Origin of the sequence: Aminobacter sp. DSM 101952 (assembly GCF_001424795.1) — a bacterium.
Taxonomy (GTDB): Bacteria; Pseudomonadota; Alphaproteobacteria; order Rhizobiales; family Rhizobiaceae; genus Aminobacter; species Aminobacter aganoensis.
The window spans coordinates 336948-448190 of the sequence record NZ_LMCL01000023.1 but is presented as its reverse complement, the minus strand read 5'-3'; the positions used below and the strand labels follow the sequence as shown (position 1 = coordinate 448190).

At 60.2% G+C, this 111243-nt stretch carries 118 protein-coding genes and 1 tRNA gene (2 of these 119 running past the window's edge); 63 read left to right on the top strand and 56 right to left on the bottom strand.

From position 1 onward, the window contains the following. The 15 genes from ASC75_RS16270 to phoB all read left to right on the top strand — a co-directional run. Positions 1-485: the 3' portion of a GNAT family N-acetyltransferase gene (locus ASC75_RS16270; RefSeq protein WP_055977587.1), read on the top strand. It extends 31 nt beyond the left edge of the window; 485 of the gene's 516 nt are visible here — the last part of the coding sequence; its start codon lies off the left edge, out of view; its stop codon occupies positions 483-485. A gap of 131 nt (positions 486-616) precedes the next feature. Beyond that, on the top strand, positions 617-1456 hold the full coding sequence (locus ASC75_RS16265; RefSeq protein ID WP_245439368.1) for a PhnD/SsuA/transferrin family substrate-binding protein: 840 nt from the start codon (positions 617-619) through the stop codon (positions 1454-1456). Further along, positions 1453-2910: a HAMP domain-containing sensor histidine kinase gene (locus tag ASC75_RS16260; protein ID WP_055977581.1), complete on the top strand. Its 1458-nt coding sequence runs from the start codon at positions 1453-1455 to the stop codon at positions 2908-2910. The genes ASC75_RS16265 and ASC75_RS16260 overlap by 4 nt, the downstream gene beginning before the upstream one ends. Next, positions 2900-4231, top strand: a complete 1332-nt coding sequence (locus tag ASC75_RS16255) for a sigma-54 dependent transcriptional regulator (RefSeq protein WP_055977578.1) — start codon at positions 2900-2902, stop codon at positions 4229-4231. The genes ASC75_RS16260 and ASC75_RS16255 overlap by 11 nt, the downstream gene beginning before the upstream one ends. A 383-nt stretch (positions 4232-4614) precedes the next feature. Further along, a complete protein-coding gene (locus tag ASC75_RS16250) occupies positions 4615-5139 on the top strand; it encodes an arsenate reductase (azurin) small subunit (RefSeq protein ID WP_055977576.1) in 525 nt (174 codons plus the stop codon). 13 nt (positions 5140-5152) lie between these two features. Then, complete coding sequence (locus tag ASC75_RS16245; protein WP_055977573.1) at positions 5153-7615, top strand: arsenate reductase (azurin) large subunit; 2463 nt, start codon at positions 5153-5155, stop codon at positions 7613-7615. Between the two features lie 75 nt (positions 7616-7690). Next, the gene (locus tag ASC75_RS16240) at positions 7691-8071 is read left to right on the top strand and encodes a cytochrome c family protein (protein WP_055977570.1); all 381 of its coding nucleotides are present in this window, start codon (positions 7691-7693) and stop codon (positions 8069-8071) included. A gap of 6 nt (positions 8072-8077) precedes the next feature. Then, positions 8078-9355, top strand: coding sequence for a gephyrin-like molybdotransferase Glp (glp, locus tag ASC75_RS16235; RefSeq protein WP_055977567.1), 1278 nt, complete (start codon positions 8078-8080; stop codon positions 9353-9355). Positions 9356-9587: 232 nt separating this feature from the next. Beyond that, positions 9588-9920 carry a helix-turn-helix transcriptional regulator gene (locus ASC75_RS16230; protein ID WP_055977564.1) on the top strand — a complete coding sequence of 111 codons (333 nt, stop codon included), beginning with the start codon at positions 9588-9590 and terminating at the stop codon, positions 9918-9920. Between the two features lie 213 nt (positions 9921-10133). Beyond that, entirely contained in the window at positions 10134-11159 is a 1026-nt protein-coding gene (locus ASC75_RS16225; protein WP_348271294.1) for a substrate-binding domain-containing protein, read from the top strand. 60 nt (positions 11160-11219) lie between these two features. Then, a complete protein-coding gene (pstC, locus tag ASC75_RS16220) occupies positions 11220-12590 on the top strand; it encodes a phosphate ABC transporter permease subunit PstC (RefSeq protein WP_055977559.1) in 1371 nt (456 codons plus the stop codon). Next, positions 12590-13891 carry a phosphate ABC transporter permease PstA gene (gene pstA, locus ASC75_RS16215; protein WP_055977556.1) on the top strand — a complete coding sequence of 434 codons (1302 nt, stop codon included), beginning with the start codon at positions 12590-12592 and terminating at the stop codon, positions 13889-13891. The genes pstC and pstA overlap by 1 nt, the downstream gene beginning before the upstream one ends. Positions 13892-13900: 9 nt before the next feature. Further along, on the top strand, positions 13901-14713 hold the full coding sequence (gene pstB / locus ASC75_RS16210) for a phosphate ABC transporter ATP-binding protein PstB (protein ID WP_055977553.1): 813 nt from the start codon (positions 13901-13903) through the stop codon (positions 14711-14713). Between the two features lie 16 nt (positions 14714-14729). Continuing rightward, entirely contained in the window at positions 14730-15437 is a 708-nt protein-coding gene (gene phoU, locus ASC75_RS16205) for a phosphate signaling complex protein PhoU (RefSeq protein WP_055977760.1), read from the top strand. A 21-nt stretch (positions 15438-15458) separates the two neighbouring features. Then, entirely contained in the window at positions 15459-16145 is a 687-nt protein-coding gene (gene phoB / locus ASC75_RS16200) for a phosphate regulon transcriptional regulator PhoB (protein ID WP_055977549.1), read from the top strand. Positions 16146-16450: 305 nt separating this feature from the next. Here phoB and arsK read toward each other — a convergent pair whose 3' ends face one another. Continuing rightward, positions 16451-17680 (bottom strand): arsenite efflux MFS transporter ArsK, encoded by a 1230-nt coding sequence (arsK, locus tag ASC75_RS16195; protein WP_055977546.1) that lies wholly within the window; start codon positions 17678-17680, stop codon positions 16451-16453. 40 nt (positions 17681-17720) lie between these two features. Further along, positions 17721-18035: a metalloregulator ArsR/SmtB family transcription factor gene (locus ASC75_RS16190; RefSeq protein ID WP_055977543.1), complete on the bottom strand. Its 315-nt coding sequence runs from the start codon at positions 18033-18035 to the stop codon at positions 17721-17723. Positions 18036-18180: 145 nt separating this feature from the next. On the opposite strand from ASC75_RS16190, the gene ASC75_RS16185 reads away from it, so the two are divergent. Then, positions 18181-18981: a sulfite exporter TauE/SafE family protein gene (locus ASC75_RS16185; RefSeq protein WP_055977540.1), complete on the top strand. Its 801-nt coding sequence runs from the start codon at positions 18181-18183 to the stop codon at positions 18979-18981. 26 nt (positions 18982-19007) lie between these two features. Here the strand turns inward: ASC75_RS16185 and arsH are convergent, their stop codons facing one another. Genes arsH through ASC75_RS16155 form a run of 6 tightly spaced genes read right to left on the bottom strand, consistent with a single transcriptional unit; the run spans position 19008 to position 22542 of the window. Next, positions 19008-19733, bottom strand: coding sequence for an arsenical resistance protein ArsH (gene arsH / locus ASC75_RS16180; protein WP_055977537.1), 726 nt, complete (start codon positions 19731-19733; stop codon positions 19008-19010). Further along, entirely contained in the window at positions 19708-20130 is a 423-nt protein-coding gene (gene arsC / locus ASC75_RS16175) for an arsenate reductase (glutaredoxin) (protein ID WP_055977534.1), read from the bottom strand. The genes arsH and arsC overlap by 26 nt, the downstream gene beginning before the upstream one ends. Continuing rightward, positions 20130-21191: an ACR3 family arsenite efflux transporter gene (gene arsB / locus ASC75_RS16170; RefSeq protein WP_055977531.1), complete on the bottom strand. Its 1062-nt coding sequence runs from the start codon at positions 21189-21191 to the stop codon at positions 20130-20132. Before arsB ends, arsC begins: the two co-directional genes overlap by 1 nt. A gap of 4 nt (positions 21192-21195) precedes the next feature. Beyond that, the gene (locus ASC75_RS16165) at positions 21196-21726 is read right to left on the bottom strand and encodes an arsenate reductase ArsC (protein WP_108607885.1); all 531 of its coding nucleotides are present in this window, start codon (positions 21724-21726) and stop codon (positions 21196-21198) included. Further along, positions 21716-22198: an arsenic resistance N-acetyltransferase ArsN2 gene (arsN2, locus tag ASC75_RS16160; protein ID WP_055977525.1), complete on the bottom strand. Its 483-nt coding sequence runs from the start codon at positions 22196-22198 to the stop codon at positions 21716-21718. The genes ASC75_RS16165 and arsN2 overlap by 11 nt, the downstream gene beginning before the upstream one ends. Next, positions 22195-22542, bottom strand: a complete 348-nt coding sequence (locus ASC75_RS16155; RefSeq protein WP_055977522.1) for a metalloregulator ArsR/SmtB family transcription factor — start codon at positions 22540-22542, stop codon at positions 22195-22197. The genes arsN2 and ASC75_RS16155 overlap by 4 nt, the downstream gene beginning before the upstream one ends. Before the next feature lie 42 nt (positions 22543-22584). Here ASC75_RS16155 and ASC75_RS16150 point away from each other — a divergent pair, with 42 nt between their 5' ends. Next, entirely contained in the window at positions 22585-23130 is a 546-nt protein-coding gene (locus ASC75_RS16150; RefSeq protein WP_055977519.1) for a DUF6428 family protein, read from the top strand. 455 nt (positions 23131-23585) lie between these two features. On the opposite strand, the gene ASC75_RS16145 is transcribed toward ASC75_RS16150, so the two are convergent. Both ASC75_RS16145 and ASC75_RS16140 read right to left on the bottom strand, forming a co-directional pair. Beyond that, positions 23586-23972 (bottom strand): ATP-dependent DNA ligase, encoded by a 387-nt coding sequence (locus ASC75_RS16145; protein WP_055977516.1) that lies wholly within the window; start codon positions 23970-23972, stop codon positions 23586-23588. Between the two features lie 44 nt (positions 23973-24016). Continuing rightward, positions 24017-24478 (bottom strand): RNA ligase family protein, encoded by a 462-nt coding sequence (locus ASC75_RS16140; protein WP_055977513.1) that lies wholly within the window; start codon positions 24476-24478, stop codon positions 24017-24019. Between the two features lie 599 nt (positions 24479-25077). On the opposite strand from ASC75_RS16140, the gene ASC75_RS16130 reads away from it, so the two are divergent. The 6 genes from ASC75_RS16130 (at position 25078) to ASC75_RS16105 (ending at position 30460) form a co-directional block, all read left to right on the top strand. Beyond that, on the top strand, positions 25078-25281 hold the full coding sequence (locus ASC75_RS16130; protein ID WP_108679446.1) for a hypothetical protein: 204 nt from the start codon (positions 25078-25080) through the stop codon (positions 25279-25281). A 628-nt stretch (positions 25282-25909) separates the two neighbouring features. Beyond that, complete coding sequence (locus ASC75_RS26115; protein WP_210168386.1) at positions 25910-26275, top strand: hypothetical protein; 366 nt, start codon at positions 25910-25912, stop codon at positions 26273-26275. A gap of 123 nt (positions 26276-26398) precedes the next feature. Then, on the top strand, positions 26399-26857 hold the full coding sequence (locus tag ASC75_RS16120; RefSeq protein ID WP_055977496.1) for a hypothetical protein: 459 nt from the start codon (positions 26399-26401) through the stop codon (positions 26855-26857). Further along, positions 26854-27129: a hypothetical protein gene (locus ASC75_RS16115; protein WP_055977493.1), complete on the top strand. Its 276-nt coding sequence runs from the start codon at positions 26854-26856 to the stop codon at positions 27127-27129. The genes ASC75_RS16120 and ASC75_RS16115 overlap by 4 nt, the downstream gene beginning before the upstream one ends. 32 nt (positions 27130-27161) lie before the next feature. Further along, positions 27162-28112, top strand: a complete 951-nt coding sequence (locus ASC75_RS16110; RefSeq protein WP_055977490.1) for a multicopper oxidase domain-containing protein — start codon at positions 27162-27164, stop codon at positions 28110-28112. Beyond that, the gene (locus tag ASC75_RS16105) at positions 28109-30460 is read left to right on the top strand and encodes a heavy metal translocating P-type ATPase (RefSeq protein WP_055977487.1); all 2352 of its coding nucleotides are present in this window, start codon (positions 28109-28111) and stop codon (positions 30458-30460) included. The genes ASC75_RS16110 and ASC75_RS16105 overlap by 4 nt, the downstream gene beginning before the upstream one ends. Positions 30461-30470: 10 nt before the next feature. Here ASC75_RS16105 and ASC75_RS16100 read toward each other — a convergent pair whose 3' ends face one another. After that, a complete protein-coding gene (locus ASC75_RS16100; RefSeq protein WP_055977484.1) occupies positions 30471-30998 on the bottom strand; it encodes an SRPBCC family protein in 528 nt (175 codons plus the stop codon). Between the two features lie 110 nt (positions 30999-31108). Between ASC75_RS16100 and ASC75_RS16095 the strand changes: the two genes are divergently transcribed. After that, positions 31109-31693, top strand: coding sequence for an ATP-binding protein (locus ASC75_RS16095; protein WP_082496620.1), 585 nt, complete (start codon positions 31109-31111; stop codon positions 31691-31693). Positions 31694-31887: 194 nt separating this feature from the next. On the opposite strand, the gene ASC75_RS16090 is transcribed toward ASC75_RS16095, so the two are convergent. Beyond that, on the bottom strand, positions 31888-32127 hold the full coding sequence (locus ASC75_RS16090) for a transposase (RefSeq protein WP_244487853.1): 240 nt from the start codon (positions 32125-32127) through the stop codon (positions 31888-31890). 244 nt (positions 32128-32371) lie between these two features. Here ASC75_RS16090 and ASC75_RS16085 point away from each other — a divergent pair, with 244 nt between their 5' ends. From ASC75_RS16085 to ASC75_RS16075, 3 genes are read left to right on the top strand one after another with little or no spacing between them, the layout of a single operon-like run. After that, positions 32372-33562: an HlyD family efflux transporter periplasmic adaptor subunit gene (locus tag ASC75_RS16085; RefSeq protein ID WP_055977481.1), complete on the top strand. Its 1191-nt coding sequence runs from the start codon at positions 32372-32374 to the stop codon at positions 33560-33562. Beyond that, positions 33559-34731: an FtsX-like permease family protein gene (locus ASC75_RS16080; RefSeq protein WP_055977477.1), complete on the top strand. Its 1173-nt coding sequence runs from the start codon at positions 33559-33561 to the stop codon at positions 34729-34731. Before ASC75_RS16085 ends, ASC75_RS16080 begins: the two co-directional genes overlap by 4 nt. A gap of 2 nt (positions 34732-34733) precedes the next feature. Beyond that, positions 34734-35435, top strand: a complete 702-nt coding sequence (locus tag ASC75_RS16075) for an ATP-binding cassette domain-containing protein (protein ID WP_055977473.1) — start codon at positions 34734-34736, stop codon at positions 35433-35435. Positions 35436-35741: 306 nt separating this feature from the next. Here ASC75_RS16075 and ASC75_RS26110 read toward each other — a convergent pair whose 3' ends face one another. From ASC75_RS26110 to ASC75_RS16060, 3 genes are all read right to left on the bottom strand, one after another. After that, the gene (locus ASC75_RS26110) at positions 35742-35975 is read right to left on the bottom strand and encodes a hypothetical protein (RefSeq protein WP_108679448.1); all 234 of its coding nucleotides are present in this window, start codon (positions 35973-35975) and stop codon (positions 35742-35744) included. 644 nt (positions 35976-36619) lie between these two features. After that, on the bottom strand, positions 36620-36955 hold the full coding sequence (locus tag ASC75_RS16070) for a hypothetical protein (protein WP_055977471.1): 336 nt from the start codon (positions 36953-36955) through the stop codon (positions 36620-36622). 749 nt (positions 36956-37704) lie between these two features. Beyond that, on the bottom strand, positions 37705-38136 hold the full coding sequence (locus tag ASC75_RS16060; RefSeq protein WP_055977756.1) for a potassium channel family protein: 432 nt from the start codon (positions 38134-38136) through the stop codon (positions 37705-37707). 227 nt (positions 38137-38363) lie between these two features. Here ASC75_RS16060 and ASC75_RS16055 point away from each other — a divergent pair, with 227 nt between their 5' ends. The 8 genes from ASC75_RS16055 (at position 38364) to ASC75_RS16020 (ending at position 44677) form a co-directional block, all read left to right on the top strand. Then, a complete protein-coding gene (locus tag ASC75_RS16055) occupies positions 38364-39188 on the top strand; it encodes a universal stress protein (RefSeq protein ID WP_055977753.1) in 825 nt (274 codons plus the stop codon). Between the two features lie 21 nt (positions 39189-39209). Then, entirely contained in the window at positions 39210-39680 is a 471-nt protein-coding gene (locus ASC75_RS16050; RefSeq protein ID WP_159091648.1) for a GyrI-like domain-containing protein, read from the top strand. Between the two features lie 284 nt (positions 39681-39964). Beyond that, positions 39965-40498: an Hsp20/alpha crystallin family protein gene (locus ASC75_RS16045; RefSeq protein ID WP_055977462.1), complete on the top strand. Its 534-nt coding sequence runs from the start codon at positions 39965-39967 to the stop codon at positions 40496-40498. Between the two features lie 382 nt (positions 40499-40880). Next, on the top strand, positions 40881-41306 hold the full coding sequence (locus ASC75_RS16040; RefSeq protein WP_055977459.1) for a DUF2267 domain-containing protein: 426 nt from the start codon (positions 40881-40883) through the stop codon (positions 41304-41306). 6 nt (positions 41307-41312) lie between these two features. Beyond that, on the top strand, positions 41313-41978 hold the full coding sequence (locus ASC75_RS16035) for a phosphoribosyltransferase family protein (protein ID WP_055977456.1): 666 nt from the start codon (positions 41313-41315) through the stop codon (positions 41976-41978). A gap of 156 nt (positions 41979-42134) precedes the next feature. Continuing rightward, entirely contained in the window at positions 42135-42971 is an 837-nt protein-coding gene (locus tag ASC75_RS16030) for a universal stress protein (RefSeq protein ID WP_055977453.1), read from the top strand. A gap of 284 nt (positions 42972-43255) precedes the next feature. Then, a complete protein-coding gene (locus ASC75_RS16025) occupies positions 43256-44188 on the top strand; it encodes a hypothetical protein (protein ID WP_055977450.1) in 933 nt (310 codons plus the stop codon). A gap of 27 nt (positions 44189-44215) precedes the next feature. Beyond that, the gene (locus tag ASC75_RS16020) at positions 44216-44677 is read left to right on the top strand and encodes a pyridoxamine 5'-phosphate oxidase family protein (protein ID WP_055977446.1); all 462 of its coding nucleotides are present in this window, start codon (positions 44216-44218) and stop codon (positions 44675-44677) included. Positions 44678-44729: 52 nt separating this feature from the next. On the opposite strand, the gene sulP is transcribed toward ASC75_RS16020, so the two are convergent. The 11 genes from sulP to ASC75_RS15970 form a co-directional block, all read right to left on the bottom strand. Then, a complete protein-coding gene (sulP, locus tag ASC75_RS16015) occupies positions 44730-46514 on the bottom strand; it encodes a sulfate permease (RefSeq protein ID WP_055977442.1) in 1785 nt (594 codons plus the stop codon). A 78-nt stretch (positions 46515-46592) separates the two neighbouring features. Beyond that, positions 46593-46925, bottom strand: coding sequence for a TIGR01244 family sulfur transferase (locus tag ASC75_RS16010; RefSeq protein WP_055977439.1), 333 nt, complete (start codon positions 46923-46925; stop codon positions 46593-46595). Between the two features lie 29 nt (positions 46926-46954). Continuing rightward, entirely contained in the window at positions 46955-47839 is an 885-nt protein-coding gene (locus ASC75_RS16005; protein WP_082496618.1) for an MBL fold metallo-hydrolase, read from the bottom strand. 18 nt (positions 47840-47857) lie between these two features. Continuing rightward, positions 47858-48307: a DUF6691 family protein gene (locus ASC75_RS16000; RefSeq protein WP_055977437.1), complete on the bottom strand. Its 450-nt coding sequence runs from the start codon at positions 48305-48307 to the stop codon at positions 47858-47860. 3 nt (positions 48308-48310) lie between these two features. Then, on the bottom strand, positions 48311-48760 hold the full coding sequence (locus ASC75_RS15995; RefSeq protein ID WP_055977434.1) for a YeeE/YedE family protein: 450 nt from the start codon (positions 48758-48760) through the stop codon (positions 48311-48313). A 360-nt stretch (positions 48761-49120) separates the two neighbouring features. Next, positions 49121-49786, bottom strand: a complete 666-nt coding sequence (locus ASC75_RS15990; RefSeq protein ID WP_199914478.1) for a Crp/Fnr family transcriptional regulator — start codon at positions 49784-49786, stop codon at positions 49121-49123. Positions 49787-50063: 277 nt separating this feature from the next. Beyond that, complete coding sequence (locus tag ASC75_RS15985; RefSeq protein ID WP_055977428.1) at positions 50064-50759, bottom strand: VIT family protein; 696 nt, start codon at positions 50757-50759, stop codon at positions 50064-50066. Then, positions 50756-51160 (bottom strand): OsmC family protein, encoded by a 405-nt coding sequence (locus tag ASC75_RS15980; protein WP_055977424.1) that lies wholly within the window; start codon positions 51158-51160, stop codon positions 50756-50758. The genes ASC75_RS15985 and ASC75_RS15980 overlap by 4 nt, the downstream gene beginning before the upstream one ends. A 136-nt stretch (positions 51161-51296) precedes the next feature. Continuing rightward, entirely contained in the window at positions 51297-51935 is a 639-nt protein-coding gene (locus ASC75_RS26760; RefSeq protein ID WP_256371621.1) for an FAD:protein FMN transferase, read from the bottom strand. Between the two features lie 34 nt (positions 51936-51969). Further along, a complete protein-coding gene (locus tag ASC75_RS26895) occupies positions 51970-52245 on the bottom strand; it encodes an FAD:protein FMN transferase (RefSeq protein WP_256371622.1) in 276 nt (91 codons plus the stop codon). Between the two features lie 230 nt (positions 52246-52475). After that, complete coding sequence (locus ASC75_RS15970) at positions 52476-53312, bottom strand: universal stress protein (RefSeq protein WP_055977421.1); 837 nt, start codon at positions 53310-53312, stop codon at positions 52476-52478. Between the two features lie 175 nt (positions 53313-53487). Here ASC75_RS15970 and ASC75_RS15965 point away from each other — a divergent pair, with 175 nt between their 5' ends. Together ASC75_RS15965 and ASC75_RS15960 are read left to right on the top strand one after the other, a co-directional pair. Next, positions 53488-53889, top strand: coding sequence for a c-type cytochrome (locus ASC75_RS15965; RefSeq protein ID WP_055977418.1), 402 nt, complete (start codon positions 53488-53490; stop codon positions 53887-53889). 52 nt (positions 53890-53941) lie between these two features. Next, complete coding sequence (locus ASC75_RS15960) at positions 53942-55474, top strand: bifunctional aminoglycoside phosphotransferase/ATP-binding protein (RefSeq protein WP_055977416.1); 1533 nt, start codon at positions 53942-53944, stop codon at positions 55472-55474. Here the strand turns inward: ASC75_RS15960 and ASC75_RS15955 are convergent. After that, positions 55452-58172, bottom strand: coding sequence for a bifunctional acetate--CoA ligase family protein/GNAT family N-acetyltransferase (locus ASC75_RS15955; RefSeq protein ID WP_055977411.1), 2721 nt, complete (start codon positions 58170-58172; stop codon positions 55452-55454). The two genes, ASC75_RS15960 and ASC75_RS15955, sit on opposite strands and share 23 nt — an antisense overlap. A 153-nt stretch (positions 58173-58325) precedes the next feature. Between ASC75_RS15955 and ASC75_RS15950 the strand changes: the two genes are divergently transcribed. The 9 genes from ASC75_RS15950 (at position 58326) to ASC75_RS15910 (ending at position 68904) form a co-directional block, all read left to right on the top strand. Next, positions 58326-58673, top strand: a complete 348-nt coding sequence (locus tag ASC75_RS15950) for a hypothetical protein (protein ID WP_055977408.1) — start codon at positions 58326-58328, stop codon at positions 58671-58673. A 56-nt stretch (positions 58674-58729) separates the two neighbouring features. Next, entirely contained in the window at positions 58730-60589 is a 1860-nt protein-coding gene (locus ASC75_RS15945; RefSeq protein ID WP_055977747.1) for a heavy metal translocating P-type ATPase, read from the top strand. Positions 60590-60708: 119 nt separating this feature from the next. After that, positions 60709-61962, top strand: coding sequence for an MgtC/SapB family protein (locus ASC75_RS15940; protein ID WP_055977744.1), 1254 nt, complete (start codon positions 60709-60711; stop codon positions 61960-61962). A gap of 82 nt (positions 61963-62044) precedes the next feature. Beyond that, positions 62045-62431, top strand: a complete 387-nt coding sequence (locus tag ASC75_RS15935) for a hypothetical protein (protein ID WP_055977406.1) — start codon at positions 62045-62047, stop codon at positions 62429-62431. A gap of 85 nt (positions 62432-62516) precedes the next feature. Then, positions 62517-65135, top strand: coding sequence for a magnesium-translocating P-type ATPase (gene mgtA / locus ASC75_RS15930; RefSeq protein ID WP_055977403.1), 2619 nt, complete (start codon positions 62517-62519; stop codon positions 65133-65135). Between the two features lie 5 nt (positions 65136-65140). After that, complete coding sequence (locus ASC75_RS15925; protein ID WP_055977740.1) at positions 65141-65731, top strand: NAD(P)H-dependent oxidoreductase; 591 nt, start codon at positions 65141-65143, stop codon at positions 65729-65731. Between the two features lie 289 nt (positions 65732-66020). Further along, the gene (locus ASC75_RS15920; protein WP_055977400.1) at positions 66021-67532 is read left to right on the top strand and encodes a PAS domain S-box protein; all 1512 of its coding nucleotides are present in this window, start codon (positions 66021-66023) and stop codon (positions 67530-67532) included. Further along, positions 67519-68154, top strand: a complete 636-nt coding sequence (gene fixJ, locus ASC75_RS15915) for a response regulator FixJ (RefSeq protein WP_055977738.1) — start codon at positions 67519-67521, stop codon at positions 68152-68154. The genes ASC75_RS15920 and fixJ overlap by 14 nt, the downstream gene beginning before the upstream one ends. 93 nt (positions 68155-68247) lie before the next feature. Beyond that, on the top strand, positions 68248-68904 hold the full coding sequence (locus ASC75_RS15910; protein WP_244487851.1) for a helix-turn-helix domain-containing protein: 657 nt from the start codon (positions 68248-68250) through the stop codon (positions 68902-68904). 49 nt (positions 68905-68953) lie between these two features. Here the strand turns inward: ASC75_RS15910 and ASC75_RS15905 are convergent, their stop codons facing one another. After that, complete coding sequence (locus ASC75_RS15905) at positions 68954-69439, bottom strand: NUDIX domain-containing protein (RefSeq protein WP_055977734.1); 486 nt, start codon at positions 69437-69439, stop codon at positions 68954-68956. A gap of 141 nt (positions 69440-69580) precedes the next feature. On the opposite strand from ASC75_RS15905, the gene ASC75_RS15900 reads away from it, so the two are divergent. Then, positions 69581-71179, top strand: a complete 1599-nt coding sequence (locus ASC75_RS15900; protein WP_055977397.1) for an MBL fold metallo-hydrolase — start codon at positions 69581-69583, stop codon at positions 71177-71179. Here the strand turns inward: ASC75_RS15900 and ASC75_RS15895 are convergent. Both ASC75_RS15895 and ASC75_RS15890 read right to left on the bottom strand, forming a co-directional pair. After that, complete coding sequence (locus ASC75_RS15895) at positions 71176-72372, bottom strand: acetate/propionate family kinase (protein ID WP_055977394.1); 1197 nt, start codon at positions 72370-72372, stop codon at positions 71176-71178. The two genes, ASC75_RS15900 and ASC75_RS15895, sit on opposite strands and share 4 nt — an antisense overlap. A gap of 57 nt (positions 72373-72429) precedes the next feature. Further along, a complete protein-coding gene (locus ASC75_RS15890) occupies positions 72430-74817 on the bottom strand; it encodes a phosphoketolase family protein (protein ID WP_244487850.1) in 2388 nt (795 codons plus the stop codon). 214 nt (positions 74818-75031) lie between these two features. Here ASC75_RS15890 and ASC75_RS15885 point away from each other — a divergent pair, with 214 nt between their 5' ends. The 3 genes from ASC75_RS15885 to ASC75_RS15875 are packed head-to-tail and all read left to right on the top strand — an operon-like array spanning position 75032 to position 77622. Further along, positions 75032-75592, top strand: coding sequence for a Spy/CpxP family protein refolding chaperone (locus ASC75_RS15885; protein ID WP_055977387.1), 561 nt, complete (start codon positions 75032-75034; stop codon positions 75590-75592). A gap of 39 nt (positions 75593-75631) precedes the next feature. Continuing rightward, entirely contained in the window at positions 75632-76333 is a 702-nt protein-coding gene (locus ASC75_RS15880) for a response regulator transcription factor (RefSeq protein WP_055977384.1), read from the top strand. A 17-nt stretch (positions 76334-76350) separates the two neighbouring features. Then, positions 76351-77622, top strand: a complete 1272-nt coding sequence (locus tag ASC75_RS15875) for a HAMP domain-containing sensor histidine kinase (protein ID WP_055977731.1) — start codon at positions 76351-76353, stop codon at positions 77620-77622. Positions 77623-77695: 73 nt separating this feature from the next. Here ASC75_RS15875 and ASC75_RS15870 read toward each other — a convergent pair whose 3' ends face one another. From ASC75_RS15870 to ASC75_RS15845, 6 genes are all read right to left on the bottom strand, one after another. Continuing rightward, complete coding sequence (locus ASC75_RS15870) at positions 77696-80254, bottom strand: cation-translocating P-type ATPase (RefSeq protein ID WP_055977381.1); 2559 nt, start codon at positions 80252-80254, stop codon at positions 77696-77698. Positions 80255-80327: 73 nt separating this feature from the next. Then, positions 80328-81239, bottom strand: a complete 912-nt coding sequence (gene arcC / locus ASC75_RS15865; RefSeq protein WP_055977379.1) for a carbamate kinase — start codon at positions 81237-81239, stop codon at positions 80328-80330. A gap of 1 nt (position 81240) precedes the next feature. Continuing rightward, on the bottom strand, positions 81241-82242 hold the full coding sequence (argF, locus tag ASC75_RS15860) for an ornithine carbamoyltransferase (RefSeq protein WP_055977377.1): 1002 nt from the start codon (positions 82240-82242) through the stop codon (positions 81241-81243). A 19-nt stretch (positions 82243-82261) separates the two neighbouring features. Next, positions 82262-83479, bottom strand: coding sequence for an arginine deiminase (locus ASC75_RS15855; protein ID WP_055977374.1), 1218 nt, complete (start codon positions 83477-83479; stop codon positions 82262-82264). 26 nt (positions 83480-83505) lie between these two features. Continuing rightward, positions 83506-84975, bottom strand: a complete 1470-nt coding sequence (gene arcD / locus ASC75_RS15850) for an arginine-ornithine antiporter (RefSeq protein ID WP_055977373.1) — start codon at positions 84973-84975, stop codon at positions 83506-83508. 323 nt (positions 84976-85298) lie between these two features. Continuing rightward, on the bottom strand, positions 85299-85649 hold the full coding sequence (locus ASC75_RS15845; protein WP_055977370.1) for a diacylglycerol kinase: 351 nt from the start codon (positions 85647-85649) through the stop codon (positions 85299-85301). 397 nt (positions 85650-86046) lie between these two features. On the opposite strand from ASC75_RS15845, the gene ASC75_RS15840 reads away from it, so the two are divergent. Then, on the top strand, positions 86047-86304 hold the full coding sequence (locus tag ASC75_RS15840) for a hypothetical protein (protein ID WP_108607891.1): 258 nt from the start codon (positions 86047-86049) through the stop codon (positions 86302-86304). Between the two features lie 116 nt (positions 86305-86420). Here the strand turns inward: ASC75_RS15840 and ASC75_RS26960 are convergent, their stop codons facing one another. Both ASC75_RS26960 and ASC75_RS15835 read right to left on the bottom strand, forming a co-directional pair. After that, positions 86421-86726, bottom strand: coding sequence for an ATP-binding cassette domain-containing protein (locus tag ASC75_RS26960; protein WP_348271293.1), 306 nt, complete (start codon positions 86724-86726; stop codon positions 86421-86423). A gap of 53 nt (positions 86727-86779) precedes the next feature. Next, positions 86780-87841 (bottom strand): site-specific integrase, encoded by a 1062-nt coding sequence (locus tag ASC75_RS15835; protein WP_055977364.1) that lies wholly within the window; start codon positions 87839-87841, stop codon positions 86780-86782. Between the two features lie 114 nt (positions 87842-87955). Here ASC75_RS15835 and dusA point away from each other — a divergent pair, with 114 nt between their 5' ends. Then, positions 87956-88951 (top strand): tRNA dihydrouridine(20/20a) synthase DusA, encoded by a 996-nt coding sequence (gene dusA, locus ASC75_RS15830; RefSeq protein WP_055977360.1) that lies wholly within the window; start codon positions 87956-87958, stop codon positions 88949-88951. 12 nt (positions 88952-88963) lie between these two features. On the opposite strand, the gene ASC75_RS15825 is transcribed toward dusA, so the two are convergent. Then, positions 88964-89665: a TIGR02281 family clan AA aspartic protease gene (locus ASC75_RS15825; RefSeq protein ID WP_055977358.1), complete on the bottom strand. Its 702-nt coding sequence runs from the start codon at positions 89663-89665 to the stop codon at positions 88964-88966. 16 nt (positions 89666-89681) lie between these two features. Next, complete coding sequence (locus ASC75_RS15820; RefSeq protein ID WP_055977355.1) at positions 89682-89912, bottom strand: DUF1289 domain-containing protein; 231 nt, start codon at positions 89910-89912, stop codon at positions 89682-89684. 230 nt (positions 89913-90142) lie between these two features. On the opposite strand from ASC75_RS15820, the gene ASC75_RS15815 reads away from it, so the two are divergent. After that, entirely contained in the window at positions 90143-91138 is a 996-nt protein-coding gene (locus ASC75_RS15815; protein WP_055977351.1) for a nicotinate-nucleotide--dimethylbenzimidazole phosphoribosyltransferase, read from the top strand. Here the strand turns inward: ASC75_RS15815 and ASC75_RS15810 are convergent, their stop codons facing one another. After that, positions 91139-92656, bottom strand: a complete 1518-nt coding sequence (locus ASC75_RS15810) for a HAMP domain-containing sensor histidine kinase (protein ID WP_055977348.1) — start codon at positions 92654-92656, stop codon at positions 91139-91141. It lies immediately after the preceding gene. Between the two features lie 76 nt (positions 92657-92732). On the opposite strand from ASC75_RS15810, the gene ASC75_RS15805 reads away from it, so the two are divergent. The 4 genes from ASC75_RS15805 (at position 92733) to ASC75_RS15790 (ending at position 95226) form a co-directional block, all read left to right on the top strand. After that, on the top strand, positions 92733-93350 hold the full coding sequence (locus ASC75_RS15805; protein WP_055977343.1) for a thermonuclease family protein: 618 nt from the start codon (positions 92733-92735) through the stop codon (positions 93348-93350). A 44-nt stretch (positions 93351-93394) separates the two neighbouring features. Beyond that, a complete protein-coding gene (locus ASC75_RS15800; protein ID WP_055977340.1) occupies positions 93395-94006 on the top strand; it encodes a glutathione S-transferase in 612 nt (203 codons plus the stop codon). 2 nt (positions 94007-94008) lie between these two features. After that, a complete protein-coding gene (locus ASC75_RS15795; protein ID WP_082496617.1) occupies positions 94009-94635 on the top strand; it encodes a uracil-DNA glycosylase family protein in 627 nt (208 codons plus the stop codon). A 99-nt stretch (positions 94636-94734) separates the two neighbouring features. Then, positions 94735-95226, top strand: coding sequence for an Lrp/AsnC family transcriptional regulator (locus ASC75_RS15790; protein WP_055977336.1), 492 nt, complete (start codon positions 94735-94737; stop codon positions 95224-95226). Here ASC75_RS15790 and ASC75_RS15785 read toward each other — a convergent pair whose 3' ends face one another. The 10 genes from ASC75_RS15785 to moaA all read right to left on the bottom strand — a co-directional run bounded on the left by ASC75_RS15785 (position 95227) and on the right by moaA (position 103188). Then, positions 95227-95928, bottom strand: coding sequence for a DNA alkylation repair protein (locus ASC75_RS15785; protein WP_055977333.1), 702 nt, complete (start codon positions 95926-95928; stop codon positions 95227-95229). Positions 95929-95937: 9 nt separating this feature from the next. Beyond that, the gene (locus ASC75_RS15780) at positions 95938-96807 is read right to left on the bottom strand and encodes an NAD(P)-dependent oxidoreductase (protein ID WP_055977330.1); all 870 of its coding nucleotides are present in this window, start codon (positions 96805-96807) and stop codon (positions 95938-95940) included. A gap of 97 nt (positions 96808-96904) precedes the next feature. Next, positions 96905-97735 (bottom strand): ABC transporter permease, encoded by an 831-nt coding sequence (locus ASC75_RS15775; RefSeq protein ID WP_055977326.1) that lies wholly within the window; start codon positions 97733-97735, stop codon positions 96905-96907. Further along, positions 97732-98445 carry an ABC transporter permease gene (locus ASC75_RS15770; protein ID WP_055977323.1) on the bottom strand — a complete coding sequence of 238 codons (714 nt, stop codon included), beginning with the start codon at positions 98443-98445 and terminating at the stop codon, positions 97732-97734. The genes ASC75_RS15775 and ASC75_RS15770 overlap by 4 nt, the downstream gene beginning before the upstream one ends. Positions 98446-98578: 133 nt before the next feature. Further along, positions 98579-99358 (bottom strand): ABC transporter substrate-binding protein, encoded by a 780-nt coding sequence (locus ASC75_RS15765; protein ID WP_055977320.1) that lies wholly within the window; start codon positions 99356-99358, stop codon positions 98579-98581. 161 nt (positions 99359-99519) lie between these two features. Then, positions 99520-100032 carry a molybdopterin-guanine dinucleotide biosynthesis protein B gene (gene mobB / locus ASC75_RS15760; RefSeq protein WP_055977317.1) on the bottom strand — a complete coding sequence of 171 codons (513 nt, stop codon included), beginning with the start codon at positions 100030-100032 and terminating at the stop codon, positions 99520-99522. Continuing rightward, positions 100032-100649 (bottom strand): molybdenum cofactor guanylyltransferase MobA, encoded by a 618-nt coding sequence (mobA, locus tag ASC75_RS15755; RefSeq protein WP_055977314.1) that lies wholly within the window; start codon positions 100647-100649, stop codon positions 100032-100034. Before mobA ends, mobB begins: the two co-directional genes overlap by 1 nt. A gap of 4 nt (positions 100650-100653) precedes the next feature. Further along, on the bottom strand, positions 100654-101574 hold the full coding sequence (locus tag ASC75_RS15750; protein ID WP_055977311.1) for a DMT family transporter: 921 nt from the start codon (positions 101572-101574) through the stop codon (positions 100654-100656). 91 nt (positions 101575-101665) lie between these two features. Beyond that, positions 101666-102136: a hypothetical protein gene (locus ASC75_RS15745; protein ID WP_055977308.1), complete on the bottom strand. Its 471-nt coding sequence runs from the start codon at positions 102134-102136 to the stop codon at positions 101666-101668. A 56-nt stretch (positions 102137-102192) separates the two neighbouring features. Continuing rightward, positions 102193-103188, bottom strand: coding sequence for a GTP 3',8-cyclase MoaA (moaA, locus tag ASC75_RS15740; RefSeq protein ID WP_055977726.1), 996 nt, complete (start codon positions 103186-103188; stop codon positions 102193-102195). Positions 103189-103380: 192 nt separating this feature from the next. On the opposite strand from moaA, the gene ASC75_RS15735 reads away from it, so the two are divergent. The 3 genes from ASC75_RS15735 to ASC75_RS15725 all read left to right on the top strand — a co-directional run bounded on the left by ASC75_RS15735 (position 103381) and on the right by ASC75_RS15725 (position 105409). Next, positions 103381-103740, top strand: a complete 360-nt coding sequence (locus ASC75_RS15735) for a DUF971 domain-containing protein (RefSeq protein WP_184117337.1) — start codon at positions 103381-103383, stop codon at positions 103738-103740. A 59-nt stretch (positions 103741-103799) separates the two neighbouring features. Beyond that, positions 103800-104411 (top strand): pyridoxamine 5'-phosphate oxidase family protein, encoded by a 612-nt coding sequence (locus ASC75_RS15730; protein WP_055977723.1) that lies wholly within the window; start codon positions 103800-103802, stop codon positions 104409-104411. A 113-nt stretch (positions 104412-104524) separates the two neighbouring features. Continuing rightward, positions 104525-105409: a protein-methionine-sulfoxide reductase heme-binding subunit MsrQ gene (locus ASC75_RS15725; RefSeq protein WP_055977302.1), complete on the top strand. Its 885-nt coding sequence runs from the start codon at positions 104525-104527 to the stop codon at positions 105407-105409. Between the two features lie 5 nt (positions 105410-105414). Here ASC75_RS15725 and ASC75_RS15720 read toward each other — a convergent pair whose 3' ends face one another. Further along, entirely contained in the window at positions 105415-105864 is a 450-nt protein-coding gene (locus tag ASC75_RS15720) for a MarR family transcriptional regulator (RefSeq protein ID WP_055977299.1), read from the bottom strand. A gap of 47 nt (positions 105865-105911) precedes the next feature. Between ASC75_RS15720 and ASC75_RS15715 the strand changes: the two genes are divergently transcribed. Then, on the top strand, positions 105912-106841 hold the full coding sequence (locus tag ASC75_RS15715; RefSeq protein ID WP_055977296.1) for an alpha/beta hydrolase: 930 nt from the start codon (positions 105912-105914) through the stop codon (positions 106839-106841). 29 nt (positions 106842-106870) lie between these two features. On the opposite strand, the gene ASC75_RS15710 is transcribed toward ASC75_RS15715, so the two are convergent. Next, positions 106871-107266 (bottom strand): rhodanese-like domain-containing protein, encoded by a 396-nt coding sequence (locus tag ASC75_RS15710; RefSeq protein ID WP_055977294.1) that lies wholly within the window; start codon positions 107264-107266, stop codon positions 106871-106873. Positions 107267-107522: 256 nt separating this feature from the next. Here ASC75_RS15710 and ASC75_RS15705 point away from each other — a divergent pair, with 256 nt between their 5' ends. Beyond that, positions 107523-109388 (top strand): murein L,D-transpeptidase, encoded by a 1866-nt coding sequence (locus tag ASC75_RS15705; protein WP_055977291.1) that lies wholly within the window; start codon positions 107523-107525, stop codon positions 109386-109388. A 116-nt stretch (positions 109389-109504) separates the two neighbouring features. Here ASC75_RS15705 and ASC75_RS26090 read toward each other — a convergent pair whose 3' ends face one another. The 3 genes from ASC75_RS26090 to ASC75_RS15695 all read right to left on the bottom strand — a co-directional run bounded on the left by ASC75_RS26090 (position 109505) and on the right by ASC75_RS15695 (position 110756). After that, positions 109505-109651: a hypothetical protein gene (locus ASC75_RS26090; protein WP_156381276.1), complete on the bottom strand. Its 147-nt coding sequence runs from the start codon at positions 109649-109651 to the stop codon at positions 109505-109507. A gap of 276 nt (positions 109652-109927) precedes the next feature. Further along, positions 109928-110002, bottom strand: a tRNA-Val gene (locus ASC75_RS15700). Positions 110003-110069: 67 nt separating this feature from the next. Beyond that, positions 110070-110756 (bottom strand): phosphoglycolate phosphatase, encoded by a 687-nt coding sequence (locus tag ASC75_RS15695; protein WP_055977720.1) that lies wholly within the window; start codon positions 110754-110756, stop codon positions 110070-110072. Between the two features lie 144 nt (positions 110757-110900). Between ASC75_RS15695 and rpiA the strand changes: the two genes are divergently transcribed. Continuing rightward, a protein-coding gene (gene rpiA, locus ASC75_RS15690) for a ribose-5-phosphate isomerase RpiA (RefSeq protein ID WP_055977288.1) crosses the window boundary here: on the top strand, positions 110901-111243 show its start. It continues 356 nt past the right edge of the window; 343 of the gene's 699 nt are visible here — the first part of the coding sequence; its start codon is at positions 110901-110903; its stop codon lies off the right edge, out of view.

Sequence of the window (111243 nt, the reverse complement as noted above, 5' to 3'; positions counted from 1 at the left end):
CCGCGCGAAACCTAGGTCGGTTTGCGGAGATTCTTCAGGAAAGCGTGACCCATGGAGCGCTTGTTGGATTCGTTCTACCGTTCGGCAACGATCAGTCAGAGGCGTACTGGCGAGGGGTACTCAGATCCGTTGCTGACGGCGAACGCCTGCTGCTTTGCGCCCTGGTCGAAGGCGAGATAGCAGGCACGGTTCAATTGTATCTGTCGCCTGAACCCAATGCTTCGCACAGAGCCGAAGTCTTCAAGCTGCTAGTACACAGCGATTTTCAACGCCAAGGCATCGGGGCGGCCTTGATGTCCGCCGTCGAAAACGAGGCTAGGGCCCGGGGCCGTTCGCTGCTTATTCTCGATACCGCCCAGGAAAGCGACAGCGAGCGATTGTACCGCCGTATGGGGTGGCAGGAGATTGGGGTTGTGCCTCATCACTTTGTTGATCCGTTTGGGGTGCCCAAGAGTTCCGTCTATCTCATGAAATTCCTCGCCTGAAGTCCCTCGACTGGTCCGATAACGCCTCCGTCGCCATCTATGTCACGTTGAGCTAGGATCACGCTCTGTCAGAACCTTCCTGAAGGGAGGCGGCGTTGGGAGCGACTGGTAATTTGGGCAGACGTGAGTTCGTGGCCGCTGCCTTGGCGGGCGCGGCTACCTTTGCGTTGCGGGATGCAGCCCATGCAGAAGATCGGACCTTCAAGGTCGGATTGACCCCCGTTTTCTTGTCGAATGACCTCGAACTTCTGGGACATCTGAAAGGCTATCTCTCCTCGAAACTTGGGGGTGCCGTCGAACTTGTCTCCCGCAGGACCTATCAGGAGATCACGGCACTTGTGGTCTCGGGGCAAATCCAAGCGGCCTGGATTTGCGGTTACCCCTTCGTTCAATTCAAAGCTGATCTTGATCTGGTTGCGACACCGTCATGGCACGGCAGGCCTCTATATCAATCTTACCTCATCGCAGCTGAAGGCCGCGACGTGACAGACTGGACTGGTCTTCGCGGCGACATCCATGCGTTCTCCGATCCGGATTCGAACTCGGGTTTCCTGGTCACACGGGCATTGCTCGCCGAAAATCGACTGCTTCCCACTCAGTTCTTCTCGCGCACCTTCTTCACGTATGGCCATCGCAATGTCATTCGCGCGATCGCGTCGGGGTTGGCGCAATCGGGAAGCGTCGACGGGTATGTTTGGGAGGTGATGAAGGACCTCGAACCAGACCTCGTCAACCGCACGAAGATCGTCAGGAAATCCGAATGGCTAGGCTTTCCTCCCTTCGCTTCAGCAAAGTCGTTGGCATCCGACCCTAGGATCGCAACGTTGCGCGAGGCCCTGGTCTCAATGGCCAATGACCCGGAAGGACGCAAGGTCCTTGAAATGCTCCGACTTGACGGGTTCGTTGTTGCGTCACCTGAGCTGTACGACACGATCGCAGCCAAGGTCGATGTGGTGAGGCAGTTCGGATGACACCGTTCCGACGCTGGCAGTCGATCCCTGTCTCGTTTCGGGTTCCTGCAATCGTCGCTTTGCTGATGATTGTCATCACTGCCGCCATTTCAGAGCGGGTTCTGGATCGACTGAGCCGCACGCAGCAAAGCTACCTCGACGGTTTGGCATCGACCTATTTGGACGGTCTGTCATCCTCGATCGTGCCTGCCGTATTGCGCGGCGACGTTTGGGAAGTCTTTGATGCGCTTGATCGGTCATCCTCAGGCTACGAGGCGCTCGCTCCTGTAGAAACTGTAGTGACCGGGTCTGATGGGCGCGTCCTGGCTGCCAGCGACCCGAACAAGATCCAAGCCTATTCAGTACTCCCGCCGGAATACGCATCAAGGTACGGGGCGGAACCCGTTACGATCGATGAGAACCGCAAAACTGGCTTCGCCCATCGAGAGCTTGTGTATCAAGGACAATCTATCGGCGCCATTCACGCGACATTCGATGTCTCGCACCTGTTCGCCGAACGGCGCGAGGTGTTGGTCACGCTGCTTGTGACGAACGGGATCGTGGCTGTGCTGTTCGCGTTCGGCGGCTTCTTGTTGGTCCGGCGGATGGTAGGGCCGATCCGGGTCCTGGAGAACCATATGCGGTCTGCAGCGCATGGCGCCGCCGAACCTATTGCCGACAACGAAATTCCAATTGGCGAAGGAGAGGTTGCGAACCTCTTCCATGGGTACAACGCGCTCGTCCGTGCCGAGCGAGAGCGCGCAAACCTGGCGATGCAACTGGCAGAAGAAGAGAAGCTGGCGAGCCTCGGCCGCTTGGCCTCGGGTATGGCGCACGAGATCAACAATCCTCTCGGCGGGCTGTTCAATGCCATCGATACGTTGAAGCAGCACGGAGACACGCCTGGGGTCAGGGATACCTCAATCAGGCTCGTGGAACGTGGTCTGGCAGGCATCCGGGACGTGGTCGAAGCAGCACTGGCGACCTACAGACCGGAACGCTCCCAGCGTCCGTTGACGGCTGATGATCTTGAGGACGTGGGCCTCCTTATCAAGCCTGAGCTGCGTCGAAAGCGCCAGCGGCTTGAATGGGACGTGGTTTGGCGAGCAACCAGCGAACTTCCAGTAAGTGGAGGATTGGTGCGTCAGGCTATGCTCAACCTTCTATTGAACGCCAGTGCGGCCACGCCCGAGGGCGGTCAGGTCAGCTTTGCTGCGACTAGCACAGAACGGTTGTTGACCATCGTCATCGGCGACGAGGGGCCAGGTTTGCCGTCAGACATTGCCGGAGTTCTTATCGACCGGGATCCAGGGCCAGCTGTTCGTGCTGGCCGAGGACTTGGCCTATGGATGGTTCGGCGCGTGATTGACGATCTCGGAGGAACGATAAAGATTGGCGAGAAATCTTCGGGAGGAACGGCAATCACCCTTTTGTTGCCCGTGGAGTGGGAGGATCAGAAATCCAATGCAGCCTGAGCGGGCGCGAATTGGCGTTGTAGAGGACGATCCGGTGATGGGTGGCTCCATCGTTCAGCGTCTTGAACTCGAGGGATGGCGACCGACCTGGTGGCATTCTGGACAAGAAGCCCTTGAGCAGATCGCGGAACTGTCGGACACGCTGGAACTGGTCATCTGCGATATCCGGCTTCCCGACATGAGCGGGGAAGATGTGTTCAACGAACTTGCGAAGCTTCCGAATGTCCCGCCTTTCATGTTCGTCACCGGATTCGGCGAGATAGACCAGGCGGTTCGCCTCATGAGGTCTGGCGCGGTCGACTTCATGACCAAACCATTTTCGATGGAAGAATTCCTTCGCCGAATAGAATTGGGGCGCCGTCCTGTCGACACTGCTTCGCATGGCTACGTCCTGGGCGTGTCTGACTCGATGCACACAGTTGAAGACACGTTGCGGCGCTACGCGCCACACAACCTTCCGGTGTTGATCACGGGAGAGACCGGGTCCGGAAAAGAAGTCGCCGCCCGATACCTCCATCAGGTATCGACGCGTTCGGCTGAACCCTTCGTCGCTGTCAACTGTGCTGCTATCCCGGCCGACCTCCTCGAGAGCGAATTGTTTGGCCATGAAAAGGGATCTTTCACGAGCGCCAGTCAGCGGCATCTCGGGTATGCTGAGCGCGCTGCAGGTGGAACGCTGTTTCTCGACGAGATTGGGGACATGCCTCCTGCTTTGCAGGCGAAACTTCTTCGTTTGATTGAGGACGGCAGCTTCCTCCGAGTGGGCGGAGAAGTCCCAGTGCCGTTCAAAGCACGTGTCATTTCTGCGACGCATCAAAATCTGGTTGGAACTTCCGGGAGGTTCCGTGAAGACCTCTATTTCCGGTTGGCTGTGCTTCCGGTCGAGGTTCCCCCCTTGAGATCCAGGCCTGATGACATTGCCTGGCTCATGGACCGTTTCCTCGCAGATGCGATTGGTCGAACCGAAAACCGCGTCAGGGGTTACAGTGCCTTGGCAGAGGAGGCGGCTCTCTCCCACAATTGGAAAGGCAACATTCGAGAATTGCGCAATCGTGTGGAGCGCGCGGCAGCGGTTACCACCGGAGAGTGGATCATGCCAGGCGACCTGTTTCCGGAGCAGGCGGACAGGCAAAAGGCAGATAGGTTCGTTCCGCTCTCCGACGTGCGCGACGCAGCTGAACGCCGCCAGATCGAGCGCGCTTTGCTGGAAACGGGAGGCCATATTGCGAAAGCCGCAGGCCTGCTTGGCATCTCTCGGACGACGTTGTGGGAAAAGATGAGTAGGTTCGGCCTTGCTGATCGGGAACGCTCGGAGTCCTGAATATTGCGTCGTCGATGCTGGTCTTACGGCGGTGTCAGGCAAGCCTCTAGCTCGTACACCCTGATAATTCGCTCGCAGCGTTGGGCGAGTCCCCACCATCGAGTCGCATAAGCGCGCGTACGCTGTCCTAGATGAATTCGGTTAGTTTCTGGGCTTCCAGATTGGTTGTCAGCCGTCTGTGCCCTCATACGTCGAGTTTCGAGTTATCGTCCATCACGTTCGGAATTCTGAACCTTCGGCGCCGCAACATGTTCAGAGTTCCGAACGAGCCGCCGCCGCGTTTCGGTTGGTTTTGAAAATAATCAAGCAATATCAAAGCTGAGCAATGTGGCACAGACGTTGCTTTCCTTCCAGGTGACTAGCCAGCCACCGGGAGGGAAGCCATGCAACGTTGCGACAAACTCGTCGATTTTGGTCGTCGTCAATTTCTCAGAGGTAGCGTCCTTGCTGCGACAGGAGCAGCAGCGGCCGTTTCGCTTGCTCCGACCCAAGCCAAAGCTGCACCCAGCCTTGCGCTGGTTGAGTATCCGTCGAACAGGCTGGCCAACGTCACGGACCTGAAACCGAACGAGCCACTTGATGTCGGCTACCCAGATGAGAACGCCCCTGGCGTATTGCTCAAGCTCGGCACCCGCGTCGAAGGCGGTGCCGGACCTGACGGCGACATTGTCGGGTTTTCGACCATCTGCCCGCATAAGGGGTTTCCGCTCAACTACAACGCGGACGATCATACCTTCAATTGTCCCGGCCACTACTCCCGTTTCGACGCGGACGCAGGAGGCCAACAGATCTGGGGCCAGTCGACTGAGAACCTTCCTCAGTACGCACTCCGCATCGATGACAAGGGCGACATCTATGCCGAGGGAGTCGATGAACTCCTTTACGGCCGCCTAAGCAACGTTCTCTAGGGAGGTTCGGATCATGGCATACAAGCGACACATCGACCGCCTGCCGATCATCCCGGCCGACGCCAAGAAGCACAATGTCACCTGCCACTACTGCATCGTCGGATGCGGCTACCACGCCTACACGTGGCCGACCAACAAGCAGGGTGGGACGGAAGCATCCACAAACGCGTTCGGGGTCAATCTCGCCGAACAGCAACCAGCAGAGACGGACGCCTGGTACGCACCGTCGATGTACAACATCGTCAAGCAGGACGGCCAGGACGTTCACATCGTCATCAAGCCCGATCACGAGTGCGAGGTGAATTCTGGCCTCGGCTCGGTTCGCGGTGCGCGCATGGGCGAGCTTCGATATTCGACCGCGCGCAATTCGCAGCTTCAGCGCCTGACCGACCCCATGGTCTGGCGCTATGGCCAGATGCAGCCGACTTCATGGGACGACGCTTTGGACCTGGTTGCCCGCGTTACCGCGGCCGTCATCAAGGATCAGGGCGAAGACGGCCTGTTTGTTTCGGTATTCGACCACGGCGGCTCCGCTGGTGGCTACGAGAATACCTGGGGGACCGGGAAGCTCTATTTCGGGTCCATGAAGGTCAAGAACATCCGCATCCACAATCGACCCGCCTACAATTCCGAGGTCCATGCCACCCGTGACATGGGCGTGGGCGAACTGAACAACTGCTACGAAGATGCGGAACTTGCTGACACGCTTGTCTCTGTCGGGAACAATCCTCTCGAGACCCAGACGAACTATTTCCTGAACCACTGGGTCCCGAACCTCCGCGGCGCATCGCTGGAAAAGAAGAAGCAGCAGCTTCCCGATGAGCCCCATGGAAATGCCCGCATCATCTTCGTCGACCCCCGGCGGACGGTTTCGGTGAACGCGGCCGAAGCTGAGGCTGGCAAGGACAACGTGATGCACCTGGCCATCAATTCTGGCACGGACATGGTGCTCTTCAATGCATGGCTCACGGAGATTGCCGACAAGGGATGGGTCGACAAGGAATTCATCGAAGCCTCGACCAAGGACTTTGACAAGGCGCTTACCGCCAACAAGACCACGGTCGAGCAGGCGGCAGAAATCACTGGTCTGACCGTAGATCAGATCCGTCAGTCCGCAGCATGGATCGCAGAGCCTAAGGAGGGGAAACGCCGGCGGACGATGTTCGCCTATGAGAAGGGCCTTATCTGGGGCAATGACAACTATCGTACGAACGCGGCGCTCGTAAACGTCGCTCTGGCAACGGGCAATGTAGGCCGAGAAGGCGGTGGTTGCGTGCGCATGGGCGGCCACCAGGAAGGCTATGTCCGACCGTCCGATGCCCATGTCGGTCGTCCGGCCGCCTATGTCGACAAATTGCTCATTGAGGGCAAGGGTGGGGTCCATCACATCTGGGCCTGCGACCACTACAAGACCACTCTGAACGCCCATCAGTTCAACATGGTCTACAAAAAGCGCACCGACTTGGTGAAGGATGCCATGAACGCCGTGCCTTACGGTGATCGCGAAGCGCTGGTGAAGGCCATCACCGATGCCATCAAAGCTGGTGGTCTGTTTTCGGTGGATGTCGACATAATCCCGTCGAAGATCGGTGCCGCCAGCCATGTCTGGCTTCCCGCCGCCGAGTCTGGCGAAATGAACCTCACTTCCATGAACGGCGAACGCCGGATGCGACTCGTCGAGCGTTACATGGACCCGCCCGGCAACGCGAAGCCAGACTGCATGATTGCGGCTGGCTTGGCCCAGCACATGGAGAAGATCCTGCGCGAGATGGGCGACACTACCTATGCGGACCAGTTCAAGGGTTACGACTGGAAGACCGAAGAAGACGCCTTCATGGATGGCTACAATAAGAACGCAGGTGGTGGTGAGTTTGTTACCTACGAGCGCCTGCGCGCCATGGGCAACAACGGCTTCCAGGAGCCTGCCACCGGGTTCGAGAACGGCAAGATCGTCGGGACCAAACGTCTCTACACCGACGGCAAGTTCGGGACCAAAGACGGCAAAGCGACCTTCCTGGAAGCCCAATGGCGCGGGCTTCAGGCTCCAGGCAAGGAGGAGCAGAAGAAAAACAACAAGTACCTCATCAATAACGGCCGAGCGAACCAAGTCTGGCAGAACGCATTCCTTGATCAGGATAGCGAGTTTGTCATGGATCGCTGGCCATATCCGTTCATCGAGATCAACCCCGAGGATATGGCGGAACTGAGCGTCAAGGACGGCGATCTAGTCGAGGTCTATAACGAGAGCGGTTCGACCCAGGCCATGGTCTATCCGACCCCCACAGCCCGGAAAGGAGAGACATTCATGCTCTTCGGCTTTCCGACGGGCGTGCAGGGGAATGTCATCAACGCGGGCACGAACGAGCTGATCCTGCCAAACTACAAGCAAACTTGGGCCAACATCCGGAAGATCTCGGATGCTCCTGAAGGCGTGAAGCACCTGTCGTTCAAGTCCCAGGAATATCAGGCGAGCTGACGCTCCGATTGCACGGCCCGCCGCGGGATATCTCGCGGCGGGCTGCCTTTGTGTACACAAATAGAGAGAGGTCGCGTGAAGCACATTGCATTTTTGGCACTGACAGCGAGCGTCGTTTTCAGCGCGCTCGAGGCCAAGGCCCAAGACGTCGATGCAGGAATGGCCGTGTTCAAGAAGTGTTCGGCTTGCCACGCAGCCGACAGCACAACCAACAAGGTGGGTCCGCATCTGGGCGGATTGCTGGGACGGACTGCGGGAACCGTCGAAGGTTTCAACTATTCGAAAGCCATGATCGAGGCCGGGAAGTCGGGCCTGGTGTGGGACGAGACCGCGCTGGCCGAGTATCTGGCGGCACCCAAGGCCAGGGTTCCTGGCACGAAAATGGCTTTCGCAGGGTTGAAGAAGCCGGACGAAGTGGCCAACGTTGTCGCCTATTTGAAAAGCGTCTCCGAGTAGGACCTCATGAAAGCAGCGGCCGTCGAAAAAGGCGAGTTCTGCCAAGCTGGCACTTCGACCGGAGCGGTTATTCCTGTCGACATCGCTGCCGCCAAGGCCGTGGCCATCGCAAGGCCAATCGCTGACGTGCAGCGCCTGCCGTTGATGCAATCGGCAGGACGCATTCTTGCTCACGATCTTGTGGCTCGCATGCATCTTCCTCCGTTCGACAACTCAGCCATGGACGGTTACGCCCTCAAGATCACCGAAATGAAAGGCGATGGGCCTTGGGAATTCGATGTGGCGGGGCGTGTGGCAGCCGGCCAAGTGTACGAGTCGCCAACGAGGGAATTCACCGCCTTGCGAGTGTTTACTGGCGCATTTGTCCCGCCAGTTTTCGGCGCGGTCGTGATGCAGGAACGATGCGAGCGAATTGGGGATCGCATTGTCGTTCGAAATCGCCCTCGACCTGACGAAAACATCCGACGGGCAGGGGAGGATGTTCGAGCTGGGGATCCTATGCTCGCTGCGGGCGACTGCCTGACACCGCAGCGGCTTGCGCTCATCTCGGGGCAAGGCTTGGCTGAGGTGGACGTGCTACGCAAAGTGCGGATTGGCCTCATGTCCACCGGGTCCGAACTCCAGAGCCCTGGTGAAACCCTACTCCCGGGCCACATCTACAATTCCAACCGTGTCATGATCCATTCCATGTTGCTGGCATGTCCATGGGCAGAGGTCATTGATTTCGGAATCGTGCCTGACAGCCGCGTCACGCTGGCTAGGGCCTTCGGCGACGCTGTTCGGACATGCGATGTCCTGGTTACCACTGGCGGGGTGTCTGCTGGCGAAGAGGATCACGTCGTGTCAGCTCTTGGTGATCATGGTGGGACGCTCGAGGTGCTCAAGGTCGCGATGAGACCCGGAAAACCTGTCAAAGTTGGCCTGATCGGCAAGATGTTGTTTGTAGGGCTACCAGGCAATCCTAATGCCGCCTTCGTGACATTCCGCCAAATCGCGCTTCCCGCAATCAGGGCGATTGCGGGTATGAGGAACGTGGCATTGGATTGGCAGCCTGCCGTTGCCGGGTTCTGTTATCGCAAGGTCTTGGGACGTACTGAGTTCATCCCAGTACGTAGAATAGGCCGGGACGAACGCGGCCTCCCTGTAATTGAAATGCTCGAGCGGGGGTCATCGGCAAGCCTATCGGCCATGGCTTTAGCCGACGGCATCGCCATGCTGCCGCCAGAAACCACCCTCATTGAAGCGGGTGCGCCCATCACCTTTGAAGCTATTGGATTCGGTTGAGATTGCGACCTCGTTGGTTTTTCAGGTCGGGGACCATTAGCACGCCAGCAGACGCCCGACGCAGGTGATCCTGCAGGGCGGCATCGGCATGCCGCCCGTTTGAGGGCGCCGCGCTCCTAAATTCCCAAGAAGTATGCCGAGATGCCGCAATATCGCGGACTTTGAGCCGTTGTCTTGAAACTGTTACGAAGGACAGGGCATTGATGCTCACGATTCTGGATTTGTGGATATCATGAATAAAAAAGCAGCTCTCTTGGCACTCGCCGCCCTTGGCCAAGAAACCCGACTCGAAGTCTTTCGACTCCTCGTTCGCTCTTCACCGGAAGGGATAGCAGCCGGAGAGCTCGCGACCCGTCTTGGTACCATCCAGAACACGATGTCAGCGCACCTTAAGTCACTGAACCAGGCCTCACTGGTGAGAACTGAACGCGACGGTCGCTCCGTTCTCTATTTCGCCGACATGACCGGGTTTCGTGACTTGCTCGCATTCTTGATGGAAGACTGTTGCCAAGGCTCCCCCGAGCTTTGCCAGCCTGTCATTGAAGCCATCACCTGCAATTGTTGATAGACGCACACGCCTTCGCACGTTGTTGCAACCAGAGCAGGGCAGGCCCTTTCGGGCTTCAAAGCCATGCTTTTTATATCGATAAATCCCGATATCTAGATTGCTAGAAATCTGTCATCTAAGTGTTACATTTGTCCGCTAAGCCGGCTCCTGTCGCCTCAAGGCGTCGAGATCGAATTCCTCACAGGGAGCAGGGCAATGAACAAATTTCTCTTGGCGGCATCGGCGGCATCTATCGCCATTGTCGCGTCAGTCGGCGCAGCCTCGGCGCGCGATCAGATCAAGGTGACCGGATCGTCCACCGTGTTCCCTTACAGCCAAGCGGCGGCTGAAGAATACGCCAACAAGAGCGGCAAGCCTGCTCCGGTCGTGGAGTCGGTCGGCACGGGTGGCGGTTTCAAAGCTTTCTGCGGTGGCGTCGGCCCTGATTTCGCCGACGTGACGGGCGCTTCCCGCGCCATCAAGGAATCCGAAGTAAAGCTTTGCGCCGACAAGGGCGTTGTCGACATCACGGAAGCGTTGATCGGCTACGACGGCTTGTCGATTGCGGTTTCGCGAGCCAACACGACCGATTGGAATCTTACCGAAGAGCAGATCTTCAAGGCGCTGGCCGCTGAGCTTCCGGACGGCAAGGGTGGGTTCGTCGCCAACCCGAACAAGAAATGGTCTGACATCGACGCTTCGCTGCCGGCCACGGACATTGTTGCGTTCGGCCCTCCGCCCACCTCGGGCACGCGTGATGCATTCGTCGAACTGACCATGCATGACGGCTGCAAGGGCCTGGCCGGCATGGCAGACCTCAAGAAGGCAGATGAGAAGAAGTGGACCGAGGTCTGCTCGCGCATGCGTCAGGACGGCCCGTTCGTCGAGGCGGGTGAGAACGACAACCTCATCGTGCAGCGCCTGGAGTCGGATCCGAACTCGATTGGCATCTTCGGCTATTCGTTCCTGTACGAAAACAGTGACAAGCTGAAGGACGTCAAGATCAATGGTGTTCCAGCGAACTTCGACACCATCGCCGACGGCTCCTACCCGATCGCCCGTCCGCTCTACTTCTACGTCAAGAACGCCCATCGCGACGTCATTCCCGGCCTGAAGGAATTCCTCGCGGAATACGTCTCGGACGAAGCTTTGGGACCCGACGGATACCTTGCTGAACGTGGCTTGACCCCGCTCTCCGACGACAAGCGCGCAGCGGTCCAGTCTGCCGTTCTCGAAGGGAAGAAGTTCGGCATGTAGCCGACGAGGAAGCCGATCGCGCTTGCGTGGTCGGCTTCCTGCATCTGATGGGGGAGAAACATGACCGCCTACCTGTTCGCATTCATTGTGGTAGCTGCGATCTTCGCGGCGGTAGTTGGCGTGCAGCGCGCACGTTCAAAAGCCGCAGCAACAAAAGAAAAGCTGCATTCCCGTCCGATCTATCACGGGCTCAATGCGGCGATCTGGACGGGCGTTCCCGCATTCGTGTTTCTGATCCTTTGGCTTCTGGGTCGACGCGGGGTCGTGGATAGCCTTGTGATCGCGAGCTATCCTGGAGCCGACCTCCTCGATGCCTCGCAAAGAGCGGTGTTGACGAGCCAGATTCGGCAGCTGGCCAATGGGAACGCGTTCAGCGAACCCACCGCGAACATGCTTGCCGCCGTAGAACATCTTCGTTCTCTCGAAGCGCTAGCAGGCTGGGCAGTCCTGGCCGTAGTTGCCGCATTGGCCGTGATCGGTGCGTTCTTTGGGTTTCGGGTCATCGAGAAGAGGTTTCGTGCGCGCCATAGCGTAGAACGCGCCGCGACGGCCTTCATGATGTTTTCGTCCCTGGTCGCCATCCTGACGACCCTCGGGATTGTCGCCTCACTGATCTTCGAAGCCGCCCAGTTCTTTTCAATGGTTCGGGTCACGGAATTCCTGTTCGGGCTTCGCTGGGAACCGCAGATTGCGATCCGAGCCGATCAGGTTGCCGGGCAGGGCGCCTTCGGCGTTATTCCGGTCATTTTTGGAACGATCGTCATCTCGATCTTGGCGATGCTAGTCGCTGTGCCTACAGGCATCCTCTCGGCGATCTACCTTACGGAGTACGCCGGAAGGAGATTTCGGGCGGTGGTGAAGCCCCTCCTTGAAATCCTCGCGGGCATTCCAACCGTGGTCTACGGCTTCTTCGCAGTCCTCACCGTTGCTCCTGCCATCCGCAACCTTGGACTAAGCCTCGGCCTCAACGCAGCGCCCAACAGCGCGCTGGCCGCCGGCGCCGTCATGGGCGTGATGATCATCCCATTCGTATCGTCGCTGTCCGACGACGCTATTGCAGCCGTACCCAGGGCGATGCGTGATGGCTCTTATGCCTTGGGCGCTACCAAGGGCGAAACGATCACACGCGTTCTGCTTCCTGCCGCACTGCCTGGCATCGTCGGCGGCATCCTGCTGGCTCTCAGCCGCGCCATCGGCGAGACGATGATCGTTGTGATGGCCGCAGGTCTCATCGCCAACATGACGCTGAATCCATTTGAAGCCGTTACCACCGTCACGGTGCAGATCGTAACGCTGCTGATCGGCGACGCCGAGTTCGACAACCCCAAGACCCTCGCTGCCTTCGCGCTGGGCCTGTTGCTGTTCCTCATCACACTGGGTCTCAACCTGATTGCGCTTCGCACCGTGCGCAAGTACCGGGAAAAATACTGATGACGACCGATATTGCGGCAGCCGACATCACGCCGTCGGCCAGAAACAATTGGCAGTCAGACAGCATGAAAGCCACGCGCAAGCGTCGTTATGCTGCCGATCGGCGCCTCCAGATTTACGGGATGGTTGCGATCGGTTTCGCACTCGGATTCCTCGGAATCCTGATCGCAACGCTGACCTTCACAGGTTATCGGGCTTTCACCCAGTCGATGGTGACCGTCGAAATCGACCTCACCAAGGCAGAAGTGGATCCCGCCAATCCCATGGAAGCTGATTGGCGTGGCATCGTAAGGGGCGCGCTCCGGACCGAGGTGCCCGATTTGCCCCGGAGCGCCGAACGCGACTACTTCAATATCTTTACGTCGTCGGCTCCATTCCTGGTGCGCGATATTGTCATTGCCGACCCAAGTCGCTTGGGGAAGGTGTCCAGTTTCACCATTCCGTTGTCTGACCCTCTTGACCAACTCGCCAAAGGCCAGGTCGTGCGTGGCTCACCGGAAGACCAGCGTCGCGTGAACGACCGTCAGATTGCCCTCTACGACCAGTTGGTCGCGAAAGGCATGATCTCCCAGCCATTCAACTGGGCCCTGCTGTTCAACTCGGACAGCCGCTTCCCCGAGCTTGCGGGCCTCGCGGGGGCGATTTCCGGAACGTTCTGGGCACTGCTCGTGTCGTTCACGATCAGCTTTCCGATCGGCATTGCGGCAGCGATCTATCTTGAAGAGTTCGCCCCAAGGAACCGATTCACAGACTTCATCGAGATCAACATCAACAACCTCGCTGCAGTCCCCTCTGTGGTGTTTGGCTTGCTTGGCTTGGCCGTATTCCTGGGGTGGTTCGGCCTACCCCGGTCGGCACCCTTGGTTGGCGGCTTGGTGCTGGCGCTGATGACGCTGCCGACGCTGATCATCGTCACTCGCGCGGCACTGCAATCGGTTCCGTCGGGCATACGCGAAGCTGCCCTTGGCATAGGTGCGTCTAAACACGAGATGATCTTCCATCATGTCCTGCCATTGGCGATGCCCAGCATCATGACGGGGACTATCCTTGGCATGGCGCACGCGCTCGGAGAGACAGCGCCGCTGCTGCTGATCGGCATGAACGCGTTCATCACCAGCATTCCGTCGTCGGCACTCGAAGCGTCGACAGCTCTCCCGACCCAAATCTACATTTGGGCAGATAGTCCCGAACGGGGGTTCGTGTCGCGCACATCCGCCGCCATCCTGGTGTTGCTCGCGTTTCTTTTCCTGATGAACGCCGTGGCCATTTTCCTTCGCCAGCGATTTGAGCGGCGTTGGTAGGAGGAGAAGATGAACATGTTTACTGACGAGATCCTCGAGCAGCACGTCGCAGCTGCTGTACCTCACGAATCCAAGATAAGGGGCGAAAAGGTCTCGGTCTTTTATGGCGAGAAACAGGCGCTCTATGACGTCAATCTCGACGTTCCGAAAAACCAGGTTACAGCCCTGATCGGCCCGTCCGGGTGCGGAAAGTCTACCTTCCTCCGGTGCCTGAACCGGATGAACGACACCATCGAGTCCGCGAGTGTCACGGGTAGGATTACCTTGGATGGGGGTGACATCTACGATCCCTCAATCGATGTCGTGGAGCTTCGCGCCCGGGTTGGCATGGTGTTCCAGAAGCCGAACCCATTTCCCAAGTCAATCTACGAGAACATTGCCTACGGCACGCGGATACACGGACTTGCCAGTTCGAGGGCGGACATCGACCAAATCGTAGAAGCCAGCTTGCGAAAGGCCGCGCTGTGGACCGAGGTGAAGGACAGGCTCCTCGAACCCGGTACAGGGTTGTCGGGCGGGCAGCAGCAACGTCTTTGCATCGCACGCGCAATCGCCGTCTCTCCCGAAGTGATCCTGATGGACGAGCCGTGTTCGGCGCTTGATCCCATCGCTACTGCCAAAGTCGAGGAACTCATCGACGAACTACGTACCCACTACACGATCGTCATTGTGACCCATTCGATGCAGCAGGCTGCTCGTGTGTCACAGCGGACTGCGATGTTCCACCTTGGCAATCTGGTTGAGGAGGGGCCGACGGACAAGATGTTCACTAGCCCGGACGACGAGCGAACGCAGGCTTACATAACTGGGCGATATGGCTGAGCGAGCTGGGCAAATGGTGGGCGAGCATACAGTAGCATCGTTCGATCAAGAGCTTGCTCTGATCGACCGATTGGTTCGTGAAATGGGTGACCTCGCTGCAGAGATGATTGAGGCAGCTATCGCGGCACTTTTGAAACACGACAACGGGTTGGCGCAGCGCGTTATTTCAGACGATGTGGTCATGGACGTAAAGCAACGCGACCTGGATCATCGGGCGATTACCATTATCGCCATCCGCCAGCCCATGGCTCAAGATTTGCGAGAGGTTGTTGGTGCACTCCGGATGGCATCCGATCTGGAGCGGATTGGCGATCTTGCAAAGAACATCGCAAAACGCGTCAGTGTCGTGGGGGCCAACCAGATTCCTCAAAATCTGGCGCATGGAATTCACTCAATGTCCCAGCTTGCGTTGGTTCAGGTTCGGCGTGTCGTCGAGAAATACATCGCCCGCGACGCATCTGAACTGCAGGCTCTGAGAGCCGACGATAAAGAGATCGACATCAAATACACGGCCGTCTTCCGAGAGCTTTTGACCTACATGATGGAAGACCCGCGCAACATCAGTGCGTGCACGCACCTGTTGTTCTGCGCCAAGAACCTTGAGCGTATTGGCGACCATGTAACCAATATCGCTGAGAACGCCCATTACATCATCACGGGGAAACAACTGTCACCGGATCGGCCCAAAGCCGACCAGACGGTACTGGCTACCAAGGCCGAGTAATTGACAGTCGGAACCGCATCAATGATCGCTCCCAAAGTCATGGTTGTCGAAGACGAAGAAGCGCTGGGTGTGCTGCTTCGTTACAATCTAGAATCCGAAGGGTATGACGTCGAAGTCGTGCAGCGGGGCGATGAAGCCGAGCTGAGGTTGCAGGAAACCGTTCCCGATCTGCTGGTCCTTGATTGGATGGTCCCAGTGATATCGGGGATTGAGCTTTGTCGCCGACTGCGTGCTAGAGAGGCAACCGAGCGTCTTCCCATCATCATGTTGACCGCAAGAGGGGAAGAGACTGATCGGGTGCGAGGGTTAAAGACTGGCGCTGACGACTATCTCGTAAAGCCATTCTCAACACCCGAGTTTGTAGCCAGGGTTCGTGCCCTGTTGCGACGGGCACGACCTGAGGTGCTGTCTGACGTCCTTTCGGTCAAGGACTTGCTGCTCGACCGACAGCAGCACAGGGTTCTTCGCAATGGTCGGGCTCTGCATGTCGGTCCCACCGAATACAAGCTGCTTGAATTCCTGATGATGTCGCCAGGCCGAGTTTTCTCGCGTGGGCAGCTACTCGACAAGGTTTGGGGGAATACGGTCTACATCGATGAGCGGACCATCGACGTTCACATCGGCCGCCTTCGCAAGTCCTTAAGTTCTGTTCGGGGTCCGGATCTGATCAGGACTGTACGTGGAGCTGGGTACTCAATCGGCCCTTGAACAGGGACCTTGAAAACCTGCCTAGTTCCCATTCCCAGCCCAATCGCCATTGTTGACCTTCCATCTGCTGGAACCATTATGGTCTTCTCATGAAGACCCATGAAACCGCACGGTCCGAGATCCTACTCGATAGCCTTCTGCTGGAGGCTTTCAAAGTTGCCGACGGCACGGGACGCCACGACATTGCGGAGCACGTTTTGTGTGCCCTCGAGTGCCTCTGCCAGGATCGGGGCTGCAATGGCGCGCAGGAAGCCTACAGACTCGTTTGCCGTGAGGCGAAAGCAGGCCACCTTGCGCCGAAGCGGTCACGTCTCAGGCACTAGTTCGGGTGACCGCGGCTTCCACCCAATGCTGGCAAACGCGGCAGCGGCTCCAATCCCGAGTACAATGGCCACGGATAGGGCAGACCAAGTTCCCACGTGCGCCATCAGCACCGAAAACACGAACGGAGCCAGCGCTGACACGATCAGTCTGATCGAGGATATCTTACCCAGCATTGCGCCGTAGCCATCTGAGCCAAATAGAGCCAAGGGGAGGGAGCCTTGGACAATGCTGGTCAGCCCCGATCCTAGCCCGAAAAGGACGGCGAAAGCGGCCGCGCCATAAATCCAGGGAGCGGATACCAGCAAGGTCGACAGCCCTGTCACCAAGAGAGCTGCAGAGATTACTGCCAACACCAATTGCGAGAGCCCCCGGCCAGCGAGCATGTTAATAAATCGGCTGAGCACTTGGGAGGGCCCAAACAGGGTTCCTATCAGCACCGCGCTCGCTCCTAGCCCGACCGCTGTCAGAAGCGGGACCATATGGACGAGTAGCGCTGACAGGACGAAGCCTTCGAGTGCAAATCCTAGACCCATCAGCGTGAACGCTCGTCGGCGATCCCAGGAAGCGATGCTTCCTTCAACCGCCGCCACGGTCTTGACCTTGTCCTTATGGTCGCCGTTGCGATCGGCATTCATCGCTCTCGCGATCCAGAAATGGATAGGCAGGCAAACGACCAGATGCAAGACAGCGAAGGCCAGATAGACCTCCCGCCAAGTCAGGTGTTCGTGGAGTTGGGTCGTGATCGGCCAGAACAGGGTCGAGGCAAAACCAGCAATCAGGGTGAGGTGCGTGATGCTCCTCTGAGCTGTTTGGGGTGCTATCTGCACCAAGGCGGCAAATGCCGCGTTGTAGAGGACAAAGGCCGAGGCGATCTCCATGACGATCATGCCGGCCACGAACGGAATGCGGCCGGGCGCGAGTGCACACAGGGCCAAGGCGCAAGCTGCGATTACGGAGCCAAGGGCCATCATCGAACCCGCACCATGACGATCGATGCGGCGGCCGATGGACGGGGCAGCGAACCCGCCTACCAGCAAGGCAGCTGAAAAGACACCGAACACCCATTCCTGCGTCCAGGCGAGGTCCTTGGCCATCTCGGGCGCCAGGATGCTGAAGCTATAGTAAAGTGTGCCGTATCCGATGATCTGGGTCACGCCCAAGCCCCAGATAACTGCGCCCCGGTGATGCTCGATCGAAACAGTCGAAGTCATTTTCCATCTTTCCGGGATAACCGAAATATCAACCAAAAAATTATGCCGCGTCGTCTCTGGCTTGGGAGTTCGCATCCGCGCAGCACTCGTCGGAAAGGAACCCTAGTAGGCCATTCATCGCGGAATAGTTGGCGCGACAAATCAGGGTCGTTGCCTGCCGTTCCTGGCTGACGAGCCCGGTGGCGATCAGGCGATGCAAGTGGTGGGAAAGCGTCGACGCGGCGATACCGATCCTGTCTTGCAGATGCCCAACGGCGAGCCCGTCGACACCCGCACGAACCAGCACTCGGTAGATCCGCAGGCGCGTCGGATTGCCGAGAGCTTCGAGCTGAGTTGCCGCTGTTTCGATCTTCATGGAAGGAACTTAGATCTGCTGTGTTCGAGCCGTCAACTCTAATTTCAATCATTGTCGAAATATGACAAATCGACGACGGGCTTGTTGACGGCAAGGGCGAACAAGTCCCAGGAGTCGGTCCACAGCGACATAGGGATAAGATGGCATGAAGGACGCGGACGCGCCGATGTCACGCTCCAAGGCGGCCGCGTTTGGAGGAGGGGCCGTCATCGGAACCTTGGGTGGTCTCATTGGTCTGGGCGGGGCCGAGTTCCGACTTCCGCTTTTGATCGGCTTGTTCCGATTCAAGCCGTTGGAAGCCATTATTCTGAACAAGGCAATGAGCCTGGTCGTTGTTGCGTCAGCGCTTCCGTTTCGCATGCAGACCGTGCCCGCCTCGGAGATTTTTCAGCACTGGGGAGTAATCGCTAACCTGTTGGCGGGAAGCCTTGTAGGAGCATGGTTCGGAGCCGGATGGGCAACCAAGTTGAGCTCGGAAACGCTGTTTAGGATCATCGCGGTTCTTCTTGTCGCGATCGCTGCCGTGCTTCTTCTGGGACATGGCGAGGGGGGTGGACAGGCTCTCGCAGGCACCTATTTGCTGGTTGCGGGCGTTGCCGCAGGTTTCCTGATTGGCGTCGTCGCCTCGCTCCTTGGAGTGGCTGGCGGCGAACTGTTGATACCGACGCTCATCCTGCTTTTCGGCGCAGACGTAAAACTGGCTGGAAGCCTGTCGTTGGCTGTCAGTCTTCCGACCATGATTGCCGGATTTGCTCGCTACAGCAGAGACCAGAGTTTTTCAGTCCTGAAACGCAATCAGGTGTTTCTCTTGATCATGGCGGCGGGGTCGATTGTCGGCACCTACATTGGCGGCAGACTGCTGGGCATTGTGCCCGACGGTGTGCTGCTGCCGATGCTTTCGCTGATCCTCGTCATCTCCGCCGTGAAGGTTTGGCAGCACCGCTAACCTTCACGGCGAGAGCTTCGAGCCGCTCAAATCGCCTTGAGCTTGACGCGAGCCTCGAGCTTCTCCGCATCCTCTTTCCGCTCGCTGTACCTGTTCGTCAGATAGCCTGAGACATCTCGGGTGAGCAGCGTGAACTTGACCAGTTCTTCCATCACATCGACGACGCGGTCGTAGTAGGACGATGGTTTCATACGGCCTTCCGGATCGAATTCTTGATAGGCTTTGGCGACGGACGACTGGTTGGGAATTGTGATCATACGCATCCAGCGGCCGAGAACGCGCATCTGGTTGACCGCATTGAAGGACTGCGAGCCGCCCGAGACCTGCATGACCGCCAGTGTGCGGCCCTGCGTCGGCCGGATCGAACCGACAGCAAGCGGAATCCAGTCGATCTGAGATTTCATCACGCCACTTATGGCGCCATGGCGTTCGGGACTGCTCCAGACCTGGCCTTCGGACCACAGCGAAAGCTCGCGAAGCTCTTGAACCTTTGGGTGATCGGTGGGCGCATCGTCGGGCAACGGCAGACCCGAAGGATCAAATATTCGGGTTTCCGCGCCGAAATGCTCAAGCAGTCGAGCGGCTTCTTGCGTGAGAAATCGGCTATAGGAACGCTCGCGGAGCGATCCGTACAGCATCAGTATCCGTGGCTTGTGGGTCGAGAAAGGCTTCGACAGCTGGGCCGGATCGGGAAGCTCAAGTGCTTCCTCGACGATGTTTGGCAGATTAAGCAACTCGGTTTCCTTCGGCATCGATCAACGGTTCGCCGTCCTCTTTGTAGAACGGTCCCTTTTGAGGGAGTGGCAGGATCTCCAGCACAACCTCGGATGGGCGGCTCAGGCGCACACCCCACGGCGTGACGACGAACGGTCGATTAATGAGGATTGGATGCTCGATCATGGCATCCAGAAGGTCGTCATCGGTACGCGTCGGATCGTCCAGGCCCAGGTCCGCGTAGGGCGTTCCCTTCTGCCGGATGGCCTCGCGCACGGTCAGGCCTGCCTTGGAAATCAGATCCTGAAGGACCTCTCGTGTGGGCGGCGTTTTCAGGTACTCGATGACGGTGGGCTCGACCCCGGCATTGCGGATGAGCGCAAGCGTGTTGCGGGACGTGCCGCAGTCGGGATTGTGATAGATGGTGATGTCCATCATGCGGTCCTTTCGTTTTGTTTGACGGCGGAGACAGCGGATCCCCGCTCGTACCAGCCCTTGCTGCGGTTCACGATCCAGACGACCGAGAGCATTACGGGAACTTCCACCAGTACGCCGACGACGGTTGCCAGCGCAGCACCCGAGCTGAAGCCGAATAGGCTGATGGCGGCCGCGACAGCCAGTTCGAAGAAATTGGATGCGCCGATCAGCGCCGACGGACCCGCAACACAGTGCTGTTCCCCGGAGATGCGGTTGAGCAGATAGGCCAAGCCGGAGTTCAGATAGACCTGGATCAGGATCGGCACCGCCAGCAGTGCGATGATCATCGGCTGAGCGATGATCTGCTCGCCCTGGAAACCGAACAGCAGGACCAGGGTCGCCAGCAGCGCAACGAGAGAAAGCGGTTGCAGGGTATGGAGCAGGCCGTCGAGCGACTTCTGTCCGCCCGAGGAAAGGAGCCTACGTCTCATGACCTGCGCAATGATGACCGGGATAACGATGTAAAGGACCACCGACAGGACGAGCGTGCCCCACGGAACGGTAATCGCGGACAGGCCGAGGAGCAGGCCTACAATCGGCGCAAAGGCGACAACCATAATGGCATCGTTGAGCGCCACCTGGGAAAGCGTGAAATGAGGTTCGCCCTTGGTCAGGTTCGACCACACGAACACCATCGCCGTGCAAGGAGCCGCTGCGAGGATGATAAGGCCAGCGATGTAGGAGTCGATCTGATCGGCGGGCAGATAGGGGCGGAACAGCCAGCCGATGAAAAGCCAGCCGAGCAGCGCCATCGAGAACGGTTTTACCGCCCAGTTGATGAAGAGCGTGACCCCGATGCCGCGCCAATGCCTGCCGACCTCACCCATGGCGGCGAAGTCGATCTTTAGCAGCATCGGGATGATCATCAGCCAGATCAGGACGGCGACCGGGATATTCACCTTGGCGATCTCGGCGCCGCCGATTGCGTGGAAGACACCTGGCATCAGATGGCCCAGGGCGATGCCCACAACGATGCAGAGGGCGACCCACAGGGTCAGATAGCGTTCAAATGTCGACATGATTTTAGGCTGCGTCCGTGTTCTTTGAAGTGGAGCCTTCCATGCGGCCAATCACCTGGAGGTGGTGATCGACGGCCATGCGGTCGATGGAGGCGAGCGGAAGGCTGAGGAACGCCATGATCCGGTTCTTCATGAACCGTGCAGCCGTACTGAACGCGCGTTCCTTCTCGATGTCGGTTCCTTCGACGTTCGAAGGGTCTTCGATCCCCCAGTGCGCGGTCATTGGCTGGCCGATCCAGACGGGGCAGGCCTCGCCGGCCGCGTCGTCACAAACGGTGAAGACGAAATCCATTTGCGGCGCGCCGGGAACCGAGAACTCTTCCCAGGACTTCGAACGAAAGTCTTCAGCGGGGTACTCGAGCGCTTCTAGAACTTTCAAGGCGATCGGGTTGACCGCGCCTTTGGGCTGGCTCCCCGCCGAGTAGGCATTAAAGCGCCCAGCGCCTTCTTTGCGCAGAATACTCTCTGCGAGGATCGAGCGGGCGGAATTGCCTGTGCAGAGGAACAGGACATTGTAGACGCGGTCAGTCATCAACTGTCTCCGTGGAGATGGTACTCGGTTGGCTTGTGGATGGAGATAGGCGGCAAAACAGCAGGGCCGCACTGGAGGGACAATGCGATGACGCTTGCCGGGTGGCTAGAATCTGTTGCGGAGCTGCCTCGCGCGCAATGCGTTCAAATCCGGCGGCCTCGAAGAAATCCGCGGCCGAGGTGGTCAGCAAATAGACTTCGGCAATTCCCAGACCCTCGGCTTTCTGTAGCAACTGCTCGGTGATGCGCTTCCCCGAGCCTTGGCCACGCGACGGTGGCGGAACGACGATGGAGCGCAGCAGAGCGTAGTCTCCGACCAATTCCATGCCGCCGAAGCCGATAAGCGCTTTGTCCTTCTCGAACCGGAAGAAGAGCCTGCCGTCTTCCGTGAGGTCGTCGACGGGCAACTCCTCCGCAGCAAGCGCTGCCACGAATTCTGGATCGTGTGGGGCGATCTGCTGGACTTGAAGGCTCATTGGACTGTGTCCGATGGCTCGCAGCAGGATGGGGCAAGGGCCGGCTGGCAGATGGCCGGGTTGCCGGCACAGCAGTCTTCCATGAGAAAGCGGATCAACCCGCTCAAAGCCTGGAACTCCGCTGAATAGACGATAGAGCGCGCGTCCCTGCGGGCGGCGACCAATCCGCCGCGCTCGAGTTCCTTGAGATGGAACGAGACGTTCGACGCTGAGACCCCTGCGGCTTCCGCTATGGAGCCTGCGGCCATACCTTCCGGTCCAGCTTTTACCAGCAGCCGAACGATTTTCAGCCGCGTCTCTTGGGACATTGCCCCGAATGCGATCAGTGCTTGACGTTCATCCATATTTCAACAATCCTAGAAATGTCGAAACGAGGAATAACGCAGATGTTGACCCCTGACAACCGTGAATTCGCCAGCGCTACAGATTTCCGGAACGACGACATATCAATCGGTGAACTCTTGTCCTTCCTCGGCGAGCACAAGGAAAAGCCGTTGGTGTTTGCCTATGACGGCCGTTCGGTGAAGCCGGGCTATCACGTCACAGAGGTGAAGGCGGGCTCGTTTGCCGCACTCGATTGTGGTGCCAATCCCGAGTCGTGGACCGAGATTTTCATCCAGCTCTGGGACGTGAACGAGGAAGAGCGCACTCACATGTCCGCAGGAAAGTTCGCTGCCATCATCCGCAAAGTCACGGAGCATCTAGCTCTCGACCCTACGGCAAAGCTCACGTTCGAGGTAAGTGACGGCATTGCTCCAATGCAGCTTCACAAGGCATCGATCCCGGTCATCGCCGATGGCCAAGTCGATGTGGAGCTCACACCGAGGGCCGCAAGTTGCAAACCAAGGGATAGATGGCTTGCCGAGCAGACTAAAGTTGCGAGCTCATGCTGCGGGCCAGCAAAGGGTGATGGCCAGCCTTGTTGTGGCTAGCCCGCGTGCCTGACAGCAATCCGCATCTCCAAACGGCGATATTGGAAGGTGGCGTGAAGATCGGCGCGGCGGGCAGCGCGGTCGGATAGTGGAAGTTCACGGTCTGCGCGTCGTTGGGTCGCCATGGGTCGGTTCCACCGAGTTGCTAAGTTATGGCCGCGCGAAGCACTGGAAGCGCTTCTCGACGATATGCGCGTCGACGTCGCCCACAGGTGTCCGATGAGTTGGGCCGCTTTCTTCCGGCTTGTTCCCTCTTTGAAGGCTCGATCCGCCGCCTTGTCGTTCCCGACGATCACGACGGACTGCACATATAGGTGGACCGGGCCTCCGGTGAAAGCGAGATGTCCTTCCGGTTGTTGAGGGCCCGTCCTTTCCGCGCGCTCCCAGGCTTCCACGGCGATGTTGGGAAGGTGAGGATGATTGCGCTACACTGATGCCTCGCAACTGGGCCTCTTTCATCGAGGCATCAGAACTTCGATCATCGTTGCATGCCGAAGCTTCTCTTCGCCCCTCAGGTGTTTTGCCATGACCTTCAAGAGCGGCTGCACCGGCACCACACCTTTATTGCCGCCGCTTATAGGCGTGGCGAGCCTATCGGCGTGCAGGAATTCCAGCGCCTGCCATAGCTCGTCGCGCTGGTTCTGCGGTATCGCAGGGATGGCGCGGCCGACATAGCGCATAACAGCGTCAGTCTCTTCGGCGAGGAGGAGAGAAGGAGCGGCACCGCGATTTCGCTCGTAGCCTATCACAGCGAACTCACCTGTGATGTACGTCTTGGTCTTGACCCAATCCAGGGACGGGCCGCTGCGGTAGATGCTGGCGCGGCGCTTCGATGCCTTCAAGGTCCATCTTCTCGACAGCCGCGAAGAAATCGGCTCCCGAGCCTTCAAACGCCTGGCTGAACTGTAGAGCGCAAGTGGGACGCCGGATCGCCCATGAGCTCGTGCAAGCGTGACCGTCGATCCTCGCAGCGTTGCTTGGTCAGGTCGTTGCCGTCGAGGGCAAGGAGGTCGAAGGCGTAGAACACCAGGCTGGAGCCATCCCAGCGTATGGCGCTCGCAAGCTGCTTGAAGCTGGAGCGGCCGCTTTCATCCTGCACGACCATTTCGCCGTCGAGGATTACATCGCGCGTGATCAACTCGCGCGACGCCGCCAGCACCGCCGCATACTTCATTGACCAGTCATGGCCATTGCGGGTGAAGGCACGAGCGTGACCGCCGGCCAGATGGATCTGCGTCCGGTAGCCATCATATTTGATTTCGTGGGTCCAGCGGTCGCCCTCTGGCGGCTTGTCTACCAGCGTCGGGATGCAGGGAATTATGAACGCGGACCGACGCCGGGTCTTCATCGGCTAGCCGTAGAACCGTCAGGCATCTCGGAGCCTCCAATTGTATTAGGGAACTCTAAAACTCCTATCGGTGCAATTCGATCCTGCTCCCGCTACGCGGCAAGCTACGGCTTCTTCTTCGACCTAGTCTGGTGCTGTGAAATCTCGGGGAGAGGGGGCTGACGACGGACAGCGCGCCGGAAATTGGGGTCAACGGCGCTTAGCAGCGTGGTTTCGAAAAACCCTATTCCGAACCTCCAATAGCAAAAGAATCCGTGGAGGACGACGCTCCAGCTAATTGCGAGTACGACAGCAAGGCCGCCACCCTGGCCGAACCAATCGAGGCCCGCCAGAGACAAAGCTGCCATGCCCATAACAATCATGCAGACGATGAGGCTGATCTTGACTTCAGTAGGCAGTCTTTGGCGGTTCATGGGCCTCTTCCCTGTGCAAGCGTAGCTGGCGTGGCTTTCACGTCAAGCGGCCTTACGGCGCTGGAATGCACATACGTCAGTGTAATGTAGTTGACTTCCCAAGGCATATGTTCCTATTTTGTTCTGATGCCAACGCTGTCCGAATACCCCTCTGAAAAGGTCATCGTCTCGTGCGAGAAGTGCGGGATGTGGAAACAATACGACAGGGACGCGATGGTGCGGGCGGGCGGAGACCGCACACTGGCTCATCTGCTCGATGACATTGTTGCGCGCGCCGGGTGCACCAGAAATCAGAACTTCAATGTCTACGACCGGTGCGGCGCGAAGTACGAGGAGTTGGCGGCACTGCTTGGTGGTGGAAATGCGTACGCGAAAGCCAAAGGTGGGTAGTCACATAGGCCGCCACAATGTCGGCAGTGAGTTCGATGAGGTGATCAGTCGGCTTCGCATATTTCTCCACGTTCAAGACTAATGGGGCGTATTCGCTTCAACGGCTGAGACTGCGATAGCGCTTATGGCATCGTTATCGCCGAATTATGCGATTGACACACGTTCGCCTGGCGAAATGCCGTGGTGCTCACTGTATTGAGCGGAGCATGGCCAATTGCTGCTCAATTTGGGATCCCGAATAGCATACTGACGATCCTTAACCGTGGGTTCTGCCATTTCCTTGCTGGGCTCTTGCGTCCAGTCCCCTGATCGATCTGATCAATGAGATCGTTTCGGATTTTGATTTGGTCTTCGAGCCACTGGATTGAAGGGTTCACTTTCCTCATTCCCCCTTCAATGTTGCATATTGCGTCCAGCATCATGGACATGAGCTTGTAGCGCGCCTTCCGTTGCAACGCGTCATGCGGCTCCGCCGCCAGCAATTCGTCAATCGACAGTCGAAAGCGCCGATCGAACGCGACGTCGTTGCTCTAGCACAAACGGGCGTACGCGAAGGTGCGGCGCTGATGCGTGACGCGACTTTGATTTCGATCAAGGACAGCTCCTGGGATAGCCTTATGGTAAGAGCATGGTTTGGTTGTGCGATGAACTCCGAGTTCTGGCGACAGCGCTGATCTTCAGTCTGGCGTTGGCGCTCGGCTTCGGCTCTGCGGCGGTTGCCGCATTGCCCGGCACATCCGTCGAACTGCACCATTTGGCCACTGTCCACCCCGCATCGATCCCGCACGACGCCTACAAGCAAGAGTCGTGCGATGACCGGCTCGCCGATTGCTGTTCAAGCGTGGCGCATTGCAGCGGCACTGCCTTCGTAGCGCCGGCTGATGCCCCCGGCTTTACCGGTTCCGCGCACCGAACCTGGACTTTAGCACGCGCGCAATGCCTCCACGGGATCGATCCGCTCGTCAACCGCCATCCGCCCCGCGCCCTCGGCTGACATAAGCGACCTTGGCGGTCGCGGGCGTTTCGCTCTCACCTGCGCACTGCACTGCATTGCACTGTTGTCCGGCGTCTCGTCACCACCACATTCAATTCAATACCACGCAAAGGGAGAAGACCCATGCGCGTTACCAAGCCGCTATTTATAGCGGCACTGTTCCTGGGCCTCGCCAATCCTGCGATCGCTCAGACCGACCCGCATCACCCCGAGGGTGCCGATACCCCCTCGACCGCTACCGAGACACCGGCAGACAAGATTGCTCAGCTTCCTGCTCCGCCCGCAGGCAACGCGATGACCCAATGCCCGGACATGATGGGCATGATGCAGAGGGGCGGGGGAGCGGCCATGCCGATGATGCAAATGCACATGATGACGATGATGCAGATGCATCTGCAACTCATGCAGCAGATGCAGAGTGGCGGGATGATGCAGCCAGGAGCGGGCGGCCCGCCGCAGATGCAGATGATGGAGATGATGCGGTCCATGCAGATGGTGCAAATGGACATGATGCAGATGATGCGGCAGATGCAAAAGGACATGCCCACACCCGAGGCCCCTGCTGAGGGAGACATGCCATGACCGACATCGTCAATAGACGCACGCTGTCGATGCTGGGGCTGGCCATCGCGGCCAGCGTGGCCCTGATCGTGCTGTTCGTCCTGTGCGCTCTCGTGGGAGTGCTGTTTCCCAGCCTGCAGGTGACGCATGCCTGGGTAGGATTGTTCACGCTCGCACCCGTGACGTCGCCCCAGGCTTGGCTCGAAGGCATTTTCTTCAGCCTCGTTTTCGGCATCGTTGCAGGCTCGATCGTGGCTGCGGTCCATAACGCTGTCGCGGCGCGCGGACTCTGAGACGGGCCGGCCACAGGGCCGGCGCGTTCTCGATGACCGGCAGCGGCAGATTGACGGCGCACCGACAGTTCCGTGCCATCCACCCAGCCGCGACGATCCAGTCGCGGTTGGAGCAGCATCAGACTCACATCAGCCAAGACTCGTTGTTTCAAAGGAAACTGACAATGCGGAGCTACGCGTTCTCCGGCAAGGCTGGAACGCCCTGGATGCAGGCCTATACGCTCCAGGAACAGGCGCTACTTGCGGCGCCCCTTATCGTTGCGAACCCTCACGATGACGGGCGCGACGAGCAGGAGGTGGTCGTACTGTTACACGACTTCTCGTTCAAGACGCCGGACCAGCTGCTGGCCGGTCTCACAGCTGGTCCGGCGGCCGATGCCATGGCAGGCCACAGCGGTCACGGAGGCATGGACCTGTCTTGGGGCATCATGGCGATGGACCTCAACGATATCGAGTACGACGCCTATCTCGCCAGTGACCGCACGCTGGCTGACCAGGAAGTGGCCGAGGTGGAGCGTGGCGGCCGGGTGCGTGTGCGCATCATCAAAGGCGCGGCCGCCACCGCCTTTACCATCGACTTCGGTGAACTGGAGGGCGAGTCGATCACGGTGGAAGGCGAGGACATCGTAGCCGTCAAAGGCCGCCGTTTCCCGATGAACATGAGACAGCGGATCGACGTATGGCTGATGTTGCCGGCGGAGAAGCGCTCGTTCCTAATCTTGGCGCTCCGCGAGGGCGCGCCGCAGCGCACTGGGATCATCCTCGAGCCACGCGGCGCAGGGGTGGCGAGGGTCGCAGCGCCAGGCGAGCAGAATAGGCCGGTGCTGGATCTCGAACTGGTGCTGATCCCGCCGATGCGTTCGGTAACCATTGCCCTCGACGCCGACAATGCCGGCCAGTGGGCCTTCGACTGCCACCACCCCTACCACATGGCGATCGGCATGATGTCGACCTTCGGCGACCGGACTGAGGCTCGAGCATGAAAACCGTCACCCTCGAAGTCGCCGACCTCCTAAGCATCCTTGATTTTACCGCCGTGGAGAAGCGCCTCGCGAGTATCGCCGGGGTTCACGGCGTCGCGATCAACGCCGGCTCGAGCTCGGCGAGCATCACCTATGATGAAGAGGTCACCGGGCCGGAGCGGCTGGTCGAACAGATCCGCGCCTGCGGCTTCCATTGCCGCGGCGAGGTGGCGCCGCGACACGTCTGCGTGCCCAACGAAACGCTGGTGATGACGTCTGCCGAACCCGCGGGACATGAGGCTCACGTGCATGGCGAGCACGCACTCGCCACGCCAGCGGGCCGACAGCCGGCCGTTCCGACACCCGACGCGATGGCTCACGAGATGGGCCATGGTGGCGGCATGAGCATGGACGAGATGGTCCGCGACATGCGGAACCGCTTCATCGTGAGTCTCATCTTCACGATCCCGATCTTCGCGCTCGATCCCATGGGGCTGGCGCCGCCACTGTTCGAGCCACCGTTTGGGCTCAGCATGAACATCACGATGTTCATCTTGGCGAGCGGAGCGATCCTCTACCCCGTGTGGCCGTTTGTCGTCGCGGCGGTTCGCGCTCTTCGCAACGGCGTCCTCAACATGGCCGTGCTGGTGCTGCTCAGCGTCGGCACAGGCTATCTGTTCAGCGTGGGCTCGACCTTCCTGTTCGATGGTCAGCAGTTCTATGAGGCTGTGGCGGTTCTGCTGGTCTTCATCCTGCTGGGTCATTGGCTGGAAATGCGTGCCCGGGCAGGGGCCTCGGCAGCGATCCGCACGTTACTTGACCTTGCGCCACCCAAGGCGACAATCCTCCGCGATGGGCAGGAGATCGAAGTCGCCACCTCCGAGGTGGATGTGGGCGACATCGTCGTTCTCCGGCCAGGCAACAAGCTGCCGGTCGACGGAGAGGTGGTCGAAGGAGAGTCGACGATCGATGAGTCCATGCTTACGGGCGAGTCGCTCCCGGTGACCAAGAGGGTCGGCGACCAGGTCATCGGGGCGACGATCAACAAGAGCGGTGCGCTCCATTACCGCTCGACCAAGGTGGGGGCTGATACGGCGCTGGCCCAGATCGTCAAGCTCGTGCAAGTGGCGCAGAACTCCAAGGCGCCAGCGCAGCTGTTGGCGGATCGGGCCTCGCAGTGGCTCGTCCTTGCTGCCATCGTCATCGGACTTGCCACCTTCACCGTCTGGTTCTGGCTGCTGGGCCAGCCACTGCTTTTCGCCCTGACGCTTACCATCACCGTCTTCGTAATCGCCTGTCCTGATGCGCTGGGCCTTGCCACGCCGATGGCTGTGATGGTGGGAACCGGCCTCGGCGCCGCCAACGGCATCCTCTTCAAGAATGCTGCCGCATTGGAGGGCGCGACCAAGCTCGACGTGATCGTCTTCGACAAGACAGGCACCCTCACCATGGGCCAGCCCAAAGTCGTCGACGTCGTTCCCGCCCCCGACATTACCGAAGACGAGCTTCTCGCCCTCGCCGCCGCCATCGAACAGAACTCCGACCACCCCATTGCCCTCGCGATCCGCGAAAGGGCGGCGGGGCTGGAGTTACCAGGGCTCACTCGTTTCCACTACATGGACGGGCGCGGTGCGAGCGCCGAGGTTGAGGACGCAGCAGTGCTGGTGGGCAACCGGCGGCTGATGGACGAAAACGCCGTCGACATGGGCGCCTTGGGTGAGCCGGCTGAAGTGCTCAAGGGCGAAGGCCGCACCGTGACCTATGTCGCACGAGCGGGATGGCTCGTGGGACTTGTTGCGGTGGCCGACGCACCGCGGCCGACGTCGGCTGCAACGATCGCCAAGCTCCATGAGCAGGGGGTGCGCGTTGCCATGCTGACCGGCGACAATGCCGGCACGGCAAAGCGGATCGCCGGACTGCTCGGCATCGATATCATCCTTGCCGATGTGCTGCCCGGGCAGAAGGCGGAAAAGATCAGGGAGTTGCAGAGCCAGGGTCTGAAAGTGGGAATGGTGGGCGATGGGGTGAACGATGCACCCGCCCTGACCCAGGCCGATGTCGGCTTTGCCATTGGAGCTGGTACGGATGTGGCTATCGAGAGTGCCGACATCGTGCTGATGAAGAGCGACCCCTACGACGTGGTCGGAGCCATGACGCTTTCCAAGGCTACTTTACGCAAGATGCACCAGAATTTGTGGTGGGCCACTGGCTACAATCTCATCGCGTTCCCGATTGCGGCGGGGGTATTCTACCCGTTCCTCTTGAGCCCGCAGGTCGCGGCACTGGCGATGTCGGGCAGTTCGGCGCTCGTGGCGGTCAACGCGCTCTTGCTGAAGCGCACCCGCCTAGAGGGCATCCGGACAGGCTGACGCGGCAGGATCAGCTATGAGTTGTCTTGAGCGGCTTCACTGGCTGGTGGTCGAAGTGTTTTTGTGCGTCCACAACCATCTGGCGCGTGCACCAGGCTGCATAGATGCCGCCAAAGACGCGGCCCAGAAGGCGTGTGAAGCCTCCCGCCGGCAAATCGTAGCGGATGTAGACACGCAAAATCGTTCCAGCTTCGGCTGTTGGCGCGAGTTCGAAGCCCATCATGTAGCGGCCGATCACCCAAAGACGCGGTTCCGCGGTCGTCTCCCAGGTTTTGCTGATGGGTGGTTCCCTGCCGGTGACGACTTCCTCCACGGACAGCGGAATGCCGAGAATGCGGCCGGTGAATCCAAACCTCGAGCCGACGTGCCGCGCTTGATCTGGCTCCATATGGATGTCCATGGAAGAGCCCAACATCATGCCCGATGACTGGCGCATATGCGCCGACAGGTTCGACTGGTCGTCGAGGAATTCATAGATCGCCGTCGGGGACGCCTCGATCAGACCATTTGTCTCGGCATATTTCGCATAGCGGCCCATGCCTGCCTCCCAGGATTGGGAAGAAATATGGTCCAGACTAGCACAATGCGTGTGCTGCCAATTGATCCCGATCAAGGGCGCGATCGCCACTGCGTGTCAGTCTGGCGCGTATGACAAACTGGTATGTGATCACCGGCGGACCGAGTTCGGGCAAAACGACGACCATCGAATTGCTCGCCAAGCGTGGCTATCGCACCACGATCGAGCACGCACGGCACTTCATCGACACGCAGCGCGTCACCGGACGGACGGTCGCCGAGATACGGGCCAACCAGCGCGAGTTCCAGAAGGGCGTTCTGCAGATGCAGATCGAGCAGGAACGAAACCTCGACCCAGACGAGGTATGCTTCCTCGACCGGGCTCTCCCCGATGCACTGGCTTACTACCGCTTTCTCTCTCTCGAGCCTGAGCCGGAACTGATCGAGGCGCTGAAAACCGCCTCCTACCGGAAGGTGTTCGTCCTCGATCTGCTGCCGCTCGCCAGGGACTACGCGCGGACCGAAGACACCGGCGCACAACGCCGGATCCATGAGTTGCTAATCGAAGTTTATCGGTCTCTCGGCTTCCCTCTTGAGACCGTGCCGCCGTTGCCTCCCGATGAGAGGGTGGAGTACATCCTGCGCCGCACAGCGAAGCGCGTTGATGGGGGCAAGCAGCAATCTGGAGCCGATGGTGGCAATCGCTTGACAGGTTGAATGCGGCAGGCTCGCGGGCAGGCAGACATGACCACTCGCTCCCTTAGTGCGCGTGCGTCAACAGGCTCATTCGTCGATACTGCTGGCTCCGCACAGAGCCAGCTTTGTGCATCAGCTCCTGTTCGCCCTTTCCAACCTCGTCGGCGCTTACGCGTCTTGTCTCGTGTTATGCGATGACCGGCTCCCTGTAGCGCTCACCGCTTGTCATCAATGCCCAGACCATCCGGGCGGTCTTGTTGGCGAGCGCAACCTGCAACCTTCGTAGTTCGCCGTGCCATCAGTTGCACGAGCCATGGCCGCCTGGTCCCGTTCCGCTCGGCATAGCGGATGACCGCCATCGCGCCGACCGCGAGCATCTGGCGCAGGTAGCGATTTCCGGCTTTGGAGATACTGCCGAGCTTCTCTTTGCCCCCGCTTGAGTTCTGTTTCGGCACAAGCCCGATCCAAGCCGATAGGCAGCCAGCGTCTGCCTTCTCAAATCGTTCGTTTTCGAACCGTCGTATCGTTCGCTTGCTCTGCGTCAAGTCGGATGCGCAGGTCAGATGATACACTGGCATCGGTTGTCAGAGAGAGGTGCATACGCTCCGTCTCGCGCGCAAACTCGATAAAGTGTCGGCCACTCACCGGGCGCAGAAAAAAGGAAGGGATATGGCAGTAACTCCGGGCAGCGATCTACCAATGGATCTAAAGCTTGCGGACGGCATCCCGCGTCGCGGGGGGCGGGGGTTCCGCAAAAGATATTTGCTCGTCCTGCTGATACCCGTCTTCATGTTCTTGGGCGGCGTCCTAGGTATGTACTTCCAGCCCGTACCTATCCAGAAGTTCTATGAGATTACCGGGCTGACGCCGGGTGCGGGATCCGCCTCGCCAATCGCGCTCCCTCCCAATATCGAGTTGCCGGCGCATTTGGCCGAAACGATGCTGCCCTCTGACGTCGTGGGGCTCGCCCGCGTGATACCGCGCGGTGATGTCTCGATCGTTGCAGCGCCCTACGGGGCCGGAGATGCGCGGCTTTCCGAACTGCTCGTCGGTGTCGGCGATTGGGTCGACCGGGGCACGCCATTGGCGCGCCTGGATAACTACGACGCACTCGAAAGCGCCGTTCTTCTCGCTGAGGCAAATCTGGCGGTACGTCAGGCTGCGCTCCTTCAGACCCGCAGCACCGTCTTGTCGAGCCGCGACGAGGCGCAGGCGACGCTCGACCAGGCTCGCTCCAATCTACGTGAAGCCGAAGCTAATCTCGATCGCACCGGGAAGCTCGCTGGTAGCGGGGTTGCTACCGGCGCTACGCTCGATACGGCGCGCGCGGCCGTCCAAGATGCCGCGCTCAGCGTGACGCGTGCCGAGGCAACGCTCGCCCGCTTCTCCTCGGTTCACCTCGACGAGCAGCCAGACGTAGTTGTCGCTGGCCGCAACGTTGCTGCCGCCGAGGCCGATCTTGCCAGGGTGAAGCTCGACACGCAGCGGGCGGTCGTTGTCGCGCCTATTGCAGGAACAATCCTCGACATTCACGCGACGCCTGGGCAGCGACCCCCGACGGAAGGGATCATGGAGATGGGCGACACCAGCCAAATGATGGCGGAGGTCGAGATCTATCAGGACCGGATTGCCAGCGTGCGAGCCGGCCAGCCGGTGGAACTGGTCGCCAGCGCGCTAGGGCGGACATTGCTGGGAACGGTGGAAAGCATCGGGCTGACCGTTGGCCGACAGGGCCTCATCTCCGACGATGCCGCCGCGAACACCGATGCGAGGGTCATTCGCATCCTCGTGGCTCTTGACGCCTCGTCGACGAAGCTGGCTTCGGGCTACACCAACCTGGAGGCTATTGCCCGCATTGACACGTCGGCGGCGACACGGGCCGCACGATGAGCCGCCTGCTGCAACGGCTCTTCGGGCGGCTCCCTATCGGCTGGTTGCAGTTGACCCACAATCGCACCCGCTTCGCGGCAGCGATCGCGGGCGTCGCCTTCGCCAACGTACTGGTCTTCGTCCAGCTCGGTATAATGAACTCGATGGCCGTTGCGACGCTTAGACCCTATGAATTTTTTCGGGCCGACATCATCATTTCAGCGGCCGACGCCAATGCGATCGCGGACGGAGGTAACGTTGCCCGCCAGTGGATGCTGCAGGCGCTGGCAAATCCGGACGTCATCGAAGGCATGGGCCTCTTCGTCGCCAACGTGCCTTGGGACCGGGGACAGACGGACATCAGTCTCACCACATTCGGAATAGATCCGTTCAAGCAGGACTTCATCTCCCCCAAGATTGCGGCCGACCTGAACCTGCTACAGGTGAACGACGCGGCGCTCCTAGACAGGCTCGCGCGCGGCATAACGCGAGACGAAGCTGTCGCTATCCGGCCGCAAACGCCGCTCTCCTTCGAGACTGACGGCCGCACCATCAAAGCCTACAACACTTTTTCCGGCGGTGGAGGGTTCGGCGGCGACGGCTACATGCTGGTCTCCGACCAGACATTCCTGTCGCTGTTTCCCGCGCGAAGCTCGGCCGCGCCCGATCACATCCTCCTGCGCACGAGACCCGGAACATCAGTGGACGAAGTGTCGGAACACCTGCGTGGCCAGATCTCGGATTCCTCGCTGCGCATCCGCAGCTATGCAGACGCGATGACCGAGGATTTGCGATACCAGCAGATGCGACGTCCAACCGGAGTGATATTCGGGTTCGGCGTCTTTATCGGCATACTGGTTGGCCTGATTATCATCTATCAGGTACTCTCCACCGATGTGGCGGACCACTTGCGGGAATACGCGACCTTCAAAGCCATGGGATATGGCTCGCGTTTTTTTCTGGGCATCGTATTCGAGGAAGCGTTGGTCCTCGGTGTCTTCGGCTTCATCCCCGGCCTGATCGTCGGCACAACGATTCTGACTGTAATGGCAAAGGTGACGACGCTGCCGTTATCGATGACGCTCGTTATGGCGGCCTCTGTCTTCGTCGGCACTATCGCAGTTTCGTCTCTGTCGGGAGCGATCGCCACCAGACGCGTCGCTGCCGCCGATCCAGCGGACCTCTTCTGATCATGGAAACGCTAGATCGCGACGTCATCGAAGTCTGCGGGCTTAACCACTGGTTCGGCATGGGCGATGCCCGTAAGCAGGCGCTCTACGATCTCAATTTCGCGATCGAACCTGGAAGCTTCACTGTGCTCATGGGGCCATCTGGCTCCGGCAAGACGACGGTGCTTACCCTGCTCGGTTGTCTTCGTGGCGTGCAGGACGGATCTGTGCGCCTACTCGGGGAGCAGCTGAACGGTGCCCGTGAAACCACGCTGATGACGCTGAGACGGCGCCTTGGGTTCATTTTCCAAGCGCACAATCTGCATGAGAGCCTGACGGCCTTGCAGAACGTGATCATGGGTATTCAGGTTCATGGTGATGTTTCGGATGAACTCGCACGCAAGGCAGCGGTCCATGTGCTTAAACTCGTGGGCCTGTCCGATCGAATAAACTATCTGCCCGCCAACCTCTCGGGCGGGCAGAAGCAACGTGTGGCTGTTGCCCGCGCACTCGTTGGAAACCCGGCTCTCGTGCTAGCTGACGAGCCCACCGCCGCGCTCGACGGCGACAGTGCATCCGAAGTCGTGGATCTCCTCAAGCGCCTCGGCAGCACCCGCGGCACGACCACTCTCCTTGTCACCCACGACAACCGGATACTCGAACGCGCAGACCGTATCCTTGTGCTAGAGGATGGTCGAATTGTCTCTGATACGGCACCACAATAGCGCACAGCGGGACTGCAGAAACTACACCACCCCTGATGCTTTTGGCGCGCTACGCGGGCCTCGCATAAACCTGAATTGACAAGTTTCAGTATCCTCACGGTTCGCCGAACGACCGGTAGTACAATCCCGGCCTGAACGGTCCAAGGGGCTTGGCGCTGTCTTTTTGACAACTGGTCGGCTCGTGGCGTCCGAGGTCCGCGGAGAGCGAACTCAACGCGGCCGCCCATAGACCCTTCTGGCAGCGAGATATCACCTCTCCAAGAATTCCATCTGCCCCACCCCAGCGGCACACTTCGCGGCAGCAGCTTATGCTCGCGCGTCGTGTGACCCAAGAACAGGACCGTTCTCAACTGCGTGAGATAAACCTGGCCTGCCCGACATATTCATGGTCTCACCCGCAATGAGATTTTCAGCAAAGACTATCTCTTCGTGAAAGGCTTGAAGGAAATCGCTCGCGAAATCCTGGAACTGCGGCGAGCGCGCGGCGCGGATATACAACAGACAGGCAATATTTGATAGTTGGCGCGAACCGTCGAACAACGACCTTTTCCGGATTGATCAGGGAGGTGACCATTGGGTCGACCAGCCTAATTCCCAGGCCGCTGTTCACATAGGATACGACGGTCGAGGAAAAGAGGCTCTCGACGCGTATGCGCGGCCTTGATCCGGCGAGTTGAAGCTGTGAGTTCTCGTCGAAGCGCGACTTTGCAGCGGCTCAGGGTCGCCGGTTCATCGCCGGGCAGCCATAAGCTTGTGCCGGAAGACTTCAGACGGTGTCTTGACGCCGAGACATTTGCGCGGTGTTGTATTGAGGTGGTCGCAAATGGGCGCGCCTTTCGAACACCCGACTATCTACCAACGGGCGAATTGCCCGACGGTCCTGGCGGATAAACTGTGTCTTGGACATGATCACAAAAACCAAATCCCAAGTCTAGTGATCAAACAGGGTATTGCCTCCAATAGAAAGTTAGCGGTTCGAGGAACCTGCGTTGTGAAACGCGTCTACTCGTCGATGGGGGTGGGGTCGAGAGGCTGGCGCGGGGAATGGCAGGTCGCGCCCGGAGTTTGGCTAAAAATTAGCTGCGGCTCATGCAGCGCCAAGATAGCGCCAGGCGTGTATTGAGTATCGCGGTGTGAAAAGACCTAGGCATTGGGACAGAACCCCTCGAGTAGGCCTTCGCTTTTCAATCCATAAGCAGCGCTAGGCCGGGGTATATTCTCTTGAGATTTGGCAGCGACCGTTGCTGCCATGCAATATTGCTATTGCCCCGAACAACCATCCGGACCTGAGGATGATTTCGGGCTTCAATCACCAATTTCGCCAGAATATTCCTGCCTTGCGAGTTGAGGAATTCCAGGTCGGATAGGTGCACCGTGATGGCTGGTGGCCCGGAGTTCAGAAGGTCCCGTACCAGTGACGTGATCTCAGGAGCGGCCTTGTTTTCTAGGCGCATCACCCCGCTGAAATATAGATCGTTTCCTTCGGCCCAGACATTGTAGTCGTCAGTCTTGATACCCATAGGGTCTGCCTTCAAAGACTCGGATAATCTATGAAATACTCGCTGGTTGTACCAGCCTGATCCTATACTGGAGATTGGAAAAGACCAGCATGAATAGGCTAAATGCGTCCTTTTGGGTTGCTAAGACCCATCTTTGCGCACTTGATATCTCGCGGATCGGCTGCATGGTGTGCGCCGTCTCGTTATATGCGGTGGCGAGGATGTAGGCGAGATGGCGGAGTGGCGTGCCACGGCGCTGCGCCTCGTCTAAGACGCGCTCGGCGCCGTCGACCTGGCCCTTCGTGAGCGACGTTCCGAACAAACCGGACGAGCGCGCGCAAGGGCGCGTAGAAATTGCTGCGATCTATGTGATTTCCTTCAGGTGTTAAGGGATAAGCTGGATTGAGCTTTTGCCGAGTTGCCGTAGGCCGCTAAGGCATCTATTCACGGGTTCAACACAGGCAACAGCGCACCTGCATGCGTGATAGTTTTGGATTCATCGCATACGCGGAAGATGAGCTTTACCACCGGGGGGCGTTATTCAGCGCGCTCCGGCTCCTCCATTACAATTCCGCCTCAACGATCCGAATCCTGACTGACAAACCGCACGTGTTTGACGAGTATCCCGTAGAGACGATCGAGCTTTCATAGGCTCAAAAGACGCAAATGTCGTTCGGCAGCCGCTATCATTTTGGCATAAAAGCGACGGTGAAGTTCGCCCACCTCCGATCGTAAGAGCAGGAATTTTGCCGTTGTTTAAGCGTGCTTGGTCAGAAATGCTCCCCGGACTTAAACGGACCGATTCGAGTTCCAGCGGCGATTAGATATGCCGTCGACCAACCAATTAGAAGAAATCCGTTCACGCCCTCGAGAGCTGCCAGCACGCGCCATGCGTGAGCAGGCACAATGTCGCCATAACCAACCGTCGAAAACGTAATGGTCGAGAAATACAGGGCGGTTTCGAAGTCCTCAAAGATATCAAGCAACCAGTAAAGGCCGGCCCAGAGCCAGACCTCGGTGGTGATGACGGCGAAGAGCCCCATCACCACGCTGATCATCGCGACTATGCGGCTGCGGCGCCCGTGCATGCGAAACCGGGCGACCAAGTATCGCATCGCATGCGTAACGGCGATCAGACCAAAGGTGTGGACCAGGACCGTTAGACTTATGACGATTGTGCCGATGAGCAGATTGAGGATCATGCGCGCAACAATAGCCACCCAGCAGTCTAGGTCCTTGTGCGAGATCAATCTTTGTGCCGGCGCAGGCCTGAATGTTTCCACCCAATCTTGCTGCTCGCTGGTATCTGACTTGCGGGCTGAGCCTGCGTGACTTTTGTCAAATGTGGCGATTTCCTATGCAATTTTTGACACACGTCAAAGCGCTGTTGTCCCGGGGGGGCATTGTCTCCTCAACAAGGAGCACGCCAATGAGCTTCAACACCATAATGCTTCAACTCGATATCGATAGTCCCGTCGGTCCTCGTGTCGCTTTCGCGAAGTCGATCGCCCTGAAGTTCGATGCGGACCTGATAGGCTTTTGCGCGGCTGAGCCCCGGTATGTGATGCCGGTGGGCGATAGCGACATGGCAATCGCGGACGAGATGCGGCGCCAGGTTGATGAGATTGAAGACAACCTCATCAAGGTCAAGGAGGACTTCTTCCGTCAGGTGGATGGCGACCGTCGGATCACATGGCGAGGCGAGCTTGGTAACCCCACCCAGTTGTTAGCGTTCAATGCGCGCGCCGCAGACTTGATTATCCTGAATTGCCCAAGGCCTGGGTCGACGGACGGCTGCCGCACTGTAGATCATGGAACTCTACTTCTCTCGGTCGGCAGGCCAGTGCTACTGGCACCTGTCGACTTCCAACCGGTCAAGGCAGAGGGAGTCCTGATCGCCTGGAAGGACACGCGCGAGGCCCGTCGCGCAGTTGTGGATGCCTTGCCGTTTTTGTCTTCTGCGTCTCGGGTGCGTGTCGCAACCCTTGAAAGCAACAATCTTGCAGCGGCTCGGCAGAGCGCCGATGACGTGGTCAGTTACCTGGGTCGGCACGGCATAACGGCAACCGCAGATGCCATCGATGTCGGGGAAGCGGATGAGTCCGAGGCCTTGGTGCAAATCGCCGCGGAGAGCGGGGCCGATTTGATCGTTTCGGGCGCGTATGGTCACAGTCGTATCAGGGAATGGGCCTTCGGTGGGGTCACTCGCTCCCTGCTTCGGTGCTCCTCGATAAGCCGATTGATGTCAAATTGAGCATGCCATCCAGGTGCAATGATGCCCGACTTTGAACTGGTTTCGATGTCTCCGCGGCCATACGCTTATGTCTCCAGGAGTTGCACTCTTCCGCAGATCTCCGGCGCGATGGCCGCGAGTTTCGAGACCCTGAGCGAAGCCCTCTCGAAAGCCAGGGTGCTGCCAGCGGGACCGCCTTTGGCCCACTATCGCGAGATTGGTGACGGCAAGGTAACCTTCGATGCGGGCTTTCCCATAAGCGAGGACCAGTTTCTGGCTTTGAGTGGATCAGGATTGGGGCTCGGAGCGACTGCCGCTGGACAGGCAATCAAGGCGTTGCATATCGGTGCATACGAGCGCCTATCCGATACCTACGCTGCGGTGCTCGACGAAATGCGCACGCGGGGTCTCGAAGCAACCGAAGACATGTGGGAGTCGTATTTGAGCCCACCGGGCACGCCTCAAAACGAGACTGCGACCGAAGTGCTTTGGCCCGTGCGAGGCACAGCCTGACAAACACGATATTGACCGGGCCGCGTTACTCAACATCCGCCTAGGCAACATCGCTGTAGGGTGGAGGGTGTGCAGAAGCTGCGCCGACAGGCACGGCCTTAACGCATTCATCATTCAGGTTTTGACCTACATCAATGAGTTCGACCGGAGTCCGGATCATCATGCCAGCCATGACGCATTGAGGCATGTTCAGGGTCGGTTGCCAAGGCACCATCCCTAGTCCCGAGGTGAGGGATGCAGCTTCAAGGAGGCGATCGGTCAAAGACTCCAAGAGGAACCATACCATGGCTGATATACCAACCAAACTGCCCGTACAGTCTGAGAAGGCAATTGCGCCTTCTCGGTCAAGTGATTGGATGCCGTTCGAAATCATGCGACGCGAGATCGATCGCCTGTTCGATGACTTTCATCCTTTCGACTGGCGTGGTGCGTTTCCGCGAACACTTGGCACACTTGAGCGGACGGCGCGACGAGGCGCCTGGCCTGTAGTTCCGGCGATGGACCTCGTCGAAAAAGAAACGGAATACGAAATTACCGCCGAACTAGCTGGGATCGATGAAAAGAACGTTGATATCAAGGTTGCCAACAATCTGCTGACCATCAAAGGCGAAAAGACCGAAGAGAAAGAAGAAAAGAAGAAGGATTATTTTCTCTCGGAACGCCGTTATGGCTCCTTTCAACGTTCTTTTCAGCTCCCGCAGGGCGTCGACGCCGAGAAGATCGAGGCGACTTTTGCGAAAGGTATCTTGACGGTGAAGCTGCCGAAGACAGCAGAGGCTCAGGAAGCCGAGAAGACGATCGCGGTCAAGGCCGGCTAACCAATATACCTCAGGGTCGATGCCAGCCGGGCACCGACCCTTTGCGCAGGGGCTGGATTGGGAGCGAGCGCTTGACGTCAAAAGACAGCATGGCGCGACTAGGGCCCGATCCGTCGGCAAGCGTTGCTGCGCTTCGCGACCTTGGTCTGTCTGACGAGGAGATCGCGAGATACTTCGTGACGACGCCGCAGGAAATACAGTCCTTAGTCCAGCGCGCCTCTAGCCGACGGTCGGGTGCCGCTTTCCCTCCGGGCCGTCCGAAAACTGATCCAGATCGGACTGACGACATGAATCCGACGCGGCCAATCGCGGATTGATCTTGCTCAATGAAGCCTGGTCATGAAGAGCGCATTGTTCCTTTGATGCACAAGGAGTGAAGACGATGAGCCACGCTTCAAGTTCGAGTTTCTCTCATGCCGCCCAACAGGCTCAGCAATGGGCAAATGAGTTGGCAGCTGATCTTGGTTGGCCTGAGCACCGAGCTCATCGGCTGTTGAAAGCTGTATTGCCGACGTTGCGCGACTGGCTGTCGCCCGAAGAGTCAGCGGACCTTTCATCGCAACTGCCAGAGCTGATCCGAGGGATGTACTTCGAGGGATGGAACCCGGCCACATCGCCGGCCGCGGAGCGTGAAAAGCGCGAGTTCGTTATGCGGGTTACTGAAACCTTTGGCCACGATTCGAGCATTAATCTTGATGAGGCGATAGGTGCTGTTTTCAGTCTTCTGGATCGACACCTTTCGCATGGCGAGATCGTTCAGGTCAGGAATTCGATGCGCAAGTCGCTGCGGCGATTGTGGCCGGAATGACAGTCGATGTTCCGCGATAGACAGGAAGCAGGCGAAAAACTTGGACGCGAATTGCAGGCCAGCCAGCTCCGCAAGCCTGTAGTTCTGGCACTTCCCCGTGGGGGCTTGCCCGTAGCTGCGGCAGTTGCAAAGGCACTTGATGCACCTCTCGACATTCTCATAGTTCGCAAGGTTGGAGCCCCGACGAATCCTGAACTGGCGGTTGCGGCAATTGTGGACGGTGACCCGCCTGACGTGGTCATCAATCGAGAGATTGTTGAAGCGTATTCGCTCAGTGATGACGAACTGGCAGCTCTGATCAAGATGGAGCGCCCCGAGTTGGAACGTCGACGGCAGCTTTATCGCGGCTCCGCTGGACCGCGATCGCTCGCGGGCAGGACGGCGATTCTTGTCGACGACGGTGCCGCAACTGGAACGACGATCAAGGTGGCATTGCGTGCGATCAAGCGTCGAGGCCCACTCCAGACTGTCGTTGCAATTCCCGTCGCGTCGTCTGACGCGCTCGCCACCATCGAACAAGAAGCGGACAAGGTCGTCTGCCTGAGCAAGCCGGGCCGCTTCCTGGCGCTTGGGTATCATTACGTTAGCTTTCCGCAACTGACGGATGATGACGTGACCGAGGTTCTCAGATGTGCGGCGGAGGAGCGGAAGCTACGGCATCCGTCAAGATGATATCAGCTTTGAAACACGCTTGACGGCTTATGGCCCTCTTTTGTCTTGCGAGATTGCTCCAGATCAATGCTGCGCCTCATCGCAGCGATCAATGTAGATCAGTTGCGGGGCGGTTTGGCTGCCTGATGCAAAAGCTCTTGCCTAAGGAGACGCAGAATGAAAATTCAGGTTTTTCTTCCGTTGGCGACATTTCCCGACGCGAACACGGACGCTGTGACCGTCAACGCTGTCGCCATTGCAGCGCAACTTCACGCCGATCTGCACGCCCTCGCACTCCATGCGAGAATTCCGCCAGTTTCGAGCCCACTTTCACGCATCCTGTTGGATCTTCCAGCACGCATCCGAGAAGCCGAGACCTTGAGCCTGCAAGCCGGTGGGCGGCTCCTTGCCAAAGTTGTCGATGAGGGCGCGAGACAGGATGTTGCTGTCACTACCGCATCCGAGGCCGTCCTCCTTGCCGCACAGGGCGACGTCGCCATGGAACAGGCCCGGTATTTCGACATCTGTGTCGTAGGCTGGGAAACGGACAACCAGACCTCTCGCATGATTGCAGAGGCGGTTATCTTCGGTTCTGGCAAGCCGACGGTCCTGCTGCCTGACTCGGCAAGTGCTGCCAGGATAGAGCATGTTTCGATCGCCTGGGATGGCAGTCGAGTGGCTGCCCGCGCAGTTGCCGATGCGCTGCCGTTTCTAGCGCATGCCTCAAGGGTTCACGTCCTTGCCGTCGTCGACGAAAAGCCCCTTAAGGCCGTGGACGGCGCCGAGAGGCTGGCGGCTTTGTTGAGAAAGCGTGGCTTGAACGCTGATGCAATGGATATCAAAGCGGAAGACTGTCCGATCGCAGTCACGCTGCAGGAGCGAGCGATCGAGTTGGGTACGGACTTGCTCGTGATGGGCGGATATGGCCATTCGCGCGTCAGGGATTTCGTACTTGGCGGCGCGACCGAGGGTGTTCTCTCGGATCTCCGCCTTCCGATATTGATGTCGCACTAGCTCGCACGAGGGGCTGCGATGCCCAAGGGCACTGGTGTGCTCCATCCGTTGTGCGGCTTGGCTCGCCCCGTAAAGCGGTTGCGCGCTGACGTACTTTCTGTTTTCGAAGCGAGCCAGCTTTATCATATGTAACCACCATCTGGTCGATGGGGCTACACTTCTGGTTAGCTGGCTTGCGCGCTGACGACACCGATATTGACGTGGATCAACGCATCGCGGTGAACATGGGCGATAAATGACGGCCTCAACACCCAGGCGCATCCAACAAGCCACGGAGGCGTAGCATGAGACTGGTGATATCGCTGGGCGGTAACGCACTCCTGCGCAAGGGGCAGGCGATCACCGCCGAGAACCAACGCGAAAATGCATCCCAAGCGGCAATGTGGCTCGCGCCGGTGGCGCGCGCCCACGACGTGTTGGTCACTCACGGCAGTGGCCCCCAGCTGGCGATGCTTGCGCAGCAATCCTTTTCGTACAGCGTTGCTGAGCCTACGCGGCTCGATTTGCTCTGTGCACAGGCCGGGGGCGAAACAGGCTATCTGCTCGCCCGCGAATTGCGCAATCGCCTTGGTGGCGACCGGCCGGTGGTCGCCCAGATGGCCCAGGTACTTGTCAATCCTGACGATGAGGCCTTCAGAAGTCCCACGAAACCGATAGGACCGTTTTATGAACGGATCCACGCTCACCAGTTGCGCCAGCAGCGCGGTTGGGATTTTTCGGAGTTCAATGGAGAGTATCGCCGGGTGGCGGCAGTGCCGCATCTGCAGGCGACAATCGAAGCCCACGCCTCTCAGTTGATGCTAGAGTCCGGGTCTACGGTCGTGATCTGCGGTCCTGTTCCAGTTGCCGAGCTGCCAACTGGCGGTCTGTCGGGCGTAGAAGCATTGCCTGATAAGGATGAGTTTGCATCCCTGCTCGCGCGCGAACTTAACGCCGACGCCTTGCTGCTTCTGACCGACGTGCTTTCGGTCGCCATCGACTATGGCAAACCCGAGCAGCGTCATGTTCGACAGGCTACTCCCGCGATGCTTCGCGCAACATCCTTCGATGCCGGTTCAATAGGACCAAAAATAGAGGCAGCGTGCGCCTTTGTTAAATCGTCTGGGAAATGGGCTGCGATCGGCTCGATCTCGAATGTCGAACGCATCTTGTCAGGCGATGCTGGGACACGTGTGGTCCCAACCATGGCTGGCGCGATTGAACTGTGGCCACGCTGAGCCACGCATTGATCGGGAGATCATGTCATGTGGGTTCGTGAACTTTCGACGTTGGATTGCACCAAGATTCTAACTCGTAGCCACTTTGGGCATCTTGGATGCGCAAAGGATGGGCGACCATATGTCGTGCCTTTCTATTTTTGCTACGCCGACAGCCGACTTTATGCGTTCTCGATGCCAGGACAGAAGGTCGATTACATGCGGGCCAATCCGTGTGTGTGCGTCCTTGTCGAGGAGAGGGGCGAGGGGAGGGAATGGAGGAGCGTGCTGGTCGATGGCCGCTTCGAGGAACTGAAGGATGACACGCCCCAGCACAAAGCTGATCGAGAACATGCCTGGACGCTGCTGAGCAAGCACGTAAATTGGTGGGAACCGGGTGGCCTGAAACCGTTTGAGCGGCCAGTCACCGACCACTCCTTGCATCTCTTCTTTCGCATCGGTGTGGAGCAGATTTCTGGTCGCGAAGCGAAGGAAGACGGCGTGCCTTGAAGCTGCCTCCGGATCGAGCAGGGATGGCGCGCATGGCGCGTAATGACGCGGTTCACTCCAGAGCTGACCTTGAACAAATACTCGCGGCATGACTTGGGTTGTCCGGGTAGTTCAGGCCCTGTTTTGCGGCAAGGGTCCGCATCGCGTCGTATTGTGACAGAAACACCTGCCCAGTCAGCGCATCGAGGAAATGGGATCTTTTCAACCGGTCCATCACCGGGCCTTTCACTTCTGACAGATGCAGCTTCACATCCATCGTCCTCAGGCGATGGTTGATAGCCTCCAGGCTTTCCAGTGCGCTCAGATCGATCTCGTTGATGGCAGAGCACATCAGCACCACGTTTGTGATCGGGCAATCGGTGGCGACGCGATCGGCGACGTAATCCTCGAGAAAACGAGCGTTGGCGAAGTAGAGGCTCTCGTCGATGCGGATGGTGAGAAGGGTCGGATCGGTAAGGACGGTGTGGCGGTGGATGTTGCGGAAATGCTGGGTGCCCGGAACAAGGCCAACCTCTGCAATATGAGGGCGCGAGGATTTGTAGAGGTGCAGTGCGATGGATAGCACCACTCCAGTTGATACGCCGGTCTCTACGCCCATCACGAGGGTCAACGCGGTGGTCGCGGCCACGGCGACGAAATCTGCCTTCGAATAGGTCCAGCTGCGCTTCAAGATCGAGAAATCGACCAAAGAAAGCACCGCCACGATGATCGTCGCGGCCAAGGCGGCCGTCGGGAGGAAGTAAATCAGCGGGGTTAGGGCGATGGCCGCGACGGCCAATCCTATGGCAGTAAAGGCGCCGGCGGCGGGCGTCTCGGCCCCCGCATCGAAGTTTACAACCGACCGAGCGAAGCCACCCGTCACCGGGTATCCTCCGGTGAAAGCCGCCCCGATGTTGGCGGCGCCCAGACCGATCAGTTCCTGGTCGGGGTCTATCCGCTGTCGCTTCTTGGCAGCAAGCGTCTGCGCGACCGAGACGGATTCCACGAACCCGATGACCGAAATCAACAACGCGGGAAGCAGCAGAAGGCCGATCAAATTGGTGGAAAATGAGGGCAGTGTTAGCGGCGGCAGTCCCTGTGGCACGACACCAACGATTTGCACTCCTTTTGCATCCAGTCCGAGGCCCCAGACCGCGACCGTTGTCACGACCACGGCAAGCACCGGACCGGCCTTGGTCACCATATCCGCCAGGCGCAGGCCGAGGCCGAGGTGACGCAGCATCGGTTTCAAACCCTTGCGGACCCAGAACAGAAACCCGGTGGCACCAATCCCGATCAGCAGGGTGATCCAATTCGTTGCAATGAGGTTCTCGACCAGCGAAACCACCATTTCGGGTAGAGTGTCGCCGCCTGCTCTGACACCCAGAATATGCTTGATCTGGCTGGTTGCAATGAGGATGCCGGATGCAGTGATAAAGCCCGCAATGACGGGATGTGACAGGAAGTTGGCGAGAAACCCCAGCCTCAAGAGACCCATCGCCAGCAGGATTGCCCCAGACAGTCCAGCCAGGGTCAGGGCGGCCACGGCATAGCCCATGGTCCCCTGTTCGGCGATATTGCCAATGGCAGCGGCCGTCATCAGCGACACTACCGCCACGGGTCCCACCGCCAACGCTCTGCTGGTACCGAAGATCGCGTAAAGCATGATTGGCGTGATCGAGGCATAGAGCCCGGCTTCCGGCGGCAATCCCGCCAGAAGCGCATAGGCCAGCGACTGAGGGATCAGCATGATCGTCACGATCACCGCCGCCAGCAGGTCGCCCGTCAGGGCTTGACGATCATAGGTCCGGCCCCATTGCAGGATCGGAAGATAGCGTGCGAGCAATGTGGCGGACATGGGACGAGACTTTTCTGGTTCTTCATGGTCCATGAGAGGCAGCTTCAGTGCATCTGCAGAAGGGGGCAGACTGCCGGGTCATCCCCGGATCGCGGCGAAGAGGCTCTGAGCCCGGGCGCCCGTGCGGCAATAGGCCAAAACCTTGCCTTGAGCCGTCGTCACGGCGGTGTCGAAAGCGACGACGTCATACTTGGTTGTTTGACCTGGCGTGACCGGAATGTGGAGCGCCTCGAGCCCTGACGCCTGGGCGGCAGCTTTGATCTCGGCAAAGCTGGGCTGGCCTGCATCCTCGTGATCGGGGCGGTTGCAGATCACTGTGGTAAAGCCTGCGGCCTTCAATTCGGCGAGCTGCACAGGCGCAATCTGCGGGCTGACCGCGAAATCCGGCGTGATGTGTTTGATGTCTTGCATTTTCGTTGTCCTTGAATGGAGGTCAGAGCTCAAAGCCTGTTGATGGGCACTTTGAGCATTGGCCGGCCGTCCTGGTCGGTCGGCACCTCGCCCGCGCGCATGTTTACCTGGAGCGATGGGATGATGAGTTTTGGCATCGCCAGCGTTGCATCGCGTTCGGTGCGCAAATTCACGAACTGCTCCTTGGTGGCTCCTTTGCCGACATGGATGTTGTGTTCTTTTTCCGCGGCCACCGTCGTTTGCCACTGGATGTCGCGGCCATTGGGGCCGTAGTCGTGGCACATGAACAGGCGCGTCTCGTTTGGCAAAGCCAGCACCTTCTGGATGCTATCGTAAAGTGTGGCGGCATCGCCGCCGGGGAAATCGGCACGTGCCGATCCGCCATCGGGCATGAACAGGGTATCTCCCACGAAAGCCGCGTCGCCCATGACATGGACCATGCATGCCGGCGTATGGCCGGGGGTGTAGATTGCCACCGCCTCCATGTTGCCGATCTTGTAGGTGTCGCCATCCTCGAATAGGGCGTCGAACTGGCTGCCGTCGCGCTGGAACTCGGTGCCTTCGTTGAAAATCTTGCCGAACGTGTCCTGCACGACCATGATCTTGTCGCCGATGCCGATCTTGCCGCCGAGAGCGCTCTGAATGTAGGGCGCGGCGGAAAGGTGGTCGGCATGCACATGCGTCTCGATGATCCACTCCAGCTTCAGGCCGTGCTTGCGGATGTAGTCGATGATGGCGTCGGCATGGTCATAGGTGATCCGGCCCGCCGCATAGTCGATGTCCATGACGGAATCGATCACTGCACAGGCGCTCGAGGATGGGTCATTCACCACATAGCTGATGGTATTGGTTGCCGGGTCGAAGAATGCCTCGACCTTTGGCTTGACGGACATGTTGATCGGATAGTCTGTCACGACGGTCTCCTTTCTGGTTCAGGTTTCACGGCGCAGCACGCGGGCTGCGCGCTCGCCGCTCAGGGCCATTAGGCCCTTGGCGCCAAAGATGCCGGCGATCAGCGCCGCCACGAAGGCGACGACCTCGATCCGGCCAGTTCCCAGGGCGGGGAGCGCGGCCCCCGGGCAGAACCCGGCGATGCCCCAGCCCCCGCCGAACACGGCCGAGCCGGCGAGTAGACGGGCATCGATACGCAGATTGTTGGGCAAGTGGAATTTCGCGTCGATGATCGGCGAGGACCTGCGCAAGACAATGCGATAACCAAGGAAGGCGATGATAACCGCCCCTCCCATGACGAAGATGAGGCTTGGGTCCCAGTTGCCTGCCACATCGAAAAAGTTGAGCACCTTAGCCGGGTTGGCCATGCCCGAAATCGAAATGCCCACGCCAAAGACAAGGCCGATGAGATAGGTCGTCAGAAGTCGCATGTCTCAGGCCCCCAGAACATGACGGATGACATAGACGGTCACCCCGGTGGTCAGCATGAAGGTCAGTGTTGCAGCGATGGAGCGGCGCGACAGGCGCGCCATCCCGCAAACCCCGTGTCCCGAGGTGCAGCCGGATCCGTAGGTCACGCCGATCCCGACCAGCAGGCCGCCCACCAGCAGCATCGGCATGGACACCGTTACCTCGACTGCGGGCATCTGCCCGGTCACGGCCAGCGTAGCAAGCGGCCCGCTGATCATCCCGGCCAGCAATGCAAGCCGCCAACCGGTATCTGGATGCGCAGACGGGGTCAGAACACCTGCCAGGACGCCGGTGGCTCCCATGATCCGGCCAAGGGTCAGCATCAGCAGCGCCGAGGCCAGCCCGATCAGAATGCCGCCTGAGAGGGATTGCCATGGGGTGAAAAGGGTTTCGATAATGGTTAGTTCCGGCACGTCTTGACCCCCAAGACGGCCCAGCCGTTGAGCAGAGCGGCAGCAGCGTTCTGCGCCTCGCCGACCTCAAGGCGAAGCGCGCGGTCTATGAATCTTACATTGGCAATCATTGTCGGTGATCTCCTGAGAACAGCACATGCCTATGCTCTTTCGACTTGCCGTTCAGTGACGATGTCACCAAGCGGAAGAAAAAAGACCTACAGGCTGACTGACAGGTTTGCGGATGGGGGCCGTCCGGACGCTGGAAAAATGTGTGATGTCGGATGGCGTCATTACAAATGGAGGGAACAGGCAACGCCTTAACCTGTGGATGATTGCTGTTTTGCGAGCGCTCCGATGGAAGCGACCCTGGGGGCAGATCTATCCAGCATCCAGGGCGGCGAGTCTTTCTAATCCGGCAATATCTACCAGATCGATCGTCCCGCGCGATTGCCGGATCCAGCCCCGTCGCTGAAACTCGCCCAACTGGCGCGAGACAACCTCGCGCGCGGTGCCCAGTTCGGCTGCCATCTGCTGATGCGTGGCTTTGATCTGTCGTGCGCCGCGCTCCAGATCGATCAGCTTCTGCGCAAGCCGGATATCGACGCGCTGGAAGGCGATGTCTTCGATGACCTGAAACAGATCGGTGATCCTTCTGGAATAGGCGGTGAATATGAAATTGCGAAAAGCGACCGACTGCGAGACCAGCTCATCGAAGACCGCGCGCGGGATGGCCACGGCGCGCACATCGGTTTCGGCGATGCCCTGGGCGGAATAGTCTTCGTGGGCCAACAGGCAGGCAGTAGTCAGCACGCAGCTTTGTCCAGCCTCGACTCGATACAGGACTATCTCGCGGCCACCTTCGGAGACCTGCTGCACCCGCACTCTGCCTTCCAGCAGCAGAAGCAGGTTCTCTGGTGACTTGCCGGGGCCGAAGACCACAGTACCTTTCGGGACCGCTATCACGGCGCTCTTTCGGGTCAGCGCGTCGCGTACGGCTGGCTCGAGACGGGACAAGCCCGGAAATTGCGTGATCCAGTCAGGCAAAAGGATCGCTCCTACATTCTAGGGCCCGGGTCCAGGCTACCCTGTTTAGTGACAGATACGTATGAGGAATATCGGCTCTCGGGTAGGCGCGGGCCATCGTCGGCGACTGCGACTGTATCTTTGGGCAGCATCATTTGCGGTTCTCCTGGTTGGGCGAATTGCGTACTTGGAAACGGGAAAGTGCGCTCAGGGGGAGCAGTCAGGCCACGCGGCTTTGGACGAAACTACAGGATAGGGTGGTGTCGGATATCGGGCTCGCCCGGAGTTGGCCGTTCACTCAGACAGCCGTCCCGATCAGCGCGCCAATGCCAGCAGTCAACGCCATCGCAAAGGCGCCCCAGAAGGAAACCCGCAGCATTGCTTTCATGACATTGGCTCCGCCTGCCTTCGCGCCGATTGCTCCCAGAAACGCAAGGAACAGCAATGAAGCAGCCGACACGACCCAGACCAGCGAAGCGGTGGGCGCCACAAGCACCATCGCTAGCGGCATCGCAGCTCCGACGGCAAATGTAGCTGCTGACGTAAAGGCTGCCTGGATCGGCCGCGCCGTCGTCATCTCCGAAATCCCGAGCTCGTCATGTGCGTGGGTGGCAAGAGCGTCTTTTGCCATCAGCTGGTCGGCGACTTGATGTGCAAGGTCAGTCGTCAAGCCGCGCTTGACGTAAATCTGCGCCAATTCCTCTCTTTCGAACTCGGGTTGCGTTTCCAGTTCCATCCGCTCGCGGTCGAGATCAGCATGCTCGGTGTCCGACTGCGAACTCACCGATACGTACTCGCCCGCCGCCATGGACATGGCACCTGCTACAAGCCCGGCCACGCCCGCGACAAGAACTTCCGACGTTCCAGCAGCAGCGGAGGCGACTCCGACGATGAGGCTGGCTGTGGAGACTATACCGTCGTTGGCTCCGAGTACTGCAGCTCGAAGCCAGCCGATCCGCGAAACGAGATGGTTCTCCTTATGCAGCCTGCTCATGCCTGCCTCTGGATGATGCCGTTCAGCGCGGTGGCTGCAGCGATCGTGTTTGAGATGGTGCCGTATTTGCGGACATTCCTGTGCAGCAATTCCAAACGCTGGTCCGTCTCGTCCGTGTCAACCGTCAGTACGTAGTCGATTGAGACTATTTTCGGGGGGCTATCCTGCCGCACGGCATGAACATCGACATGGGCACCTTTGAAGTCGAAGTGCAGCATCGGAGCAATGCGCTCGAGCCCCTTGATCATGCATGCCGCGACTGATGCGAGTAGCAGTTCCGCGGGATTGAAAGCATCAAGTCGACCATCAGGATCGGTACCAAGACTGATCTGTGCGGTCTTGGTCGTGGCAAGGGCGCCGTGGACATCCACCCGACGGGCTTCGACGTTGTACTCGAGCATGATGCGACCTCTCCTTTGGAGCGCGCTATGGACGACGCGCGAGAACGATTAATCCTAGCGCGTCAGAATTGCAGGAGAATTGATCTGGATCAGGTGGCAAAGGCAGAAGCGGCAAGCTTGATTCTACTTCAATGAATTATTTGCCAGAGATAGTGTCGAGTCCTCGCCGATACATGTCCGCGTTTTGGTACTCCAACTCCTCAGGCAGTGCAGGATCCCAGGAGCAGGAAGGCGACCATGGGGAGCCCACAGGCCAGATCGTTTGAGGCCAGGTCCGTCCGCCGTAGAGGGCGGCCCCGCCCAGGAAACCTCCCAGGGCAACAGCACGTTCTTTAGGCGGTCTGCATTCGAATGCTCCATCCCTCTGCGTGGCTCGCCCCGTCCTGTGCGGCCGCCGACGCCTGGGCCACCGCCTTGATGGTGCTCGGCCCCGGCGAGGGCGGGGTTCTGGCGCGGAAAGTCGGGATCGACGCCCTTTTCCTGCTTCGAGGCGAAGCAGATAGCATCCGTGCGTGCAGCGTCGGGCGAATATTCGCGGACGAACCGGCAATCGGACAACCGTGACTGAGGCAGGGGCATCGAGAAGTGGTGTGCCTCTACGCGGGTCCATGGTGTGCGAGAGCCGCCGTCCCTGCACCTCAACCCAGTGGCGGTAGTCGCCTGAGGTCGCCACGGCGCTGTCCTGCAGGGACAGGACCGAATGCGGTGCTCGCCGGTCCGGATCGGGCAGTTCCACGGCGACCGTCCAGGTCTCGCCGTCCGGCCTCCGTCCCATGGCCCGCATTTCGCCGTCTATGCCGGCCAGTGCATCACGGACTCCGAGGGTGGCTAGCGTTTTCGGCCAGCCGGTCCACCGCGAAGCCCTTGGCGATGCCGTTGAGGTCGAGCGCAATGGGTACAAGCTTCCGTACCTCCCCGTCGCCCAGCTCGATCGCTTCATGCGCGGGAATGCGGCGCGCCGTCAGGGCCGTGCGGATCAGGTCGGCGGCGGCGGCCGGGCCGAATCCCCAGGCTGTTACCGCATCGCCCACCCCGATGTCGAAAGCAGCGTCGGATACCTTGCCAACTGCCAGCGCCAGCCGCACGATCGCCCACCGCTTGGGCAGCGCGCTTACTCTTAGGTCACCGCGCCAAGACAGCCAGAGCCGGTTCGAAGCAAGTGTCCGGCTTGCGAGCGCAGTCACGCCCGAGACAAGGATCTGAGCTGAAGTTCAATCTGGCCCCATCACGTCGAAAGTGCCGAAAATCCCGCATCCTAACGGCAAGGCAGTTGCCCTTGTGGTCGAAGACAGCTTGAGCATCGGGCCTTGGCCATTCAGTGCGCCATGAATACGGGCTTTGAAAGGTCATTAAGTATCGACTTGGTAACGCCGCCGAACAACTTTTCGCGCAGGCGCGAATGGCCGTAGGCACCCATCACAACCAGGTCTGCCGACATATCCGCGGCATGTCGCTTCAGCACCTCAGCAACGCTCCGGCCCGAACTTGGAAGCCGCTCGACCATGACTTTCGCGCCATGACGGGCAAGATAGGTCGCGACGTCGGCGCCGGGTTCGGCACCTTGGTGGCTTTCTCCTTCGACAGGATCGACAAGAACCAGGCGCACATCATCAGCGGCCGTCAGCATGTGGATTGCCTCACGAACGGCGCGGGAGGCTTCGATGCGCGAATCCCAGGCAATCATCACCTTCCTTGGTTGCAGGCTTGGCCTCGATCCTTCAGGAACCAGCAGCATTGGTTTGCCCGACGAAAAAAGGGCGCCTTCAATGGTCTTGTCTTTGAGGGTGCCGTCCGACAATAGTTCCGGTCCAATGAGGGTCAGGTCGGCGTAGCGGGCCCGCCGACCGATGATTTCATCGGCCCAGCCGATTTCGGCATAGGCGTTGGTAACGTCGGCGGATATCGCGGAGCTGGCCAGCAGGTGCGAAACTGCGCCGGTCCGTTTTCCGAGCTGTTCGAGGTCGGCGCGACGTTCTTCCATCCAGGCATCGGAGATCGGAGCCGCGTAGTCGCCAATCGGTGGCGGGGCGGCGAGTGCCACCGCAAGCACAGATAGGTGAGCGCCGACTTCTTCACACAGGCTGGTCGCCAGCTTGATGTCGTTGTCGCCGCGATGCGTACCGGTGACCGTTAGAATTGTCTTGAAGGGCATAGCGTGGTTCCTCTCGCCTGATGGGACACTTGAGCAGCAATCGATATCGCCAACGGCGGGGACATTCCTTGCGCTGCGTCAAATCGTGGAGGGCATCTGACGACAGGTTTGACAGGGATCAAAGATTGGCCTGGTCGATCAGTTAGGCTTTGTCCCTATTCGCGGGGGAGCCGAAATGAATTGTTTGATCGCAACCTCTATCTTTCTGGCAACAAGCTCATGGCCAATCGCCGCCCAAGAGATGGGCTACGGCGAAAGTGAGTTCATCAATTCATGCGCGCTCTGTCATGGCGTGCGCGGGAAGGGTGATGGACCTCTGGCTACGGAGCTGCAGACGGCCCCTTCCGACTTGTCTCTGCTCTCGGAGCGAAACGGCGATGAGTTTCCCTTTCAACTGGTGATGGCGATAATTGACGGTCGCCACATCGTGCCAGGGCATGGCGAGCGCGAAATGCCGGTCTGGGGACGCGAATTCCTGGAAAGCGACCAACGCACCTATGGTGCGACGGGCGGAGAAGCTGTGACCCAGGAGAGAGTTCACCAGCTCGCAGAGTACATACAGACGCTGCAGAGATAGGGGCGGCCTTGCAGGGCGACGCTCGATAGCACTCGACCGACGGGAAATTGCGATGCTCACCGAAGACCAGACAGCCGCAGTCGCCTTCTTATTGAATGCGGCGACGCATCGTGACGCCAACAAAGTGGAACTGATTGAGACGCATATTTCCCGCGTCTTTCTTGTTGGAGAGCGCGCCTTCAAGATGAAGCGAGCGGTCAAGCTACCCTATGCGGATTTTTCGACGGCAGACCTTCGGCTGGCTGTCTGCAAGCTGGAGGTCGAGCGTAATTCAATGACTGCGCCGGGCCTCTATCTAGCTACGCGGCGCTTGACGCGTACGCATAACGGCCAGCTGGAGTTCGATGGACTTGGCGAACTCGTCGACGCAGTGGTCGAGATGCGTCGCTTCGATCAATCGGCCTTGCTGGATCGAATGGCTTTGGCCGGCGAACTGACGCCAAAACTCATGACGGACGTCGCTCGAACGATCATACGGTTTCACCGTGGCGCCCCTGTTTCTCATTCCGGCACCGGTACGGCGAACCTGGGACACGTGCTCGACATCAACCGTGCTGGGTTTGCAACGAGCAGCGTCTTTACCGATGTCGAAGTTGAAGCGTTCGACGGGCTGTTCCGGAGTGCGTTGGTACGCCATGAGGGCCTGCTAGATAGCCGCGGACGCCACGGCAAGATACGGCGCTGCCACGGGGACCTCCACTTGCGAAACATCTGCCTGTTTCAAGGCGAGCCGCGGCTTTTCGACTGCATTGAATTTAATGACCAGATCGCAACGGTAGACGTGCTCTACGACCTCGCATTCCTGCTGATGGACCTCTGGCATCGTGGTTTGCCAGAGTTCGCCAACCTGGTTGTGAACCGCTATCTCGATGAGGCGGACGATGAAGACGGCTTCATCCTTTTGCCCATGCTGATGGCGATCCGCGCTGCGGTCCGTTCGCATGTTACCGCGACGCTCGCAGACGAGGGCGGTGACAACAAGGTGAAGCTGGTTGCCGAAGCGAAATCATATTTCGAACTTGCCCGACAGTTGCTTATCGACTGTCCGCCGAGGCTTGTCGCTTTTGGAGGCTTGAGCGGTTCCGGCAAGACCACAGTTGCTGAAGCTGTCGCCGCGCATATCGGGGCGCCTCCAGGGGCACGGATAGTCGAAAGCGATCGCGTAAGGAAAAGTCTTCACGGCGTGTCGGCCGAAACCCGACTGCCGGCGAGGGCATACCTGCCGGAGGTATCAGAACGCGTCTATGCCGAGATGGCCTGGCGTGCCGGGTTGATCCTTTCCCAGGGCGGTTCGGTGGTTGCCGATGCCGTTTTTGATCGCCGGTCGGACAGGCAAAGGATCGAGCGTAGTGCCAGCGAAAGGCATTTACCCTTCGTCGGCTTCTGGCTTGAGGCTGACCCGACTTTGCTTTGGCAGCGGGTGAGCGAACGAAAGGGAGGGCCATCGGACGCGACCATTGATGTATTGTCACGGCAGTTGCGACGCCATGACGATGATGTCAGTTGGGTGAAACTTGATGCTGCCCGTGTTCCTGCCCGGATCGCTGCAGATGTTTTGGCTTTCAGCCCGCACCAACCGGGGTAGCTGCAAGCACTTGAGGCGACTTCAGCATGAGTGTCGCGACACAGAGGCCGTAGTCCTCTGCGACGTGTTTAATGGCAAACCCGAATTCCCTGCACATGGCCAGCATTTTCCGGTTCTCGCTGAGGACAATGCCTTCGATCTTGGCGATACCATCGGCACGTGCGTAGTCGATGATCTGGCGTAGCAGTTCCCAGCCGAGGCCCTTACCCTGTAAATCTGTCCGGACGAGCAGCGCATATTCGGCCACGGCGTGGTCAGGGTCGCATGAGAGGCGACTGATGCCCGCGAGCTTGCCACTGGCGGCCTCGATCGCAACGAATGCCATTTCTCGTTCGTAGTCGAGTTGTGTCAGCCGTTTCAGCATCTGGTCGGGAAAGTTCTTGCGCGGCCCGAGAAATCGGAACCTGAGGTCTTCCTGCGAGACTTGAGCGAGGAACGGTGGATAGAGACTGAAGTCAGTCGGTTTGATGGGTCTGATGGAATATTCCATCCCATTGAAGTCAACACTCCGCTCCCACTTTGCCGGGTAGGGACGAATGACGAGATCGGCGTTGGGGCTCGGTTCTTCGACCTTCGCCGGATCGATTTGGATGCGGGCGTCCAAGGCCATCGCCCCGTCCGCGTCGACCAGGACAGGGTTGATGTCCAATGATGTGATGCAGCGAAAATCGACGACCAGTTGCGAGATGCTATTCAACGCCGTCAACAGTGCGGCGCGGTTGGCTGGCTCGCGATTGCGGAAGCCGGCCAGCAGGCGGCCGGCACGCGTACTGTCGATCATATCTCCAGCCAGAACATCATCCAGAGGCGGTAGCGCCATCGCGGTGTCGTTCAACACTTCAACCGCAACCCCTCCCGTGCCGAACAGCATGACGGGCCCGAATATCGGGTCGCGGTTCATGCCCAAGATCAGTTCATGGGCCTGCTTTCTTATGATCATAGGCTGCACTGAATAGCCGTCCACCGAGGCACCCGGCATGGCCTTACGGACACGCTGGTAAATGGCCTCAGCGGCATTTTCGGCCGCAGCAGAAGACCTGATATCAAGCACAACGCCGCCGATATCCGACTTGTGCGAAATGTCCTTGGACAGAAGCTTCACAACAACCTTTTCTGCGGTCAAGAGCATGGTGGCCGCTGCCTGACCAACTTCGGACGGTGAGTTGGCTACCACTGTCTTTGGCGTCGGTATCCTGTAGGCCGCGATCACTGTCTTGGCCTCGGGTTCGGTCAGCATGGACCGCCCTTCCTTGGCAACTTGACGGAACACCGAACGCGCAAGATCTCGATCCGCGTTGAAAGCGTCGTCGTAAGTTGAGGGCACTCGCATGAGCGCGGTTTGGGCCCGGGACCAGTCGCCGAGATAACAAACTGCTCGTGCTGCCTCAGCTGTCGTCTCGAAACTGGCGATGCCTGCGTTCTGCAGTATGTCTCGTCCGGCTTTTGCGGTGTTTTCGCCAAGCCAGCACGTGAGCATCGGTTTGCCATTTATCTTGCCGTCATGCGCAATGGAGGCGACGGCTGCGGCAGCTTCGGTCGCCGACGCGAGTCCCGTGGGACAGTTCAGAACCATCAGGGCGTCCGTGCCGGCATCGTCCGCCACGGCCTGGATGGCCTCGGTGTATCGACTTGGAGGCGCGTCGCCGATGATGTCGACCGGATTTGCCCGCGACCACGTTGAAGGCAGACAAACATTCAGCCTGTCGAAAGTCGCAGACGACAGTTCGGCCAGGTCGCACCCCCGATCCAAAAGTTCGTCGAGCGCGAGCACTCCAGCGCCGCCGCCGTTCGTCACGATGCCTACGCGGCTTTGCTGCAGTGGGGCAAAGTGGGCCATGGTCTCGGCTGCATCGAAGAGTTCCAGCAGGCCTTTGACACGGAGCACCCCGGCGCGCCTGAAAGCTGCGCTGACCGCGCGATCACCCCCAGCAAGCGCGCCTGTATGCGTAGCGGCAGCCTTGGCGGCCTGTTCATGCCGTCCAGATTTTATGGCGATCACGGGTTTGAGGCGCGCTGCGGCGCGCGCGGCCGCCATGAACTTTCGCGGGTTCGGGATCGTCTCGAGATACATGAGGATGGCGTGCGTAGCAGGGTCGCCAGCAAGCATGTCGAGATAATCTCCGACGTCGACGTCGGCCATTTCCCCCAAGGAGACTACGTGTGAAAAGCCGACATTGTTTTCCAGCGCCCAATCCACCAACGCGGTCACGACGGCCCCGGACTGTGAAAGCAGCGCAATCCCGCCAGATCGTGCCGGCTTGTGTGCGAAGCTGGCATTGAGCTTGAGCGACGGGATCATCAACCCGAGCGTGTTCGGTCCAATTATCCGGAAAAGATTTGGCTTGGCTGCATCGAGCATGGCTTGCTTGAGCCCGTTTTCAGCGGTGAGACCCGCTGTAATCACGACTGCCGCCTTGCCCCCCTTGTTGCCGAGTTCGCGAATGATGGCTGGAACGGTGGCTGGGGGGGTGACGATGACACTGAGGTCCGGAATGCCCGGAAGGTCTTGTGCTTGGCGGTAACAAGGCCTGCCGACGATTTCCCGATATTTTGGATTGACTGGCCATATCTCCCCTTCAAAGCCGCCTTGGGCGATGTTTTCGATGACAACGCGCCCGACAGATCCCTGTCGTGTCGAAGCACCAAAGACAGCCACTGATTTGGGGTGTACTGCGAATTCAAGATTCCGGATGGTCAAGTCGCCTGTCCTCCTGTTGTCACCGTAGGCCCAGGCGTGCGGAGATGCTTTGCTTCAAATCAACCCCTGCGGTTCGCTCGATGAGATTGACCTGCGTCAAGGCTACTGAGTTGCCGATGTGGTCGACTGAGCTAACAACGGGAGGAACTTGTGATGAAGCACTTGATCAGATTGTCACTGGGCGCCGCGATCGCAACTGCTGCGATGGCTGGTGGCACGTTCGCGCAGATGCACGGCCCCTTGATGTTCCAAGGGCACGAGATGATGTCGGCCGACGACATGACCAAGATGATTGACAGGATGCACAATGCGAAGACCGAAGCGGAATGTGGCGCGATCCGCGCCGAGCATCAGCAGCTGATGCAGAAACGGGCAGAGGAAATGGGGATCAAGCTCCCGAAGGAACACAAATGGGAAAACATGCCGCTCGGATGTGGTCCTGGCATGATGGGCGGCAGCGAGGTCCCCGGTACCCAAAACAATGATTCAACGGCGAAGTGAGCCTGTCGCATTCGCATTTCGTCGCCGTGGAGGGCGGCCAGAGCCGGAGGAACGCCGTGTACGAACCGCTGCTCCGGAAATCGTTGCTTGCAATTGCTGTCGCCGGCTTGGCGGCTGGGCTTGCCGGCGTGTTGGGAGTCCAGCTTCCGCTTCCATCTGAAAGTGTATGGGCGCTGGCCACCTTGCCGGTAATCGCGGCGCTAGCAGTGTCCATCTTCCGCGATGTATTTGCTGGTCGCCTTGGCGTTGACGCGATCGCATTGCTTTCGATGACAGCGGCACTGTTGTTCGACGAAGCCTTGGCCGCTGTTGTCGTGGCGATCATGTATACGGGCGGCAACGTGCTCGAGGACTATGCACGGGGGCGCGCCGAGCGTGATCTGAAGGCGCTGACTGATAGGTCACCCCGGATTGCGCATCGCAGGTCCGGGGAACGTTTTGAGAGCATTCCGGTCGAACAGGTCTCAGTCGACGACGAGCTCATGGTACGAGCTGGTGAGGTGCTGCCCGTCGATGGTGTGCTGCTCGACGACGCCAGAATTGACGAGTCTGCGATAACCGGTGAGCCGTTCCCAATGGTCTGCAAGCGCGGCGATGCGTTGCGCAGCGGGACAGTAAATGCAGGTGAGATGTTTCACATGCGTGCGTCCGCGCTGGCAGGCCAAAGTACCTATGCCGGCATCGTAAGAATGGTCGAGGCGGCTCAGACAGCCAGGGCTCCGTTCATTCGCATGGCGGATCGTTTTGCATTGATCTTGCTACCGCTGACACTGATGGTGGCGGCCCTTGCCTGGTACGCCTCGAGCGATCCCATCCGGGCACTTGCGGTTCTTGTGGTTGCGACACCTTGTCCGCTCATCCTGGCTGCACCGATCGCATTTATTGCCGGGGTATCACGTGCGGCTCGGCACGGCATTTTGATGAAAGGAAGCACCGCCCTGGAGGCTCTCGCCAAAGCCCGGACGGCAGTTTTCGACAAGACTGGCACGCTGACATACGGCGGAGCTCAACTCGTGGAGATGGAAGTCGCACCGGGACGTGACAGCGACGAGCTTTTCGGGTTGTTGGCCTCTTTGGAACAGGCCTCCCATCACGTCCTGGCCGATGCAATCGTTGCTCTCGCCAAAAACAAGGGCCTCAACCTGTTTCGGCCTGAACGGGTTGTCGAGTATCGCGGATCGGGCCTCAAGGGGATTGTGTGTGGTGTGAGTGTATCCGCAGGCTCTCAATCGCTCATCCTTGCCGGCCGTGACTTGCCTGCATGGGCTGAAAGGATCGTCGCCCGCTACAAAGGCCAGCCAGCGTTGGCCGTCTATGTCGCAGTCGACGAGCGGCTGGTTGCCATCCTTGTCCTGGGAGATGGGCTGCGTGCCGACGCGGTCGACGCCTTGTCACGGCTCAGGCGCGCGGGGATCACCCGCAGCCTGATGCTTACGGGGGATGATGCCGAGACCGCCAATCGGATCGGTGGGACACTCGGTTTTGACCGGATCGTTGCGGATGCGTCGCCGGCCGACAAGGTTGGGCTTATCAAAGCAGAAGCCCTTGCGGCGCCGACAATGATGGTTGGCGATGGCATCAATGATGCCCCGGCGTTGGCCACCGCGACGGTGGGTATTGCGATGGGCGCCCGAGGTGCCACTGCTTCATCCGAAGCCGCTGACGTCATTGTGTTGACCGATCACTTGGGGCCTGTCGCTGATGCTGTTGCAATTGCACATCGGACAACGACCATCGCAAAGCAGAGCATAGTTGTGGGGCTGGCACTATCTGGCGCGGCGATGATCGCGGCAGCATTCGGCTTGATCACACCTGTCGCAGGCGCTCTTCTGCAAGAGGGAATTGATGTGGCAGTAATCCTGAATGCGCTGCGCGCCCTTGGTGGCGACCAAATTCTAAAGGCGAGGTACGGGTAGATTTGCAGGCGGAGCCGGTCGGAATGTGCCCGGTCCAGTGACCAAGCCGTTGACAAGACGATGGCCCAATGGCCACTCAAGCGCTTGTCCGTTTCAGTGTACTGAGGAGCGCATAGATGATGGACGAGATCATTGCCCGTCTCGGCCTTGCGCTCGCTATCGGCCTTCTGGTTGGCCTTGAACGAGGTTGGCAGGAAAGAAACGCACCAGATCGAAGCCGGACCGCGGGCATTCGCACTTTCGGAATCTCGGGACTGTTGGGCGGTGTCATCGCAGCCCTAGCCCAGGCATTCAACACGCCATCAGTGCTTGTTGCAGGTTTCCTCGGGTTTACTGTGGTCCTTGCTTGGTACAAGGCGCGCGAGGCAGTTCACGATGAAGATTTCAGCGTCACGGGAGTAGTTGCTGGGCTGGCAGTTTTTGCACTCGGGGCGCTGGCGGTGGCTGGTGACTATCGTGCCGCGGCAGCGGGCGGCGCCGCATTGGCAGCGGTGCTGGCCAGTCGCGAATTGCTGCATGGTCTTCTGCGGCGGCTGACTTGGGTGGAACTCCGTTCGGCTCTTATCCTTGCGGTCATGACGACGGTCGTTCTGCCCCTATTGCCGGATAGGACAGTTGATCCTTGGGGTGGGTTCAATCCGCGCGAGGTCTGGATCTTCACTGTCTTGATCGCTGCGATCTCATACGCGGGTTATGTCGCGGTGCGCGTGTTCGGTCCGACGCGGGGACTGTTGGTAAGTGCAGTGACTGGAGCGGTTGTTTCGTCCACCGCTGTCACTGTCGCGCTGGCGCGTTCGGCCACCGCTGTCAGCGGTGTGTCGTCGCTTGCAGGAGCAGCTTGCCTTGCGGCCCTGGTTTCGATCGTTCGCGTGATGGTTATCGTGCTTATGTTGGAGCCAGCTGTTGCAGTAGGTGCGGCACCAGTGGCGCTCACTGCAGCTTCGGTTTTCGCGGTTGGCGGGCTGTTCCTTCTGTCGCGAGTTGGCGACCGTAAGGTCGCCGAAGCCCCCATGCGCAATCCCTTCGAACTTGGTCCTTTGCTTGTATTTGCCGCCTTTTTCGCTGTTGCCTCGGTGGCAAGTGCCTTGCTCGCCGGCTTCGTCGGCAGCACTGGTGTGCTCGCGGTCTCGGTCGTTTCAGCGCTTTTCGATGTCGATATCGCGGTCCTGAGTGCGCTTCGCCTGGCTAAGGACGTTGCTTCCACCCAGGTCGCCACGCTGGCGGTACTGCTCGCACTTGCAGTGAACGCGATTGGGCGTCTCGGATTGGCGATGATTTCCGGCCCGTTTCGGTTTTCGGCGCCCCTGCTTGTAGTGACCGCCATCGCGTTCGTATTCGGTATCGCCAGCCTGAAGTTGGGGGCTGCGTTCTAGCAGGATTGCAACAGTCGATTTGACGCCGATCAAGGCCATTTGCATGCCATAGGCTATTTCAGGGCAAAGAAAGGACTTTGCCATGACGTCTTTGAAAGATCTCACGCCCAATTTTCGCAACGTTCGGCTGCTGCTCGCACGCGAAAAGGGTCATCCCGGTGGAGAACAGGACGTCGGCTACGACCTGCTGATCCCTCTGGATGGTGAAAGCCGGATCGATGCTGCCGACTGGAAGAAACACCAAACGGTCTGCCGCGTCAGAAAATTCAGCGCAGATATGGAGGACCGCATCGGATTGCTCAGGCGCAAGCCGGGGGGACAATGGTTTTTTGACTTTTCCGAAGGCGACAAGGATGACGAGATCGGATTTCGCCTGGGAGAGGAACGGTTCGCTGTTGGCGAATATGTCTCTGTCGGCCCCAAGGGGGCAATGCACACCTATCAGATCGCGAGGGTGGAGCGACCCTGAGTGCAAGAGCCAAGCGTCCCTGAGGTCAAACCCGCACCGTAGGGGATGGAAGATGCCTGCGCAGCCGGGGTGAGGTGACGGCAGGATGAATCCACAAGTTGAGGCATTTTGGTCTAGGCCATTGGCGGAGGTCATGGCCGCGCTGGATACACAGCCCAATGGCTTGAGTTCGGCACAGGCGAGCCGACGCCGCAAGATTTATGGCCCGAATGCTATCGAAGGGCGTTCGGCGGGCGAGGCGGCACGATTACTGCTGCGGCAACTCCGAAGCCCCTTGGTACTCATACTCATGTTCGCAGCGACAATCTCCTTTGTGATGGGAGAGAGGCAGGAAGCACTCATCATCTGCTTGATCCTATTGGCGAGCTGCGGCCTGGGATTTACGCAGGAGTATGGGGCGTCAAAGGCTGTCGCGGCGCTAAAGCGCCAACTCCTGCGCAAAGTCATGATGTTGCGCGATGGGATCGAGACCGAAGTTGCCGTTGATGAAGTCGTCCCTGGCGACATTCTGAAGCTTTCTGCCGGGGATCTCGTTGCTGCGGACGGGCTCATTGTCGAGGCGCGCGATTTCAATGTCAGCGAGGCAGTTCTCACCGGCGAATCCTTTCCGGTCGTGAAATCGCCGGGTGTTGTGGCGGCGGATAGCCCAATCGGTGGGCGGACGAACTCAGTTTTCACCGGGACTTCCGTTCGAAGTGGCACAGCAATTGTCCTTGCCGTGGCGACGGGGCGGGGGACTGAATTCGCTGGCATTGCCGATGCTGTCGAAAAACAGATTGATGAAAGCGGGTTCGCCAAGGGGATACGACGTTTTGGCTACCTGATGACCGAGGTGATGCTGGCGATCGTTATCGTGGTCTTCGTCGTCAACCTTTTACTCGACAGGCCGCTTACAGAATCCCTGCTGTTTTCGCTTGCGCTCGCTGTAGGCCTCACCCCTGAATTATTGCCGGCCATCATCAGCGTGACGCTCGCTCGCGGAGCGGCAGCCATGGCGAAAAGCGGGGTCATCGTGCGTCGGCTGGAGGCGATAGAGAACCTTGGCAGCATGGACGTGCTGTGTACCGACAAGACGGGCACACTCACCGAAGGCGCTATTAAGCTTGATCGGTGGACGGATGCAAAAGGACGCCCGTCCGAACAGGTACTTGCTTGGGCTGGGTTGAACGCCTCGCTCCAAACCGGGATCAAGAATCCTCTCGACGAAGCGATCGTGGCGGCCATTCCAGAACGGCAGCTTCAAGACGGCGAGTGGTTGAAGGTTGATGAACTGCCCTACGATTTCATCCGCAAGCGACTGTCGGTCGTCGTCCGTGTTGCAGATAACAAAGCGCTGATGATCTGCAAGGGTGCGGTCAGGACAGTGTTGGACGTAAGCGCCTCAGTCATCGATGGCAAAAGAACTCTTCCCCTCAGTGCTGAGCGCAAGCGCAAAATTGATCAGACTGTCCAACGATGGAGCGAACAGGGCTTCCGCGTGCTTGCTCTGGCGCTCCGCGAAGTCGAACCCGGCGATAAGGTTACCCGCGATGATGAAACCGGGTTAACGCTTGCAGGCTTCTTGTTGTTTTTCGACCCGCCCAAAGAGGGCGTGGCAGGCACGTTGAGAGACCTCGCCAAGCGCGGCGTGTCGGTCAAGATGATCTCGGGCGACGACAGGCATGTCGCAAAGCATCTTGCCAAGGCAATCGGTCTATCAGCCGACGCCGTCATGACGGGAAGCGAATTGATGCATTTGACGAAGGACGCCTTGTTCGCGCGCGTTACTGAAATCGACATCTTCGCCGAGATTGACCCCAACCAGAAGGAACACATCGTCGAGGCCCTGAAACGGCGTGGAAAGATAGTCGGCTACCTCGGAGACGGCATCAACGATGCGCCGGCGCTGCACCAGGCAGATGTCGGCATTTCAGTAGAGCACGCCGTCGATGTGGCGCGCGAGGCGGCTGATATCATCTTGCTCAAGCGAGACCTGGGCGTTCTCATGTTGGGGATCGACGATGGTCGAAAGACTTTTGCTAATACCATGAAATATATCGCAATTACGACGAGCGCGAATTTTGGCAATATGACCAGCATGGCAATTGCCTCGCTTTTCCTTCCCTTTCTGCCACTTCTGGCCAAACAAATTCTGCTTAACAATTTCCTGTCCGACCTCCCGGCGCTGGCAATCGCGACCGACCATGTCGATATCGAGGAGACGCGGCGCCCGCGGAGATGGGACATTGGCTTCATCCGCCGATTCATGGTTCGCTTTGGCTTGGCCAGCTCGTTTTTCGATGCGGTCACTTTTGCGTTTCTCTTGTTTGTCGTCGACGCCTCACCGTCGGCCTTTCAGACGGGATGGTTCACGGAATCACTGCTTACTGAACTGGCCATTGTGTTGGTGATCCGAACGCACAAGCCTGCCTGGAGAAGCCGCCCAAGCCGCACGCTGACGATGCTTACCATCGCTGTCGGAGTGGTGGCTGTCGCGTTGCCCTACTTGCCAATTGCAGCTTGGTTCGGCTTCGAACCGCTGCCGTTGCCAGTGCTCGGCGGTCTGCTCTGCATTACCGCTGCCTATGCGGTCACCTCCGAATGGCTGAAGATGCGCTTCTTTGCCGCCTCCGATCGCCCCAACACCGATCATCGTTGGCCGACCAGGCGGGCACCCCTTGGCCGCAGCAGCGTGCGATCGGCGCGTATGTCCAACGATATGTGAGCCCCGTGTCGCGCCGTATCCTCATTATCACAGGTCATCCGGACCCTGCTCCGGATCGGTTCTGCCGCGCGCTGGCGGCAGCCTATGCTGCCGGTGCAGAGCGCGCGGGGCATCAAGTCCGAAAGATCGATCTCGCCACCATGGATTTCCCGCTATTGCGGAGCGCCGATGAATTCGAACATGGACCTGTTCCAGCAATGCTGAGGGAGGCCGTCGAGGCGATAGTCTGGTCCGAACACTTGGTATTCGTGTTCCCGCTGTGGCTCGGTACAATGCCCGCGCTGCTCAAGGGGTTTCTCGAACAAGTCATGCGACCAGGAGTGGCATTCGACTATCCGGACAAGGAGGGATCGCTGACCAAGTCCCTGCTACGTGGCCGCTCGGCCCGGATCGTGGTGACGATGGGCATGCCCGCCATGTTTTATCGGCTTTGGTTTCTCAACCACGGAATCGCGAGCATGCGTCGGGGCATCCTTAATTTCGTCGGGATCAAACCCGTTCGCGAGACGCTTTTTGGCCCGGTCGGCGGGCACAATCCTTCGCGGCGGTCAAAGTGGATACGCCAGATGGAAAGGCTGGGCGAGCGAGCTCTTTGACCTGCAGTCAAGGCACTAGGACGGCTGCTCCACTGATCCGCCCCGCTCGCAGATCGTCCAGGGCATCGTTGGCCCGATGTAAGGGGTAAACCGTAGCCTGAGTTTGAACGTTTCGCTTTCGTGGCAATTGAAAAAAATTCATTGCCGTCACTGCGGGGCGCCCTGCCAAGCTGGCTATCCGCGGCCAGTTGCTATGGCCCTTCGACGCGCTGCGATGTAACATCAAGCGCAACGTGTGACCACCCGATCACGAATTGGACCCCAGCCATGGCAGCGTTGAGACCAGGTCGTGGTTGAAGCCGCAAGCTTGAAGCCACTGCGCCGCTACGTTTTCCCGCTCCGTTACCATGGGAAGGCGTCCTATCTTCTTGCCGTGGCAGTGGTCGGCGCCGCCCTGCTCCTTCGTTTGGGGCTACAGGGTGCCCTTGCAGATCGCGCGATCTTTACGTTGTTCGTTCCGGCGATCCTCGCCGCCTCCATAGCCGGCGGTATCGGGCCTGGGCTTCTGGCCGTCGTCATGTCGTTGTCTGCAGTTTTCTACATTGGCGGCCTTCAGCTTACGGGCGATACCGATGTTCTCGTTTTCGTCGTGTTTGCGCTGGTCGGGCTGGCGATTGTGGGGATGGGCGACCTCCTGCATCGCGCCTGGAGTGCCGTTGAGGAGACAAAACGCACGCTCGATGAGCGCGAAGCCCACTTGAGATCAATCTTGGACACAGTGCTCGATGCAACCATCGTCATTGAGAAGGACGGCACAATAGTTTCCTTCAACGCGGCAGCCATCCGGCAATTCGGCTATCAGGAGGAAGAAGTCAGGGGGCAAAACGTGCGCATGCTCATGCCAGAACCTTATAGAGGCGGTCATGATGGCTACATCCAGCGCTATCTGACCACTGGCGAGAAACGCATCATCGGTATCGACCGTGTTGTCGTTGGCCGCCGCAAGGACGGTTCGACGTTTCCTATGAAACTTGCTGTCGGCGAGATGAAGTCTGGTAACAAGACATATTTTACCGGGTTTGTCCGCGATTTGACCGAGCGTGAGGAGTCTGCGACGCGATTGCAGGAAATCCAGGACGAATTGGCCAGGCTCTCCCGGCTCAACGAGCTTGGGGAGATGGCTTCGACACTTGCGCATGAACTCAATCAACCTTTGTCGGTGATTGCAAACTACGCCCAAGGATCCATACGCATGCTGCGCGAAAGTCCGCAGAAGGCAGCATCCTACTTGCCAGAAGCTCTCGAGGAGATCTCGACGCAATCGCTTCGGGCGGGCGAGATCATCCGTCATCTCCGCGAATTCGTGATGCGCGGCGAGACAGAAAAGGCCCCCCAGGATATCCGAAAGCTTGTCGAGGAAGCTGGAGCGCTAGCCCTTATGGGATCGAGAGAACGCGGTGTTCGGTCTGTTTTCGACTTTGCGCCGGGCGCGGGTATGGTGATAGTCGATGCGGTCCAGATTCAACAGGTTCTTACAAATCTCATGCGCAACGCCATGGAGGCAATGCGCGACAGCGAGGTACGTCTTCTCTCCGTGCGAACATTTCTTGGAGAGCCAGGTGAAGTCGCTGTTGAGGTGTCCGACACAGGGCCAGGAATTCCCGATGAAGTCGCAGCGCGTCTGTTCAAACCCTTTGTCACCACCAAGCCAAGCGGCATGGGCATCGGTCTGTCGATTGCCAAGCGCATCGTCGAAGCCCATGCTGGCATCATAAGCATGAGAAGAAACGCCCACGGGGGCGTGACTTTCCGATTTACGTTGCCTGCTTATGACGAGGGGGGAGCCAATGGACAAGGGTGACTACGTCGTTCATGTCGTCGACGACGAGGAACCGGTCAGAAGGTCTTTGGTGTTCTTGCTGACAATGGCTGGGTACACTGTACGACAGCATGAATCTGCAACGGCGTTCCTGGCAGTCGCCCCGGCAATCAACAATGGATGTCTGGTGACCGATCTGCGTATGCCAGACTTGGATGGGATCGAACTGCTTCAGCGCCTTCGCCAACTGCCTTCGTCCATTCCAACCATTGTAATTACTGGACATGGGGACGTCCCGCTGGCGGTTGAAGCGATGAAGGCCGGCGCGCTCGATTTTATCGAGAAGCCATTCAAGGAAGAAATTCTGGCCGCTGCGATTGATCGCGCGGCCGCCAGCCTTGGCAAAGTGGCAGTCCATGAAGACATTTCCGCCATTCGAGCTCGGGCCGCCTCCTTGAGCGAGCGGGAGCGTGAGGTGTTTTCGGCCGTTGTCGCGGGGCTCCCAAACAAGACAATCGCTTACGATCTCGACATCAGCCCGCGCACGGTTGAGGTCCATCGGGCCAACGTGATGTCCAAGATGGAAGCCAAAAGCCTGCCTGACCTCGTCCGAATGGCGCTCGAGGCTGGGCTGGACTCAAGTAAAGAGCATCAGACTGGATGACGTCTACGTACTCTCCCGTAGGGACATAACCGAATTTTCCAGCTGTCCGAATTGCGCGATAGATCTCTCGACACTAGCTTCCGGGAGAGCGCCATGACCCTACACAGCAGAGCAGATTTCTTGACTGGCGCCGAATTGGACGACGGGTGCCCGCTTGTTCACACGCCCGCATTCTCATTTGGCGCAGCAATGCCGTCTGCCTTTCATGCGGCCGGTTCGGAGATATTTTCGCAAGGGAGCGAAGCTCGCTCCCTCTACATCGTGAAGTTTGGGTGCGTACGAACATACCGCCTGCTGGCAGACGGTCGTCGCCAGATCTCGGCGTTCCATCTGCCAGGCGAGGTCTTCGGATTTGAAGCGGACGATCGGCATCATTTCTTTGCCGAGGCGGTAGGGGCTACCTGCACACTTTCCATCAGGATTTCGGCAACCACGGAACTGTCGCGGGAACTTCTGCCGCTGGCATTGCGGGGGCTGGTGCGGGCACAAGAGCATCTTCTGGTGCTGGGCCGTCAAAATGCGCCGGAACGGGTCGCGGCATTTCTAGTAGATATGTTCGAGCGTCAGGGTGGTCTTGACCGACTCGAATTGCCGATGTCGCGCACTGACATCGCCGACTATCTCGGCCTCTCGCTTGAGACCGTTTCGCGTGTCTTCACCAAGCTCAGGGAACGTGGGATCATCCGTTTGTTGTCCCTGCGTACAGTCGAGATTGCGAAATGGCGGTCGCTCGCAGAGATGTGCGAATAGCGCAAGTCGCGGATTTGCATTGTCTCGCCTCGTATCACGCGCCTTGTTGTTATGCTGATCGGTCGGGCGTTTCCTGACCCGCAATGAGCTGTTGGAGCCGGTCAAGAAATGGTCTCAGGCCGGCGATGATCTTGAGCTGCGCGTCGGGCATTGCAAACCACTCAGCACGATCCGCCTCTGGGAAGTGTTGCTTTGTCCCACCACGTGGTGGCCATTCCATCTCGAAGAGATTGCTCCGTAACGCGGCGGGTTCGAAATCTCCTTGCAGGGCGAAGGCTGTCACCATCTTCCCACTAGGCTGGCGCTGGGTACCGAGCGGAATAAGCTCACCTGTAGGCTGGCCGCCTGTCTCTTCGAGGAATTCTCGCCTGGCGGCTGCATCGGGCTCCTCGCCGTCGGCATATTCGCCCTTGGGTATCGACCAAGCCCCAAGATCGCGCTTGCTCCAAAATGGCCCGCCAGGATGGATCAGGAGTACCTGCAGCTCCACTGCAGTGCGCCTAAACATCAGGATGCCCGCGCTTTTCTTCGTCATGCCGACGCTTGCCGATAGAGCTGTACTGCTGACGATATCGATCTCATATTTGATCCCGGTCAAGGTTTTCCACGGGATATCGGCGAAGCTGGGCTGTTAATTGGACTGCCTGTTTCGCACGCTTCACGGAGCATCAAGGAAATGATCCCACGTCTACGATTCCATGGAGCGGCCCATGCAGTGACTGGTTCGTGCTATGAGCTCGAAGTTGGAAGTGGTCGAATCCTGATCGATTGCGGGTTGTTTCAAGGGTCGAAGTCCGAACGAGAACTCAACTATGGCGATTTTCCCTTCGATCCAGCCAAGATCGACGCCGTGGTGCTGACGCATGCTCACATCGACCACAGCGGCCTGCTTCCCAAACTCATGAAGCACGGCTTTTCCGGCCCTATCCACGCTACGCGCGCGACAATCGATCTCTGTTCGGTGATGCTGCCGGACTGTGCGCATATCCAGGAGATGGAAGTCGAGCATTTGAACAGGCGCAACGCCCAGCGCGGCCGTGCCGCCGTGGCGCCGATCTACAGCACGGACGATGCCGCGAAGTGCATGACGCTGTTCCATGCAAGAGAGTACGGAGTATGGTTCAAGGTCGCGACTGGTATTCGGGTCCGGTTCTGGAATGCTGGCCATTTGCTGGGTTCAGCATCGGTTGAGATCGAAGTCGAGGATGCGGCTGCGGCAAGGCCGCTCAGGCTCTTGTTTTCTGGAGACATTGGCCCCGCTCACAAGCTTTTGCAGCCCGATCCGGAAGCTCCGGCCGATGTCGACTATCTGATCTGTGAATCCACCTATGGAGATCGCGAGCGAGGCGAAATCACCCCTGACAGGCGCCGATCATTGCTGCTGCACGAGGTGCGTGGCGCGCTCGAGGCAAATGGGCCGCTGATCATCCCGTCATTTGCAGTCGAACGGACCCAAGAGCTGCTTGTCGACCTGTTTTACCTGATGCGCGAAGGAGCTATTCCCAAAGCTGACATCTTCGTGGATTCGCCGCTTGCCACGCGCGCCAGCACGATTTTCGAGCGGCACGCCGACGAGATTCAGGAAGGCGACGTGTTGAGACAGGCCCTCAACTCGCGCGAAGTGCGCTTCACGGAAACCGTGGAGCAAAGCAAGGCAATCAACCGCCTGAGGGGCTTTTATGTCGTGATCGCCGCTAGCGGCATGTGTGACGCCGGACGTATCCGCCATCATCTCAAGGCCAACATATGGCGCAGAAATGCGACCGTCATGCTTGCCGGATTTCAGGCACAAGGAACCTTGGGGCGAATCCTCGTCGACGGTGCCGATCGGGTTCGCATCCAGGGGGAGGAATTCCAGGTGAAGGCTCGGATACGGCAACTGGATTTGTATTCAGGACACGCTGATGCAAGAGAGCTCGATAACTGGGTGCGTCAACGCCTGCCGATCCACAAGGGCGTGTTCCTGACCCATGGCGAGGCGTCTGGCTTGTCGGGATTGAAGTCGCGTGTGTCCGCCTTTGTTTCTGCAGACCGGATTATCTTGCCGGAACTTGATGATGCCTTTGATCTGGGTCCGGTGGGTGCGCACCAGGTCGATCTCAATGAGCCGAAGCGACTGCTGCCGGGGAAAGTGGCACGCCTGGATTGGCACAACGATCTTTCGCAGTTGCTGTTGGATGTGAGCGAGGCGGTAAGCCAGCAAGCCGACGAGCGCGGACGTGCCGCAGTAATTCGACGTCTTCGGCACGCGCTGAGCTCACCTAAGCAGAACTAGGCGGAAGCTGCTTCCGATCGTCCAGCTGCGTTCTCCAGCGCCAAGTGGACCTGTCTGGCAATTGCCATCTCCTCATTGGTGGCAATCACCCGAACTTCCACTTTGCTGTCGGTATCGCTGAGCACGTCATGGCTCTTTGACAGATCAAGCTTAACGCCCAGCCAGTCGAGGCGACGGCAGATCGCGTTGCGTACCTCCGCGGCATGCTCGCCAATCCCTCCGGTGAACACCAAAAGCTCGATTCCTCCAAGCGTGCTGGCCAACGCAGCGATGGCGCGTGATACGCTGAAGACAAACAAGTCAATCGCCGCTGCGGCCTGCGGATCGCTGCTTGCAAGCAGAACGCGCATGTCCGCCGAAATTCCGGACACTCCGAGCAGGCCCGAGCGGCGGTAAAGCAGGTTCTCCACTTCGTCGATTGATAGACCGCAGGCTTTCTGCAGATAGAGAATAATGCCCGGATCGACGGCACCCGAGCGGGTGGCCATCATCACGCCGTCGAGCGCGGTGAATCCCATGGTCGTATCCTGGCTTTTGCCGTCGACCATCGCACACAGGCTGCAGCCGCTGCCCAGATGCGCTACCACCGTCTTTTTCGCGGGCAGATCGGGTGAAATTCGTCCCAACTGATGGGCAATGAACTCGTAAGACAGGCCGTGAAAGCCGTAGCGCTTTAACCCCATCTCTTCATATTCGCGCGGAATGGCATAGCGGCTGACAGGTGGAGCAAGCGTGCTGTGAAAAGCTGTGTCGAAACAGCCGATCTGCACCAGCCCAGGCCGCAACTCCGACAGTGCCTTGACCGGACCCAGGCTTGCGGGCTGATGCAGAGGCGCGATGGGCGTGAGTTCCTCGAGCGCCTCGACAACCTCGTTCGTCAGATGAACGGGCGAAATGAAACGACTGCCGCCGTGCACGATCCGATGCCCGACCGCAACAATTTGCTCGCTGCCGAGCCGCGTGTCGAGAAAGTTCAAAAGCTGCTGCAACAACGCGCCGGTTGATTGGCCCGGAAGGCGCAACGGCGTTTCGGCAAGAAGGCGTCCCGCAGCATCTTGCGCCGAAAAGTGCGGCGTGTCGGCCAGACCGTCAAAGAGGCCCCGCATCAGCGGCTCAACCTTGCGTTTCGTCGCAGCTTTGAACACGCCGAACTTGAGGCTGGACGAGCCGGCGTTGAGAGCCAGAACGATCATGCTTTCTGATCCTTGTCCCACCACGCGACGGTCGCTTGCAGATCCGACTTGCCTGCGCTAGTGCCGCCACGCCCAGTCCCGCACCTCGGGCATGTCTTCCCCGTGCTCGCGCACGAACCGCCAATGTTCGGCCAGCTTGTCCTCGAAGCTGCGGCGAGTTTTCGCCGCATCGGGCCCCGGATTGCCGATCCTGTCAATTGCCTCGATAGCGAGGTGATAGCGGTCCAGCTCGTTGAGCACCGCCATGTCGAAGGGCGTGGTGGTCGTACCTTCCTCCTTGAAACCACGAACGTGGAAATTGTCGTGGTTGTTGCGCCGATAGGTGAGCCGATGGATGAGGTAGGGATAGCCATGATAGGCAAAGATCACCGGCCTGTCGCGCGTGAACAAGGCGTCGAATGCGTTGTCGGTCAAACCGTGCGGATGCTGGCTGTCCGGCTGCAACGTCATCAGGTCGACGACGTTGACGACGCGGATCCGCAACTGGGGAAGGGCGCTCCGCAGCAGGTCCACCGCGGCAAGCGTTTCCAGCGTCGGCACGTCTCCTGCACAGGCCATGACCACATCGGGTTCGCCATCACCTCGCTCCGTGCCTGCCCATTGCCAAATGCCGGCACCGGTCTCGCAATGGGCAATCGCGTCGGTGATGTTCAGCCATTGCAGTTGCGGCTGCTTGCCGGCAACGATCACGTTGACGCGGTTATATGTGCGCAGGCAGTGATCCGCGACCCACAGCAGCGTGTTCGCATCCGGGGGCAGATAGATGCGCACGATGTCGGCTTTCTTGTTGGCGACCAGATCGACGAAGCCCGGATCCTGATGACTGAAGCCGTTATGATCCTGCCGCCACACATGCGAGGTCAAAAGGTAGTTCAGCGAGGCGACCGGCCGCCGCCAAGCCAGCTCGCGCGAAACTTTGAGCCATTTGGCGTGCTGGTTGAACATCGAGTCAACGATGTGGATGAACGCTTCGTAGCAGGAAAAAAAGCCGTGCCTACCGGTCAGCAGATAGCCCTCCAGCCAGCCCTGGCAAAGGTTCTCGCTGAGCACTTCCATCACCCGGCCGTCATGGGCTAGGTGTTCGTCGTAAGGCTCGATGCCTTCCATCCAGACGCGGTCGGTGACCGCAAAGACGTCATCGAGACGGTTGGAGGCGGTTTCATCCGGGCCCATCAGCCTGAAATTGCGTGCCTCGGCATTCAGCGTCATTACCTGTCGGAGCAGACGCCCCATGGCACGCGTAGCTTCCGACTTGATGGCGCCCGGGGCCGTGACCTCAACCGCAAGCGAACGAAAGTCCGGAAGCACGAGGTCACGCCTGAGCAATCCGCCATTGGCGTGTGGGTTGGCGCCCATCCGGCGCTTGCCTTTTGGCGCCAGCGCTTGCAGTTCTGCACACAGCCGACCTTGTTTGTCGAAAAGTTCTTCGGGTCGGTAGCTGCGCATCCAATCCTCGAGCAGTTTGAGGTGACCTGGCTCGTTTCGCGGATCGGAGATTGGCACCTGGTGCGCGCGCCAGAAGCCCTCGACTTTCTTGCCATCCACCTCCTTGGGGCCGGTCCAGCCCTTGGGGCTACGTAACACGATCATTGGCCATTGCGGTCGGTCGGTATTGCCCGCGCTGCGTGCCTTGCTCTGGATCTCGGTGATTCGCTTGAGCGCGAAATCGAGCGTTTCCGCCATCTGCCTGTGCATCTCTTCGGGTTCGTCGCCTTCGACGAAAAGAGGCTCGTGGCCGTAGCCGCGGAGAAGGCTTTCCAGTTCCGCCTTCTCTATCCGCGCCAGGATGGTCGGGTTGGCGATCTTGTAGCCATTGAGGTGCAGGATCGGCAGCACGGCGCCGTCATGCGCGGGGTTCAGGAACTTGTTCGAATGCCACGAAGCCGCCAGCGTGCCGGTTTCGGCCTCCCCGTCGCCGATGACGCAGGCGACGACGAGATCGGGATTGTCGAAAGCAGCACCGTAAGCGTGGACGAGCGCATAACCGAGCTCGCCGCCCTCATGAATGGAGCCGGGCGTCTCGGGGGCTGCGTGGCTGGGAATGCCGCCGGGAAAGGAGAACTGGCGGAAAAGCTTGCGCACGCCGTCGAGATCGCTGCTGATCTCTGGATAGATCTCGCTGTAGCTGCCCTCGAGATAGGTATTGGCGACCATGCCTGGCCCACCGTGACCGGGACCGCAGACATAGATCATGTCCAGGTCGCGCATCCGGATAAGCCGATTTAGATGGGCATAGATGAAGTTGAGGCCGGGTGTTGTACCCCAGTGACCGAGCAGCCTGGCCTTGACATGCTCGGGCTTCAGCGGCTCGCGCAGCAAAGGATTGTCGAGAAGGTAGATCTGGCCGACCGAAAGATAATTCGCTGCCTGCCAGTAGCGGTGGAGCAGCGCAATTTCCCCATCCTCGATGGCGTGCGCCCGATCGTTGTCGTCAAGCCTTCCCATGCGCATTTCCTTCCACGGTCATCAGAAACTTGGCAATCACTAAGGAAGAATAGGTCGCTCCCCGCCTTGAGCCAGGTCAAAGAGCGTCCTTGGAATCCTACTCGATAGGGAGGCACCTTCACATTTCTTTACACTTCCCCGTCACTCGAGAAACGTTGGCCCTCCAGTCTGGCGTTATCGCGGCAGCAAGTGCCGCCTAACCAAGGAAGCGATCATGGACAACGACAAGCAGAATTTGCAGACCTCATCGGCTCCGAACACCGCAACTGGGTCGCGTGGCTGGGGACGGCGCATCGTTATCGGCGGCCTTGCTGCCGCAGCAGTTGCCGGCATTGGACTTGCTGTGGCCAACAGTGGCGAGTTCGGAGATGGGCACGGAATGCTGCATTTTGGCCAAGGGCACCAGATGATGGATGCTTCGATGGGCCGAGGTGGCTTCTCGGAGCGCCGGATGGAGCATATGATGGAAGATATCGATGCCACACCGGAACAGTCGAAGAAGCTAAGGGAACTCTTCGGTTCTGCCCGAAATGAGATCGCTCCGATGCTCGACGACTTCAGGGACACGCGCAACGCCGCAGCCGACATTCTGGGCGCGCCGACTATCGACCGGTCTGCAATCGAAACGTTGCGCAGTGAGCGCGTTGCCGCGATCGATGCCGCCTCGCGGAAAATGACGGCCACTCTTGTCGATGCAGCAGAAATCCTGACGCCAGAACAAAGGGCAAAGATGTTGGGGCGTTTCAAGGCGCGCGGAGATCACGGCCGGTGGTAGGATTTCAACTGCAAGGTTGAAATCCGGAGAGTCCCGACCATGGCGGAACAGGTGCTGATCATCGATGACGACACACGCCTGTCCGCCATGATTGCGGACTATCTCTCGGGAAATGGCTACGCTGTCCACACCGCTGCAACCGGGCATGCCGGCCTCGCCGATGTGCAACGGCGTTCGCCAGACGCGGTAATTCTCGACGTCATGCTGCCCGATCTGGACGGCTTCGAGGCCTGCCGCCGCATGCGAGCTGTATCTGACGTGGCCATTCTTATGCTCACGGCGAAAGGGGACGAGACGGACCGGATTATCGGGCTGGAGTTGGGAGCAGACGACTACTTGCCAAAGCCGTTTAATCCACGCGAACTGCTTGCACGACTCAAGGCTATACTGCGGCGGCGCCGTGGCGGCGATCTGGCCGCATCACGCATCCTTCGGTCCGGGCGGCTTGAGATAGATCCCGGTTCTCGTTCAGTCCGTATCGATGGACGCGATTGTCCGATGACCAGCTATCAATTCGATCTTCTCGTTACATTGGCGGAGAATGCCGGACGTGTGCTGTCGCGCGAGCAACTGATGGACCTTGTCAAAGGCGAGGAACTCGAAGCGTTCGATCGGTCGATCGATGTGCATATTTCTCGGATCAGGGCGGCAATCGAGGATAATCCCAAATACCCGCGTCGCATCGTTACCGTGCGCGGCGCCGGCTATGTTTTCGCTCGCTTTCAGGACGATCAGAAATAAGTCGGGGCGAAATTGTGGTGCGCAAAAGCCTTTTCCTCAAGGTCTACCTCACGCTGCTGGCGAGCTTGGCCGTAGTCGCATTCACGAGTGCGTTTTTTGTCCGGCTGGGGCAGGACGAGCTGGACCGGGGATGGGGCGGCCGGCGCGACAAATTCATCGCCACAATGTTACCAGTGACCGACGATCCGGCTATGCTCAAGATCACGCTTGACCGGCTTGCGGACGCCTTCGCAGCCGACTTGGCGCTATACAACCCGCATGACCAATTGATTGCTAGTGCCGGAGAACCGTTCAAACTCGACGCGCCCGGCTCGCGTCAGTCACATGATGGTAAACGGCCGTTTGTAATTCGACTGGCGGATGGACGTTCGATACAGGCCCGCATGCCCTTGGGGCCGGGTGGACGAAACCCACTTGGCTATCTGGCAGTCATAGCCGGTGTCATCGGCCTTGCAGCTTATCCTGTGGTTCGCCATCTGACGCGGCGGTTGGAGCGTCTGCGCCGTGGCGTGGAAATTTGGGGGGCTGGCGAGCTTGGAACTCGGGTTGCGGCGAGTGGCAGCGATGAAGTCGCAGCAGTCGCGCGGAGTTTCAACGTTGCGGCCGATCGCATCGAACGTCTAGTCGACGCGCATCGATCCCTGCTCGCAAATGCCAGCCATGAACTGCGTTCGCCGTTGGCAAGGCTTCGCATGGCCATAGATCTCTACGAGCGTTCGGCCGATCAGGCAACAAAGCGAGAGATCGTGCAAAGCCTCTCGGAACTCGACAGTCTGGTCGAGGAAATCCTGTTGGCCAGCCGGCTCGACCATGTCCAAAAACTGGACCATGTGGAAGCCGTCGACATGCTTGCACTTACAGCCGAAGAAGGTGCGCGCAACGACGTTGCGGTCACCGGCTCGACCGCCATAATCTCGGGCGATGTGCGGTTGCTGAGGCGCCTGGTTCGCAACTTGATGCAGAATGGGTTGTGCCATGGGGCTCCGCCGGTGATCGCCGAGGTCGCGACCGATGGGGCAATCGTGCGCCTGTGCGTCAAAGACCACGGCGAGGGTATTCCAGACGGCGAGGGCACACGGGTCTTCGAACCGTTCTACCGTCCGACGGGACGAAGCGAGAGCAAGGGCGGTTGGGGGCTTGGACTATCCTTGGTCCGCCAGATCGCTACTCACCACCGAGGGTCTGTACGCTATGAAAGGGTGCCGGAGGGTGGGGCGTGTTTCATTGTGGAATTCCCGGCGTCGAGCGTGGCGCAGCCAGTAGCAAGACCAACATCGACGAGCGGTTGATCCGTCCTGTCAGCCCAGATCTTCCAGTGCTTAGCGCATCAACTGGGATGTCATTACCGCTTGTGTGTGCCGATCAGGACCGCAGGCTTTTTCGCCACAACGGCTTGATGGCCTCCAGAACGAGCAACACGATAATCCCAGCGGCCAGTGTCACGGCAAGGTCGTCAAGATGCAGAGCGCCGAACGCAAACAGCGCGCTGAGCCATGGCCATAAGAGGCTGGCCGCAAGTATTGCGCTGACCCCCAGAAGGATCCACCCCAGTGAAGGATTGTGCCCGCGAAACGCCGTAATGAGAGACGCGCTGAAGGAGCGATTAACAAGAATGAGGCTGATGATGGAAACCACAAGTGAAAAGAAAGTTAGCGCACGCACTTCGTCTTCCGGCATGCCTCGATCGAGAGCCACCAGATAAATGGCGGCCACCAGTCCAAATGCCAACGCACCCTGCATCACGCTCCAGCCGATCAGCGGCCACGAAAACAAAGACTCATTGGGCCGACGTGGCTTGCGGCGCATCACGTCACCTTCCTCCTTCTCCGCTTCGAAGACCAAGGCGCACACCGGATCGATGATCATTTCAAGGAAGGCAATGTGGATAGGCCCCATCAGGATCGGGAGACCGAACACAAGCGGCAGGAGCGCCAATCCGGCTATCGGAACATGGACGGCGAAGATGAATCCCATGGCTTTGCGCAAATTGTCATAGATGCGGCGTCCGAGCCGGACGGCAACGACGATTGATCCAAAATCGTCGTTAAGAAGCACAATTGATGAGGCTTCGCGCGCGACGTCGGTGCCGCGCCCGCCCATGGCGACGCCGATATGCGCGGCCTTGAGGGACGGCGCGTCGTTCACGCCGTCACCGGTCATTGCAACGATCTCGCCGTCGGCTTTCAGTGCCTGCACAATTCGCAATTTCTGTTCCGGCATGATCCGTGCGAACACGGACGCGCTGCGCACCCGGCGCGCAAACTCGGCTTCATCGAGAGATGCGAGAGCATTGCCGGTCTGCACGTCGTCGACCGCGATTCCGGCCTGAAGCGCAATGGCGCGCGCCGTCGCGGGATAATCGCCTGTTATCATGACGACCCTGATCCCGGCCGAGCGGCATTCGCGCACGGCGTCAGGGACGCCGGCGCGCAGCGGATCTGCAAGACCGGCTAGCCCTAGAAAGACGAATGGAAATTCCTTCTGCGTGCCCGGCAAATGACCGCTCTCATGGCTGGATTTCGCAACGCCCAACACGCGCAATCCTTCGGTAGCCATCTCGTCCACCGATTGCCGCAAAGCATCAAGTTCGGCTTCGTCGAGGCGGCACAAACCTGCGATGGCTTCAGGCGCGCCCTTGGCCGCGACCAGGAAAGCGGGTGCAGGGGTATCGGTCCGCCAGACCTGTGTCATGGCGAGAAGATCGGGGCGCAGCCCATAACTATGCGCGAGTGTCCATTTCGGCCCGGGCAGGCCGTCCGTTGCGTTCAGTCCATCGTGTGCAAGCTTATGGAGGGCCTTCTCCATCGGATCGAACGGCTCTGGTGCGCTGGCAAGCAGGGCGTACGCAGCGAGTTCCCGGAAACGACCTGGTATTGTGATCTCGCCCGTATTTCCTGTGCGGAAGGATGCGCCGTCCGGGTGCCGAAGTTCGGCGATGCTCATCCGGTTCTCGGTTAGCGTGCCGGTCTTGTCGGTGCACAGCACCGTCGCTGATCCTAACGTCTCAACGGAGCTGGCGCGGCGTGTCAGCACGCGCGCGTGGGAAAGCCGCCATGCGCCCATTGCCATGAAGACGGTCAGGACGACCGGAAATTCCTCCGGCAGCATCGCCATGCCGATAGTGATCCCTGCAAGCACGGCATCAAGCCAGCCGCCGCGTAGCGTGCCGTAAAGTGCGACCGTCGCAAGGCTGATAACGATGCCGCCCATCGCGGCTAAACGTACAATCCGCGCTGTCTGTGCTTTAAGGCGGGGAGGCTCGGTTTCAAGCGTATGGAGCGCCTGGCCAATCTTTCCGATTTCGCTGCGCGGTCCGGTGGCGATCACTTCGGCGATGCCACTGCCACGCACCACGAGCGACCCCGAATAAACAAAAGGCAGGTCGTCCCCACCAGGTCGAGGCGGGCTGTCTGTCTTGTCGACGGACAACGCCTTGCGTACTGGCACAGATTCCCCGGTCAGCAAGGATTCATCGACCTGCAAATCCTGCAACTGCAGGAGGGCTGCGTCGGCCGGAACACGGTCACCTTCGCCAAGTACGACCAGATCGCCACGTGCGACCTCGCGGCCTGCAACGCGAACACGCACGCCGTTCCTGACCACGAGCGCGCGCGGACTGGTGAGATCTCTTAACGCTTCCATCACGCGCTCGGTACGCGCTTGCTGAACGAAGCTGATCAGCACCGACAGGGCCGCAAAGGCAAGCAGGATCAGCGCTTCCCTTAGATCGCCGAGCAGAAGATAGACGACGCCGCCACCAAGCAAGAGAGCGAGCATCGGCTCGCGCAGAACCTCCAACATGATGCCAAGCGTTGTCCGGCGGTCGAGGTGCGGCAGTTCATTGAAGCCTTCTGACTTCAGCCGCCCCTGTGCTTCCGCCTCGCTTAGACCGGACAACAAAGGTGTATGATCATCGGTCATGGCATTGAATGGCCAGTGAAGCATTTCGGCAAAAATGTTTCGATGCCGACCAAGAAATGGTTCATCCGCACTGTCATTGTCGGTCCGGCTCTATCCACGTGCCGCGCATGCCCTTTACGATCTCCGGCGCATCTTCAAGTCTGCCGATCGCGGCCGGCTTTCCGGTTGCTTCCGAAAACTCAATTGCGGCTGTCACTTTCGGCCGCATCGAGCCGGCCGGAAAGTCTGCCACGGAAATGTCCGAGCTGCGCAGATGGCCAAGCGGACGGGCAATGGGAGTGCCCCAGTCGAGATATATGGCGTCGACGTCGGTCAGCATGAGCAACATGTCGGCTTCGAGGTTGCGCGCCAGAAGCGAGCTGGCGAGGTCCTTGTCGATGACCGCCTCGATGCCTGCGATGGCGCCGTTCTCCTGCTCGATCACGGGTATGCCTCCGCCACCGGCACAGATGACGACAACACCGTGTTCGACCAGGAAGCTGAGAACCTTGGCCTCCAGGATCGCCAGTGGTTTTGGCGACGGCACGACGCGACGCCATCTGTCGTTGTCCGGCGCGATTCGCCAGCCGCGCTCAGCGGAGAGTCTGCGCGCGGTCGCCTCGTCATATGTAGGGCCGATTGGCTTAGTCGGGTTCGCGAAGGCCGGATCATGCGGATCGACCCTGACCTGCGTCAGCAGCGTCGCAAAGAGCTGATCCTTCATCACGTTGCCGAGCTCTTGCTGCAGGACGTAGCCGACCATGCCGGCGCTCTCCGCATCGAGAACGTCCAATGGGAAGGGGGCGTCGGAGGATGCGGTGGCCTGCAACGCGAGCAACCCAACCTGTGGTCCGTTGCCATGCGTGATCACCAGGGTGTGTCCGGCCTCGACGAGTTCGGTCAGCGCGGAGGCGGCCCTCCGGATGTTGGCGCGCTGGTTTTCGGCTGTCATCGGCTCGCCGCGACGCAGCAGCGCATTCCCACCTAAGGCGACGACGATGCGCATATCAGTTGCCGAGGGTCGCGACGAGTATTGCCTTGATCGTGTGCATACGGTTCTCGGCCTGGTCGAAGACGATGGAGGCTTCCGATTCGAAGACCTCGTCGGTAACCTCCATGCAGTCGATGCCGTAGTCTCGGGCAACGCGCGCACCGACCTCGGTGCTGTCGTCGTGAAAGGCCGGCAGGCAATGCATGAATTTCGTGTAAGAATTCCCGGTCGCCTGCATCAGCGCGCGGGTGACGCGGTAGGGGGTGAGCAGCGCGATGCGCTCCGCCCAGCCGCTCTCATCCTCACCCATGGAAAGCCAAACGTCGGTGTAGACGAAGTCGGCGCCCTCGACGCATTTTTCTACGTCTACATCCAGCCGAAACTGGCCACCATTACGCTCGGCCAATTCGCGGACATGCGCGCAGAATTGTTCGTCCGGCCAGAGTGGTTTGGGAGAGGCTATGCGTATATCCATACCTACTTTGGCGGCTCCGATCGCCAGTGATTTGGCAACATTGTCGCGGCCCTCGCCGACGAAGGTGACTGTCACATCTGACAGGTGCTTGTGGGTGAACTCGCGCATGGTCATGAAGTCTGCGAGGATTTGGGTCGGATGATCCTCGTTGGTCAGGCCGTTGTAGACCGGCACGCCGGCATACGTGGCGAGCTGCTCGACTTGATGCTGGCCAAAGCCGCGATATTCGATCGCATCGTACATGCGGCCCAGTACGCGCGCGGTGTCCTTCATCGATTCTTTGTGGCCGATATGGCTGCCTGACGGACCGATATAGGATACGTGCGCGCCCTGATCGTAGGCAGCGACCTCGAACCCCGATCGGGTGCGGGTGGAATCCTTCTCGAAGATCAGCGCGATGTTCTTGCGCACCAGACGCGGCACTTCCGTACCTGCCTGCTTGGCCGCCTTGAGATCAGCAGCTAGCCTAAGCAGGTAGCGGATTTCTGGAGGCGAGAGATCGTCCAGCGTGAGCACGTTGCGGCCCAACAGATTGACAGGCATGGTCTGTTGTCCTTTCGTTTCAGATCGGATCGCGGGCGATTGGGCAAGTCATGCAGTGCCCTCCGCCGCGGCCACGGCTGAGTTCGGCGCCTTCTACGGTGATGACCTCGATCCCCGAACGCCGTAGCAGCGTGTTGGTGTAGACGTTGCGATCGTAACCTATGACCACACCTGGCTCGACGGCGATGACATTATTGCCGTCATCCCACTGCTCGCGCTCCGCCTGATAGGCGTCGCCCCCGGTGCCGACGATGCGAAGCGCCTTCAGGCCAAGCGCCTCCTTCACGACGTCGGTGAAGGGCTTTTCCTCCTCAATCACGTCAACGACGGTTTTGCCTTCGCCGGGTCGCAGCGAAAAGGTTCGCAGACGGTCGACGACTGGTGGATACATCGTGACGAGGTCGCGGTCACAGAAGGTGAAGACCGTGTCCAGATGCATGAAAGAGCGGTCGCGCGGCATTAGCGCGGCGATGACACGTGTCGCCTCGCCGGCCGCGAACAGGCTGCGGGCCAATCCGCCGACCGCCTGCGGGGTCGTGCGCTCGCCCATGCCAACCAGGACGACGCCGCCGCCGATCGGCATCACGTCGCCGCCTTCGAGGCTGACACCTGGTCCAGGATTGTCTGGCGACACGAAGGCAAGGTCGGCTTTTTGGAAGCGGGGATGGAAGCGGTAGACGGCCTCGACATTGGCGGCTTCGGGCTTTCGCGCTGGCCAGTACATGGCATTTACCGATACCGCGCGATAGACCCAGCAGGATGAATCGCGGGTGAAGAGCTGGTTGGGCAGGGGCGGCAGCACAAAGTCCTGCGGTAGCATCGTCTTGCCCGTAAGGCCCGTCGGTTTGAAGGGTAACTCGGCGCGCGCAATGCCGCCGACGAGGATTGCGGAAAGCTCCTCAGCGGGCATTTCCTCAAGCCAACCACGCAGCTCTTCGACCATGTCGCAGCCCACGACCGAGGCGTCAATCCGGCGGTCGAGCAGCCATTTACGGGCTTCCGGCAACGCTAAGGTTTCGGCAAGCAGTTCACCGAACAGATGCACAGTGACTCCGCGCTCGCGCAGCGCGTCGACGAAGACGTCGTGCTCTTGCCGCGCGCGCTTGACCCACAAGATGTCGTCGAACAGCAGTGCCTTACAGTTGTCGGGTGTCAGCCTGCGCAGGCTGAGGTCCGGCCGGTGCACGATGACCTCGCGCAGCCGTCCGGTTTCGGAATGAACGCCAAGAGCGGTCATGGCGAGGGTCCTTTCGTTGCGGGGTTTTAGAGCGCGCTGACCGCGCCGATCCACATCTGCCAGGCGGCGTATAGGCCGATGGCGACGAGTGCTGCCGCGAGCACGGCCTCCACCGGTTGGAAGACACGCTCTCCGTTCTCGCGCCGCGCCCAGATGTAGAAAGCTATGCCCGGCGCGTAGAGAACAGCGCACATGAACAGGTACGAAAGCCCCGCTGCGTAGACGAGCCATAGCCCGTAGACCGTTGCAACCAGCCCGATGATCAGTGCTACGATACGGTTTTCCCCCGCACCGTAGCTTTCCCCGGTTATCGCGAGCTTCGCGGCGTAGGCGCCGGAGAAGATGTAAGGCACGAGAATGGCAGCAGAGGCGATGTAGAAAAGCGCCTGGTATGTACTTTGCGCGAAGAGCGTGATGATCAGAAAAGCCTGCACAAGGAGATTGGTAATGAGAAGCGCGGTCGACGGCACACCGCGTTCGTTTTCATAGCCGAAGTACTTCGGCATGGTGCCATCTCGGCCGGCCATGTGCGGGATCTCGGCCGCCAGCAGCGTCCAACTCAGGAACGCGCCGATGACGGAGACGACAAGCGCCAGGTTGATGAGGATCGCGCCCCACGGGCCAACGATGGCCTCCAGAACACCGGCCATGGACGGATTCTTTAGTGCGGCGAGTTCCGGCTGACTCATGATGCCGAGCGACAGCAGCGAAACCAACGCGTAAAGCGCCAAGCAGGTAAGGAAACCGAACACCGTGGCAGTGGCGATGTCCTTGCGCCGTTCGGCACGGGCCGAAAAGACGCTGGCGCCCTCGATGCCGATAAACACCCAAAGCGTGACGAGCATGGTGCTTTTTACCTGGTCCATGATCGAGCCGAGGTTGGCGTTGCCGAGCCCGGTGAAGTCGAGCGACCAGACATCGACCTTGAATGCGACAGCAACAACTCCGATGAACAGCACGATCGGTGCGATCTTTGCTACGGTGACGATCAGATTTACTATCGCCGCTTGCCGTACGCCGGCCATGACGAGCAGATGGATAGCCCATAGCAGTACCGAGGCACCGAGAACGGCTTGCCAGGTGTTGCCGTCGCCAAAAGACGGGAAGAAGTAGGACAACGCGCTGAATACGATGACGGCATAGGACACGTTGCCGATCCAGGCGCTGATCCAGTAGCCCCAGGCACTGTTGAAGCCGATGAAGGGGCCGAAGCCGGCCTTGGCGTAAGCATAAGGGCCTGCATCCAGATCCGGCTTTCGTGTGGCGAGCGACTGATAGACGAAGACCAGAGCCAGCATTCCCACCGCAGTAATGCCCCAACCAATGATAACGGCCAAGGGGCCGGCACCGGCAGCCATGTTTTGCGGCAGGCTGAACACGCCGGAGCCGACCATCGAGCCGATGACGAGCGCCGTGAGCGCACCGAGGCGTAACCTGTTGCCTGACACGGTCGGAATAGTTCTGGCGGCGGACGTCGAAATCTCGGTAGTGGCCATGGTGTGTCTCCCAAGGTTAAGTCCATCTTCTTGGGTAATCTTGGGCCGTTGGGGCGTCCTCTGCTTTGACGCGCGTCAACAATCTGCGCCTCTGACCTGAAAATTGGCGCTGCCATCCACGACTCGAAATGGTTGTCTCTGCGTCCACAGCGAGGTCACCCTTCAGATTTGGACAATGCCAAATTCCATAGGAGCGGCCGAAGGGTTCACCGCGACGCGGGCTGGAACTTTTGTAACCATGCTCAAGTCGGGGCGCCCGTCGGGTTACTCAGCGGCGAAGAGAATTGCCGGCGGCCTGGGAATTTCCGTGCATCTCAGGCGACTTAGATTTGCGATGCAAGAAAGAGCAGACCTATCACCGACGCACCAAGGCAGATCAGCAGCACGGCGGCAGCAGCCATATCCTTCACTACGCGAATTTCGGGATGTATTTCCGGGTGCAAGCGATCGACGAGTGTTTCAAGGGCGGAATTGAACAGTTCTGCAGCCAAGACAAGTGCAATTGCTAGCCCCACAATGGCCAGCCAAATACTGGAAGCACCGAGGAGTACTACACTCAAGGCAATGATTAGGCCGATCATCACCTGGGCCCGGAAGCTGTATTCACGTTGCCACCCCTCTCGCAATCCCTGTATGGCAAACCCAAGTCGATTGAGAAAAGGTCTGTTCTTCATGTTCGTGTGCTTATTGGGGACCCTGACATAATGTCCGGTCGGATGCGTTGGCGATAGGCGGGCAAAGCGGGCGTGGGCCGACTTGAATCTGTCAGCCACGGTGACCGTTATTATACACCGTTAGCCTGGAACTGCCTCAGTGATCTTGCCACCGACAAGTTTGATACGACAGTTCATCCGCGCTGCCATGTCGAGATTACCCGTCGTGGCCACGATGGATTTGCCGCCTTAAAACGTGCTCTGACTGTTGCGGCCCTGGCTCCGGTAGCCAACACTATTTCCGTGGGGGACTTGACGACCGGCCTATGCGACCTGTTGCCTTCAATCCGATGCGCCGCCCCCGGACACCATTGGCCGCAATTGCACCAAGAGAGTACCGCGATCTATCGAAATCAGGATGCGGCGACGCCTTGATGACGCAGTCGGTGAATTTCTCAGTAGAGTGGTCGATGCGCCGGCAATGATGCCGGACGACTTCGCGACGGAAGCGTTCGCGGATATCGAAGGAGAAGACTTCGATATTATCGTTCAGTCGTTCTCAGACATCATCGAGTCGATCAGCGAAGTGAACTGTGTGGCATATGGCGTGGAGCCCGACACTGTTAAACGATACCACGAGGTAAAGGCCAACGGCGGCGGGCCCGCACATCGCTGATGGCAGTCATGTTGCATAAATCGAAATCGTATGTTCCCGAACGAAAAACAGTTTTTTGCGGAGACAACCATTCTTGCATAAAAGATGCATTAAATGGTCGAAGCTGGTGGTCTTTGCTACCTAATTCTGCAGTGGAGCGCCTCGTCACCCACCCTGATCATGTCCGTAACAGTCATTGACCGGCCTCTCGCACGTTCGCCGGTTGCGGGGCGACATCGAGGCCGTTGATACTGGGCGCGCCATCGTCCGCCCTGAGCCGAGTGGGCAGGATTCGCCGCCGTTGTCTTGCCCGCCCCGTTCGAACCGAGCAGTGCAAAGATACTGCCGCGTGCCACGTCGAAGTCCACGCCGCGCAACACATGCAGTTCGTACGACTTCTCCAAGCCCCGCACGCGAATTGCCTGGACTTGCTGCTGTGTCATCGACCTCGGATGGGCGAAACTACCGCACTCCCGCGCCTGAACGAATCCCAAACTCATGCGGCGCGGGCTGCAAGTAGAGCGTGGAGGGCTTCTGGCTTTAGGTGCGTATACCGCTTCAGCATCTTCCAGTCCTTGTGCCCGGTAACAAGTGCAACTTGCTCGATTGTGAATCCGGCCTCGAAAAGTCGGCTTGTGCCTTCGTGTCGCAAGTCGTGGAAGTGAAGGTCGTGGATACTCAGGTCGGCGCATCCGCGACGAAAAGCTGTGCCGACTGATCTGCCATTGAATGGGAAAATTCGATCATCGTCGTTGCTTCGCTTGGCGCGCTGCTCCTCAACAATGGTCCACGCGTCGTAACCGGTCGCCGCGAACAGCGGTATGCGCTGATTATTGCCGTTCTTGTTTCGGGGATCTTTCCGGTCACGGATGAGAAGCATCCGCGTACGAGTTTCCAAATCGGACCAACGTGCCGTGCAGATTTCCTCCTGGCGCATCGCGGTTGCGACGGCAAAACGTATGATTTGGCTAACCGGTGCTAGCTGACGAGGATTTGCATCGAAGTGAGCGATCAGTCTGTCTAGTTCATCCTGGGTCGGCCGCCTGTCGCGCTGATGGCCCTTCCCAACGAGACCAAGCCTCTTTAGGGCGATGCGCGCGAGATCGACCGGTTCGACCTTGACGGGCAGGCCGTGAACGGCAGCGGCATGAGCCAGAATGAGTTTCACAAAACCGATGTCGATACCGAGAGTCATCGGTCCGGCACCTTGAGCTGCTCGATCACGACCAAAGCGAATGAGCCGTTCGCGATCAAGGGCCACGATGTTGCACTTCCCCAGATGTCTTTGGAGCATATCAAGGGCTGCGGCCTTGGAGCGGCGAGGGGACTTGCCTACATCGCACATGTCGTCGATATGGAGGTCGATGAGTTCGCCGAAAGTTTTTAGGCGCGCTATACGGGACTTGGTCGGCGTTTCACCGCGATCGACTTGGCGCTCGGTTTCGGTTGCCCAGCGCCTAGCGTCGTCTCGGCGCAAGAAGGTTTCGCTGACGTAGCGACCTTTGCGACGCACTTGGACACGCCAGGAACCGGACGAGAGTTTTGTGTAGGTGGCCATTTTTCGTGTGCGCTCCGTGTGCAATGAAAGATCGAAACGTGGCGAAGAGGGGCGTATTCTGGCGTAAATTCGTGTGCACTCGGTAGGTTCTAACGATTTGATGTTAAAGAAAAAATGCTGAAAAATCAAGATCATAGACTGGCCGTGGCGCCCATGATGGACTGGACCGATCGCTGCTGCCGCTATTTTCACCGGCAGATGACCCGCGATTCCCTGCTGTACACCGAAATGGTGGTCGCTGACGCCGTGATCCACGGCGCGCGCGAACGGCTTTTGGGTTTCGACGACTGCGAGCATCCCGTGGCGCTGCAACTCGGCGGTTCCGATCCGGCGAAGTTGGCCGAAGCGGCGCGCATCGGCGAAGACTTCGGCTATGACGAGATCAACCTCAATGTCGGCTGCCCGTCCGACCGGGTGCAGTCAGGTACCTTTGGCGCCTGCCTGATGAAAACGCCGGGGCTGGTAGCCGAAGGTGTTGCGGCCATGAAGGGCGCGGTGAAAATCCCGGTGACGGTGAAGTGCCGCATCGGCGTTGACGACCAGGACCCCGAACCGGCCCTGGACACGCTCGCCGACGATGTCTTCGCGGCCGGTGCGGATGCGCTCTGGGTGCATGCGCGCAAGGCGTGGCTCGAAGGCCTCAGCCCCAAGGAAAACCGCGATATCCCGCCGCTGAACTATGGCCGCGTCTATCGGCTTAAGGCCAGAATGCCCCACCGGTTCATAGGCATAAACGGTGGTATTCAGACGCTCGATGAAGCCCGGGCACATCTTGGCCATGTCGACGGCGTCATGCTTGGCCGCGCCGCCTACCACACGCCGAGCATCCTTTCCGGTGTCGATGCGATGCTGCGCGGCGAGGCATCCGAAAATCTTGATTTCGCTGGCCTTGTCGACACGATGTCCGACTATGCCGCTCGCCACATCGCTGCCGGCGGCAGGCTCGGGCATGTCACGCGGCATATGGTCGGATTGTTCCACGGCCTTGCCGGCGCCCGGCGCTTCCGCCAGATCCTCTCGACGGACGCGACCAGGCCGGGTGCCGGTGCCGAGGTGTTGCGACAGGCGTTTGCGGCGGTCGAGCTCAACCGGGCAAGCGAAGCGGCGTAGCGCATCAAAGGCTCAGTCGCGGAGGATCATCCGGTCGCCGCGCACGTCGAAACCCGACAGCGAGCCGATGAAATTCATGCCCAGCAAGCTCTGCTCGAGGCCCTGGTCGGCGACGAGCATGGGCAGGTTCTTGCGCTCGATGGTGCCGAGTTGGACGCTGCCGGCGGTAATGCGGGCCGCATGGGCAATGCCGTTGGCGGTCGACACGGGAACCGAGAAATTCAGGCTCTCGGGATCGAAACCCGCGCGGCGGGCATCGGCCACGGTCAGCACGGTGCTTGTGGCGCCGGTGTCGACCATCGCCTGGATGGTCGCGCCATTGATCTGCAGGCGTGCGCCGAAATGCCCGTTCGGCAGCTTGTCGAGCGTTACGGTGGCGCGGCCGTCGCCGTCCAGCGCCGATATCGGACTGCCCGGCACCAGGCCTGCGGTCACGCGGCTGGCGATATCCTGCAATTCGTAGCGATACTGATAGCCGGCGACCAGCACGAGCACGATCAGTACCCACATCGCCAGGCTTCTCAGCGTGTCGCCCAGCCGAGTTCCCCGAGCCAGGACGCCGGCCCCGATGACCATGACGAGCACGCCGAGATAGATCAACTGGCCGAAGCTGTCATTGTCGAGGCCAAGGGTCTGGCCGGATGTGTCGTTGAACAGCAAGAGCAGCAGTCCACCGCCGAGCACCGCTATGGCAATCCAGTAAAGCCGGCTCATCTCTTTGTGCAGATCCTCAGACGGCGCCGCGTTCGCGGGCCATGCGCGTGCGACGGGTTTCGCGGCGCGGCTTGCGCTCTACGGTTTCGAGTCGCGCCGGAAGCGCGGCCATCACGGCGCGGCGCGTTTCCGGCGTCATTGTGAGCCAGGCGCCGATCTCTTCACGCGTGCGGCCGCAACCGAAGCAATAGCCGGTGACCATGTCGATGGAGCAGACGAGGATGCAGGGCGATTCGATGGCCGTCATCGTGGAATCCGGTGGCGCTGGTGCAGATTATGCAGGGTGCCGCACGCCGCCGCAACATGCAGGCTGCCGCTCCCACATGGTGCAACCGGTAAGGGAATGCAAGTCCGACGGCCGGTGTCGTGCCGCATAGTTTCCACGGCGCAGGCGACCGGACGCCATGCCGCGATTGTTTTCGTTCCGCGAGGGGGCTATTGCGCAGGCGACCATTTTGAACGGCAGGCCCCGCGATCATGACCAGCGCTTCTCCTTTTGACGATTTCCGCAACCTGTTTGCCCACCTGCCTGAAGGCGACGTGGCTCAAGCCGGCAAAGTGTGGTCGCTGTTTGCCAAGGCCGACAAGCCGAAGGGGTCGCTCGGCCGTATCGAAGACATCGCTGCCTGGCTGGCACGCTGGACCGGTCGCGCGCCGCCCACAGTGCTCAAGCCGCTTGTCGCCATCTTTGCCGGCAACCATGGCGTGGTTGCCCAGGGCGTTTCGCCACGGCCCATGGAAGCGACGGCCCAACGCGTCGAACTGTGCGCTGCCGGCGGGGCGGCGATCAACCAGATCTGCGTCGCCCACGATCTCGGGCTCAAGGTGTTCGATCTGGCGCTGCACCTGCCTACGGCAGACATCACCGTGGAACCGGCGCTCGATGAACGCGGTTGTGCCGCCACGATGGCGTTCGGCATGGAAGCGATCGCCGGCGGCACCGACCTGTTCTGCATCGGCGACCTCGGCGTCGCCAACACGACGATTGCGGCGGCACTTTCCGCGGCGCTGTTCGGTGGCAAGGGGGCGGACTGGGTTGGGCCCGGCTCCGGGGCCGATGCCGCGATGCAGGCACGCAAGGCCGAGGTCGTCGACCGCGCGCTGGCGCTGCATGGCGATCATCTCCACGATCCGTTCGAGGTGCTGCGCCGCCTCGGCGGGCGCGAATTCGCGGCGATCGCCGGTGCCATCCTTGCCGCGCGCATGGAAAAGATCCCGGTGCTGCTCGATGGATTTGCGACGTCGGCCGCTGCCGCCGTGCTCTACTCGGCCAATCCTGCCGCGCTCGACCATTGCATGTTTTCGCATGTGTCGACCGAGCCGGGCCATGCGCGGCTGCTGGCGAAGCTCGGTGCCCGGCCCTTGCTGGGCCTCGGCATCGACCATGGCGAAGCGGTTGGGGCGGGCCTTGCCGCCGGCCTGGTCAAGACGGCGGCACAGATCAGCTCCGGAATGGCCGCGGCCGTCAAATAGCTAGCGGCTGCCCGTCGCGCTGCGCGGCTGCATGTTGGGCAACCCGTCGATCACCCGCGCAGCCGGGAAGATGGCGATCGCTTCGGTGCCCTCGCGCAGCTTCGACCGAAGGTCGAACTCGCCGCCATGCAGCGCGAGCAGGCCCTGCACGATGGGCAGGCCGAGGCCGGTGCCCTGTTCCGCGCTCTTGATGGCGATCGAGCCCTGGCCGAATGCCGACAGCACGACCGGGATCTCCTCGGCGGGGATGCCCGGTCCGTTGTCCTTGACCGAGATGTACTGGCCGCCGCCGGCTGTCCAGCCCACCCGCACGCGGATGTCGCCGCCGGTCGGGGAGAATTTGATGGCGTTGGACAGCAGGTTGAGGGTGATCTGGCGGATGGCGCGCTCGTCGCCAAGCATGCGCGGCAACGCCGGCTCGAATTGCTCGATGATCCGCAAATCCTTGTTGCGCGCCTTCAGCTCCATCATGTGACAGCAGTCCTCGACGATCGAAAGCAACTGCTGGGGTTCTTCGTTGAGCTGGTAGCGCCCGGCCTCGATGCGCGACAGGTCGAGGATCTCGTTGATGAGATCGAGCAAATGCTGACCGGAATCGTGGATGTCGCGGGAGTATTCGCGGTAGGTCGGGCTGTTGATCGGGCCCAGCACCTCGCCGGCCATGACCTCGGAGAAACCGAGGATGGCGTTGAGCGGCGTGCGCAGTTCGTGGCTCATCGTGGCGAGAAAGCGCGATTTGGCGAGGTTGGCGTCTTCGGCGCGACGGCGCGCCTCGTCGGACATGGCCTTTGCCGTTTCAAGTTCGGCGATGAGCGCGTCCATTTCAGAGCGAAACGACATCAGCATCAGCGCCGAGCGGTTCATGGTCTTGGCGACATAGGAGAAGAAGGGCAGGGCCACCACCAGCAACGCCACCAAGAGCATGCCCAGCGGCTCGGTCAACCTGGCACCAAAAGCGGCATAGGCGGCGACAGGCACGGCGAAGGTCACGGCCAGCGCGCCGCGCAGCGAGGATGCCACGATAGCGGTCGCGGCCATGGCGACGAGCAGGAAGACGCCCTTGGCGATCGCCAGCAGGTCGGGTCCGCATGCCGCGCACGTCATCGCCGCCAGATAGGCCCAGGACAGGCCGGTGACGAAGTGGCCGACGAGGAAATTGCGACGCATCGCCGACGGCGGCATGGCGGCGGCTGCCGCCTCGTCGGCGCGGCGCGCGAGGATGGCCAGGCCGACATAGGCCAGGATGGCGATCAGCGCCCAGGCCAGGATGTCGCCGTCGGCGCCAAGCATCAGTCCGATGCCGGCGAAGATGACGATCAGCAGTGGAAGCGTTGCCGAGTTGGCGACGATCGAATTGGCGTGGAGTTTCAGCAGCTCGCGGTCGAAGACCAGCCCGCCGGGCTGTTGCGACAGGCGATCGCGTGTCTTGCGCACAGCACGCGCGACATCGCTGTTGCGATGGCGTTTCCTGCGGTCCACAATGATCTTGTCCGCCGTGTTAGAGCGTTGCAACGGCATGTGATATTTCGATTTACGCGCGCGCCTCAATTACACCTGCACGCTACGTCCGAATGATTAAGGGATTGTTTGCCATATGAGCCGTTCGTGGCCGGGCAGGCCGCGGCAGCGGTATTTCAGGCGCCCGCGCAGCCGCTGGCGCAAGCTTGCCGACTATTTGCTGGCAGCAGCGGTGATGGGGTTGCTGCTCCTTGTTTCGGCGCGGCTGGACCGGTTCGAAACGCGCAGCACCCAGGGTGCGGCGGTCATCAACGATGGCGATTCGATCACGCTTGGCAGCGAGCGTATCCGCCTGCGCGGCATCGATGCGCCGGAATTCGGCCAGGTCTGCAGGACGGACGGGGCCGAGTACCCGTGCGGCAAGCGCTCGCGCGAAGCGTTGTCCAGGCTTGTCGCCGGACGCCAGGTGACCTGCATCGGCTGGGAGCGCGACAAGTACGGACGGTTGCTTGGAGAATGCAGCGTCGGCAGCACCGATCTCAATCGTGCCCAGGTGGATGGCGGATGGGCCGTCGCCTATGGCGGCTACGAGGCTGAAGAGGCGGCGGCGCGGCGCGGTCGCAGAGGGCTTTGGGCCGGCGAGTTCGATCGTCCGCGTGACTGGCGCACCATGCATGGAACGATGGCCGAGACCGAACATGGCAGCTACGGACGTATCCTCAACTGGCTGCGGGAAATCTTTCGGTTCTCGTAGCTTGGGGCTTATAGTCCGGGCAGTGCAATCACGGGGAGGAGCCGATGAAGCTGTTTGACGGAGGGCGTGCGCCGAACCCCAGGCGTGTCCGTGTGTTCCTTGCGGAGAAAGGCATCGAAGTGCCCATGGTCCGCGTCGACATGGGCGCGATGGAGCACAGGAAGGAAGACGTTTCCTCGCGCAATCCGCTACAGCGCCTGCCTGTGCTCGAACTGGACGACGGCACGATCCTTTCCGAATCGATCGCGATCTGCCGCTACTTCGAGGAACTCTCTGCCGAGCCTGCCCTTTTCGGCCGTGGCGCCGTGGGCAAGGCGCTGGTCGAGATGTGGCAGAGGCGCATCGAGCTCAACCTGTTCCTGCCGGTGGGCTTTGCGTTCCGCCACATCCATCCGGCCATGAGGGAGTGGGAGGTGCCGCAGGTGCCCGAGTGGGGCGAGGCGAACAAACCCAAGGTTCTTCAGTTCCTGGCCTTGCTCGACGGGGAACTCGCGGGCCGCGAGTTCGCAGCCGGCGACAGCTTTTCCATCGCCGACATCACCGGCCTGATTGCCATCGATTTCATGAAGCCCGCGCGGATCGTCGTTCCGGAAGAACTTTCCAACGTCTGGCGCTGGTATCGGGCACTTGCGGCGCGGCCCAGCGCCGGCGCCTGATCATGTCTCCGGAACTCGACCGCCTGGTCAGCGAGATCATGGCCTGCCGCATCTGCGTCGAGCATCCGGTGGGCAAGCCCATGCCGCATGAGCCCAGGCCTGTGGTGAGGCCGTCTGCCACGGCACGGATACTGATCGCCGGACAGGCACCCGGCACCAAGGTGCACATGAGCGGCGCGCCCTTCACCGACGCCTCCGGCGACAGGCTGCGGGACTGGCTGGGCGTCAGTTCGGAGGAGTTCTACGATCCGGCCAAGTTTGCCATCGTGCCGATGGGCTTCTGCTTTCCCGGGCAGGATGCCAAGGGCGGGGACCTGCCGCCGCGGCGGGAGTGCGCGCCGGCGTGGCGAGCCCGACTGATGGCGCTGATGCCGCAGGTCGACCTCGTTCTGGCCGTCGGTCAGTATGCGCAGCGATGGCATCTCGGGAACACGCGCGCCGGCACGCTGACTGAAACCGTGGCTGGCTGGCGCGGCATCTGGGAGCGTTCGTCATCGCCGCATCTGCTGCCCTTGCCGCATCCCTCCTGGCGGACCTTCGCCTGGGCCAAGCGGAATCCTTGGTTCGAAATGGAATTGCTGCCTTTTCTCAAGGCAGAAATCCGAAATCGTCTCGGCCCGACGAAATAGAAATCAATACCGAAGATGCCAGGTGCGCGGAGAATTCCTTTCTTGTATGATGCGGTAAATGAAAGGATTATGGCGAACCTTTTCTAACGGAGCCCGCATATGGACCGCCTCGACAGGAAAATTCTTCGCCTCCTCCAGGAGGACGCGACACTGGCCGTCGCCGACGTCGCCAAGAAAGTCGGACTGTCCACCACGCCGTGCTGGCGCCGCATCCAGAAGCTTGAGGAAGAAGGCGTCATCAAGCGCCGCGTTGCACTGCTCGACCCCGAGAAGATCAATGCGCGTGTCACCGTCTTCGTGGCGATCCGCACCAATTCGCACAGCCACGAATGGCTGCGCCGCTTCTCCGAAGTGATCCAGGAATTCCCCGAGGTGATCGAGTTCTACCGCATGAGCGGCGACGTCGATTATCTGCTGCGCGTGGTCGTGCCCGACATCGCCGCCTATGACGCCTTCTACAAGCGGCTGATCGCCAAGATCGAGATCCGCGACGTGTCGTCGTCCTTCGCCATGGAGCAGATCAAGTACACGACCGAGATGCCGCTCGATTACATGGTTCTCGACAAGGAAAGTGGCGCGTCGGCAGCCTGATCAGCGCTTCTTCGCGTTCAAGCGTTCGAGCGTCCTGGGATCGGTGAGTTCGCGCACTGCGTCGTTGCCGATCCATCTTGCCGCCTTGTCGGGTGATGCCGCCAGCTTTTCCGCCAATGCCAGTGCCGGGGCGTGGAGGGCGAGCGAACGCTTGCCGACCTGCCTGAGTGCCCAATTGACCGCTTTCTTGACGAAGTTCCTGCCGTCTCCCGCGTGCGCCTCGACCAGTCCGAGCCAGGCGACGAAGGTGTCGTCCGGTTCCTTCTTCAGGTGCATGGCTGCCGTGGCGATGGTCGAGAAGGCCGCGCGGCGAATGAATTCGCGCTCGTCGGCGGCGTAGGCCGGGATGATCTCGTGGGCCAGCCTGGCCTCGCAAATGAGGTGGGCGGCATGGTCGACGATCTCCCAGCTGTCGAACTCCGCCGCCATAGCGTCGATCTGGGGCCTCGTCACCTGCGAAGGCTCGTCGGTCAGGATCGCCAGCAGGCGCGCCTCGCGGAGGTCAGTGGTCCATAGGGCCGCCGACCTGGCATGATCGCGCTTTAGCTGTCGCGCGATCGGGTTGAGCACGGCATTCGGGATGCCGAGGGCGCGGTCGGTGGCGATGCCGAAACGCGCCATTCCGGCCCGTTTTTCCTCCGAGGCGAGCGTGAGCAGATGCGCTGCTATCTCCTCGGCGGTCGATGCCGGCGACAGCGCCATGTCGCGACGCTATTTCTCGAGGCGGGCGAGCAGCGACGAGGTATCCCAGCGCTTGCCGCCCATGGCCTGCACGTCCTTGTAGAACTGGTCGACGAGGGCGGTCACCGGCAGCCTGGCGCCGTTGCGGTCGGCCTCGTCGAGGCAGATGCCGAGGTCCTTGCGCATCCAGTCGACGGCAAAGCCGAAATCGTAGTTGCCGGCATTCATGGTCTTGTGGCGGTTCTCCATCTGCCAGGAGCCGGCGGCCCCCTTGGAGATGACGTCGACGACCTTCTCGATGTCGAGACCGGCCTTCTTGCCGAAATGGATGCCTTCGGCGAGTCCCTGGACGAGGCCCGCGATGCAGATTTGGTTGATCATCTTGGTCAACTGACCGGCACCCGCCGGCCCCATCAGGCCGACCATGCGGGCAAAGGAATCGATGATCGGCCTGGCGCGGTCGAATGCGTCCTGTTCGCCGCCGACCATGACGGTGAGCACTCCGTTCTCGGCTCCCGCCTGGCCGCCGGATACCGGCGCGTCGAGGAAATGGAAGCCGCCGGCCCGGGCTGCGGCGTCGAGTTCGCGGGCGACTTCGGCCGAGGCCGTGGTGTTGTCGATGAATACGGCGCCCTTGTTCATCGACTGGAACGCACCGTGGGCACCGATTGTGACTTCGCGCAGGTCGTCATCATTGCCGACGCAGGCGAAGACGAAATCCTTGCCGCGGGCCGCTTCCGCCGGCGTCGGCGCAAACGCACCGCCATGCTGGTCGGCCCATTTCTGGGCCTTTGCCGCCGTGCGGTTGTAGACGGTCACGTCGTGCCCGCCCTTGTTCTTGAGATGGCCCGCCATGGGATAGCCCATGACTCCAAGACCAAGGAACGCGACCGATGCCATGGCTCACCCTTTCGACGTGCAAATGTTCTGGTGCCCGTGGTCTATGCCATCGGACGAATTCGTCAAGACGATCCTGGTTGGGCCAGCGGCCGTAAGGTCAGCGATGCAGGTGGCGCGTGATGCGCCGTTCGATCCAGTCGACAAGGTGGCGCAAGGTCTCGACCAGCGACAGGTAGAGCAGGGCCGCCCAAAGGTAGGTCTGGAAATCGAAAGTGCGCGAGAATGCCCGGCGGGTTTCGCCCATCAGGTCGTAGACGGTGATGATGGCGACGATGGCCGAGCCCTTGATCATCAGGATGACCTCGTTGCCGTAAGGCCGCAGGGCGACGATCAGCGCTTGCGGCAGCACGATCTTGTAGAGCGTCTGCAGCTTCGACAGACCAAGGGCGGAAGCCGCCTCCCACTGGCCTTTTCCGACGCTTTCGATGGCGCCGCGCAGGATCTCGGCCTGATAGGCCGCGGTATTGAGCGCGAAGGCGAAGACAGCACAATACCAGGCCTCGCGGAAGAAGCTCCACAAGCCGATCGCCTCGAGCTGGGGCCTGAAGGATCCGAAGCCGTAATAGATCAGGAAGGTCTGGGCGAGCAGCGGCGTGCCGCGGAAGAAATAGACGTAGCCGTAGGAAATTGCGTTCAGCACCCGGTTCTTCGACATGCGGGCGTAGCAGATCGGCAGCGACAGGATGGCGCCCAACACGATCGACACCGCGACGAGCGTCAGCGTGACGCGCAGGCCGGAGAGATAAGACGGCGCGTATTTGGCGAAGAGTTCGGGGTTCCAGGCGCGGAACAGATAGACGACAAGGCTGAGGGCGAGGGCGGACCAAAGCCCGACCAGGGCCCAGCCCATGATGCGCTCGTGGGACCAGCCGCGTGGCGGTGCCGGTGGGCGCTGGACCTTGACGGCCGTATCGCTGGACGCGCTCATCGCTGCGCCTCCCGCTTGCCGACCCAGCGTTCGATGGCGCCGATGCCGAAGGACGAGATGATGGCGAGTGCCAGGTAGATGAGGCAGGCGACGCCGAAAAACATGAATGCGTGCTTGGTGACGCGGGCGGCGATGCTGCTCTGGCGCACGATGTCGGTCAGGCCGATGGCCGAGACGAGTGCGGTGTCCTTGAGCAGGATGAGCCAGAGATTGGACAGGCCGGGAAGGGCGATGCGGACCAGTTGCGGCAGGATCACCAGCCGCATGGTCTGGCGCGACGACAGCCCGACGGAATAGCCGCCTTCATACTGGCCCCTGGGTATGGCGCGGAAGGCGGAAAGGAAAACCTCGCTGGCGTAGGAGGAGAACACCACGCCGAGCGCGATCATTCCGGCGACGAAGCTGTTGATCTCGACGACCGCTTCGGGCCGCACCAGCCGCACCAGCTGCTGGACGCCGATCTGCGCGCCGTAGAACACCAGGAACAGCGTCAGCAGTTCCGGAAGGCCGCGAAAGATGGTTGTGTAGATGTTGCCGGCGAGCCTCATGGACGCTTCGCCGGATTGCTTGGCGAGCGCCACCAGGAAACCGATTAGAAGCCCGAGCGGCAATGTGACCAGCGCGAGCGAAACGGTGACGAGCACGCCATAGGCAAGATCGTCGCCCCACCCGTCGGGTCCGAAACTCAGAAGCGCCCAGACGCTTTGCATCGGTCGGCTGTCCCCTTTGGCCTCCGGTGGCCGGAGTGCCGCCGCCTTTGATGACGGCTTGTTGTTATGTCCATGTTAGCCAAACGGCGGGAACTTGTCCCGCCGCCTGATCCGTTTTCAAGCCAATGGCGGCTCAATCGCCATAAACGTCGAACTTGAAGTACTTGTCGTTGATTTCCTTGTACTTTCCGTTAGCGCGAATAGCCGCGATCGCTGCGGTGAACTGATCGGCCAAAGCGGTGTCGCCCTTGCGGACGCCGACGCCGGCGCCATCGCCGTGGATTTCGGGCATGTTCGGAATCGTGCCGACGATCTTGCAGCAGGCGCCATCAGCCGTTTCCAGCCAATTGCCCATGGTCACGGCGTCGTCGCTGACCGCATCGAGACGGCCATTGGCCATGTCGAGCTTGTATTCTTCGGCGGTCGGGTACGACTTGATCTCGCTGTCGGTGAAGACCTTCTCAGCGTAGTTGTAGTGAATGGTCGATCCCTGGACGCCGATCGTCTTGCCGGCGAGGTCTTCCTTGGTCACGCCCTTGATGTCGCTGTCCTTGGCGGCGGCGATCACGGCCGGCGTGTTGATGTACTTCTTGGAGAAGTCGATTTTCTCCTTGCGTTCCGGGGTGATCGACATCTGGGCGATGATGGCGTCGAACTTGCCGGCCTGCAGGGCGGGGATCATGCCGTCCCATTCCTGGGCGACGATCTCGCACTTCGCCTTCATCTCTTCGCAGAGCGCATTGGCGATGTCGACGTCGAAGCCGACGAGCTTACCGTCGGACGTCAGGCTGTTGTAGGGAGGGTATGCGCCTTCGGTGGCGATCTTGATCGATTTCTCCTGCGCCTGGGCCATGCCGATGGTCAGGGCAAGTGCAGCCGACGCTGCCAGGGCGATACGCATGGAAATACCCATAGTGTTCCTCTCTTTTTTTCGCTTTCGGCCGGTTCCGTCCCTCGGCCGTTGAGCGGAGAATTTCCGCCGATGGGGCGGATACTCCCACTCTTTTCAGTTGAAAATCAATGGCAAAAAGGGTTGTTGCAGCGCCTGTTGTGAACATCTCCGGTGACGCTGCGTCAGCGTTTGCCGAGGCCCGATCTTGCTTCGACGAAGTCGGCGATCGACTTGATGTCGTCGATGCCGAACACCGGCACCTGCTCGCCCTCGACGGGATGATCCGAAGCTATGGCGACGATTGCGGGGTCCTCGGCGGTCAGCGGCGAACGGTCTTTCGCCTCCAGCCGCCGCGCTTCGATCTTGAGATGGTTTTCGCGCTTGTAGCCCTCGATCAACACCAGGTCGCATGGGCCGAGCCTTGCCAATACCTCGTCCAGCGTCGGCTCGTCCTCGCCGCGCAGCTCGTGCATCAGCGCCCAGCGCCGGCCCGAAACGATGGCGACTTCCGTCGCGCCGGCCTCGCGGTGGCGGAAGCTGTCGGCGCCGGGCTTGTCGATGTCGAAGTCATGGTGCGCGTGCTTGATGGTCGACACCTTCCAGCCGCGCCCGGCCAGTTCGCTGACCAGACGCTCGGTCAGCGTCGTCTTGCCGGAGTTCTTCCAGCCGGTGATGCCGAATACGCGATGCGCCATCAGTTGGCTCCGTCCAGAATCCGTTCGGCCTCTGCGAGGTCCCCGGGCGTATTGATGTTGAAGAATGGGTCGACGGTTCCCGCCCCGAACTGCACGGTGGGAAAGTCCACCACGTCCAGGCCCGCCTGTTCGATGAACGTCATCACCCGGCGGGTATCGCCACTTTCAAGAAACGCCGCAAGGCCATCGCGCAGCGACAGCGGCCACAGCGCGAAAGTGGGGTGCATGCGCCCGTTCGAAGCGGCAAAGGCGCCGTGGTCTCCTCTGGATGCCAGTTGGACGGCAAGGTCGGCCGGAAAGAACGGTGTGTCGCCGGCGACGCTGAGGAGGTGGCTGACGCCGGGTTTTTGTGCCGCCCATTCCAGCCCGGCGAGAATTCCCGCCAGCGGGCCCTGGTGGCCGGCGATCGTGTCGGCGACGATGTCGGCGCCGAAATTGGCAAAGAGCGCGGCGTCGGCGTTCGTGTTGATGGCGATCGGAGCGGCCTGGGGCTGAAGACGATCGAGCACACGGACCACCATAGGGCGCCCGCCGAGCGGCAACAGCGTCTTGTCGGTGCCGCCCATCCGGCTCGAACGGCCGCCGGCGAGGATGAGGCCTGCGATCTGCCCTGCCATGCTCTCAGATCCCGTCGGGCGCCATCGAGGCGCTGGTGCTCTCGGCCGCCGGCCGGGCCTTGCCGACGATGCGCTCGCGGTAAAGCGAATAGAGGCCCGATGCGACGATGACCGCGGCCCCGGCTATCATGGCAAGGTCGGGGATGTCGCGGAAGACGACGACGCTGAGCGTGATCGCCCAAATCAGCGCCGTGTAGCGGAAGGGTGCGATGAAGGAGATTTCGCCTTCGCGCATGGCCATGATGACGAACTGGTAGCCGAACAGGACCAGGACTGCGGCGCCGGCGAGGTAGAGGACGAGCTCGGACGTCATCGGCACCCAGCCGCCGAAAGGCACGATCGTCAGCGCTCCCGTGACGGTAATGACGATGGTGGTGACCGTGGAGACGAACAGGGACGGGACGTGATCGGGGATCTTGCGCGTCGCCAGGTCGCGCACGGCGCAGAAGGCGACCGAAAGCAGAGCCAGCAGGGAAAAGGCGTTGAAGCCGTCGAAGCCCGGTCGCACGATGATCAGCACGCCGCTGAAACCGGCGACGATGGCGAGCCAGCGGCGCCAGCCCACGCCTTCGCCGAGGAACAGCGCCGCACCCATGGTGACCGCCAGCGGCAGCGCCTGCAGCACGGCCGAGATGTTTGCCAGCGGCAGATGCGGCAGGGTGGCGAGAAAACACACGGTTGCGCCAACCTCGCCGACAAGGCGCAGGAACACCATCGGATGCCAGAACTGGCCCGCGCCCTTCAGCGCGCCCTGCTGCCAGGCCAGCAGGCTGATCAGCGTGGTGGCGAACAGCCCGCGCACTAGCATGAGCTGGCCCGGATTGATGGTCTGGGCGGCGAGCTTGCTCAGCGTGTCGTTGAAGGTGAAGGCGGCCATTGCGACCACCATGAACATGGCGCCGCGGACATTCGAGGAAAGTGGCACTTGGGCTTTCCGTTGCTGCTGTTGCCTACGGCTTTAGCATTGGTGCGCGAAACAGCAATGGCAAACGCATGGACCAGTGGCTGCTACGTCATCACGGCCCGACGAGACTGTCGGCGATCGCGCCAACGAGCGGGTCGTATTTCGACCGCGTGGTGGCAGGGTATTTGAGCAGGAACGCATGGATGACGCCGTCGCGGCCGAACTTCAGGCGGTGATAGAAGATGTCAGGCCCGTCGTGCCCCGAGAGCACGACCCAATCCTTGCCGACCTTGCGATAGGTGATCGTCGCGCCTTCGGAGCTGAAGTCGGCCAGCTGTTCGGGTGTCTGGTCTAGGGCATTGTTGGACCCGTAGACGGCAAGGCTCGCGCCATCGGGGGCCAGGAAGGTCATGCCGTCGCCGTTGGCCGGCTCCCCGGCTCGGCTGGTGAAGACCTCGAGCGGGAACGTTACCGACGTACCGAAGCGGGCATTGGTGTAGATGAACGGCTCGGCCATCGCGGGTGCGGCCAACGACAATGCGAGCAAGATCGCGGACAGTGCCGTTGCGAGCCGGTAAGCCATGCCAACTGTATCCCTTGAGGAAACCAGTCTTGCCTATGCGGTGGATGCCGATCCGCTCAGCCGCCGGTCACGCTCATATGGCGCGAGACGGCCGGTCGGTTGGTTCGGCGATCAATGACGAAGTCGTGGCCTTTGGGCTTGCGGCCGATCGCCTCGTCGATGGCGTTCGACAGGAGCTCGTTGCCCTCGGACGCACGCAACGGCGCCCTGAGGTCGGCGTCGTCGTTCTGGCCTAGGCACATGTAGAGCGTACCGGTGCAGGTCAGCCGCACGCGGTTGCAGCTCTCGCAGAAATTATGCGTCATCGGCGTGATGAATCCGAGCCGGCCGCCGGTCTCGGCGACCTGCACATAACGCGCTGGGCCGCCGGTCTTGAACGGAATGTCGGTCAGCGTGAACTGACGCTCGAGATTGGCCCGGAGCAGTGACAGCGGCAGGTACTGGTCGGTGCGGTCGCCATCGATCTCGCCCATCGGCATGGTCTCGATGACGGTCAGGTCCATGCCGCGGCCGTTGGCCCAACGTAGCATTTCGGGGATTTCGAGGTCGTTGAAGCCCTTGAGCGCCACGGCATTGAGCTTGATGTGCAGGCCGGCAGCCTGGGCAGCGTCGATGCCTTCCATCACCTTGGCGAGGTTGCCCCATCGCGTGATGGCGTGAAACTTGTCGGCGTCGAGCGTGTCGAGCGACACATTGATGCGCTTGACGCCGCAATCGGCGAGTTCCCTGGCGAAGCGCGACAGTTGCGAGCCGTTGGTGGTCAGCGTCAGCTCTTCGAGCGCACCGCTGTCGAGGTGACGCGACAACTGGCGGACGAGGTACATGATGTTCTTGCGAACCAGCGGTTCGCCGCCGGTCAGGCGCAGCTTCTTGACGCCCTTTTGGATGAATACGGTGCAGAGCCGGTCGATTTCCTCGAGCGATAACAGGTCTTTCTTGGGCAGGAAGGCCATGTCTTCGGCCATGCAATAGGTGCAACGGAAATCGCAGCGGTCCGTAACCGACACGCGAAGGTAGCTGATCGAGCGACCGAAAGGATCGATCATGTCCATGCGCTGCGCTTCCGTTCCCATTCGAAGGCCTCTGCGCGCCCTCAATAATAGGGCTATGTCGTGAGGCGCGAGCTGTCAATCAAGATCAACATTATTGCCTCAGGGTAGAATCCGCCGCTGACGCCAGCGAGCCGCCGGTTACGGCTTTTCGTGCGCTTCGAAGCGGGGTAGGGAAGGTCAGCCAACACAGGAATTGCCATGACCGCGCCGAAGGAACTCCGGGTCGCCAAAGACCGCAAGCTGTTGACGGTGACCTTTCCCGATCACCGGCCGTTCGAACTGCCGGCCGAATTGCTGCGCGTGCTTTCGCCTTCGGCGGAAGTGCAGGGCCATTCGCCGGAGCAGCGGGTGACCGTGCCCGGCAAGAAGAACGTCGCGATCCTCAAGATCGAGCCGGTGGGCAACTACGCGGTGCGCATCACCTTCGACGATTTCCACGACACCGGCATTTTCACCTGGAACTACCTCCACACGCTCGGCCACGAGAAGGACAAGCGCTGGCAGGAATATCTCGACGAGCTTGCCCAGAAGGGCATGAGCCGCGATCGATAGGCCTGTCGTCGGCCTTTCACATGGGCTGGCTAAAGGGAGCGGAAACTGAGGGCAGGGTGATGTCGGTCATCTCGACGATTGAGCAGCTTGAAGCGTTGTACGGGCTTCCCGGCGAAACGTCGCTGGTCAAGGAACTCGACCACATCATCCCCGAATATGCCGCCTTCATCGAGGCTTCGCCTTTCGTTTCGCTGGCGACCAGCGGACCGGAGGGGCTCGATTGCTCGCCGCGCGGCGATCTTGCCGGCTTCGTGCGCATCCACGACCCATGCACGCTGATGATGCCCGATCGGCGCGGCAACAACCGTGCCGACTCGCTGAGAAACATCATCCGCGACCCCCGCATGGCATTGCTGTTTCTCGTGCCGGGCTCGGGCACCACACTGCGCGTCAACGGCCGTGCCCATGTCACCGTCGATGCCGAGCGCTGCGCGTCGTTCATCGTCGAGGGCAAGCCGGCTCGCTCGGTCACTGTCATCGAGGTCCAGTCGGTCTATTTCCAGTGCGCCCGCGCGATCGTCCGGTCCGATTTGTGGAACCCGGAACGGCACGTCGACCCGAAGACGCTGCCAACCCCCGGACAGATCCTCGCCGTCACCAGCCGGGACGGCATCGACGGCGAAACGTATGATCGCGAATGGCCGGAGCGCGCCAAGAAGTCGATGTGGTAGCCCCAGCTGGCTTGAGTTGCGGCCTTGCGGCTCAACACAACATGATCGTGCTAAGGTAACTTTTGCGGCTTTCGCCACGTATACCCGGCAAAGCTGCTGGAGCCACTTGTCGCATGAAGCCCTGGACCGACCGCGCCGGAAAACTGTCGCCGCTGAAGGCTGCCGCGTTCGTGGGAACGCTCGTGCCGGCGCTGCTTCTGGCCTACTACGCCGCGACAGGGTTCCCGTCGGCAGCGCCGACCGGGGGCCTGCTCGGCCCGCGACCGTTCACGGCGGCCATCCATCACACCGGCGACTGGGCGATCCGCTTCCTGCTGTTGTCGCTGGCGGTTACGCCGCTGCGGCGCATCGGCCAATGGCCGAAGCTCATCCTCATCCGCCGGATGCTCGGTGTCGCCGCGCTCTGCTACGCGCTTGGCCACCTCGTCCTCTACTTCTTCGACCAGAACTGGAACGTTGCGCGCGTTGTCAGCGAAATCGCGCTGCGCATCTACCTGACGATCGGCTTCGTCGCATTGCTTGGCCTCGTTGCGCTTGGTGCGACCTCCACCGATGCGGCGATCAGCAAGCTCGGGCGCAACTGGAACCGCCTGCACAAGATCGTCTACGGCATAGGCATCCTGGCGGCGCTGCATTTCTTCATGCAATCGAAGGCCGATGTCTACGAGCCGACGCTGATGGCCGGTTTCTTCATGCTGCTGATGTTCTATCGGCTGGCGCATTGGCGCGGCCTGGGCCTGACGTCGCCGTGGGTGTTGATCGCAATCGCCGTGGCCGCAGCGCTCGCGACCGTCGCCGTCGAGGCGGCCTGGTATGGGTTGGCAACAGGGGTGCCGCCCGGCCGCGTGCTTTCGGCCAACTTGCAATTTTCCTATTCGATCCGGCCGGCGTGGTGGATCCTGGCGACTGGGCTCGGCGCCGCCGTGCTCGGTTATGTCAGGTCGTTGGGCAAGGCCGATGCGCCGCGAGGCAGGCGCGTGGCCCGGGCTAGCGCCTGAACCCTCTAGTCCTTCAGGGCATCGGCGACACGCAGCATATGCGCGCCGATCAGGTCGCATTGCTCGGGCGTCGAGGCGCTCATCGCCTTTTCGATCAGCGCGCCATAAGCCTTCAGCGCCCGCATCAGCAAAGCTTCGCCGTCCGCAGTCAGCGTCAGACGCATGATGCGCCTGTCCTTGGCGTCGGCCTCACGACTGACCAGCGAGCGCTTCTCGAGCTGCGGCAGCAGCATGGTGATGTTCGAACGGCCGACCAGCAGCTTGCGCGCCAGGTCGTGCTGCGACATGCCGGGATGCCGGTAGAGATTCATCAGCACATCCAGCTGCGCCGGCTTGAGATCGTGGGGCTGCAAGGCGGTCGCCAGGGCGCGTTCCATCGAATGGCACGCCTTCGCCACCGCGACCCAGTTGCGGAACCGCGGATTTTCCCACGGCAAATCTTGTTTATTGTTCATGATTGAACTATTATGTTCATGATTGAACTTATGGATGGGCGCGCACTATGGCATCAATCGGGCTGAAGGTCATCCGGCGGCTGTTCGGGGCTGCCGAGGTTGTTTCGCCGCGGCTTGCCGGCCGCGCCGCATTCGAGCTTTTCCGGCGCACGCCAAGCGAAAAGTCGCTGTCGGAGGCTGAAAGGCGGGCCATTGGCCGGGCTGCCGACTTCATGGCCGAGGCACGCCATCACCGAATCAAGACACGGACGGGCTGCGTTGCCATGCATGAATTCCGTCCGTCCCAGGGAAGGCAGGCTGGAACCGTGCTTGTCATCCATGGCTGGCGGTCGCGCACCGAATACATGCGGGCGCTGATCGAAGGCTACTGCAGCGCCGGCTATCGCGTGGTATCGCTTGACCTGCCCGGCCATGGCGGCTCGCTCGGCCGCGCGCTCGACATGGCAATGGCGGTCGAGGCGGCCACGCTCGCCGGCCAATGGTTCGGGCCGTTCGAGGCGATCGTCGGTCATTCCTTCGGCGGCGCCGTCGCAGTCAACGCCGCGGCAGGAACCGTCAAGGGATTTGCGCCGCTTTCGGCCAACCGGCTGGTGCTCATCGCCGCGCCCGATTCGATGCCACGGCTGTTCGAAGATTTCGGCCGCTACGTCAATCTGGGCGCCCGGACGCAGCAGGCCATCGCGGGTCAGGTCGAACGCGTGACCGGAACGCCGATCCATCAATTCATCAGCTCGAGGCTGCTGATGCGCCTGGCCATTCCGACTCTGGTCATCCATGCTCCCGACGACAGGGAGGTGTCGGCCAAGGACGCGCGGGCGATGGCCGGAGCCGGGCGTCATGTCCGGCTGTTCTGGGCCGATGGCCTCGGCCATCGGCGCATCCTGTCAGACGCCCGCGTTGTCGAGGAGGGCGTCGGCTTTGTCAGGAACTCGCTGCTGCTCGAAGCCCTGGCAAAGTCGCGCGAGAGCGTTGCCTAGTCGCCCCGGCTGCTTGCCGATGGTGGCGATCAGCCCATTTTCTCGCCTGTTTCGGTCGGCAGGCCGGCGCTTCGCCAGGCCGTGAAGCCGCCCAGGATATGGCGCACGGGCTCCAGCCCCATCTCTTGCGCGGTCTTGGCCGCAAGTGCCGAACGCCAGCCGCCGGCGCAGAAGAACACGAAGCTCTTGCCGCTCGAGAAGAAGGGTTTGTGGTAGGGGCTCTCGGGGTCGATCCAGAATTCCAGCATGCCGCGCGGACAGCGCTGCGCGCCCGGTATCCGGCCTTCGCGCTGAACCTCGCGTGGGTCTCGGAGGTCGACGAACACGGTGTCCGGGTCGTCGAGCAGGGTCGCGGCTTCTTCGGGCGAGACCACTTCGACCACTGCGTTGGCCTCGTCGAGCAGTTCGCGATAACCCTTTTTCACCTTGACCCCGCGTCAACTTGTCTTGGAGTGCGAAGTTCTCGCATGAAGACGTGCCGCCTGTCATTGGCATCGGATTGTGCCAGCCCTCCGCCTGCCTCACGATGATGTGAAACTGTTCGGCAACAGCTGCCGGGAAATTTATGAAAGCTTAACGTTATCGGTATGAATCGATGGAGGAGCGCCTTACATCCGACATGGGGTGACAAGAATTCTTCCATCGGTGCGTAGAGCGATTCCGGCAGGGGATGGGTAATTTATGACGCTTTCTTTCCTGAAAAAGCCGCTCTTTCTTCCACTTGCCGCCTTGGCCGCCAGCCTCGCCATGGGTGCGCCGCAGGCCGGTGCGCAGAATTTCTTCGACATCCTGTTCGGTGGCAACAACCGGAACTACAGGCAGCCCCAGGGCGAGTTTCCGCCACCGCCGCGCAAGGCGCCGCCGAAGCGGGCAGCGCCGGCCAGGATCAGCGCGCCGTCCTATTATACCTACAAGACAGACCAGATGGTGCCGGTCGACTTCGCCAAGCTGGTGCCGACCACGCAATCGGTTTCGCTGGAGCCCTCGCTCGCCGGCACCGCGTTTCGTGAAGCGCTTGCCGGCCTGAGCGATTTCAACCTCGTCGCCGAAAAAGAGATTGCCAAGGCGCTGCTCGACTATTATTCGGCCAATCCCGAATTCATCTGGGTAACCGGCCAGGCAGCCAACAGCCGCGCCGAAGACGCGATCCGCAGCTTGAGCGATGCGGCAAACCACGGGCTGATGCCGGCGGACTATTCCGTTGCGGTGCCGCCAGCCGCCTTCGCTGCAGACGACAGCGCGGGCCGGTTGAAGGCGCTAATCCGTTTCGAAATGGCGATGTCGGCCCGCGTGCTGCGCTACGTCCATGACGCGCAGGGCGGCCGCATCGATCCAAACCGCATCTCCGGCTACTACGATTTCGCGGCCAAGCCGCTCGACATGGTCGGCGTGCTGAAGAGCCTGAGCCAGTCGCAGGACGCGCGCGCCCTGCTGGAGGGCTACCATCCGAAGAACCCGGAATACCAGGCGCTGCGCGTCGAACTGGAAGCGCTGCGGGCGAGCGAGGAAAACGACATCGTCGTCGATGCCAAGCTGCTGCTCAAGCCGGGCGAGACCAGCCCGGAACTGCCCAAGCTGCTGCACCTGATCGCGCGCGACCTCGACGACGAGATGGGCGGCGATTACGGCGAGACGCTTGCCAGGCTGGGCACGAGCGAGACCTACGTGCCTGAACTGGTGCCGGTGATCGAGGCGGTGCAGAAGCGGGCAGGGTTGAAGCCCGACGGCGTGGTCGGACCACGCACAGTGGCGACGCTCGCAGGCACGTCCAAGGCGGATCGCCTGGACAAGGTATTGGTGGCGCTGGAGCAGTTGCGCTGGCTGCCTTCCGACCTCGGCAGCCCGCGCGTCTTCATCAACCAGCCGGCCTATACCGCAAGCTACATCGACGGCGGCACAGAGAAGCTCAAGATGCGGACGGTGATCGGCAAGACCACCAACCAGACCAGTTTCTTCCAGGATGAGATCGAGCAGGTCGACTACAATCCCTATTGGGGCGTGCCGCAGTCGATCATCGTCAACGAGATGCTGCCGCGCCTGCGCAACGACCCGAGCTATCTCGACCGTGCCGGCTACGAGGTCACCGATTCGCGCGGCAAGCGCATTCCGTCGTCGTCGATCGACTGGGGCCAGTATGGCGCCAAGGTGCCGTTCAGCGTGCGCCAGGCACCGAGCGAGGCGAATGCGCTGGGCGAACTCAAGATCCTGTTCCCCAACAAGCACGCCATCTACATGCACGACACGCCACAGAAGGCGCTGTTCGACCGCGACAACCGCGCCTTCAGCCACGGCTGCATCCGGCTTTCGGATCCGCGCGGCATGGCGGCCGCCGTGCTCGGCACCGATGTCGACCATATCGCAGCCAAGCTGAAGCAGGGCCATTCTTTCGAGAAGGTGACGCGCAAGATCCCGGTCTATGTCGCCTATTTCACGGCTTGGCCGACGCTCGACGGCAAGGTTGAATATTTCGGCGACGTCTACGACCGCGACGCCAGGCTCAAGGACGCGATGACCCGCACCGACGCGGTGAGGGCGCCGAGCATTTAGCTACGGCTGAGGCCTGGACATCTGAAGTTGGCGCGCCCAGCAGCAGGTGTTCGAAACGCTCAGCACCATCCGGGAGGATGTGGCTACCCTCAAGGCCAAGACGTCCGACCGATAGGTCAGAGCAAGTACCCAAGCATCTCTTTCACGAAGGCAATGAGCACCGGCGTTGCAATAGCGGCAACGATGTCGATGCCCGGCCGACGGCGCATCGAGCGACGTTCGACGACCTTCTTCGAATGACGGTGTCTCTTCGACTTGGGCATACAGCTCTCCATTTGGAAACGAACTGAAAGGCCGAAGTCAAAGAAAGGATCATCCCATTTTGCCGGTAGGTCAAGGCTGGGAGGGGCAGATCCAGATCCAGTATGTGGACAGCGAATGTGGACAACTTGGCAAGGTGGCCCGCCTATGACGGCGTCACTATCTCAGATGAACAGATTTCCCGGATTTTCCCCGATAGAAACTGCCGAATTCTGCCTGTGTTCGCCGAGTGATGCCGAATAGGTCTTGTAGGCCGTTCGCGGCGCGAACCAGGGGAATGGTGGGCGATATAGGGATTGAACCTATGACCCCACCCGTGTGAAGGGTGTGCTCTCCCGCTGAGCTAATCGCCCGTCCGAGGCCCGAGGGCCGAACGTCCGGGCGATATAGTGGAGGGGCGGGAGTGGTGTCAAGGCGGCTTTAGCGACTTGCCGCGTCTATCAGCTTCTGAGCCATGCCAAGCGTCAGTTCGTCATAGTGCGAGATGACGACCGAAGGCTCGTATTCGCTGACGTGACGGTCGGTATAGCCGAAATCGACGGCAACGACCGGGATGCCGGCTGCCTTGGCGGTGTCGATGTCGGTGACCGAATCGCCGACCATGACAGCGCGCGTCACGTCGCCGCCTGCCTTGGCGATGGTTTCGGTCAGGTGGCGGGGGTCCGGTTTGCGGATGCCGAAGGTTTCGGGCCCGGTGATTGCCGCGAACCTCTCCGACAGGCCGAGCGACCGAATGAGGCCCGTTGCGAGGGTCTCATACTTGTTGGTGCAGACCGCGAGCAGGTAGCCGGCAGAAGCAAAGCGATCCATGGCGGCAATGACGCCGGGATAGGGCTGCGAGCGGCCCGGAATGTTGAGCGTGTAGTGATCGAGGAAGATATCGTGCAGGCGGTCGTGCTCGAGGGCGGCGAGCTGCTGCTTGCGCTGGGCGGTGTAGGCGCGCTCGATCATCACGCGCCCGCCCTGGCCGACGAAGCGGCGGAAGGCGGTGTCGTCGACCTGGGACAGGCCGCCGGCAACGAGCGTATGGTTCAGGCTGTCGAGCAGGTCGGGCGCCGTGTCGACGAGCGTGCCGTCGAGGTCGAAAACAATGATCGGTTTGGACATGGCGCCGCTTTCATGGGTTTCTTCGTTGCCAGAGCCGATAGCCCCGGGCCCGGCATGACGCAAGCCACGGGTCATAAAGCCTTTGACCCAACGGGCAAAAATGCTAGGAGCCAAGCCTGAATTCGAGGATTTTGCGAACAAATCATGGATGCCAAGGCTTTGAAGATCGAGGCGGCACGCGCCGCCTTGGGCTATGTCGAGAGCGGAATGCGCCTCGGCATCGGTACGGGTTCGACGGCCGAGGAGTTCGTCAGACTGCTCGCCGAAAAGGTTGCAGCCGGCATGAAGGTGATTGGCGTGCCGACATCCGAGCGCACTGCTGCCCTTTGCCGCGAATTGTCTGTGCCGCTGTCGACGCTCGACGAAACGCCTGAGCTCGACCTCACCATCGACGGCGCCGACGAGATCGACCCGGCTCTTTCGCTGGTCAAGGGCGGTGGCGGCGCGCTGCTGCGCGAAAAGATCGTGGCGGCCGCCTCGGCGCGCA

What these genes read in the sequence shown, in the direction of transcription:
- ASC75_RS16040 (WP_055977459.1), top strand. Translation starts at nt 40,881, where the DNA reads ATGAGCCACGCTTCAAGTTCGAGTTTCTCTCATGCCGCCCAACAGGCT.
- ASC75_RS15905 (WP_055977734.1), bottom strand. Translation starts at nt 69,439, where the DNA reads ATGACGAAGAAAAGCGCGGGCATCCTGATGTTTAGGCGCACTGCAGTG.
- ASC75_RS16085 (WP_055977481.1), top strand. Translation starts at nt 32,372, where the DNA reads ATGGATCTAAAGCTTGCGGACGGCATCCCGCGTCGCGGGGGGCGGGGG.
- ASC75_RS15715 (WP_055977296.1), top strand. Translation starts at nt 105,912, where the DNA reads ATGGCATCAATCGGGCTGAAGGTCATCCGGCGGCTGTTCGGGGCTGCC.
- ASC75_RS15965 (WP_055977418.1), top strand. Translation starts at nt 53,488, where the DNA reads ATGAATTGTTTGATCGCAACCTCTATCTTTCTGGCAACAAGCTCATGG.
- ASC75_RS16045 (WP_055977462.1), top strand. Translation starts at nt 39,965, where the DNA reads ATGGCTGATATACCAACCAAACTGCCCGTACAGTCTGAGAAGGCAATT.
- ASC75_RS16130 (WP_108679446.1), top strand. Translation starts at nt 25,078, where the DNA reads ATGTGGAAACAATACGACAGGGACGCGATGGTGCGGGCGGGCGGAGAC.
- ASC75_RS16110 (WP_055977490.1), top strand. Translation starts at nt 27,162, where the DNA reads ATGACCGGCAGCGGCAGATTGACGGCGCACCGACAGTTCCGTGCCATC.
- arsB (WP_055977531.1), bottom strand. Translation starts at nt 21,191, where the DNA reads ATGTCGACATTTGAACGCTATCTGACCCTGTGGGTCGCCCTCTGCATC.
- arsK (WP_055977546.1), bottom strand. Translation starts at nt 17,680, where the DNA reads ATGACTTCGACTGTTTCGATCGAGCATCACCGGGGCGCAGTTATCTGG.
- ASC75_RS15785 (WP_055977333.1), bottom strand. Translation starts at nt 95,928, where the DNA reads ATGGCGCTGTCGCCGGCATCGACCGCCGAGGAGATAGCAGCGCATCTG.
- ASC75_RS16115 (WP_055977493.1), top strand. Translation starts at nt 26,854, where the DNA reads ATGACCGACATCGTCAATAGACGCACGCTGTCGATGCTGGGGCTGGCC.
- arsC (WP_055977534.1), bottom strand. Translation starts at nt 20,130, where the DNA reads ATGGACATCACCATCTATCACAATCCCGACTGCGGCACGTCCCGCAAC.
- mobA (WP_055977314.1), bottom strand. Translation starts at nt 100,649, where the DNA reads ATGGCAGGGCAGATCGCAGGCCTCATCCTCGCCGGCGGCCGTTCGAGC.
- ASC75_RS26115 (WP_210168386.1), top strand. Translation starts at nt 25,910, where the DNA reads ATGGTTTGGTTGTGCGATGAACTCCGAGTTCTGGCGACAGCGCTGATC.
- ASC75_RS16095 (WP_082496620.1), top strand. Translation starts at nt 31,109, where the DNA reads ATGACAAACTGGTATGTGATCACCGGCGGACCGAGTTCGGGCAAAACG.
- ASC75_RS15900 (WP_055977397.1), top strand. Translation starts at nt 69,581, where the DNA reads ATGATCCCACGTCTACGATTCCATGGAGCGGCCCATGCAGTGACTGGT.
- glp (WP_055977567.1), top strand. Translation starts at nt 8,078, where the DNA reads ATGAAAGCAGCGGCCGTCGAAAAAGGCGAGTTCTGCCAAGCTGGCACT.
- ASC75_RS15720 (WP_055977299.1), bottom strand. Translation starts at nt 105,864, where the DNA reads ATGAACAATAAACAAGATTTGCCGTGGGAAAATCCGCGGTTCCGCAAC.
- phoB (WP_055977549.1), top strand. Translation starts at nt 15,459, where the DNA reads ATGATCGCTCCCAAAGTCATGGTTGTCGAAGACGAAGAAGCGCTGGGT.
- ASC75_RS16100 (WP_055977484.1), bottom strand. Translation starts at nt 30,998, where the DNA reads ATGGGCCGCTATGCGAAATATGCCGAGACAAATGGTCTGATCGAGGCG.
- ASC75_RS16070 (WP_055977471.1), bottom strand. Translation starts at nt 36,955, where the DNA reads ATGGGTATCAAGACTGACGACTACAATGTCTGGGCCGAAGGAAACGAT.
- mgtA (WP_055977403.1), top strand. Translation starts at nt 62,517, where the DNA reads ATGAATCCACAAGTTGAGGCATTTTGGTCTAGGCCATTGGCGGAGGTC.
- ASC75_RS16035 (WP_055977456.1), top strand. Translation starts at nt 41,313, where the DNA reads ATGTTCCGCGATAGACAGGAAGCAGGCGAAAAACTTGGACGCGAATTG.
- ASC75_RS16000 (WP_055977437.1), bottom strand. Translation starts at nt 48,307, where the DNA reads ATGCGACTTCTGACGACCTATCTCATCGGCCTTGTCTTTGGCGTGGGC.
- ASC75_RS15840 (WP_108607891.1), top strand. Translation starts at nt 86,047, where the DNA reads ATGCGGCGACGCCTTGATGACGCAGTCGGTGAATTTCTCAGTAGAGTG.
- sulP (WP_055977442.1), bottom strand. Translation starts at nt 46,514, where the DNA reads ATGTCCGCCACATTGCTCGCACGCTATCTTCCGATCCTGCAATGGGGC.
- ASC75_RS15910 (WP_244487851.1), top strand. Translation starts at nt 68,248, where the DNA reads ATGACCCTACACAGCAGAGCAGATTTCTTGACTGGCGCCGAATTGGAC.
- ASC75_RS15940 (WP_055977744.1), top strand. Translation starts at nt 60,709, where the DNA reads ATGGACGAGATCATTGCCCGTCTCGGCCTTGCGCTCGCTATCGGCCTT.
- ASC75_RS15790 (WP_055977336.1), top strand. Translation starts at nt 94,735, where the DNA reads ATGGACCGCCTCGACAGGAAAATTCTTCGCCTCCTCCAGGAGGACGCG.
- ASC75_RS16105 (WP_055977487.1), top strand. Translation starts at nt 28,109, where the DNA reads ATGAAAACCGTCACCCTCGAAGTCGCCGACCTCCTAAGCATCCTTGAT.
- ASC75_RS16140 (WP_055977513.1), bottom strand. Translation starts at nt 24,478, where the DNA reads ATGAAGACCCGGCGTCGGTCCGCGTTCATAATTCCCTGCATCCCGACG.
- ASC75_RS26090 (WP_156381276.1), bottom strand. Translation starts at nt 109,651, where the DNA reads ATGCCCAAGTCGAAGAGACACCGTCATTCGAAGAAGGTCGTCGAACGT.
- ASC75_RS16255 (WP_055977578.1), top strand. Translation starts at nt 2,900, where the DNA reads ATGCAGCCTGAGCGGGCGCGAATTGGCGTTGTAGAGGACGATCCGGTG.
- ASC75_RS15870 (WP_055977381.1), bottom strand. Translation starts at nt 80,254, where the DNA reads ATGACCGATGATCATACACCTTTGTTGTCCGGTCTAAGCGAGGCGGAA.
- ASC75_RS16025 (WP_055977450.1), top strand. Translation starts at nt 43,256, where the DNA reads ATGAGACTGGTGATATCGCTGGGCGGTAACGCACTCCTGCGCAAGGGG.
- ASC75_RS16185 (WP_055977540.1), top strand. Translation starts at nt 18,181, where the DNA reads ATGAAGGACGCGGACGCGCCGATGTCACGCTCCAAGGCGGCCGCGTTT.
- arcC (WP_055977379.1), bottom strand. Translation starts at nt 81,239, where the DNA reads ATGCGCATCGTCGTCGCCTTAGGTGGGAATGCGCTGCTGCGTCGCGGC.
- ASC75_RS16055 (WP_055977753.1), top strand. Translation starts at nt 38,364, where the DNA reads ATGAGCTTCAACACCATAATGCTTCAACTCGATATCGATAGTCCCGTC.
- ASC75_RS15815 (WP_055977351.1), top strand. Translation starts at nt 90,143, where the DNA reads ATGACCAGCGCTTCTCCTTTTGACGATTTCCGCAACCTGTTTGCCCAC.
- arcD (WP_055977373.1), bottom strand. Translation starts at nt 84,975, where the DNA reads ATGGCCACTACCGAGATTTCGACGTCCGCCGCCAGAACTATTCCGACC.
- ASC75_RS16050 (WP_159091648.1), top strand. Translation starts at nt 39,210, where the DNA reads ATGCCCGACTTTGAACTGGTTTCGATGTCTCCGCGGCCATACGCTTAT.
- ASC75_RS15725 (WP_055977302.1), top strand. Translation starts at nt 104,525, where the DNA reads ATGAAGCCCTGGACCGACCGCGCCGGAAAACTGTCGCCGCTGAAGGCT.
- ASC75_RS15810 (WP_055977348.1), bottom strand. Translation starts at nt 92,656, where the DNA reads ATGCCGTTGCAACGCTCTAACACGGCGGACAAGATCATTGTGGACCGC.
- ASC75_RS26960 (WP_348271293.1), bottom strand. Translation starts at nt 86,726, where the DNA reads ATGACACAGCAGCAAGTCCAGGCAATTCGCGTGCGGGGCTTGGAGAAG.
- ASC75_RS15780 (WP_055977330.1), bottom strand. Translation starts at nt 96,807, where the DNA reads ATGGCATCGGTCGCGTTCCTTGGTCTTGGAGTCATGGGCTATCCCATG.
- moaA (WP_055977726.1), bottom strand. Translation starts at nt 103,188, where the DNA reads ATGGACATGATCGATCCTTTCGGTCGCTCGATCAGCTACCTTCGCGTG.
- ASC75_RS16020 (WP_055977446.1), top strand. Translation starts at nt 44,216, where the DNA reads ATGTGGGTTCGTGAACTTTCGACGTTGGATTGCACCAAGATTCTAACT.
- ASC75_RS15980 (WP_055977424.1), bottom strand. Translation starts at nt 51,160, where the DNA reads ATGCTCGAGTACAACGTCGAAGCCCGTCGGGTGGATGTCCACGGCGCC.
- ASC75_RS15935 (WP_055977406.1), top strand. Translation starts at nt 62,045, where the DNA reads ATGACGTCTTTGAAAGATCTCACGCCCAATTTTCGCAACGTTCGGCTG.
- ASC75_RS16245 (WP_055977573.1), top strand. Translation starts at nt 5,153, where the DNA reads ATGGCATACAAGCGACACATCGACCGCCTGCCGATCATCCCGGCCGAC.
- ASC75_RS15950 (WP_055977408.1), top strand. Translation starts at nt 58,326, where the DNA reads ATGAAGCACTTGATCAGATTGTCACTGGGCGCCGCGATCGCAACTGCT.
- ASC75_RS15835 (WP_055977364.1), bottom strand. Translation starts at nt 87,841, where the DNA reads ATGGCCACCTACACAAAACTCTCGTCCGGTTCCTGGCGTGTCCAAGTG.
- ASC75_RS15970 (WP_055977421.1), bottom strand. Translation starts at nt 53,312, where the DNA reads ATGCCCTTCAAGACAATTCTAACGGTCACCGGTACGCATCGCGGCGAC.
- pstC (WP_055977559.1), top strand. Translation starts at nt 11,220, where the DNA reads ATGACCGCCTACCTGTTCGCATTCATTGTGGTAGCTGCGATCTTCGCG.
- ASC75_RS16155 (WP_055977522.1), bottom strand. Translation starts at nt 22,542, where the DNA reads ATGGATGAACGTCAAGCACTGATCGCATTCGGGGCAATGTCCCAAGAG.
- ASC75_RS16060 (WP_055977756.1), bottom strand. Translation starts at nt 38,136, where the DNA reads ATGATCCTCAATCTGCTCATCGGCACAATCGTCATAAGTCTAACGGTC.
- ASC75_RS16075 (WP_055977473.1), top strand. Translation starts at nt 34,734, where the DNA reads ATGGAAACGCTAGATCGCGACGTCATCGAAGTCTGCGGGCTTAACCAC.
- pstB (WP_055977553.1), top strand. Translation starts at nt 13,901, where the DNA reads ATGAACATGTTTACTGACGAGATCCTCGAGCAGCACGTCGCAGCTGCT.
- ASC75_RS15885 (WP_055977387.1), top strand. Translation starts at nt 75,032, where the DNA reads ATGGACAACGACAAGCAGAATTTGCAGACCTCATCGGCTCCGAACACC.
- ASC75_RS15890 (WP_244487850.1), bottom strand. Translation starts at nt 74,817, where the DNA reads ATGGGAAGGCTTGACGACAACGATCGGGCGCACGCCATCGAGGATGGG.
- ASC75_RS15775 (WP_055977326.1), bottom strand. Translation starts at nt 97,735, where the DNA reads ATGAGCGCGTCCAGCGATACGGCCGTCAAGGTCCAGCGCCCACCGGCA.
- ASC75_RS16230 (WP_055977564.1), top strand. Translation starts at nt 9,588, where the DNA reads ATGAATAAAAAAGCAGCTCTCTTGGCACTCGCCGCCCTTGGCCAAGAA.
- ASC75_RS15730 (WP_055977723.1), top strand. Translation starts at nt 103,800, where the DNA reads ATGTCGGTCATCTCGACGATTGAGCAGCTTGAAGCGTTGTACGGGCTT.
- ASC75_RS16010 (WP_055977439.1), bottom strand. Translation starts at nt 46,925, where the DNA reads ATGCAAGACATCAAACACATCACGCCGGATTTCGCGGTCAGCCCGCAG.
- ASC75_RS16150 (WP_055977519.1), top strand. Translation starts at nt 22,585, where the DNA reads ATGTTGACCCCTGACAACCGTGAATTCGCCAGCGCTACAGATTTCCGG.
- fixJ (WP_055977738.1), top strand. Translation starts at nt 67,519, where the DNA reads ATGGACAAGGGTGACTACGTCGTTCATGTCGTCGACGACGAGGAACCG.
- ASC75_RS15770 (WP_055977323.1), bottom strand. Translation starts at nt 98,445, where the DNA reads ATGCAAAGCGTCTGGGCGCTTCTGAGTTTCGGACCCGACGGGTGGGGC.
- ASC75_RS16120 (WP_055977496.1), top strand. Translation starts at nt 26,399, where the DNA reads ATGCGCGTTACCAAGCCGCTATTTATAGCGGCACTGTTCCTGGGCCTC.
- ASC75_RS15880 (WP_055977384.1), top strand. Translation starts at nt 75,632, where the DNA reads ATGGCGGAACAGGTGCTGATCATCGATGACGACACACGCCTGTCCGCC.
- ASC75_RS16030 (WP_055977453.1), top strand. Translation starts at nt 42,135, where the DNA reads ATGAAAATTCAGGTTTTTCTTCCGTTGGCGACATTTCCCGACGCGAAC.
- ASC75_RS15985 (WP_055977428.1), bottom strand. Translation starts at nt 50,759, where the DNA reads ATGAGCAGGCTGCATAAGGAGAACCATCTCGTTTCGCGGATCGGCTGG.
- ASC75_RS16250 (WP_055977576.1), top strand. Translation starts at nt 4,615, where the DNA reads ATGCAACGTTGCGACAAACTCGTCGATTTTGGTCGTCGTCAATTTCTC.
- ASC75_RS26760 (WP_256371621.1), bottom strand. Translation starts at nt 51,935, where the DNA reads ATGGGACGGAGGCCGGACGGCGAGACCTGGACGGTCGCCGTGGAACTG.
- ASC75_RS16190 (WP_055977543.1), bottom strand. Translation starts at nt 18,035, where the DNA reads ATGAAGATCGAAACAGCGGCAACTCAGCTCGAAGCTCTCGGCAATCCG.
- ASC75_RS15825 (WP_055977358.1), bottom strand. Translation starts at nt 89,665, where the DNA reads ATGAGCCGGCTTTACTGGATTGCCATAGCGGTGCTCGGCGGTGGACTG.
- ASC75_RS15795 (WP_082496617.1), top strand. Translation starts at nt 94,009, where the DNA reads ATGTCTCCGGAACTCGACCGCCTGGTCAGCGAGATCATGGCCTGCCGC.
- ASC75_RS15895 (WP_055977394.1), bottom strand. Translation starts at nt 72,372, where the DNA reads ATGATCGTTCTGGCTCTCAACGCCGGCTCGTCCAGCCTCAAGTTCGGC.
- dusA (WP_055977360.1), top strand. Translation starts at nt 87,956, where the DNA reads ATGCTGAAAAATCAAGATCATAGACTGGCCGTGGCGCCCATGATGGAC.
- ASC75_RS15960 (WP_055977416.1), top strand. Translation starts at nt 53,942, where the DNA reads ATGCTCACCGAAGACCAGACAGCCGCAGTCGCCTTCTTATTGAATGCG.
- pstA (WP_055977556.1), top strand. Translation starts at nt 12,590, where the DNA reads ATGACGACCGATATTGCGGCAGCCGACATCACGCCGTCGGCCAGAAAC.
- ASC75_RS16260 (WP_055977581.1), top strand. Translation starts at nt 1,453, where the DNA reads ATGACACCGTTCCGACGCTGGCAGTCGATCCCTGTCTCGTTTCGGGTT.
- ASC75_RS16080 (WP_055977477.1), top strand. Translation starts at nt 33,559, where the DNA reads ATGAGCCGCCTGCTGCAACGGCTCTTCGGGCGGCTCCCTATCGGCTGG.
- mobB (WP_055977317.1), bottom strand. Translation starts at nt 100,032, where the DNA reads ATGGCGCATCGCGTATTCGGCATCACCGGCTGGAAGAACTCCGGCAAG.
- ASC75_RS15845 (WP_055977370.1), bottom strand. Translation starts at nt 85,649, where the DNA reads ATGAAGAACAGACCTTTTCTCAATCGACTTGGGTTTGCCATACAGGGA.
- arsN2 (WP_055977525.1), bottom strand. Translation starts at nt 22,198, where the DNA reads ATGAGCCTTCAAGTCCAGCAGATCGCCCCACACGATCCAGAATTCGTG.
- argF (WP_055977377.1), bottom strand. Translation starts at nt 82,242, where the DNA reads ATGCCTGTCAATCTGTTGGGCCGCAACGTGCTCACGCTGGACGATCTC.
- ASC75_RS15765 (WP_055977320.1), bottom strand. Translation starts at nt 99,358, where the DNA reads ATGGGTATTTCCATGCGTATCGCCCTGGCAGCGTCGGCTGCACTTGCC.
- ASC75_RS15820 (WP_055977355.1), bottom strand. Translation starts at nt 89,912, where the DNA reads ATGACGGCCATCGAATCGCCCTGCATCCTCGTCTGCTCCATCGACATG.
- ASC75_RS15705 (WP_055977291.1), top strand. Translation starts at nt 107,523, where the DNA reads ATGACGCTTTCTTTCCTGAAAAAGCCGCTCTTTCTTCCACTTGCCGCC.
- ASC75_RS15805 (WP_055977343.1), top strand. Translation starts at nt 92,733, where the DNA reads ATGAGCCGTTCGTGGCCGGGCAGGCCGCGGCAGCGGTATTTCAGGCGC.
- ASC75_RS15855 (WP_055977374.1), bottom strand. Translation starts at nt 83,479, where the DNA reads ATGACCGCTCTTGGCGTTCATTCCGAAACCGGACGGCTGCGCGAGGTC.
- ASC75_RS15745 (WP_055977308.1), bottom strand. Translation starts at nt 102,136, where the DNA reads ATGGCTTACCGGCTCGCAACGGCACTGTCCGCGATCTTGCTCGCATTG.
- ASC75_RS15800 (WP_055977340.1), top strand. Translation starts at nt 93,395, where the DNA reads ATGAAGCTGTTTGACGGAGGGCGTGCGCCGAACCCCAGGCGTGTCCGT.
- arsH (WP_055977537.1), bottom strand. Translation starts at nt 19,733, where the DNA reads ATGCCGAAGGAAACCGAGTTGCTTAATCTGCCAAACATCGTCGAGGAA.
- ASC75_RS15695 (WP_055977720.1), bottom strand. Translation starts at nt 110,756, where the DNA reads ATGTCCAAACCGATCATTGTTTTCGACCTCGACGGCACGCTCGTCGAC.